The sequence below is a fragment of the Rouxiella chamberiensis genome, from assembly GCF_026967475.1.
In the GTDB taxonomy this organism is placed as follows: domain Bacteria; phylum Pseudomonadota; class Gammaproteobacteria; order Enterobacterales; family Enterobacteriaceae; genus Rouxiella; species Rouxiella chamberiensis.
The window spans coordinates 1-115,343 of sequence record NZ_CP114058.1 but is presented as its reverse complement, the minus strand read 5'-3'; the positions used below and the strand labels follow the sequence as shown (position 1 = coordinate 115,343).

86 protein-coding genes, 4 tRNA genes, 3 rRNA genes and 21 pseudogenes (1 of these 114 running past the window's edge) are annotated in these 115,343 nt (G+C 53.4%); 43 read left to right on the top strand and 71 right to left on the bottom strand.

Going from position 1 to position 115,343, the window contains the following annotated elements; all coding sequences use genetic code 11:
* From O1V66_RS00565 to O1V66_RS00505, 12 genes and pseudogenes are all read right to left on the bottom strand, one after another.
* Positions 1–906, bottom strand: the 5' portion of a protein-coding gene (locus O1V66_RS00565) for a mandelate racemase/muconate lactonizing enzyme family protein (protein WP_045049318.1). 213 nt of this gene lie to the left of the window's left edge; 906 of the gene's 1,119 nt are visible here — the first part of the coding sequence; the start codon lies at positions 904–906; its stop codon lies beyond the left edge, outside the window.
* 26 nt (positions 907–932) lie between these two features.
* The gene (locus O1V66_RS00560; protein ID WP_045049319.1) at positions 933–1,709 is read right to left on the bottom strand and encodes a GntR family transcriptional regulator; all 777 of its coding nucleotides are present in this window, start codon (positions 1,707–1,709) and stop codon (positions 933–935) included.
* A gap of 56 nt (positions 1,710–1,765) precedes the next feature.
* Positions 1,766–3,160 carry an allantoinase AllB gene (gene allB / locus O1V66_RS00555; protein ID WP_045049320.1) on the bottom strand — a complete coding sequence of 465 codons (1,395 nt, stop codon included), beginning with the start codon at positions 3,158–3,160 and terminating at the stop codon, positions 1,766–1,768.
* Entirely contained in the window at positions 3,160–4,095 is a 936-nt protein-coding gene (locus O1V66_RS00550; protein ID WP_045049321.1) for an ABC transporter substrate-binding protein, read from the bottom strand. Before O1V66_RS00550 ends, allB begins: the two co-directional genes overlap by 1 nt.
* Positions 4,088–4,537 (bottom strand): alpha-hydroxy-acid oxidizing protein, encoded by a 450-nt coding sequence (locus tag O1V66_RS00545; protein ID WP_269128025.1) that lies wholly within the window; start codon positions 4,535–4,537, stop codon positions 4,088–4,090. Before O1V66_RS00545 ends, O1V66_RS00550 begins: the two co-directional genes overlap by 8 nt.
* Positions 4,538–4,736: 199 nt before the next feature.
* Positions 4,737–5,159, bottom strand: a pseudogene (locus tag O1V66_RS00540) (alpha-hydroxy-acid oxidizing protein); the annotation flags it as partial.
* Positions 5,152–6,665, bottom strand: a pseudogene (locus O1V66_RS00535) (amino acid ABC transporter permease/ATP-binding protein). The pseudogenes O1V66_RS00535 and O1V66_RS00540, both read right to left, overlap by 8 nt.
* A 104-nt stretch (positions 6,666–6,769) precedes the next feature.
* On the bottom strand, positions 6,770–7,486 hold the full coding sequence (locus tag O1V66_RS00525; protein WP_269128023.1) for a transporter substrate-binding domain-containing protein: 717 nt from the start codon (positions 7,484–7,486) through the stop codon (positions 6,770–6,772).
* Positions 7,423–7,662 (bottom strand): hypothetical protein, encoded by a 240-nt coding sequence (locus tag O1V66_RS00520; RefSeq protein WP_269128022.1) that lies wholly within the window; start codon positions 7,660–7,662, stop codon positions 7,423–7,425. Before O1V66_RS00520 ends, O1V66_RS00525 begins: the two co-directional genes overlap by 64 nt.
* A gap of 131 nt (positions 7,663–7,793) precedes the next feature.
* Positions 7,794–8,189, bottom strand: a complete 396-nt coding sequence (locus O1V66_RS00515) for a RidA family protein (protein WP_045049325.1) — start codon at positions 8,187–8,189, stop codon at positions 7,794–7,796.
* Positions 8,190–8,562: 373 nt separating this feature from the next.
* Positions 8,563–9,330, bottom strand: a complete 768-nt coding sequence (locus O1V66_RS00510; protein WP_330873436.1) for a LysE family translocator — start codon at positions 9,328–9,330, stop codon at positions 8,563–8,565.
* 293 nt (positions 9,331–9,623) lie between these two features.
* Positions 9,624–10,469 (bottom strand): VOC family protein, encoded by an 846-nt coding sequence (locus O1V66_RS00505; protein WP_045049327.1) that lies wholly within the window; start codon positions 10,467–10,469, stop codon positions 9,624–9,626.
* 419 nt (positions 10,470–10,888) lie between these two features.
* Here O1V66_RS00505 and O1V66_RS00500 point away from each other — a divergent pair, with 419 nt between their 5' ends.
* The 3 genes from O1V66_RS00500 to O1V66_RS00490 all read left to right on the top strand — a co-directional run bounded on the left by O1V66_RS00500 (position 10,889) and on the right by O1V66_RS00490 (position 14,339).
* Complete coding sequence (locus tag O1V66_RS00500; protein WP_045049328.1) at positions 10,889–12,151, top strand: MFS transporter; 1,263 nt, start codon at positions 10,889–10,891, stop codon at positions 12,149–12,151.
* 165 nt (positions 12,152–12,316) lie between these two features.
* Entirely contained in the window at positions 12,317–12,571 is a 255-nt protein-coding gene (locus O1V66_RS00495) for a hypothetical protein (protein WP_045049329.1), read from the top strand.
* 475 nt (positions 12,572–13,046) lie between these two features.
* Complete coding sequence (locus tag O1V66_RS00490) at positions 13,047–14,339, top strand: HAAAP family serine/threonine permease (protein ID WP_045049330.1); 1,293 nt, start codon at positions 13,047–13,049, stop codon at positions 14,337–14,339.
* A gap of 403 nt (positions 14,340–14,742) precedes the next feature.
* Here the strand turns inward: O1V66_RS00490 and O1V66_RS00485 are convergent, their stop codons facing one another.
* From O1V66_RS00485 to licT, 3 genes and pseudogenes are all read right to left on the bottom strand, one after another.
* On the bottom strand, positions 14,743–16,158 hold the full coding sequence (locus O1V66_RS00485) for a glycoside hydrolase family 1 protein (protein ID WP_045049331.1): 1,416 nt from the start codon (positions 16,156–16,158) through the stop codon (positions 14,743–14,745).
* Positions 16,159–16,173: 15 nt separating this feature from the next.
* Positions 16,174–18,068 (bottom strand): annotated as a pseudogene (gene bglF / locus O1V66_RS00480) (PTS beta-glucoside transporter subunit IIABC).
* 243 nt (positions 18,069–18,311) lie between these two features.
* Positions 18,312–19,173, bottom strand: a pseudogene (gene licT / locus O1V66_RS00475) (BglG family transcription antiterminator LicT).
* Positions 19,174–19,354: 181 nt separating this feature from the next.
* On the opposite strand from licT, the gene O1V66_RS00470 reads away from it, so the two are divergent.
* Positions 19,355–19,624, top strand: coding sequence for a hypothetical protein (locus O1V66_RS00470; protein ID WP_187329830.1), 270 nt, complete (start codon positions 19,355–19,357; stop codon positions 19,622–19,624).
* 64 nt (positions 19,625–19,688) lie between these two features.
* On the opposite strand, the gene O1V66_RS00465 is transcribed toward O1V66_RS00470, so the two are convergent.
* The 6 genes and pseudogenes from O1V66_RS00465 to cspE all read right to left on the bottom strand — a co-directional run bounded on the left by O1V66_RS00465 (position 19,689) and on the right by cspE (position 25,435).
* A complete protein-coding gene (locus O1V66_RS00465; RefSeq protein WP_045049422.1) occupies positions 19,689–20,732 on the bottom strand; it encodes a DUF1615 domain-containing protein in 1,044 nt (347 codons plus the stop codon).
* 193 nt (positions 20,733–20,925) lie between these two features.
* The gene (locus O1V66_RS00460) at positions 20,926–21,894 is read right to left on the bottom strand and encodes a YncE family protein (RefSeq protein ID WP_045049334.1); all 969 of its coding nucleotides are present in this window, start codon (positions 21,892–21,894) and stop codon (positions 20,926–20,928) included.
* Positions 21,895–22,021: 127 nt separating this feature from the next.
* Positions 22,022–23,464 (bottom strand): heavy metal sensor histidine kinase, encoded by a 1,443-nt coding sequence (locus O1V66_RS00455; RefSeq protein WP_045049335.1) that lies wholly within the window; start codon positions 23,462–23,464, stop codon positions 22,022–22,024.
* A complete protein-coding gene (locus O1V66_RS00450; RefSeq protein ID WP_045049423.1) occupies positions 23,461–24,135 on the bottom strand; it encodes a heavy metal response regulator transcription factor in 675 nt (224 codons plus the stop codon). The genes O1V66_RS00455 and O1V66_RS00450 overlap by 4 nt, the downstream gene beginning before the upstream one ends.
* Positions 24,136–24,183: 48 nt before the next feature.
* Positions 24,184–24,952 (bottom strand): annotated as a pseudogene (locus O1V66_RS00445) (alpha/beta hydrolase).
* Positions 24,953–25,222: 270 nt separating this feature from the next.
* The gene (gene cspE, locus O1V66_RS00440) at positions 25,223–25,435 is read right to left on the bottom strand and encodes a transcription antiterminator/RNA stability regulator CspE (protein ID WP_017490235.1); all 213 of its coding nucleotides are present in this window, start codon (positions 25,433–25,435) and stop codon (positions 25,223–25,225) included.
* 1,091 nt (positions 25,436–26,526) lie between these two features.
* On the opposite strand from cspE, the gene O1V66_RS00435 reads away from it, so the two are divergent.
* From O1V66_RS00435 to pdxR, 8 genes are all read left to right on the top strand, one after another.
* The gene (locus tag O1V66_RS00435) at positions 26,527–26,727 is read left to right on the top strand and encodes a DUF7736 domain-containing protein (protein ID WP_045049337.1); all 201 of its coding nucleotides are present in this window, start codon (positions 26,527–26,529) and stop codon (positions 26,725–26,727) included.
* A 306-nt stretch (positions 26,728–27,033) separates the two neighbouring features.
* Positions 27,034–27,495 carry a winged helix-turn-helix domain-containing protein gene (locus tag O1V66_RS00430; RefSeq protein WP_241481439.1) on the top strand — a complete coding sequence of 154 codons (462 nt, stop codon included), beginning with the start codon at positions 27,034–27,036 and terminating at the stop codon, positions 27,493–27,495.
* 196 nt (positions 27,496–27,691) lie between these two features.
* On the top strand, positions 27,692–28,981 hold the full coding sequence (locus O1V66_RS00425; protein WP_045049338.1) for an MASE1 domain-containing protein: 1,290 nt from the start codon (positions 27,692–27,694) through the stop codon (positions 28,979–28,981).
* On the top strand, positions 28,978–29,550 hold the full coding sequence (locus tag O1V66_RS00420; RefSeq protein WP_269128021.1) for a response regulator: 573 nt from the start codon (positions 28,978–28,980) through the stop codon (positions 29,548–29,550). The genes O1V66_RS00425 and O1V66_RS00420 overlap by 4 nt, the downstream gene beginning before the upstream one ends.
* A gap of 61 nt (positions 29,551–29,611) precedes the next feature.
* Positions 29,612–30,814 (top strand): PAS domain-containing protein, encoded by a 1,203-nt coding sequence (locus O1V66_RS00415; RefSeq protein ID WP_269128020.1) that lies wholly within the window; start codon positions 29,612–29,614, stop codon positions 30,812–30,814.
* Entirely contained in the window at positions 30,811–32,403 is a 1,593-nt protein-coding gene (locus O1V66_RS00410) for a response regulator (RefSeq protein WP_269128019.1), read from the top strand. Before O1V66_RS00415 ends, O1V66_RS00410 begins: the two co-directional genes overlap by 4 nt.
* Positions 32,404–32,540: 137 nt before the next feature.
* Positions 32,541–32,789: a hypothetical protein gene (locus O1V66_RS00405; RefSeq protein WP_045049341.1), complete on the top strand. Its 249-nt coding sequence runs from the start codon at positions 32,541–32,543 to the stop codon at positions 32,787–32,789.
* A gap of 11 nt (positions 32,790–32,800) precedes the next feature.
* Positions 32,801–34,213 carry a MocR-like pyridoxine biosynthesis transcription factor PdxR gene (pdxR, locus tag O1V66_RS00400; RefSeq protein ID WP_045049342.1) on the top strand — a complete coding sequence of 471 codons (1,413 nt, stop codon included), beginning with the start codon at positions 32,801–32,803 and terminating at the stop codon, positions 34,211–34,213.
* Positions 34,214–34,254: 41 nt separating this feature from the next.
* Here the strand turns inward: pdxR and O1V66_RS00395 are convergent, their stop codons facing one another.
* Entirely contained in the window at positions 34,255–34,731 is a 477-nt protein-coding gene (locus O1V66_RS00395) for a carboxymuconolactone decarboxylase family protein (RefSeq protein WP_045049343.1), read from the bottom strand.
* Between the two features lie 287 nt (positions 34,732–35,018).
* Between O1V66_RS00395 and O1V66_RS00390 the strand changes: the two genes are divergently transcribed.
* Positions 35,019–36,506 carry an EmmdR/YeeO family multidrug/toxin efflux MATE transporter gene (locus O1V66_RS00390; protein ID WP_045049344.1) on the top strand — a complete coding sequence of 496 codons (1,488 nt, stop codon included), beginning with the start codon at positions 35,019–35,021 and terminating at the stop codon, positions 36,504–36,506.
* Positions 36,507–36,950: a thiol-disulfide oxidoreductase DCC family protein gene (locus tag O1V66_RS00385; protein WP_045049345.1), complete on the top strand. Its 444-nt coding sequence runs from the start codon at positions 36,507–36,509 to the stop codon at positions 36,948–36,950.
* Between the two features lie 85 nt (positions 36,951–37,035).
* Here O1V66_RS00385 and O1V66_RS00380 read toward each other — a convergent pair whose 3' ends face one another.
* On the bottom strand, positions 37,036–37,470 hold the full coding sequence (locus O1V66_RS00380; RefSeq protein ID WP_045049346.1) for an OsmC family protein: 435 nt from the start codon (positions 37,468–37,470) through the stop codon (positions 37,036–37,038).
* A 356-nt stretch (positions 37,471–37,826) separates the two neighbouring features.
* Here O1V66_RS00380 and O1V66_RS00375 point away from each other — a divergent pair, with 356 nt between their 5' ends.
* Positions 37,827–38,120: an Rdx family protein gene (locus O1V66_RS00375; RefSeq protein WP_045049425.1), complete on the top strand. Its 294-nt coding sequence runs from the start codon at positions 37,827–37,829 to the stop codon at positions 38,118–38,120.
* A gap of 3 nt (positions 38,121–38,123) precedes the next feature.
* Here O1V66_RS00375 and O1V66_RS00370 read toward each other — a convergent pair whose 3' ends face one another.
* On the bottom strand, positions 38,124–39,041 hold the full coding sequence (locus O1V66_RS00370) for a bestrophin family protein (RefSeq protein ID WP_045049347.1): 918 nt from the start codon (positions 39,039–39,041) through the stop codon (positions 38,124–38,126).
* A 734-nt stretch (positions 39,042–39,775) separates the two neighbouring features.
* On the opposite strand from O1V66_RS00370, the gene O1V66_RS21705 reads away from it, so the two are divergent.
* The 4 genes and pseudogenes from O1V66_RS21705 (at position 39,776) to O1V66_RS00355 (ending at position 44,787) form a co-directional block, all read left to right on the top strand.
* Positions 39,776–40,714 carry an MFS transporter gene (locus O1V66_RS21705; RefSeq protein ID WP_330873435.1) on the top strand — a complete coding sequence of 313 codons (939 nt, stop codon included), beginning with the start codon at positions 39,776–39,778 and terminating at the stop codon, positions 40,712–40,714.
* On the top strand, positions 40,711–41,238 hold the full coding sequence (locus O1V66_RS21700) for an MFS transporter (protein ID WP_330873485.1): 528 nt from the start codon (positions 40,711–40,713) through the stop codon (positions 41,236–41,238). The genes O1V66_RS21705 and O1V66_RS21700 overlap by 4 nt, the downstream gene beginning before the upstream one ends.
* A 329-nt stretch (positions 41,239–41,567) precedes the next feature.
* Positions 41,568–43,488, top strand: a pseudogene (locus O1V66_RS00360) (bifunctional 5-dehydro-2-deoxygluconokinase/5-dehydro-2-deoxyphosphogluconate aldolase).
* Positions 43,489–43,608: 120 nt separating this feature from the next.
* The gene (locus tag O1V66_RS00355) at positions 43,609–44,787 is read left to right on the top strand and encodes an MFS transporter (RefSeq protein WP_045049350.1); all 1,179 of its coding nucleotides are present in this window, start codon (positions 43,609–43,611) and stop codon (positions 44,785–44,787) included.
* Between the two features lie 91 nt (positions 44,788–44,878).
* Here O1V66_RS00355 and O1V66_RS00350 read toward each other — a convergent pair whose 3' ends face one another.
* A complete protein-coding gene (locus O1V66_RS00350) occupies positions 44,879–45,901 on the bottom strand; it encodes an oxidoreductase (RefSeq protein ID WP_045049351.1) in 1,023 nt (340 codons plus the stop codon).
* 374 nt (positions 45,902–46,275) lie between these two features.
* On the opposite strand from O1V66_RS00350, the gene O1V66_RS00345 reads away from it, so the two are divergent.
* The 3 genes from O1V66_RS00345 to O1V66_RS00335 all read left to right on the top strand — a co-directional run bounded on the left by O1V66_RS00345 (position 46,276) and on the right by O1V66_RS00335 (position 49,520).
* Positions 46,276–47,781, top strand: a complete 1,506-nt coding sequence (locus O1V66_RS00345) for a CoA-acylating methylmalonate-semialdehyde dehydrogenase (RefSeq protein ID WP_045049352.1) — start codon at positions 46,276–46,278, stop codon at positions 47,779–47,781.
* 24 nt (positions 47,782–47,805) lie between these two features.
* Entirely contained in the window at positions 47,806–48,627 is an 822-nt protein-coding gene (gene iolB, locus O1V66_RS00340; RefSeq protein WP_045049353.1) for a 5-deoxy-glucuronate isomerase, read from the top strand.
* An 80-nt stretch (positions 48,628–48,707) separates the two neighbouring features.
* On the top strand, positions 48,708–49,520 hold the full coding sequence (locus tag O1V66_RS00335; RefSeq protein ID WP_045049354.1) for a TIM barrel protein: 813 nt from the start codon (positions 48,708–48,710) through the stop codon (positions 49,518–49,520).
* 130 nt (positions 49,521–49,650) lie between these two features.
* On the opposite strand, the pseudogene O1V66_RS00330 reads toward O1V66_RS00335, so the two are convergent.
* The 4 genes and pseudogenes from O1V66_RS00330 to O1V66_RS00315 all read right to left on the bottom strand — a co-directional run bounded on the left by O1V66_RS00330 (position 49,651) and on the right by O1V66_RS00315 (position 52,985).
* Positions 49,651–50,486: pseudogene (locus O1V66_RS00330) on the bottom strand (MurR/RpiR family transcriptional regulator).
* A 183-nt stretch (positions 50,487–50,669) separates the two neighbouring features.
* Entirely contained in the window at positions 50,670–51,497 is an 828-nt protein-coding gene (locus O1V66_RS00325; RefSeq protein ID WP_045049356.1) for a sugar phosphate isomerase/epimerase family protein, read from the bottom strand.
* Between the two features lie 9 nt (positions 51,498–51,506).
* Positions 51,507–52,420, bottom strand: a pseudogene (locus O1V66_RS00320) (TIM barrel protein).
* A gap of 157 nt (positions 52,421–52,577) precedes the next feature.
* Positions 52,578–52,985: an InvB/SpaK family type III secretion system chaperone gene (locus O1V66_RS00315; protein WP_045049357.1), complete on the bottom strand. Its 408-nt coding sequence runs from the start codon at positions 52,983–52,985 to the stop codon at positions 52,578–52,580.
* 118 nt (positions 52,986–53,103) lie between these two features.
* On the opposite strand from O1V66_RS00315, the gene O1V66_RS00310 reads away from it, so the two are divergent.
* Positions 53,104–53,571, top strand: a complete 468-nt coding sequence (locus O1V66_RS00310; protein WP_045049358.1) for a DUF3237 family protein — start codon at positions 53,104–53,106, stop codon at positions 53,569–53,571.
* Here O1V66_RS00310 and O1V66_RS00305 read toward each other — a convergent pair.
* From O1V66_RS00305 to O1V66_RS00295, 3 genes are all read right to left on the bottom strand, one after another.
* On the bottom strand, positions 53,568–54,461 hold the full coding sequence (locus O1V66_RS00305; RefSeq protein WP_269128018.1) for a serine hydrolase domain-containing protein: 894 nt from the start codon (positions 54,459–54,461) through the stop codon (positions 53,568–53,570). The genes O1V66_RS00310 and O1V66_RS00305 overlap by 4 nt on opposite strands.
* Positions 54,458–54,733 carry a cupin domain-containing protein gene (locus O1V66_RS00300; RefSeq protein WP_045049359.1) on the bottom strand — a complete coding sequence of 92 codons (276 nt, stop codon included), beginning with the start codon at positions 54,731–54,733 and terminating at the stop codon, positions 54,458–54,460. The genes O1V66_RS00305 and O1V66_RS00300 overlap by 4 nt, the downstream gene beginning before the upstream one ends.
* A 114-nt stretch (positions 54,734–54,847) precedes the next feature.
* Entirely contained in the window at positions 54,848–56,602 is a 1,755-nt protein-coding gene (locus tag O1V66_RS00295) for an SgrR family transcriptional regulator (RefSeq protein WP_045049360.1), read from the bottom strand.
* A 153-nt stretch (positions 56,603–56,755) separates the two neighbouring features.
* On the opposite strand from O1V66_RS00295, the pseudogene O1V66_RS00290 reads away from it, so the two are divergent.
* Both O1V66_RS00290 and O1V66_RS00285 read left to right on the top strand, forming a co-directional pair.
* Positions 56,756–57,581: pseudogene (locus tag O1V66_RS00290) on the top strand (shikimate 5-dehydrogenase).
* Between the two features lie 290 nt (positions 57,582–57,871).
* Entirely contained in the window at positions 57,872–59,080 is a 1,209-nt protein-coding gene (locus O1V66_RS00285) for an aldose 1-epimerase family protein (RefSeq protein ID WP_045049362.1), read from the top strand.
* 106 nt (positions 59,081–59,186) lie between these two features.
* Here the strand turns inward: O1V66_RS00285 and O1V66_RS00280 are convergent, their stop codons facing one another.
* The 7 genes from O1V66_RS00280 to gpt form a co-directional block, all read right to left on the bottom strand.
* On the bottom strand, positions 59,187–59,879 hold the full coding sequence (locus O1V66_RS00280) for a hypothetical protein (protein ID WP_269128017.1): 693 nt from the start codon (positions 59,877–59,879) through the stop codon (positions 59,187–59,189).
* Between the two features lie 63 nt (positions 59,880–59,942).
* A complete protein-coding gene (locus tag O1V66_RS00275; RefSeq protein WP_269128016.1) occupies positions 59,943–60,920 on the bottom strand; it encodes a hypothetical protein in 978 nt (325 codons plus the stop codon).
* Positions 60,921–61,356: 436 nt separating this feature from the next.
* Positions 61,357–62,610 (bottom strand): glutamate-5-semialdehyde dehydrogenase, encoded by a 1,254-nt coding sequence (gene proA / locus O1V66_RS00270; protein ID WP_045049364.1) that lies wholly within the window; start codon positions 62,608–62,610, stop codon positions 61,357–61,359.
* 9 nt (positions 62,611–62,619) lie between these two features.
* Positions 62,620–63,723, bottom strand: a complete 1,104-nt coding sequence (gene proB, locus O1V66_RS00265; RefSeq protein ID WP_045049428.1) for a glutamate 5-kinase — start codon at positions 63,721–63,723, stop codon at positions 62,620–62,622.
* Between the two features lie 141 nt (positions 63,724–63,864).
* Complete coding sequence (crl, locus tag O1V66_RS00260) at positions 63,865–64,266, bottom strand: sigma factor-binding protein Crl (RefSeq protein WP_045049365.1); 402 nt, start codon at positions 64,264–64,266, stop codon at positions 63,865–63,867.
* A gap of 62 nt (positions 64,267–64,328) precedes the next feature.
* A complete protein-coding gene (gene frsA / locus O1V66_RS00255) occupies positions 64,329–65,576 on the bottom strand; it encodes an esterase FrsA (RefSeq protein ID WP_269128015.1) in 1,248 nt (415 codons plus the stop codon).
* A gap of 173 nt (positions 65,577–65,749) precedes the next feature.
* Complete coding sequence (gene gpt, locus O1V66_RS00250; RefSeq protein ID WP_045049367.1) at positions 65,750–66,208, bottom strand: xanthine phosphoribosyltransferase; 459 nt, start codon at positions 66,206–66,208, stop codon at positions 65,750–65,752.
* A gap of 246 nt (positions 66,209–66,454) precedes the next feature.
* Between gpt and pepD the strand changes: the two are divergent.
* A pseudogene (gene pepD / locus O1V66_RS00245) lies at positions 66,455–67,914 on the top strand (beta-Ala-His dipeptidase).
* Positions 67,915–67,998: 84 nt separating this feature from the next.
* Here pepD and dinB read toward each other — a convergent pair.
* On the bottom strand, positions 67,999–69,057 hold the full coding sequence (dinB, locus tag O1V66_RS00240) for a DNA polymerase IV (RefSeq protein WP_045049369.1): 1,059 nt from the start codon (positions 69,055–69,057) through the stop codon (positions 67,999–68,001).
* Positions 69,058–69,344: 287 nt separating this feature from the next.
* On the opposite strand from dinB, the gene dpaA reads away from it, so the two are divergent.
* A complete protein-coding gene (gene dpaA / locus O1V66_RS00235) occupies positions 69,345–70,070 on the top strand; it encodes a peptidoglycan meso-diaminopimelic acid protein amidase (protein WP_045049370.1) in 726 nt (241 codons plus the stop codon).
* Here the strand turns inward: dpaA and O1V66_RS00230 are convergent.
* Together O1V66_RS00230 and lpcA are read right to left on the bottom strand one after the other, a co-directional pair.
* Entirely contained in the window at positions 70,041–70,808 is a 768-nt protein-coding gene (locus O1V66_RS00230; RefSeq protein WP_045049371.1) for a class II glutamine amidotransferase, read from the bottom strand. The two genes, dpaA and O1V66_RS00230, sit on opposite strands and share 30 nt — an antisense overlap.
* A 40-nt stretch (positions 70,809–70,848) precedes the next feature.
* The gene (gene lpcA / locus O1V66_RS00225) at positions 70,849–71,430 is read right to left on the bottom strand and encodes a D-sedoheptulose 7-phosphate isomerase (protein ID WP_045049372.1); all 582 of its coding nucleotides are present in this window, start codon (positions 71,428–71,430) and stop codon (positions 70,849–70,851) included.
* A 261-nt stretch (positions 71,431–71,691) separates the two neighbouring features.
* Here lpcA and fadE point away from each other — a divergent pair.
* Positions 71,692–74,138 (top strand): annotated as a pseudogene (gene fadE, locus O1V66_RS00220) (acyl-CoA dehydrogenase FadE).
* Between the two features lie 161 nt (positions 74,139–74,299).
* Here the strand turns inward: fadE and O1V66_RS00215 are convergent.
* Both O1V66_RS00215 and mtnK read right to left on the bottom strand, forming a co-directional pair.
* Positions 74,300–74,770: a YehS family protein gene (locus tag O1V66_RS00215; protein WP_045049374.1), complete on the bottom strand. Its 471-nt coding sequence runs from the start codon at positions 74,768–74,770 to the stop codon at positions 74,300–74,302.
* A gap of 185 nt (positions 74,771–74,955) precedes the next feature.
* Positions 74,956–76,154, bottom strand: a pseudogene (gene mtnK / locus O1V66_RS00210) (S-methyl-5-thioribose kinase).
* A gap of 202 nt (positions 76,155–76,356) precedes the next feature.
* On the opposite strand from mtnK, the pseudogene mtnA reads away from it, so the two are divergent.
* A pseudogene (gene mtnA / locus O1V66_RS00205) lies at positions 76,357–77,366 on the top strand (S-methyl-5-thioribose-1-phosphate isomerase).
* Positions 77,367–77,391: 25 nt separating this feature from the next.
* Here mtnA and O1V66_RS00200 read toward each other — a convergent pair.
* The 3 genes and pseudogenes from O1V66_RS00200 to O1V66_RS00190 form a co-directional block, all read right to left on the bottom strand.
* Positions 77,392–77,937: pseudogene (locus O1V66_RS00200) on the bottom strand (1,2-dihydroxy-3-keto-5-methylthiopentene dioxygenase).
* Between the two features lie 22 nt (positions 77,938–77,959).
* Positions 77,960–78,637 carry an acireductone synthase gene (gene mtnC / locus O1V66_RS00195; protein WP_045049378.1) on the bottom strand — a complete coding sequence of 226 codons (678 nt, stop codon included), beginning with the start codon at positions 78,635–78,637 and terminating at the stop codon, positions 77,960–77,962.
* Positions 78,634–79,248: a methylthioribulose 1-phosphate dehydratase gene (locus O1V66_RS00190; protein WP_045049379.1), complete on the bottom strand. Its 615-nt coding sequence runs from the start codon at positions 79,246–79,248 to the stop codon at positions 78,634–78,636. The genes mtnC and O1V66_RS00190 overlap by 4 nt, the downstream gene beginning before the upstream one ends.
* Before the next feature lie 240 nt (positions 79,249–79,488).
* On the opposite strand from O1V66_RS00190, the gene O1V66_RS00185 reads away from it, so the two are divergent.
* The 3 genes from O1V66_RS00185 to O1V66_RS00175 all read left to right on the top strand — a co-directional run bounded on the left by O1V66_RS00185 (position 79,489) and on the right by O1V66_RS00175 (position 82,884).
* Positions 79,489–80,667, top strand: coding sequence for a pyridoxal phosphate-dependent aminotransferase (locus tag O1V66_RS00185; RefSeq protein WP_045049380.1), 1,179 nt, complete (start codon positions 79,489–79,491; stop codon positions 80,665–80,667).
* Positions 80,655–81,428 carry an amidohydrolase gene (locus tag O1V66_RS00180; RefSeq protein ID WP_045049381.1) on the top strand — a complete coding sequence of 258 codons (774 nt, stop codon included), beginning with the start codon at positions 80,655–80,657 and terminating at the stop codon, positions 81,426–81,428. Before O1V66_RS00185 ends, O1V66_RS00180 begins: the two co-directional genes overlap by 13 nt.
* Positions 81,429–81,594: 166 nt before the next feature.
* Entirely contained in the window at positions 81,595–82,884 is a 1,290-nt protein-coding gene (locus O1V66_RS00175) for a glutamine amidotransferase-related protein (protein WP_045049382.1), read from the top strand.
* Here O1V66_RS00175 and O1V66_RS00170 read toward each other — a convergent pair.
* The 10 genes and pseudogenes from O1V66_RS00170 to O1V66_RS00125 all read right to left on the bottom strand — a co-directional run bounded on the left by O1V66_RS00170 (position 82,841) and on the right by O1V66_RS00125 (position 91,612).
* Positions 82,841–84,184, bottom strand: a complete 1,344-nt coding sequence (locus O1V66_RS00170; protein WP_045049383.1) for a nucleobase:cation symporter-2 family protein — start codon at positions 84,182–84,184, stop codon at positions 82,841–82,843. The two genes, O1V66_RS00175 and O1V66_RS00170, sit on opposite strands and share 44 nt — an antisense overlap.
* A 54-nt stretch (positions 84,185–84,238) precedes the next feature.
* A complete protein-coding gene (gene uraH / locus O1V66_RS00165; protein ID WP_045049384.1) occupies positions 84,239–84,574 on the bottom strand; it encodes a hydroxyisourate hydrolase in 336 nt (111 codons plus the stop codon).
* The gene (gene uraD / locus O1V66_RS00160; RefSeq protein WP_045049385.1) at positions 84,574–85,068 is read right to left on the bottom strand and encodes a 2-oxo-4-hydroxy-4-carboxy-5-ureidoimidazoline decarboxylase; all 495 of its coding nucleotides are present in this window, start codon (positions 85,066–85,068) and stop codon (positions 84,574–84,576) included. The genes uraH and uraD overlap by 1 nt, the downstream gene beginning before the upstream one ends.
* Before the next feature lie 16 nt (positions 85,069–85,084).
* Positions 85,085–86,344: an allantoate amidohydrolase gene (gene hpxK, locus O1V66_RS00155; protein WP_152623666.1), complete on the bottom strand. Its 1,260-nt coding sequence runs from the start codon at positions 86,342–86,344 to the stop codon at positions 85,085–85,087.
* A 2-nt stretch (positions 86,345–86,346) separates the two neighbouring features.
* Positions 86,347–87,600, bottom strand: a complete 1,254-nt coding sequence (locus tag O1V66_RS00150) for a pyridoxal-phosphate-dependent aminotransferase family protein (RefSeq protein WP_045049387.1) — start codon at positions 87,598–87,600, stop codon at positions 86,347–86,349.
* 17 nt (positions 87,601–87,617) lie between these two features.
* A pseudogene (locus O1V66_RS00145) lies at positions 87,618–88,369 on the bottom strand (amino acid ABC transporter ATP-binding protein).
* Complete coding sequence (locus O1V66_RS00140; protein WP_152623667.1) at positions 88,369–89,019, bottom strand: amino acid ABC transporter permease; 651 nt, start codon at positions 89,017–89,019, stop codon at positions 88,369–88,371. The pseudogene O1V66_RS00145 and the gene O1V66_RS00140 overlap by 1 nt, the downstream one beginning before the upstream one ends.
* Positions 89,020–89,021: 2 nt before the next feature.
* Positions 89,022–89,687 (bottom strand): amino acid ABC transporter permease, encoded by a 666-nt coding sequence (locus O1V66_RS00135; protein ID WP_045049390.1) that lies wholly within the window; start codon positions 89,685–89,687, stop codon positions 89,022–89,024.
* A gap of 40 nt (positions 89,688–89,727) precedes the next feature.
* A complete protein-coding gene (locus tag O1V66_RS00130; protein ID WP_045049391.1) occupies positions 89,728–90,519 on the bottom strand; it encodes a transporter substrate-binding domain-containing protein in 792 nt (263 codons plus the stop codon).
* 252 nt (positions 90,520–90,771) lie between these two features.
* Positions 90,772–91,612, bottom strand: a pseudogene (locus O1V66_RS00125) (MurR/RpiR family transcriptional regulator).
* Positions 91,613–91,817: 205 nt separating this feature from the next.
* Here O1V66_RS00125 and O1V66_RS00120 point away from each other — a divergent pair.
* The 4 genes and pseudogenes from O1V66_RS00120 (at position 91,818) to hpxZ (ending at position 95,455) form a co-directional block, all read left to right on the top strand.
* The gene (locus O1V66_RS00120) at positions 91,818–93,404 is read left to right on the top strand and encodes a gamma-glutamyltransferase family protein (protein ID WP_045049393.1); all 1,587 of its coding nucleotides are present in this window, start codon (positions 91,818–91,820) and stop codon (positions 93,402–93,404) included.
* A 41-nt stretch (positions 93,405–93,445) separates the two neighbouring features.
* Positions 93,446–93,646, top strand: coding sequence for an oxalurate catabolism protein HpxX (hpxX, locus tag O1V66_RS00115; protein WP_045049394.1), 201 nt, complete (start codon positions 93,446–93,448; stop codon positions 93,644–93,646).
* Positions 93,643–95,039, top strand: a pseudogene (locus tag O1V66_RS00110) (AtzE family amidohydrolase). Before hpxX ends, O1V66_RS00110 begins: the two are co-directional and overlap by 4 nt.
* Before the next feature lie 32 nt (positions 95,040–95,071).
* Positions 95,072–95,455: an oxalurate catabolism protein HpxZ gene (gene hpxZ, locus O1V66_RS00105; RefSeq protein WP_045049396.1), complete on the top strand. Its 384-nt coding sequence runs from the start codon at positions 95,072–95,074 to the stop codon at positions 95,453–95,455.
* 42 nt (positions 95,456–95,497) lie between these two features.
* On the opposite strand, the gene puuE is transcribed toward hpxZ, so the two are convergent.
* From puuE to O1V66_RS00090, 3 genes are all read right to left on the bottom strand, one after another.
* Complete coding sequence (puuE, locus tag O1V66_RS00100) at positions 95,498–96,442, bottom strand: allantoinase PuuE (protein ID WP_045049397.1); 945 nt, start codon at positions 96,440–96,442, stop codon at positions 95,498–95,500.
* Between the two features lie 70 nt (positions 96,443–96,512).
* On the bottom strand, positions 96,513–97,256 hold the full coding sequence (locus O1V66_RS00095; RefSeq protein ID WP_045049398.1) for an aspartate/glutamate racemase family protein: 744 nt from the start codon (positions 97,254–97,256) through the stop codon (positions 96,513–96,515).
* Positions 97,256–97,996 (bottom strand): GntR family transcriptional regulator, encoded by a 741-nt coding sequence (locus O1V66_RS00090; RefSeq protein ID WP_045049399.1) that lies wholly within the window; start codon positions 97,994–97,996, stop codon positions 97,256–97,258. The genes O1V66_RS00095 and O1V66_RS00090 overlap by 1 nt, the downstream gene beginning before the upstream one ends.
* 177 nt (positions 97,997–98,173) lie before the next feature.
* On the opposite strand from O1V66_RS00090, the pseudogene O1V66_RS00085 reads away from it, so the two are divergent.
* A pseudogene (locus O1V66_RS00085) lies at positions 98,174–99,668 on the top strand (NCS1 family nucleobase:cation symporter-1).
* Between the two features lie 62 nt (positions 99,669–99,730).
* On the opposite strand, the gene O1V66_RS00080 reads toward O1V66_RS00085, so the two are convergent.
* Positions 99,731–99,807 (bottom strand) — tRNA-Asp (locus tag O1V66_RS00080).
* Positions 99,808–99,958: 151 nt separating this feature from the next.
* Complete coding sequence (dnaQ, locus tag O1V66_RS00075) at positions 99,959–100,708, bottom strand: DNA polymerase III subunit epsilon (protein WP_045049401.1); 750 nt, start codon at positions 100,706–100,708, stop codon at positions 99,959–99,961.
* Between the two features lie 70 nt (positions 100,709–100,778).
* Here dnaQ and rnhA point away from each other — a divergent pair, with 70 nt between their 5' ends.
* A complete protein-coding gene (rnhA, locus tag O1V66_RS00070; protein ID WP_045049402.1) occupies positions 100,779–101,246 on the top strand; it encodes a ribonuclease HI in 468 nt (155 codons plus the stop codon).
* Positions 101,247–101,302: 56 nt separating this feature from the next.
* Here the strand turns inward: rnhA and O1V66_RS00065 are convergent.
* Positions 101,303–102,039 (bottom strand): annotated as a pseudogene (locus O1V66_RS00065) (methyltransferase domain-containing protein).
* Between the two features lie 44 nt (positions 102,040–102,083).
* Between O1V66_RS00065 and gloB the strand changes: the two are divergent.
* From gloB to O1V66_RS00050, 4 genes and pseudogenes are all read left to right on the top strand, one after another.
* On the top strand, positions 102,084–102,839 hold the full coding sequence (gloB, locus tag O1V66_RS00060; protein WP_045049404.1) for a hydroxyacylglutathione hydrolase: 756 nt from the start codon (positions 102,084–102,086) through the stop codon (positions 102,837–102,839).
* A gap of 69 nt (positions 102,840–102,908) precedes the next feature.
* Positions 102,909–104,286 (top strand): annotated as a pseudogene (mltD, locus tag O1V66_RS00055) (murein transglycosylase D).
* 596 nt (positions 104,287–104,882) lie between these two features.
* Positions 104,883–105,608, top strand: a complete 726-nt coding sequence (locus tag O1V66_RS21695; RefSeq protein WP_330873434.1) for an MFS transporter — start codon at positions 104,883–104,885, stop codon at positions 105,606–105,608.
* Positions 105,532–106,395, top strand: coding sequence for an MFS transporter (locus tag O1V66_RS00050; protein ID WP_330873432.1), 864 nt, complete (start codon positions 105,532–105,534; stop codon positions 106,393–106,395). The genes O1V66_RS21695 and O1V66_RS00050 overlap by 77 nt, the downstream gene beginning before the upstream one ends.
* Positions 106,396–106,473: 78 nt before the next feature.
* Here the strand turns inward: O1V66_RS00050 and O1V66_RS00045 are convergent, their stop codons facing one another.
* Positions 106,474–107,283 carry an endonuclease/exonuclease/phosphatase family protein gene (locus O1V66_RS00045; RefSeq protein WP_045049406.1) on the bottom strand — a complete coding sequence of 270 codons (810 nt, stop codon included), beginning with the start codon at positions 107,281–107,283 and terminating at the stop codon, positions 106,474–106,476.
* A gap of 296 nt (positions 107,284–107,579) precedes the next feature.
* On the opposite strand from O1V66_RS00045, the pseudogene yafC reads away from it, so the two are divergent.
* A pseudogene (gene yafC / locus O1V66_RS00040) lies at positions 107,580–108,481 on the top strand (DNA-binding transcriptional regulator YafC).
* 63 nt (positions 108,482–108,544) lie between these two features.
* Here yafC and dkgB read toward each other — a convergent pair.
* The 7 genes from dkgB to O1V66_RS00005 all read right to left on the bottom strand — a co-directional run bounded on the left by dkgB (position 108,545) and on the right by O1V66_RS00005 (position 115,008).
* Positions 108,545–109,348, bottom strand: a complete 804-nt coding sequence (dkgB, locus tag O1V66_RS00035) for a 2,5-didehydrogluconate reductase DkgB (RefSeq protein ID WP_045049408.1) — start codon at positions 109,346–109,348, stop codon at positions 108,545–108,547.
* 249 nt (positions 109,349–109,597) lie between these two features.
* Positions 109,598–109,674: transfer RNA gene (locus O1V66_RS00030), tRNA-Asp, on the bottom strand.
* A 91-nt stretch (positions 109,675–109,765) separates the two neighbouring features.
* Positions 109,766–109,881, bottom strand: a 5S ribosomal RNA gene (rrf, locus tag O1V66_RS00025).
* A gap of 115 nt (positions 109,882–109,996) precedes the next feature.
* A 23S ribosomal RNA gene (locus O1V66_RS00020) occupies positions 109,997–112,901 on the bottom strand.
* A 212-nt stretch (positions 112,902–113,113) separates the two neighbouring features.
* A tRNA-Ala gene (locus O1V66_RS00015) sits at positions 113,114–113,189 on the bottom strand.
* 128 nt (positions 113,190–113,317) lie between these two features.
* Positions 113,318–113,394 (bottom strand) — tRNA-Ile (locus O1V66_RS00010).
* Positions 113,395–113,466: 72 nt separating this feature from the next.
* Positions 113,467–115,008 (bottom strand): 16S ribosomal RNA (locus tag O1V66_RS00005).
* The 16S, 23S and 5S rRNA genes sit together here with 3 tRNA genes alongside, the layout of an rRNA operon.
* Between the last annotated feature and the right edge of the window lie 335 nt (positions 115,009–115,343).

Here is a 115,343-nt window from a genome sequence, read left to right as displayed (position 1 = left end):
CGTCGTGAAGTTATGATTGCAGACTTTACGTCCGCGACTGTGGGCATAATGGGCAATCTGCATCGCCTGGGTGAAACCGGTGCGCGTCACATCGATTTGCACGATGTCGATTTGACCTTCATCGATCAACCGCTGGAAGCCTACTACCGTACACTCCTCTTCACCGGCGGCGATATGCTGTAAACAGGTCTGCGACACTTTACCGTAACCGGCGTAATCATCGGGATGCAGCGGTTCTTCAATCCAGAACAGGTTGAACGGCTCAAACAGCCGGGCGCGGCGGAGAGTGGTTTTGGCGTCCCACGCCAGCCCGACATCAAGCATAAAGTCCACGTCGTCGCCAATCGCATGACGAATCGCCTCGACGTACTGTACATCGCGCTTTTCATCCAGACCAAAGGGTTCCCAGCCAAATTTCACGCCGGTATGCCCCGTATCCACGGCGTGTCGCGCCCGCGCCACGGTATCTTCAATGCTGTACTGGAACATGTTCGACGAATAAACCCGCATACGATCGCGCATCGCGCCGCCGAGCAGCTCGACTATCGGTTTGTCGAGCGCCTTGCCCTTGATGTCCCAGAGCGCGATGTCTATGCCGGCCATGGCCTGAATCACTGCGCCATTACGACCGTAATAGATGGTCGCACGGTGCATTTTGGCCCACAGACGGCTGGTTTCCAGCGGATTTTCGCCGATCAGCAGAGATTTAAGCCCCGTAACCATCGTATGGGAATAAGGCGCTTCGATGATGGCTTTGGTGACATACGGACTGCCGTCGACCTCGCCCCAGCCAATTACACCCGCATCGGTTGTGATTTTTATCAGCAGTGCATCCTGCGAGCTGTCGGTACGTGCTTCAATCGTTGGCAGCCGTAAATAAAAGGCCTCTACATCCGTTATCTTCATAAACCCGCCCTGCCCTTACATTGTTTTTAATCCGCGTCGGACGCCGCTCGACGTCGGTCAGCGATAATTTTCTGATAGTCCACATCCAGCGCCTGAACGCGGACGTGCAATTCGATTTCCCGCGTCATCTGCGCGATATCGCCTGCGGCAAATACCCGCACCAGCTGGCGATGCTCTTCAATGATTGCCTCCATGGATTTACCCATCGTCGACAGGCCAAAGATAACCGTCAGCTGGCGGGCTATCGACTCCCACAAATTGCTTAGCACCGGATTGTCGGCAAAGCTGCACAACACACGGTGAAAGGCGGTATCCGCCGAGGCAAAACCGTAGACGTCGCCGCGCTGCTGCATCAAGACCAGCTCTTCAACGCTTACATCGAGCCGGGCAATTTGCGAACTGCCGTTATGCCCGAGTTCAATGGCGCGCTGGCAGGCCAGCGTTTCCAGCGGAATTCGCACGTCGATAATCTGCTCCAGGCGCTGCTGCGAAATGTCCATTAGCCGAATGCCTTTATAGGGTTCGCTGGAGACGATGCCCTGACTTTCCAGAATGCGCAGTGCTTCGCGGATAGGCACGCGGCTCATGCCGAGACGCATCACCAGATCCGGCTCCGAAACCCGGTCGCCCGGTAAAATCAGTCCACGCGAGGCGGCGGATAAAATGGCATCGACCGCGTGATCCACAAGCGTTCGAGGTCGCGCGGGTTGCCACGTAATACTCGCATCGCCCATCGGCTGCATTAAAGGGGCGCTCTTTAGGTCCGTCTTTGTGACGGCCTGTTTTCCCTGCGTTTTTTTCATCGCCTGTTTCCTGCCAAGATAGTTCCCGACGCCCTCTCCGGGCGCGATTGAGTGTTTTATGGCTGCGCCACCTGAGCCGTGTTTCGCGTAATAAATTCGCCGAAGCCCGGCGCAACCTGAATTTTTCCGTGCTGATAAACCGGTACGCCGCGAATCAAGGTCATCACGACCTTGCCCTGACAGGGCAGGCCTTCGAAGGCGCTCCATTTGCCAAGACCATAAAATGCCTCGCCCCTGACCGTCCAGCTCTGCTGCGGATGGTAAAAGGCAAGATCGGCATCCGATCCAATCGAAATCGTGCCTTTTCGCGGATACAGCCCGAAGGTTTTCGCAGGCCCGGTGGCCGTCATGCGCGCAAACTCAACGAGCGACAGACCGCGTTTGATATGGCCTTCGCTAAAGAACATCGGCCCCAGCGTCTCGACGCCGGTCAAGCCCATGCCCGCCTCCCAGATGGATTCCTCTCCCACGGCCTTTTGCTCCGGCAGATACGGACAGTGATCCGAGGCCAGCATATCGACGTCACCGGCCAGCACGACCGACCAGAGTGCATCGACGACCGGACGCGGCCGAATCGGCGGGCCACAGCGGGCATTCGGCCCGATGCGCACCAGATCTTCTTCATCAAGAATCAGATAGTGCGGGCAGGTTTCGAACGTGACTCGCGCTTTGTCGCGTGCATCGACAATATGCTGCGCCGCGCGGGCCGAGCTGACATGCACGATATGGCAACGCGCGCCGGTTTCCTGTGCCAGCGTCAAAACGCGATTCACCGCCTCGACCTCGGCAATTTCTGGCCCGGCCTGCGCGTGGGCGCGAATGTCCTTGCGTCCGGCGCGGCGCAGTTCAGCACCGGCGGCGATTAAAATGGCGTGATTTTCGGAGTGAATGCCGATAAGCCCGTCAAACTCGCGCAGCGTTTGCATGGCGCGCAGCAGGCCGTCGTCGTCGAGGCGCGGTAATCCCTTGAGATCGGTGGCTTCGCCGTTAGGCGCGCCGCTGCACAAGAAGGCTTTAAAGGCGATGGCACCGGCGGCGTCGAGATCCGCCAGCTGATGCAGGTTTTCACCGTCGAGTCCTGCCCACATCGCGAAATCTACGCTGACGTTTTCGGCAAGCAGTCCGCGTTTCCAGTTAAAGTTGTCGAGCGTGGTGGCAGGCGGCAGGGAGTGCGGCATCTCCACAATCGTGGTGACTCCCGCCGCCGCTGCACCCTGCGTCCCTTCACGCAATTCCTGCTCCGGGAAATCGTGCGAGCCGGTAAAATGGGTATGCACATCAATTGCACCGGGCATGATAATCAAACCACGGGCATCGATGACGTTTTTCGCCTCGGGAAGCAGGCTGCCGGGAGCGAAAATACCGACGATTTTACCGCCATCCAGTGCAAGATCGGCATGAAGTTCGCCGTTTTCGGTGATAACAAGGCCACCGGTAATTAACGTATCCATTACTCTCTCCCGTCAGTGAGGCGGCTGTCGACCAGCGCGTCATAAGGCGCAGGCTGTGCCAACCAGCCCGCCTGCTGCAAAATGTCTGAAAAATGCCCGAAATCTTGTTTCGAAATCTGCGTCGAGTCGGCAAATATCCGTGATTGCTGGTATCCGCGTACGGCCTCAATCAGGGCAGGCAAAGGGTAATCCGGATAAAAAGGCGCAATCAGGGCGCTGACTTTTTCGGCGGAATTTTCATGCAACCACGCCAGCGCGAGTCCTATCGCGCGTGTAAAGGCTTGAAAAGCAGGACGATGAGCGGCGACCACCTCAGGGCGCGCAATATAGGCGCTCCATGGCACCGCGCCGGTGAGCGGCGAAAGGCTTTGAACCAGCGCCAGCTCGCCCGAGGCCACCGCCGGTGCCAGCGCGTGCAGCGAGTGAAGCGCATAATCGATTTCACCTGCCGCGACCGCCGCGAAATCCTGCTGGATGTCGCCGCTGCCGGCAATCAGTGTGATGTCATCTTCAGCGAGATGGTGCTGCTCCAGCAGCCAGCGAAAACACAGGCTGGCGGTGCCGACATTGCCTACATCCACCACTTTTTTGCCCCGCAAAGCGGCGATGCTGAAAGCGGGTTGTGGATTGGCGGCCGCCAGATACCACGGATTTCCGGCAACGGCGGCGCAGAAACATACCAGCGCCGGACCGTTATCTTGATGATTTTTCATGATAACCATCGGGCCGCCTATCGTTAAATCGGCCTCGCCCGCCAGCACGGCCGGAACCTGCCCTCCCTGAATCGTGTGGCCGCCGGACTGCGCCGTGGTGAATTCGACGTTCACTCCTTCGCGGGCAAAAAAGCCCAGACTTTCTGCCACAAAGTGCGCACAGTAATAGACGCGGGCTTCGCTGGCGTCGCCCTGATTCATCACAAGAAGCGGGTTATTCATGGCTGACTCCCGTCTGGCCAACGTCTGACGCAAGGAAATCTGCGTTCAACGCATTGATGTCGTCGACGCCGCACCAAGTGCACAACGCCGTAATTTCGTTAATGACGCCTTCAAGCAGCGCGTAAACCGCCTCTTCGCCCCCGGCGGCCAGCGCGGTAATGACAGGGCGCACGATCACCGAAAGTTCTGCGCCCAGACAGCGGGCCACCAGCACGTCTGCGCCGCTTCTGATACCGCCGTCAATCGCCAGCAGTCCTTTAAAATGCGGGCGTATCGCGGGTAATTGCTGCACCGGCGTGGCCCAGCGCGCGCTCTGCCGCAGGCCGATATTCGACACCATCAGCGCCTGGAAGCCCAGCGCCTGCGCCTGTTCGGCATCCAGCGGATGAAGTATGCCCTTCACCATCACCGGTAAATTGCGGGTTTTCGCGTGCGCCAGCACCTTGGCCAATGTCTGCCACGACCAGGCCGGAAACGCGGGTAAAGGATGCACGCCCGCGTGGGTCGAACCGATGGTTTTCCAGCCACGGCGCACCAGGTTCTTCGCCAATGGAAAAGCCACCCGGCTGCAACCCGCTAACCGGATGCACCGGTGCCAGCAGGGTTAAAATCATGCCCTGCGCCCCGCATTCTGCCGCGTGGTCGATCAGCGCCATAACCCGTTCGACCGGACCTGCCGCACGCAGCTGCAACCAGCAGTCGTCATGTTCGGCGCAGATCTCGCTCAGCGGCGTGACCGTCTCTTCCGAGACAAACAGCGGTAAACCCAGGCGCTGACAGACGCGCGCAATCGGCAATAATCCCTCTTGATGAAAGACCTTGTCACCCGCAAAGGCACCGACGGCAAGAGGAGCCGACCAGCGGCGGCCAAACGGCTCGCTGGCAATATTCAGCCCGTGACTACCGCGCATGACACGCGGCACCAAACGAAACTGTTGCAGGGCAGCGGCGTTGGCATCCTGCGGGTTGATGCCGTCTTTAGACTGGCCGAGCAGGTAGCGATAAAGCGCGTCGCCCAGTCTTTCTCGCGCTTCGATGGCGTGCGGCAGCGAATTATCAGTCATTTTCATGATTCAACTCCTGCTGCAGGAAGGCAGAAAACGCCGGGGTTGTCGGGTGTTGCAGAATGTCGGGTCCGCCCTCTTCCACCAGCACGCCGTCTTGCAGAAAGACAATGCGGTCGGCGACGGTCGCGGCAAAGGCGATATCATGGGTGCTTATCAGTAACGTCATACCCGTTTTCGACAGCGATCGGATGGTTTGGTTAACTTCTCGCACCAACTCTGGATCCAGCGCCGAGGTCGGCTCGTCAAACAGCAAAATACGGGGTTCGGCGGCCAGTGCACGGGCAATGCCGACACGCTGCTGTTGTCCGCCCGAAAGTTCATGCGGCAGCGCCACCTCGAAATTCTCAAGCCCGACCAGCTTCAGCGCACGCCGGGCTTTGGCCTGAGCGATGTCCCTGGGCATGCCCTGCACCAGCAGGGGAATACTCATGGTGTTTTGCAGCGCCGTCATATGGTCAAACAACGCAAAGTGCTGAAAGACGATACCAATTCCCGATTCAGCGCGGTTGGCGGGCAACAGTCGCTCGGCGAGCACCTTGCCATTGCCGTCACAGCCCATCACATGCCCTTCGGTATCGATGCGACCACTGGCGCGCGGCGTCAGGGCCAGAATCGATTTCAGCAACGTACTTTTGCCAGAACCGGAACGGCCCAGCAGCACGACCACTTCGCCACGACGGACTTTCAGAGTCAGGCCCTTCAGCACCGCTTTTCCGGCGTACTCGACGCAGAGATTATCGACATCCAGCACGACGGCGGCGTTTTTACTGTCCCATAGCTGTTTCGGCATTTGCGCCTGCGTCTCGTCAATCGGCACTTCGACGGCATTTTTTACAAGCCTTGCGCGGCGCGCCCGCTCCTCGAGATTGAAGTGCTTTTCGAGCCAGTACTGCAAACCGGCCAGCCCCGACGACATAATCATGTAGATACCGCCCGAGGCGACCAGCACCGGAATAAACAGAAAGTTTTGCGAAACGATAGTCTGTCCGCGCATGGTCAGTTCGTTGACGCCGACCACAGACGCCAGCGAGGTAGATTTCAGCAGGCCGACCGCTTCGTTACCGAGCGTCGGCAGGATGGCACGCAGCGCCTGAGGGATAACCACGTGGATCATCTCCTTGGTTCGCGAGAAGCCAAAAGCCTGCGCGGCGGTACGTTGATTTCGATCGGTGGCGACGATACCGCCGCGAATAATCTCGGCACAAAAGGCCGTTTCATTGATCATCATCGCCAGCATCGCACTGGCGAAAGGGCTAAACCGCAGCCCGAACTGGGGCAGAACGTTGTACAGCAGAATCAGCTGCAACAGCACCGGTGTGCCGCGCAGAATATAGATATAAACCTGTACCGGAATACGAATCAGGGCATGGCGCGAAGTGCTGGCGATAGCCAGAAAAAGCCGATGATGATCCCTCCGGTCAACGCACCGACAAGCAATTCGACGGCGATTACCGCGCCCTGCCAGAGGTACGGCAGCGTGAGGTATTGGAAAAAATCTTGCATGACGTCGACTCCTGACGGTCAGACTGGGTGTTCCATTGCGGTGTTGAAAGAAACGTTGCAGAGATAACCGGGGAAGGCGGCGCTCCGCCCTCCCCGCGTCGTGCCTAGCCTTTATCTACCGCCGGACGTTCGGCGCTGCTGCCCTGACCCCAATGATCGAGCAGTTTTTTCTGCGCGCCGCTGTCCTGAATCACCTTCATGGCGTCAAGCACGGCACTGCGCATCACGGTATTGTCCTTGGCTATCGGGAAGCCCACCATAATCGGCAAATCAACGGTGAACGCGGTTTGCAACGATCCATCGGCTTTCGCGACTTCGCGTGCCGATCCGGCTTCGGTCAGATAGATGTCGGCGCGATCGCTCTTGATCGCCTGAATGCTGTTGTCGGTGTTTTGCACCATCAGCATGTTGATTTCAGGCTTACCCTCTTTTTTGCAGATGGCATCCTGCTGAGGAATCAGCGTAGCGGCCTCATACGTGCCCGCCGCTGCGGCCACCGTCTTGCCGCAGAGGTCGTCAACGGTATGGATGTTTTTCGGATTGCCTTTCGCCACAAGCGATCCATCCTGCACCTGTACGGAGGCGACGAATGCAATCTGCTTGAGGCGGGCATCGGTGACATACAGCATCGGGCCGATATCCGCGCGGCCGTTGGTGATTGAGGTCAGCAGAACGTTAAAGGAACCGTTTTGATAGGTGTGAGTGAACCCGAGACAACCGCCCAGACGATCGAAAAGGGAAGGATCCAGTCCTTCGATTACCGAAGGATCCTTGGCGGACGGTGCTTCGAAACCTTTGGTATAACCGCCGAGACCCACCACCACTTTTTTCCGACCAGAGACGGGTATTTGGTCTGCAACGCCTTGCACTGCGCCATACCGGCGAAGTCTTTTGCCGACGGTGTAATGCCATCAGCGGCCTGCGCAGCGGATAAAGAAGAGAGCATAATGCCGGTGAAGCCCGTCATCCAAACAGCCAGTCGCAATGCTTTTTTCATGATTAAGTTTCCCTGGTGCGGTCAAAGTTAAGGCATTTCGCCTGTGATTTTTTATCGGTATTGTTTTCTGAATCGTTTTATAAATGAGCTGCCACTGCTTTCTTGCTAGTGAATCTGTTAACGCCGCAGGATTAGAAACGCATCGCCGTGGCTTCCATCTCGACCAGTAAATCGGGATGATTCAGCGTGATACCGACCGTTGCGCGGGCTGGATAAGGCGCGGACAACAGTTCGGCATAGACCTCGTTCATCGCCGAAAACAGGGAAAGGTCGGTGAGGTAGATAGTCACGCGCACCAGATTGTCGAAGGTCATGCCCGCCTGTTTCAGCAGTGCATCGATGTTGCCCAGTACCTGACGCGTCTGGGTGGCAATGTCGCTGCCCACGATTTTTCCGTTGTAAGGATCGATGGCGACCTGTCCCGAAATAAACAGCATCGGTTCCGCTAAAATCGCCGCAGACAGCGGGGCCGGCCCCATAGGTCTTTCTTCAGTGCCCAAACCCGGATAGGTAATCGCGCTTTTCATTGGTTAATTCCACAGCAAATTATCGTGCCCCTAATTTCGTATACGATTATACGAAAGTCAACGACACAGGTTATTCTGTGAACAGGATGAGTGGTCGGAGGCAGAAAGGTTGGAAAGCCAGAAATAAATTCATTTAACTATATGAATAATAATGAAATAACAAGAAAAAGATTGGATTGCACGAGGCGAAAAATTGCAGTTAATTTGCCAAAACAAGGCCAAAAAACGACGATATTTTATCCATACGGATTTATTATCATACAAAAGGGTAAGGGATGTGAAAACGGCATTTCAAGGCGGGAGCGTTGTCCTAATACGCGGCAAAAAGCAGAAAGTAGACATTTTTCAAGCGCCTGCTTTCCATAGTAAACCCTTATAGCTGACTCGATTTTATAGAGAGGCGCCCATCAAAGATTCTTGAGCAATCCCACTTTTTGGCCCGTTGGAGTCGACCAGATAATGGAGTAATCGACGGGTAATAGGTAAAGAACTTTTCATTACCCGTCGAAAAAACGCTATTTAGACAACATGAGTTTGAGCCCGAGAGCGGCCATGACACCGCCGCTGATACGGCTGATGCTTTTTTATAACGCAGGTAAACTTGCTGGGGTCGTGCCGATGAAAGCACGTAGGCTACGAAGGTGTACCACAGCGCATCGATGACAAAACCGATCAGTGGTAACACCCAATAGAAATAGGCGGGAATATCTCGCGGACTTAATGCTGCGAAAATCCCTGCCAATACCAGCACCGTTTTAGGGTTGCATAATTGCGTGACCACGCCGATGGCAAAGGCTTTCATAAACCCCACTTTTTCTCGATCACTGGCATTGTTGACGCTCAAACTCGTGCCTGCGCCTTTAAAAATTTTTAACGCCATGTAGAAAAGATAGATACCGCCGAACACTTTAAGACTGAGGTAAAGCCAGGGTACGGTGACAAGCAAGGTATGCAGACCCGAAAAAGCTGTCAGCACCAGTAGCGCACATCCGACTCCCATTCCGAGCGCGGTTGCCAATCCATCGCGGCGCGATGAGGCAATCGCCGTTTTGGCAACAAAAATAAAACTGGGTCCTGGACTCATCGCGCCCACGGCAAGCGCAACCGAAATGGAAAATAGAGAAAGTAATTCGGAATGCATGCATCCCCCTAAAATGGCCTCCAGATTCTATGGCTGGGATCCAAGGGCCTGTTAAGTGATGACTTTACTGTGCCGAGCCAATACTTACCGTACCGTTGCCATTGGGTTTTACTTCGGCATCTCCAGAGTGTCCGAACATTGAGCAACCATTCAGAGCCAAACAGACTAACGCGATGAGTGTAGCTTGGGTAAAAGTACGCATTTGAAGAGTCCTCTCGAGTTTTTTATAAAAACGCGGAGTTATCTTTAGGGATCAATAAATCCGCATTTATTTCCATTTATCCTCTTCACTTTTACACCTCGTTAAAAGCCAGCGTCAACCCTAATCCATGACCTACCGGCACAATTATTCTGTCTTCCTTGTCGATAAAATGAATATCTCCCCGCTGAAGGCTTTGACGCGTCGACGCCAGAGAATAAGTGGCAAAACCTATGCCGACCATTTTCGCGGTCTGCGGGTGCTCCGAGGGCAAAACGCCCCACTGACTCTGGGCTTTTTCTGGGGTAAGAAAACGTAGGCGGGCACGCCCTGCTTCAAGGCCGAGTTCGTCCTCATCTATCTGATGCAGACGTTCCTTTCCGAAAATTTCGCTATAGACCTGTGCGGCCTGGTGAATATCGGTTGCTGCAATCACGAATTCGTCAATGTGCGACACCGCGTTGGGATGGCTTTGCCACTCGGCACGCCAGACCAGTTCAGGCGTGACGTGTTGGCAGAAGAAACTGCGCCCGTGCGGGATACGCGCGGGCGCAATCGGCACCGTTTGAAAACGTGCATTGGGTTCAGTGCCGTCGTTGAGTTTTACCGCGCGGTGAAAGGCGTTGGGCGCAGAGTCCGCCAGCTGGAGCTGCGAAAGATGCCGATAGGTGGCGTCGGCGTCGCGGGTTTTCCAGACAAGACCGTTCAACCCCAGCGGGGCCTGCCATAAATCCTTGCGTTGCAGCGCATTGCTGTCTTCAAAGCCGAGCAACTCCAGATAATTGTCATCGAATATCGCCAGATGATTACTCGACCCCAAAGAGTGATGGCCGCGCGAGGTCAGGCTGAATCCCAGACGGCGAAACAAATGTTCCGCGGCGTTCAGCCCATCGGCAACATTAATGACTACGTGATCAAGATGAGGAACAACAGCAGACATAACAGACTCTCTTTACGGGTTATAAATGATAATTTTCCAGAATAAAGAGATGTGGGCGTTTCCAGAACCAAGTTTTCTGCAAAACCATTCCCTGTTTTCAGCTAAACGAGACGGCGTCGAGCCGAGTGCGCGAAAATGGCAAAGAGTCTTTCGTGTTGGCGCGCATGTCGAGCGCGAGGCGAAAATTACCTTGCACTAACATGATGTAGATCAAGCAAACCCAGTCATGGCGCGGGCTGCAAAGGCGTCATTAAGGCAAATTACGGGCGACTTACCGCGTTTGCAAGGTCATTCATACCGGTATTGATGCATTTCATTCCGCTCTGCGCGCATCTCATGCCTGAATCGGTTCACTTGGCGAATAAGGATTTATCATAACGCTAATTTCATTAAATCAGCCACGCTCGGGAGAACCCACTATGAGTGATAAATCTGGCTTTATATCGACGACGTCATCTTCTACCGCAGACATCTCCAATACGGCTTCAACCCGATGGGTCACCTTGGTCGGCACCATCATCACGATGTTTGCGCTGGGATCGGTGTACACCTGGAGTCTTTTCAACGGCCAGCTCTCCACCAAACTTGACGAGCCTATCAGCCGCGTGGCCTTTTCATTCGGGCTGCTGAGTCTGGGTCTGGCCGTCGCCTCATCGGTCGCAGGCAAATTGCAGGAGCGCTACGGCGTTAAAAAAGTCACCGTGGCGGCGGGCATCCTGATGGCGGTCGGTTTCTTCCTGACTGCACATTCAAACAATCTTATCATGCTCTATCTCAGCGCAGGCGTGCTGGTAGGACTTGCCGATGGCGCGGGTTATCTGATGTCGCTGTCGAACTGCGTGAAATGGTTCCCGGAACGGAAAGGAGTCGTTTCAGCCTGCGCTATCGGAGCCTATGGACTGGGAAGTCTGGGCTTCAAGTTCATCTGCGGGTATCTGCTCAGTATCACGTCGCTGGAAAACACCTTCATAATCTGGGGCCTGCTGGCAATGAGCATGATCATAACCGGTGGATTGATGATGACCGATGCGCCAAGACAGAAAGCCAAAGTCATCAATAATCATGCTGAGCAACCGCGTGATTTCAGCTTGGCCGAAGCGGTTCGTGTGCCGCAATACTGGATGTTGGCGCTGATGTTCCTGACCGCCTGCATGAGCGGTTTATATGTTATCGGCGTGGCAAAAGACATTGGTCAGGGTCTGGTGCATCTGAATGCCGTCACGGCGGCCAACGCCGTAACGGTGATTGCCATCGCCAACCTGAGCGGCCGCCTGGTGCTGGGCGTGCTGTCCGACAAGATGGCCCGTATTCGCGTTATCTCGCTGGCGCAGGTTATCTCCCTGGTGGGCATGAGCATTCTGCTGTTCACTCACATGAATGAAGCGACGTTCTTCGCCTCTGTCGCCTGCGTAGCTTTCAGCTTTGGCGGCACCATCACCGTTTATCCTTCTCTGGTCAGTGACTTCTTTGGTCTAAATAATCTGACCAAAAACTATGGCCTGCTGTATCTGGGCTTTGGGATAGGCAGTGTCCTTGGCTCGCTTATTGCCTCGCTGTTTGGTGGATTCGTCGTGACATTTAGCCTGATCACAGTGCTATTAATTGTTTCGCTGGCGATTTCTGCCACGATTCGCCTACCGAATAAAGAAATTGAAGAGCAAAATACGCTCCAACATGTGTAGACCGTTGTTATAATCCTTTCCAAATGACAAACGGGAGCCTTGGCTTCCGTTTTTTATTGGCATTTTTTCACCCTCTGCACACGAAATTATCAACTATTCTCTGCCCCTGAACCTCTTTCTGCGGGCGAGACAGCGTTCTCCCTGAGATTTTCGGACACTTTCAACATGAGAAGCAGTAAAGTTTTAGCGGCCGTGCTTTTGCTCTCGGGCGCAGCATTCAGTATTCAGGCAGCAGAAATCCCGTTGGGCAATCTGTCCAAACCTTGTGTCGAGCATTCGTCGTTCAACAACAAGGTCGGACATCAGGACATGATGACCGCGCCTGGCAGCGCCTCCCAGAAGTCCACTACGCATTGCCTGACCAGCATTCAAAGCAGTAACAGCAATAAATTGTTCGGCAATAGCGAGCTGTTTAATTAATAACCGCATCCTCATCTACCTGAATCGATAACAACATGGTCGATTCAGGGGTTTTTGCTTTATTTTCATTCACTCCCTTCTTCTGTTTTCTCCCTGATTTTTCTTGTTCGATATTTCATTTACAGCCTATTCCTTCGACCAAAATCCTTATTATCTCGCCAGAACGAAACTTGCCAATTTGAGTAAAAAGCAGTTTATGCTACCCTGCTTTCGATTTTTTCAAGCACGAAGCACGGCTTATTACAATCAGTAAATTGTTAATTTAGCTAAACATTTAAGTTAAGGCAGTATCTTTATCGTACAAGCAAGGAAACCGCCATATATTAAGCCAGAGGTGATCCTAATCACGGATATTCCTACTCCTCATGAGTATTATCCCGCTACCCAAAACCTGTCTCATTCAGTGATGCCAGTTTTTAAAATTGTGATTCAGTCTCTCGGATGAGATGACTTAATATTGTTCACCAGAGGTTTTATGAGTAATTCTCAAGTTGACGTACTTGCCACGGAACGCGCTGAAACAACGGGTGCATGGCGTAAAACAGACACAACGTGGATGCTGGGGCTTTACGGCACGGCAATAGGCGCAGGCGTGCTCTTCCTGCCTATCAATGCCGGTATTGGCGGGCTTGTTCCGCTGATTATCATGCTTATTCTCGCTTTCCCGATGACCTATTACGCGCACCGTGGCCTTACCCGCTTTGTGCTCTCCGGGAAAAATGCCGGTCAGGATATTACCGGTGTGGTGGAAGAACATTTCGGCATCACTGCCGGTAAATTGATTACCCTGCTCTACTTCTTTGCCATCTTCCCTATTCTACTGGTCTATAGCGTCGCCATTACCAATACCGTCGAAAGCTTTATCGTTCACCAGATGCATATGCCTGCGCCACCGCGTGCACTATTGGCGCTGGTGTTGATTGTGGCATTAATGACACTGGTACATTTTGGCGAACACCTTATTGTTAAAACAATGAGCATTCTGGTTTATCCGTTTGTTATTGTTCTGATGGCCCTTGCGCTTTACCTTATTCCACACTGGAACACATCCATATTCCATAATGCCTCCATGGCAACCAACGATGCCGGAAATGGCATGTTGATGACGCTGTGGCTGGTTATTCCGGTGATGGTATTCTCGTTCAACCATTCACCGATCATTTCTTCCTTTGCCGTCGCGAAACGTCAGGAATATGGCGACGCTGCCGAGAAGAAATGCTCCAGAATTCTGAGCTTCTCGACGCTGATGATGGTTGTCACGGTGATGTTCTTTGTGTTCAGCTGCGTGTTGAGCCTGTCGCCTGCCGATTTGATGGATGCCAAGGCACAGAATATTTCCATCCTTTCCTATCTCGCCAACCACTTCCAGACGCCGGTTATTGCCTATATCGCGCCGTTTATCGCCTTCATTGCCATTACCAAATCTTTCCTCGGCCACTATCTGGGTGCGCGCGAAGGGTTTAACGGGATCGTCACCAAGTCACTGCGCAGCCGTGGCAAGACTATCAGCCTTGCGAAAATGAACCGCATCACCGCCCTCTTTATGCTGCTGGCGACCTGGGCGGTAGCCACGCTTAACCCGAGCATTCTGGGCATGATTGAAACGCTGGGCGGGCCGGTTATCGCGATGCTGCTGTTCCTGATGCCGATGTACGCGATTCGCAAAGTGCCGGCGATGAAACAATACAGCGGTCATATCAGTAACGCCTTCATTGTGGCCGTGGGTCTTGTGGCGATGTCCGCAATCGTTTACAGCCTGCTGGGTTAATGATTTTCGATGCCGTTTGGTAGTATTTTGCGTGCAGTAACGTAAGACAGTCGTCGCGTTTTCAAGGCTTACCTCATCAGGTAAGCCTTTTTTATGACTTAACTTTAGAATATTGGCGACGCGCGGGCTGTAAAGATGCCGCTTTACATATCGATTCTTAAACTTACCGGACGATGACAAAACCATACATAGGGTTTGGTATCTTAACTCCATCGAAAGAAGTTGATGTCCCTGTGTAGAAGATTGTTAGACGCTGAGATAAACGGATGTTGCGGCAACTAGCAGTCAGTAACGGAAAGTACCAAAACCCTGTTGTGTAGAAACCCTGTAGTACCCCTGTTATTTGCCCGCCTCCGAGCGGGCTTTTTTTGGCTGGCATTTGCCAGCCGTAGTCTATTTAAAGCTATCCTGCTGATGATTCGGCTTTTTTCAAGGCAGCGCCGTTGCTGCGAATGACGCCTTGATACCAGTAAAAACTCTTCTTGCGGCGGCGTTCCAGCGTGCCGTTACCTTCATCATCGCGATCGACATAAATGAAACCATAGCGCTTGGAAAATTCTGCTTTTGACGCGCTGACCAGGTCAATCGGCCCCCAACTGGTGTAACCCAAGACGTCGACGCCGTCGGCAATCGCCTCCGCGACCTGAACCAGATGATCGTTGAGATAGGCGATACGGTAATCGTCATTGATGCTGCCGTCGGCTTCGGGCTTGTCATAGGCACCCAAACCGTTTTCGACGATGAAAAGCGGTTTCTGATAACGGTCGTAAAGTTCGTTCATCAGAATGCGAATGCCCTTGGGATCAATCTGCCAGCCCCAGTCGGAACTCGGTAAATGCGGATTCGGCACCATCGAAAGAATATTTCCACGGGCTTTCCGATTCAGCTCTTCATCAGTGGTCACACATCCCGTCATGTAGTAGCTGAAGGAGATAAAATCGACCGTGGATTTCAGCGCGGCGCGGTCCTCGGCGGTTATGTTGATGTCAATTCCGCGATCGGCGAAGAAACGTTTCATATAGGCCGGATAGCTGCCGCGCACCTGCACGTCGCCGAAAAACAGCCACTCGCGATTCTGTTGCAGCGTTTCCATCACGTCTTCGGGCTTGCTGCTTAACGGATAAAGCAGGCCGCCGAGCAGCATATTACCGATTTTGGCTCCCGAAATTATCTCGTGACAGGCTTTCACGGCCTTTGCACTCGCCACCAGCTGATGATGGATTGCCTGATAAATAGCCTGTTTTGTGCTGTTTTCCGGCAAACCCACGCCCGTCAGCGGTGCATGCAGCGACATATTGATTTCATTGAAGGTCAGCCAATATTTCACTTTATGCTGATAACGCTGGAAAACGGTACGCGCGTAGCGTTCGAAGAAAACAATGGTTTCGCGATTTCCCCAGCCACCGTGTTTGCAGACCAATCCATAGGGCATTTCGTAATGAGAAAGCGTCACCAGCGGCGTAATGTTGTATTTCGCCATCTCGTCAAACAACCGGTCGTAAAATGCCAGTCCGGCTTCGTTCGGCTCCTGTTCATCGCCTTCGGGAAAAATACGCGTCCAGGCAATTGACGTTCTTAAACAGGTAAAGCCCATTTCTGCAAACAGTTTGATATCTTCCGGAAAGCGGTGATAAAAATCGATCGCAACATCCTTGATGCCGCTGTCGCCGTTCTTGCGCGGGACCACGCCGCCGAAAATACCTTTTGGCTGCACGTCCGAGGTCGACAACCCTTTGCCGTCGGTCAAATACGCGCCCTCAACCTGATTGGCCGCTACGGCACCGCCCCACAAAAAGTTTTCTGGAAATGGTGAATTCATCGTCTCTCTCCTGAGTTAGCGTATCAAAGTCAGTAATAAGGTGTTTTGCTGCGTGATTTCGCCGTCGTTGAGAATAATGTCGGCGAAATCATCGCTATTGGTGACCAAAATCGGGGTATCAAGACTAAAACCCGCCGCCCGAATCGCCTCGGCGTCAAATTCCAGCAACAGTTGCCCGCGCACGACCTCATCGCCCTCGGCGACAAACGGCGTGAAATATTTGCCATCGAGTTTGACTGTGTCGATGCCGACATGAATAAGGATCTCCGCGCCCTGCGGCGACTCCAGGCCAATTGCATGGAACGTCTTGAACAGAGAGGCAATTTTGCCGTCTATCGGCGAAAAGACCTGATTACCGGATGGGCGAATAAACGCGCCTTTGCCGAGTAATCCCCCGGCAAAAATAGGGTCGTCGATTTGCTCAAGCGGTTTAAGCTCGCCGTTCATCGGGCTATAAATAAATTCTGCCGCCGCCGTCGTTTCGGCCTTCATCACGGAGTCGTTTTCTCCCCTTGCCGTATTCTGTGGCGCAATCGTTGCCGTTTCTCGAACCTTGCCAAAAACCAGGTCAGGGTTGTGGCAAGGGTCAGTGAAACCAGCAGACCGATAATGGCCGCGACCACGGTAAAATCGAATCCGCTCGGCGGGATCAGTTGGGCCAAGGTAAAAATGCTCGCGAAACCAAATGAGTACACTGCACTCTGGAAATAACCGACGATGCCCGCTCCCACCGCGCCGCCCACACAGCCAAAAATAAAGGCTCGGCGATTGGGCAGCGTAATACCGTAAACGGCGGGTTCGGTAATGCCGCAAATTCCGGCGGCCATCGCCGAGGCGGCATTGCCTTTGAGCTGAGCATTTGTCGTGCGCAAAAAGATGCCCAACGTAGCGCCCACCTGACCAAAAATCGCTGGCACCAACAGCGGAATCAGGGTGTCGTGGCCGACAATAGCCAGATTATTCATCATGATAGGCACAATGCCCCAATGAATGCCGAACATCACGCACACCTGCCACAGCGCGCCCATCAGCATGCCCGCCAGCACGGAGTTAAAGCTGTAAATCAGCTCGTAACCCTGTGCGAGCAGATTGCTCAACCAGGTAGCTGCAGGGCCAATCAGCAGGAAAGTCAGCGGAACCACCACGGCCAGACAGGCCAGCGGCGTCACGAAATTGCGCACCGCGCTGGGCAGACGAAGATGAATCTTGCGCTCGAGTTTTGATGACAGCCAGCAGGCAAAAATAATCGGGATGACCGAAGAGCCGTAATTAATCATGATGACCGGCACACCCAAAAAGTGATGCGGCTGTGCGCCAGGTAACTGCGAAGCGGTATAGGCGGCCAACATCAGCGGATGTGTCAGTGCGCCGCCAATCGCCATGCCGACAAATGGATTACCCCCAAATTTTTTACAGGCCGAATAGCCAAGAAAGATGGGCAGGAAATAGAACATGGCATCGCTGGCGGCAAACAGGATTTGATAAGTGCCGCTCTGATTTTGGGTCCATCCCAGCGCCAGCGCGATGGAAAGCAGCCCTTTCAGCACCCCGCCCGCGATTAAAATCCCGATGAATGGCGTAAAAATGGCCGAAATCGTATCGATAAGCCGCGCCATCAGCCCAACTTTTTCCGGTGGCGGCATGTTTTCACCCGAGGCACTGCTCGTGTCGAGCTGTGCGGCGATCGGCTGATAAACTCGCTCGACTTCATTACCAATCACGACCTGATACTGTCCGCCGCTCTCGACCACCATGATCACGCCGGGCGTATTTTTCAGCACGGCCGTCTGCGCCTTGCGGCTGTCGCGCAGCTTGAAGCGCAGTCGGGTTGCACAATGAACCAGACTGACAACATTATGGCTGCCGCCGACGCCCTCCAGGACTTCTGTCGCCAATTGATTGAATTTCATAATTTATTCCTGTTCCCTGTCATTTCGAGATGCAATGAAACGAGCCATTCGCCGGAAGCAGAGCAAAAAAACCTAAACCGCTTTTCAGTTACGGAGCCTAAAAGCGCCATAACAAAAAATCGGTTTAGGTTTTGCCTGCTTACCAGTAACAATCCTAACGTTCGAAAGCAGCATGCCGTGCACGACCCGTTTACTCAAGTCTGCAAAAGAATCGGCGTCAGGATTTGTGAGCGGTATCGCGAATTAAAGAGGATCCTGGTCTGTATGAGCGAGAGTTTCTTTGCGTACGCGCTCAATATGAATCGCCAGAAACATCTTCTCCTCTTTGGTCAGCACATAGCGAAACTGCTGCTCAATGTGACGCTCGACCTTTTGCACGCATTGCCAGGCCAATGGATACGCGTTTTTGACTTCATCATGCAGGGATTCGTCTTCATTACGCACTAAAGAACCGGCTCAGCATCCGCTGGGCAAAATATTTCAGGTGGGTGATAAAGCGATGATAACTTAACGTATCTTCACGATAGTCCAGACGAAGCTGGTATTTGACAATGTGCATGATCTGCTGGATAACGCGCGTTACCTGCACGACTTCCGCCATCTCGCCCTTAAGCTGCCCTTTAACAAGGTGCTGGGCAATATATCCGGCTTCATCTTCGGGAAGTCGCACGCCAAGGCGCTGCTCGATGATATCCAGCGCGTCGAGACTCACGGCAAACTCGCGATGATATACCCGCCGAATTTCCCATAACAACGCATTGGGCAGCGAGATGCCCTGCTTGAAACGTTCGAGGGCGAAATGACAGTGATCGGTAAGTGCGATATAGAGATTATTGCCCAACTTTTCACCAAGTCGCGATTCGGCAAGCTCGAGGATTTTTTCAGTCGTCGTCAGCACCTCGAGAGGAATTTCGGCCAGCAATTCACTTAATCGGTTGTTGAGGTCATTGCCTTTCAACGAGAAGACTTTCTCGACGCGCTGCATATCAAGGTGTTCGCCAATCCTTTTCTGAAAAGCGAGCCCCTTGCCCATCATCACCTGCTCATGCAACGATTCGTCGACCGCAATCACCGCATTGTTATTTAATATTTTTATAATTTTCATCGTGTTCCCTTAATGAAAAACAAAAAATCTACAGACGGTTTTGTAGACGGTATATATTCCCTCCGCCATAAGGTCTGAAAATTAGCGCTATTATTCGGATAAAAGGCAGGAAAAAGCGAGGACTCGTTTCTTCTTGAGCGAAATTGGGGTAGGGTTTGCCTGTTTTAAACAGGAGGCTGAAATGAGCGAAGAAAATTTATCCCAAAGAATCGATCAACTGGAGCGCGTCAACCGTGAACTGTTAGTTCAGGTTTCGGCAATGCGTATTCTGTTTGGTAGCGTAGGCAACACCATGAACGAGAAGTTTGATAACAGCTTCACTTCAGGGGTGAAAACCTTCGTCGAGCGCGAGAAGGAATCGCTGAACGCCAGCGAAATCGAAGACGCGTCAAAGAAATTCCGCTCTGACGTGCTGAGCTGCGTGTCATCCCTGCTGCCGACCATTCTGTAAGCAGCATGCGGGCTAAACACCCTGCAGAAAGGTTTGCAGGGTGTTTAAACTTTTATTAACGTGTCTATCCGCGTGTCATACACTGACGGCGGCGATCTTCCACCCGCTGGGCAAACCAGGCCGTGGTCAGATTACGGGTGATTTTCGGGCTGTTAAGTTCTATCCCCGGTAACATTTCTCGTGGTACAGGTTTACCCGCCGTTTTATCCGCCAGCGCGAAAAGACGTTTCCATGTCGGCGTCTCTTCGAAATCTATCGATTCTCCCTGTTTCAAATCGCGCGAAATATTGGCATCACTCAAGTCGAGCTTGCTGCCCAGCCTGCGCACCGCCATTTCGGTTTTACCCGGTTTGTCGCTGTAACTGACCAGATCGCCGTCCAGCGCCAGCGGCGCACCGGTCAACCGTTTGACGGCCTGCTGGAATGCCGCATTTCGGCTGGCATAAAAGCCTGCATTGTAGTCGGCGAAACGATAAATAGGTTCAGGGTAATGGGTCGGATAGCCCAGCAGATGCGCAATGCCGAAGTACATGCCGCCACGGCGACTGAAAACTTCGCGACGCACGGTGCCGTCAATTTTGTAGGGATAACCAGCGGCTTTCGATTCGGCAAAGGCAATACTTACCTGCATCGGCCCGCCGGTATGGACTGGATTAAGATTGCCGAACAGCTTCTGGCCCAGCGGCACCATGCCGATAAAGTCATCAAAAATGGCGCTCAATTCTTTTTCACTGCGCACGGCATCGAGACGATCGCTGTAGGATTTGCCGTTGGGCGAGTCAATTTTCAATGCGGTATGCACCAGAAATGCAGGAACATGCACTTCACCTGCACGACGATCTATCTCTTTCCAGGCAATTTTTCCGAGACCGGGTACGGGAGCATTGGCGTTGAAATTGGATTCCTGCTCGGTGACCGCGATTACCGCGCAGATATTTTCTGCCGAGGGTTCAATCTTCTGGGTACTGAACGCGGTGGTAATATCTTGCGCCCATCCCTGCTTGTCGGCGACTTTTGCCGGTAAACGGCTCACGATGTCGGCGCGCACATCCTGCGGTTTTTTGCCGCCGAGCGGTGCCTTTTGCGTACTACAACCAGCCAGCAGCATAAGGATGCCGGCCAGCGGGAAGAGTGTCTTTTTCACGCGCCGAAGGGGCGTATTCGGCGCGGATAAAGGCGAATAAAATTCATTGAGCGTCATCATTTCCCTGAATAATCATCGAAGTCTTTGCCAGTGATTATTCACAGAATGCTTCGCAACAACAAAGTATTTATTTCCCGCCGGGTTTCGCAGGTGCTGGTTATGCCGCCTGTTCAGAGAAGTAACTCAGCACTTCACACCCTACACCGACTGAAGGCGTAGCGATAATACGGCGTTCGTCGATGTCGATAATACTGACCGTCCCGTCTTTTTCATTGGCAATCAGCAGGCGTTTATTGTCAGGGCTGAAACAGCCATCCATCGGTTTATGCCCGACGCTGAAACAGGCGATTTCGTTAAGCTCGCTGTCAAATAAGGTGGCGACCGGTTCCTGGTCGCCAATGGCTATCAATAATTGCCCGTTTTGGCTAAAGCGAACGATTTGCGCGCCTTTTTTATGCCCACGCAACGGAATATGACGCGTGATTTTATGGGTGCTGCTGTCAATGATTACCAGCTCGGGTTTATCCGCATTACTGGTTATTATCGAGGAATCCAAAGGCGAGACGGCAATACCGTTTACCGCACCGGGCATGGCAATATTATCGATGACCTTGCCACTGCCTTTGGCCAATTCCACCACGGTCACGGTGGCGTCTTCCTCATTGTCGGTAAACAGTTTGTCACCCGCAGGTGTTACGCTAAGCCGATGCGTATTGGTGGAGGGCACCTTGATGGTTTTGATGATTTTGTCGGTTTGCGGATCGATAACGACAATAGTCGCACTGTTTTCACAGCACAGGTACACATTGCCATCATTGCCCAGACGCGCGGTATGCGGCGATTCCAGCGGACTCAGCTCGATAAATCGCGTAATTTCACGCGTATTGAGGTCGATAACGGCCACCTGATGTTGCGGATGAGGATTATCGCCGTGAATACCGTCACCAAAGATTGGCACATAGGCTTTATGCTGCTGCGGGATGATAAGTAATTCATGGGGATTGCGCGGAAAACCGGTTAGCGTTTTTTCGACCGCCAACGTTTCAGGATTGAGAAATAAGACTCTGCCGCCCTGTTTATCTACAGCAATAAGACCGAAGGGGTGTTTATTTTCTGAAATCAACATGTCAGCTCCGTGATATTTACAATAAGAAATCAGTGAGATTAACTTTATATTTTGATTTTTAATCAAGCGTGTTACGTCGTCATATATAAAGGTTAGTCTCTTCTTTGCAATATCGCGATCCGCCGCGCTAATCAGCCTGTCTGATATTCGCAGGTTCAGAGGTAGGGAAAATCAGGCTAAATCGCGTTTCGCCATTTTCACTCGTGACATGGCATTGGCCGTGATGCAGCTGCACAATGCTGCGCACGATAGCCAATCCAAGCCCGCTGGACTGTGCCGCAGTATTTCGGGAAGGATCCGCGCGGTAAAATCGGTCAAATAAACGTGCCAGATGATGAGCATCAATCGTCGCTCCTCGATTGACGACCGATATTTTTACGCCTTCTTTTTGAGGCTCGCTTTCCAGAACAATCTCACTGCCCGCGTCGGCGTAACGAAGGGCATTGGCTATCAAATTTGCCAACGCACGCCGCAGCAGTTCAGGATCGGCCCACACCCTCCCTTCTCCACGCAAGATGAAAAACAGGCCGCGTTCATCGGCGGGTCCTTCGAAATACTCACTCATTCGATAAAACTCGTCGGCAATATCCAGCGAAACGCGTTCAATCGCATGAAATGCGTGTTCGGCGCGGGCCAAAAACAGCATGTTATCGGTCATTTTCGACAGTCGAAGCAGCTCTTCAAAATTGGATCCGAGCAATTTTTCGTAATAATCGACACTGCGGCGCTGACTGAGCGCCACTTCCGTTTGCCCCAACAGGTTGCCAATCGGCGTGCGCAGGTCGTGCGCCATGTCGGCCGACACCTGGCTCAACTGGGTAAAGCTGATTTCAAGCCTATCCAGCATTTGATTAAAACTGTCTATCAACGCGGATAATTCACGCGGTGCCTGCCGATTATCGATGCGTACCGACAAATTCTTTATGCCGATTGAGGCCGTCTGTCCTGCCAGATGACGAAGCGGGCTCAATCCGCGGCGCGCGATAAGGTATGCCAACAGCGCAGTCATCGCGGCTGCCGCCAGCGCCAGCAGAATGATTTGCTCGCGATAAATCGCCAGAATATGGGTGCGTTCGGTCATAAGTCGCCCGCTAATAATTTCAAGCGGATGCGGCGAATCGGAGGTTTTGGCCGCCGCCGAGACGGAAATAAAGGGCGTGTCGTCGCGGGCTTTTCCATGCTGAACCGCAGCCAGCGTCAATTTGGCCTCGGCGGAGACTGGCGTTATATTTGGAACGGGCGAATGCCCGGGATTGACTTCGATAAGCGGCGGTTGCCCCGGAAAACGCAGTACCAGCAAGGCCTCGTGATTACCCAGCATATTGGCAAACAGCTGCGGTTTATCATGAATTAGGTTGATGACATCTTCATCGCGCAGCAATGTGCGAATCTGCTCCACGCGGGTCAGCAAGGCCCCGTCGTCACGAAGACTGATTTGCGTTTCAAGCGTGCGATAGAGGGTAAAACCCGCCAGGGTAATCACGACAAACGTCAGCAGTGCAAAAATCAGTGACAACCGCGTGGTCAGCGAAAGGCGACGCGGATCGACAAAAATCGAGAGCGATCTCATGATTCGTCTTCGCAGCGATAACCTACGCCGTGAACGGTATGGATCAATTTACGCGCGAAAGGATCGTCAATTTTCTGGCGCAATCGCCTTACGGCAACGTCTACCACATTGGTATCGCTGTCAAAATTCATGTCCCATACGCGGGAAGCGATGGCCGAACGCGACAGCACCTGCCCCTCATGCAGCAGAAAGAGATGCAAAAGATTAAATTCCTTGTTGGTAAGCGAGAGCCTGATGCCGCCGCGAACGACACGCCGTTTCGGAATATCCATCTGCAAATCGGCCATTTCCAGAATTTCGGCTTGCCTGACCTGCACTCCACGGCGCAGCGCAACGCGAATCCGGGCGAGCAACTCGGCAAAGGAAAAGGGTTTGACCAGATAATCATCGGCGCCCAACGCCAGGCCTTTGAGTTTATCTTCCAGGGTGCCGCGTGCAGTCAGGAACAAGACAGGCGTATTGACCCTGTTTTCCAGATTTCTCATGACTTCCCATCCATCCATCTCGGGCATCATCACATCGAGCAGGATAAGATCATAAAGAAACTCCTGCGCCAGATGCAGGCCATCGACGCCGTTGGTGGCGACATCGACCACGTAACCCGCTTCGGTCAGCCCGTTGCGCATGTACTCGCCCGCTTTCAGCTCGTCTTCAATAACCAGAATTCTCACGGTAATCTCCTTGGCTTTAGAACGGGCGAACAGCACCTTTTCCACACATTACAGCGCGTGTTGTGCTGCTTGTTCAATCAGCGCGGCAACCTCTTTCGGATGTGATTCATACACTGAATGGCTGGCTCCCGGAATTTCGACTGTGTGGCTATGGGCACGCGCGGCGTACATTCGCTCGAGATCGGGATTAATGATTTTGTCTGCCTGCGCCACCATATACCAACTCGGTTTCACCTTCCATGCCGGGTCGGGAATATTGGCGGTGAAGACGTTGGCATTGGTGGGCATCTGTGCCTGCGCTTCAAACTGCGCCTCTTTCAGCGGCAGGTCGGCGGCAAAATCGCCTGGGAAATTCTCGGGTTTGATTGTCAGATAGCCGTCCGCCGATTTGGCAAAAGGGCGTGCCGAATTCGGGAATTTTTTACCGTTGCTGGCTTCGGTTTCGCCCGCGTCCAGCGCATGGGCGGCGATATACACCAACCCTGCAACATGCGAATTGTTACCCGCTTCGGTAATAATTGCCCCGCCGTAGCTGTGGCCGACCAGAATGGCGGGCCCGGTTCTGTTCATTAAGGATACGTTGAGTGGCTGTCACATCATCCGGGAAAGAGGTTAACGGCTCTTGAACCAGGGTGACGTGATAACCGTCTTTGATGAGTATATCGTAAACCGGACGCCAGCCCGAACCACCAACAAAGGCCCCATGCACCAGAACAATATTTTTTACTGGCGCAGCGAGGGCCGGAGTGACCACCCCAGCGAATAAAAGTGCGCTTAGTGAAGAAAGGATCAGGCGTGTTTTATGTGATTTTTTCATGATTTTTCCTTAATGACAGTTGATTTACCGGTGCCGTTGCACCATGAGGACCAACTTACGCGACGCGCACCCACAGCGACATGACGCAGTCATTACAAAAAAATGACAGACCGATAGCCTGAAAGGAAAGGGGGAGAGATTTTTAGAGGAGCGGTGTGAAAGGATAAAAACAAAAAACCCGCTCGAGGGCGGGTTTTTTATGTTGGGCTTACTTAACTGCTCGGGTTTACACCGTCTTCGCTATCGTAAGTCTGCCCCGCTGTTCACTTATTACAGTGCAACAACGTTGACAGCTGATGGGCCTTTAGCGCCGTTCTCGATAGAGAACTCGACTTTTTGACCTTCATCAAGAGTTTTGAAATCGTTGCTCTGGATAGCAGAGAAGTGTACGAACACGTCTTTGCTGCCGTCAGCAGGAGAAATAAAACCAAAACCTTTACCAGCGTCAAACCACTTTACCAAACCAGTCATTTTAGTAGACATAATAATTTCCTTTAATTTCGAGCCGCCATAAGGCGAGGGAGGTCTGTTTTTTTAGTTGTGATACTTATGGGGCACTAAAGAAGGAAATTCGCGGTGAAGAGATATCTAGTGAGGATAACGCTAATACAGTGAACTACTTTACTAAAATTGCTTTCATAAGGTCTGTACTACAAACCGAGGAGTGCATTAACGCACGCCAGAAATTTTTACGCAAGCTTTATTTTATTAACGGTTTACAGCGGGTTCGTTAAACATCTTTTAATGATTCGATAACAAGATCGCGATAATCAGATCGGTCTCACAAAAAAATGTCTCATTTCGTACCACTATTTGTCTAACAAATGGAGGAGTGATGATGAACATTCTACAGGGTAAAATTCAGAGCAAAGTTTCCATTCAAGACATTGAAGTCATGGTTGCCATGCTGGCTATCGTCGGGATCATTCTCTGGGAACCGATGGCCTAACCTTCAGCGTCTGATAGACGTTTTCAGAATCCGATAATCAGCATTGATGCACGTAAATTCAGCGTGGTCCAGAGGCCGCGCTACATGCATTAAAAACCACTCGACTCCAACACAAAAGGCAGGTCGATCATCAGATTGGCAAACAACACGGCCAAGCTGGAATAAATTACCAATTTCAACATATAAACCTCGAAGCACGGCAACAAGGACGAAGAAATCAATCCTGTTCTTAATTTTGAGAAACGCGCACCATAAACTGCCAATCCATCATGACCAGACACGCCAGACTTGCAGCACAGGCAATCAATACTACTTTCATATTAATCCCTTAAAAAACAAAAACCTGATATCAAGCTATCATTATTTTTCAGACTGGCGGAGAGGAAAGATTCCTAAACTCGCGGCAGACTAAAATCTGAATCTCTCAATAATTGCGCTAGTAATAGCAAAAAGATTATTTGTGATCAATATCACATTTAAAGATGCGCACTTTTTAGCTTTCGAATAAATTTCAACCACTCTTTTGCTCAACAATGACACGGGTTGTTGTCTCCCTTTCCTCATGCAAAATGGCAGGTCAACGCACTACTTTAGTGATTTTTTTACCGCCTATCGAGGACGTCTCATGAGTAAACTCACCCAGCAGCAATGCATTATCCTGACCGGTTTTACCGGCATTCTTCACGGCGAGTTTGAATGGTTTCATGCCGATCTCGAGAATAGACTGGGCCGTGAAGTTCAGACCTCTGAATTGGGCTACCCTGAATTTATGGAAGAGTGCAAGGCGCTGTATGAAGAGGACTTTACGGCATTAATGCCCGAGTAATCTCGTCGAGAAGGTTGGCCAGTGTCTGCTGCTGGTCACCGTGCCTTAAAAAGCTCTCAAACTGCTGAATAAAATGAGTGACTTCTTTATCGCGCCCGTTCAGTTTGAAAAAATATCAACGATAGGACGAGTACGGAAATAACCGCCCACGCCGGAATGTGATTGAATAACCTCCCGCATTACTATTTAATATCCGCAGTTTCACCACCGAAGGTTATCTTAAAACCCTTATTTAAACGAAAAAATACAGGGCATTGTCTCCTTTACCTTCGTTTATTTAATTAATCTTATAATTTGGGTGATCGTGTGAATACTAAACCTATAGTTCCCAGCCTGTTACTGAACAATCCTTTCGATAACTTTCCGATGGTTGAATGCCTCGGCAATGAAATGAAAATAAACAGCCAGATTTTTGAAGTCACCGAGAAACATAAGCGCCTTGTTATCTGTCTGCTTAACGATATCACCTTGAAAAACGATATTATCAATATTGTCTGGTATGAGCAGGCGGGTATGGTCAGTGACAACAATTACCACCAACTCATTCATAAATTTCGAAACTTATTATCGGAACATCAGCTTCCGAAGACGATGTTAAAAACCATTCCACGGCACGGGGTCATGCTGGACTTCTCGGTTCTACCGCCCGTTCAAGCCCGAGAAATATCAGGCAATGCCTTACTGATAAAAAAATCCATTACCTTTTCAGCTATCGCCTCCCTTTTTACGGCTACGCTGGCCATGATTTCAAAAACCATCAATCGTTAAATGATAAGTTAAACGCCGGTCATTTATTTTTTGAGAATAATTTCGTTAATGTCGTTCAATCGACTTACACACGACTTTAATTGTGCCACTCTACCTTCTACGCCCGTTGCTATGAGAATGAATCATTATAAAAATGAAGACGAGAAACTCGGGTAAACGAGATCCGGCGGCATGCGTTTTTCTTAAAGAGAATCTGATGACCCCGTGGGCTTACCCCTTCATGTGGCTACTATTTTGCCTGAGCTATTTTGCTTTGGCTTTTTTGTGTCTGGAAACGCGCGATAACGGCAGTCTTTCTTCCTCTATCTGGCTACCGGCCGGTCTGACTCTCGGCGTACTTTGCGCATCGCCGCTTTCTCGCTGGCCTTTGTGGGCAGTGAGTGCAGGATTGCTGCATCTCTTCGCTAGTCTGCTTCACCATCGCCCCCTTGATATTGGATTACTCTTCGCTCTGAGCGATCTGCTTATTCTTTGCCTAAGTGCCTACGTATGGAAAGTTATAAAACAAGGCGTCAGAATTACCGCTCAATTTTCGAGTATGCTTTCATTTATTTTAATTATTCTGATTGCTAGTCTATTAGGCGGCATTTTAACGCTCAATGGCTTAAAGATGTTCTCCTACCCAATCGTTTTTTCACACTTTCTCGTCTGGAGTATTTCCAATGCCACCGGATGCCTGGCCTTAACCCCTTTATTTCTCTTCAAAGGCGTGAAGCAAAAAATCCATTTAATAAAAACCCCTCGGCATGGTTTATTTTTACTTACCTGCGTGGTCGTGTTGATGCTGTGGACATTTACCTCGACCCATCGATATTTATATCAGACAGACATTACCGATTTTGCTCTCTACACACTTATTGGAATGATATTGCTCACCGTTATATTCATCAACAGCAGACAACTATCCTGTCTTTTTATCTTCACGGCCATCGTGATCAGTTTATCCACGCTATTACATCGGGGTCCTTTTGCCATGATTGATTATACCGCCAGCGAAAGCATTCCTTCTTCACAACTCTACACCCTGATAATATTTATTTTTGGATTGTTAACTCACAGTCTCTTTCATGATCTCGATGCTACAAATAAGCAACATCAACGCCACCTGCTATTAATCAATGCGGCTTATCCAGCGCAAATACGTTATCTTTTTCACATCACGTTCGGCGCTGACAGGCTGCAATGGCAAACATCAGACTCAGGAAATCAACTTTTTCTGGCACATGCAATTATTACCCCTGCACAATTTCTTGGCCGCCTGCACGTTGACGATCGCACGCTTATTTCACCTTATTTCAAGGGCGAGAAAACCCATTTTACGCTGCCACTCACCTATTCGGTAAGAGTGATTTTGCAGGATAACGTTTTTATTCCAGCGCAGTTGGCGCTCATCAATCATTGGGACAGTCATGCCCATCTGCGTCTGCATGGCGCACTCTTTATAACGCAGGAAAACCCACTCAATCCAACAGGACAGAGAGAATGAAATCAGTGCTGATTGCCGACGATCATCCCGTCTATCTGCTTGGACTCAAGACGCTTCTGGAAACTCAGTTTCCCCATGATTTCCGATTAAGCGGCACGGCGAGCAACGTGGATGAACTGTTGGTGGCTCTAAAGACGAATCCGCCCGATTTATTGCTCACGGATTTCACCATGCCGGGCACGCAGCACAGCGATGGGTTGCATTTGATTCAATATTTGCGCCGTACCTATCCCGCCCTACCCATTATCGTGATAAGCATTTTATCCAATCAGGCTATCGCCAACCTGATGCTAAAATCCGGGATACTTGCCGTTATCAATAAACAGAGTGTCAGCACAGAGTTGCATGCCTGTCTTAAATCACTGATTTCGGGCCAGGATTTTGCGCGCAGTACCAAAGCTCAGCTTGCCAAAACGCGGGCCAGAGGCAACGAGGCACTCAGAACCCAACTCAGCCCCAAAGAGACAGAAGTGCTGCGTCTGATGAAGCAGGGTCGTACCGTGAATCAAATCGCGCAGTTGCTGCACCGCTCCAAGCAGACGATCAGCGGGCAGAAAAAAGTGCCATGAATAAACTGGACCTGTTGACTGATGCTGAACTTTTCGAATACCTGCTCAAGATTGACCTCTGATGACTTACCGCGCGCTGGTTGTCGTGCTTCTGCTTACCTGCCTATTTCCCGTTCGGGCGGAGACACTGCGCATAGGCGTTGTTAAAGGAGAACAGCCCTACAGCGAGTTAGACGCCGATATCCAGAATTCGCCTCTCGAACCCGCTCTGCTTTCGCTGTTAGCGCCTCGGATTGAGTCGCAAGGCGGCACGGAAGATGCCTTCGAGGTCATACCGGTTGCTTCGGCAGCCGCAAAGTTTGACCTGTTGCGACATCACGTGATTGACGGCTTTTTTATCGAAAGCGCTACTCTGTTCCATGCCGACCATACCGTTGCCTCTCGCCCCCTATTCAGCACCGGCTGGCGACTCGTTTCGCTTAACGATCGTGTTTCGATCCCCGGTGCTGCATCATCAGATTTAAACCACCGGCGGATAATCATTGTTCAGGATGCGCCGATTCAGGCTCTGAAGCAGCGTTATCCTGATATTACCCTGATTTTTACCCCTTCGTTGTCGGAAGCGATAACCTTGCTCAAGGCGGGATCGGCCGACGGCGTGCTTTGTCGCCAGATTACGGCGCAAGTCCTGGCTGAAAACCTTTATCGGGGACAATTGCAGATAAACCGCGCCGACAGTCTTACGACCGAAACGCGTCTGGTTATCAGAGACGGCGATCCCTCTAGGTTAGCTATGCTCAATCAGGCCATTTCGCACCTCTCAGAAGCCAATCTTCAAGATTTACTCAGCCGACACTTTACCCTGCTCACGCTGAACAATGTCGTTCCCCGGATTAAACACAATCATCGCCTCTTTGATACCGCAGCCGTGATAATGGGCGTGATGGCACTGTTTCTCATTGCCTTTCTTGTAACCCAGATTGCCCGACGACGACAGAGTGAACGCCGCCTGCAAGATAATGTGAAATTTTGGCAGACCTTGCTGAACAGCCTTTCGACCCCCGTTATGGTCTGCGACGCAGCCGGACTCATCACCCACGCCAATCCTGCGCTGTGTCGCGAGCTCAACGTGGCGCTCGCCGCGCTGGTAGGCAGTGCGGTTGAAACCCTCAACAGGCAATATTTTGCCTTTCCCGCCCTGGATACAGGCGGTCTGGTGCAGGCAGGCCACAAGACGGAAGCGACTTTTTTGAGGGCAGTTACCTTCTGCAAGGTCGGCAACACAGTATCACCGGCTGGATCACGCCCTTTACTGATACGGTGAAGGTTACGCAGGGATTGGTGATTGGCTGGTATGACATGAGCGAGCGGATAGCGCTCGAGGCCAGACTGGCGCAGGCGCTGACGCTGGCTGAAAGCAACAGTCGTCAGAAAGGCGAATTTCTGGCGCGCATGAGTCACGAGATTCGCTCGCCGATGAACGTCATCATGGGCGTGCTGGAAATGGAAAATCAGCGCACGGTTTCATTAAATGACTCGTCCCCCTCCCCGATTGCGCTGGCTTATCAAGCTTCACGCGGATTATTGCAAATCATTGGTGATGTGCTGGACCTGTCGAAAATCGAAGCCGGAGAGATGCAGCTTATGCCGCAGCCTGTTTCGCTTTACTCGCTGCTGACCACCAGCGCCGAAACCTACGCCATTCCGGCAGCCAGAAAAGGCCTGCGGCTGGATACCGACATTGAGTCCTGCTATGGAAAAACCTATCTGCTGGATGCAGGTAAAGTGACGCAAATTCTCAATAACTTGCTGAGTAACGCGGTCAAATATACGCAGAAAGGCTCCATCTCGCTGTCTGTCGTCATCGAATCCACCCCTGACCCTGATTCTCATGAAAAAAATCAGGAAATAATCATTAGCATCAGGGATAGCGGCATAGGCATCGACTCGACATTGTTGCCTCATCTGATCAAACCCTATCGGCAATTGTCGTCTTCGACTCCTGACAGCAGCGGTCTGGGTCTGACAATTTGCCATCAGCTGGTTACTCTGATGGGTGGCCGGTTGAGCATGACCTCGACTCAGGGAAAAGGCTCGGATTTCGGCGTTATCATTCCCGCCAAAAGCCTGCGGGTTAAGCCCTCTTCCAAGATAGAGCCTTCTGTCAAAGACACAGGGGCGACGTATCATCTGTGGATTATTGATGATTTACCAGCCAATCTTCGGGTTATGAAACAGCAACTGACCGCGCTCGGCCATCGGGTCAGCGCCTTCGACTCGGCCACCGCCGCCCTGAAATACTGGCAGCAACACCCTGCCCTGCACGTTGACTTGATCTTTACCGATTGTCAGATGCCTATTCTGGATGGGTATCAATTTGCCGCCGAAATTCGGCTTGGCGAGCAGAAAACGCGTCGGCATGTGCCTATTATTGGCTGCACCGCCAATGCTTTTTCCGATGAAGAAAAGAAATGCCTTGTCGCCGGAATGGACGGCCATTTAACCAAACCGATAGCCCAGTCGGATCTCGGACATTGTCTTCTCGAGATGCTCCAGCAACGGCATGTTGATCTTGTGGAAATTATGGCGCTCTCAGCCGCGCAGCCAGAAATTATGGCGCAACTGATTGCGGAACTGCAAAGCAGCAGTCGGCAGGATATGAAAAATGTGGCTGTCGCCTGGCAAGAAAAAGATCAGCAGGCGTTAAAAAGTCATGTGCATCGATTAAAGGGCAATTTCGCCTTGGCACAGTTTGAAGCCGGACTGCATCTCAGTGAAGCCATCGAGCAAAAAATGATAAATAATCAAGCGGTTTCGCAACGACAACTGCTGCGTTTGCACCACGCCACGCTCCATTTTATCAGTCTATTGATTCCCTTTTCAGAACAGGATAACCCTGTCGGAAAGCTTTAATCTGGCTACTTTTCGTCCTATCATGTTTATAGGTTGAAACCCGCTGCGTCGAGAGAGAAAATGGGCGGGTGACATTCACTCATTTGCAACGTTGCCGTCAAACGACCTTGCTATCGAAACCAAGTGTTGCCGAAACTATGAGCGCGAGCAAACCGCGCCGTCCGCATGGGCGGTGGACCTATTACATTTTATATGAAGACATCTTGTGGCCTTGTCCCGTCCGTTGGGAGTGGGAAACCGGCTACGGCGGCTGGCTGCCCTTTTATTACTCCCCTACGCTGGAATTTGTCGCGGGTGATCCGAACAAGGCGACAAAAGTACCGCCTGAACGCCGCGCTACGCCCGGTCGGACACGTCAACTCGCCTATCACTCGGAAGACGACTAGCAGCCCACGTCATGAAACAGACCGCTCGCCCGACCTTGCTACCGCTGGATAAAACCAGCAGTGACCCGTTATACCGCCAGATTTATCAGCGCATCAGGGCATCCATCGCCGAAAGCCTGCTTAACCCTGGGGACCGACTGCCGTCCGCACGTCAACTGGCGAAAGAGCTGGGGTTGGCACGAGGCACTATCGAAGCGGCCTATGCGCTGCTAACGGCCGAAGGCTATCTTCAGTCGCGCGGACAGGCCGGCACCCGTGTCACGCCCGGCCTGCACACTCCGCCCATCCAGAATGCCGCACTGCCTGTTTCTCCGGCTCATCAGAATGGCATGCATCCTGCCCGTATTATGCCGCTACAGATGGGGCTACCGGCTCTTGATGCCTTTCCACGTAAAATCTGGGCACGTGTAGGCGCAAGGTATCTGCGCGCCATGCAGGCGCAGGACATGAAATATCCGGCCCATTTTGGCCTGCCCGCGCTTCGTGCTGCGGTCGCGGCCTATTTGCAGATGGCGCGCGGTATCCACTGCAATGCATCGCAGGTGTTTATCACCTCGGGTTATCGCGGCACGTTGCAGCTGATTTTTCACACACTGCTTAAGCCTGATGACAAGATTTGGGTCGAAGATCCCGGCTTTCCACTCACGCGCGAACTCTTGTCTCAGGCCGGCATGCAGCAGATTGAGGTTCCCGTCGATGCCGAGGGAATCGAGGTTGCCAAAGGACTGGCGATGGCGCCCGATGCCCGCGCGGCAATCGTGACGCCCGCCCATCAAAGTCCGCTGTGTGTGTCGCTTTCTCTGCCGCGGCGTTTGGCGCTGCTGGAGTGGGCAGCCAGTCGGGAGAGCTGGATTATCGAGGATGACTACGACGGCGAATACCGGTATGTGAGCCGTCCGCTGCCTGCGCTTAAAAGTCTGGATAATCAAGGACGTGTTTTGTATTGCGGCACCTTCAGTAAAGTGTTGTTTCCGGGAATTCGACTGGCCTATCTCGTGGTGCCCGAACAGCAGGTGGCGCGCTTTGAGCAGGCAAATCTCGGCTTTTTCGACGCGATGTCCGAAATGCCGCAGGCGATAGTCAGTGAATTTATTCTGGAAGGCCATTTTTCGCGCCATATTCACCGCATGCGAAAACTTTATGCCGAACGACGGGAGCAGGCAGTGCAGGGATTAATGGCTATTCTGGGTCACTATCTCAACGTCGAGCCTCAACCGGGCGGCATGCATCTTATTCTGCGGCTCACGGCGCAGCATGACGATCGGCAGGTGGCGGCGAGGATGCGTGAAAACGGACTCTATGCCCATGCGCTGTCAAACTGGAGCACCAGAGCGAAAGAACGGGGCTTGCTCATCGGCTTCACCAATATCGAATCACGGCAGCAGGCCGAAAAGCTGGGCAGGCAGATACTTGCCCTGCTTTAATCTATAGGCGCCGCGAAGGCAGACGACGCAGCGCTTTTCCATCAGTTCAGATCGGCTTTATCCAGACCGTACGCTGCATCCGCCGAACCCGGCGTCATGCGAAATGCCACGTTAATGCGATTCCATCCGTTGATAGCCATAATCAGAAAACTCAAATCTGAAATTTCCTGTTCGGAAAGATGAGCGCGCACCCGCTGATAAGTTTCATCCGATACACCGTGCGCAGGCAGTGTAGTCAGTGCCTCGGTCCACAACAGCGCGGCACATTCACGCGGAGTAAAGAGGGTCGATTCATGCCAGATGGCGATGTGATGTACCCGCAAATCCCTTTCGCCCGCGATTCTGGCCTCCTTGACATGCATGTCGAGACAAAAGCCACAGCCATTTATCTGCGAAGCGCGAATAGTCACCAGTAACTTAAATTCTTTTGCCGTGCTTTTACTGACGGCATTGTTGAAATCGATATATTTTTTTGCCAGTTCGGCAGAAGTACCAAAATAGTTCAAACGCTGACTCATAGGATGTCCTGATTTTAGGGTTGAGAGAAGATAAGCCCTGAGCGCGCAGGCTTGGGCTCCTGAATGGACAGCATCATCGCTAAACTTGGCTTAGTTAAGAAGCGCCAAGAATGGCCTTATTGACTAGACCATGATCCAGGTTTCAGCCATTGAAGATTTCGATATTCACCGTTTTTGAAATAACGGTTTATTTTTTAAGAATCTGGCACAAAAAGACTTTGCATAATTAGTGTTCTTTAATCATGCTTATTTGGTGAACATCACTTTCTATTAAAGCTGGGACTATTTTGCAAAACCTTAGAGCCTCTGCGCTCAACGCTATCAAGCGTACTCCCTGGTATCCAAAAAGGCGTTCCTATCGGGTATTGTTCTGGCGTGAAATCACTCCGCTGGCCGTGCCTATTTTCTTCGAAAATGCCTGCGTGCTGTTGATGGGGGTATTAAGTACCTTCCTTGTCAGCTGGTTGGGTAAAGAAGCGATGGCGGGCGTGGGTCTGGCAGACAGCTTTAATATGGTGGTTATCTCCTTTTTCGCTGCCATCGACCTCGGCACCACGGTGGTGGTGGCCTTTAGTCTCGGCAAGCTCAATCATGAGCGCGCGCGCGATGCCGCCCGGCAATCGCTTATCATCATGACGCTTTTTGCCGTCATTCTGGCTATCGGCATCGAATTTTTTGGCCAGCGCATTATCGACACGATAGCCGGTAATGCCGCGCCTGCGGTGAAAGAGCTGGCTCTGAGTTATTTGCATATCTCGGCATGGAGTTATCCTGCGGCCGCCATCGCCCTGATAGGCTGCGGCGCACTGCGCGGGGCGGGCAATACCAAGATCCCGATGCTTATCAATGGCGGGATGAACATTCTCAATATCGTCATTACTACCGTTCTGATTTACGGCTGTTTTTCGTGGAAAGGTCTGGGATTTATCGGGGCCGGTCTCGGGTTGACCATTTCGCGCTATATCGGCGCGGCGGCGGTGATTTATGTGCTGGCGACAGGCTTTAATCCGGCATTGAAAATCTCGCTGAAAAGTTACTTTACCCGTATTAATTCCAGCATTCTGGTAGAAGTGCTCGGCATTGGTATTCCGGCAAGCATCGAATCGGTGCTGTTTAACGGCGGTAAACTCCTGACTCAGGTTTTCGTCGCCGGGATGGGCACGAATGTGATTGCCGGTAACTTTATCGCTTTCTCAATCGCTTCTTTAATCAACCTCCCCGGTAACGCACTAGGCTCTTCGGCAACCATTATTGTGGGAACGCGGCTGGGTAAAGGACAGATTGCGCAGTCGGAATTTCAGCTTCGCCATGTGTACTGGCTCTCGGCTATCGGGATTTGTTCTCTCGCGCTGCTGTCTGTTCCTTTGGCCGGATTGCTCGCCTCGTTTTATACCAGTGAAGAAGACGTTATCGACGTAGTGAAAATTCTGGTCTGGCTCAACGCGGCCTTTATTCCTTTCTGGGCCGCATCCTGGGTGCTGCCGGCCGGATTAAAAGGCGCACGCGATGCCCGTTTCACCATGTGGGTGTCATTGCTCGGCATGTGGGGCTGCCGAATTGTGGCGGGCTATACCATGGGTATCGTGCTGGGCTTCGGCGTGGTCGGAGTCTGGCTCGGCATGTTCCTGGACTGGATAGTGCGCGGTGCATTCTTCTATTGGCGCATGGCGAGCGGCCGCTGGTTATGGAAATACCCGCGTCCTGAAAAATCGCCGATAACGGCAACGGATTCGGAAACGGCAGCCGGAAAAACCCAAAATACCGTGGAGGGATAAATGTCCGAGCCTACTCAGAACACCTCGCCGCCGCCCTATCTGCATGCCGGTGAAAAAGCGGTGATTTACGATGGGGTCTGCAAACTGTGCAACGGCTGGGTCAACTTTCTGATTCGCCACGACAGGCAGCACAAGGTACGCCTCGCCCCCGTACAGTCCGAAGCCGGAAAGGCGCTGTCTCTCTGGGCAGGCATGTCGCCTGAAAATGTGAACACCATTGTGCTGATCGACGATAAAGGGATATACAAAAGGTCGGATGCGATATTTCGCGTCATGTCGTTCCTGCCGCAGCCCTGGCGTGCCGTGTCCGTGCTGCATGTTTTTCCGCGCCGTTTCAGAGACGGCTGCTATAACCTTATCGCGCTCAATCGCTATAAAATATTTGGAAAATACGACAGCGTGAAGACGCTGCAAGCCGATCACAGCCAGCGTTTCATTGAATAAAGCGAGCAGGGAGACATAAAAAAAGACCACTGAATATTCAGTGGTCCTGATGCGGGTTGTACAACAATACAGGCGTTAACCGGGATTAGTTGTTCAACGTGTACTCAAGGCTGATATCGGCATTGAGAACCTGTGAAACCGGGCAGCCTTCTTTGGCTTTTTTGATGATTTCGTCGAACTTGTCGTCGGAAATACCAGGCAGTGTCACGGTGCTGCTCAGCTTGATGGCAGTGATTGCGAAGCCGCCACCGACTTTATCCAGTGAAACGGTAGCCTTGGTATCGATGCTTTCAGGGGTAAAACCTTCTTCGCCCAGCATCAGAGACAGTGCCATGGAGAAACAGGCTGCATGAGCACCGCCAATCAGCTCTTCAGGGTTGGAACCGGGTTTGCCTTCAAAGCGCGTGTTGAACCCGTAAGGCTGATCTTTCAGAGCACCACTTTCCAACGTGATTGTCCCTTTGCCTTTCTTGATGTCGCCTTCCCAATGAGCCTGTCCATACTTATGAATAGTCGCCATAATTTCCTCTGCTCTGTTTAACGTAGCGTTAAGTATAGACACAGATTTGCATAGGGACCGGCGAGGAGAGGTGTTTAAAGCACGCTAAATCAAAGCAGAGAGGATTTACCCCCTTCCGGCGCTTATCTCCGGCACTCGCTCTACGCGGCGTTAGCTCTGTACAAGGGGGTTGTTACGCATCATAGCATTTAAGAATTATCCGACAAAACCTTTCTTACGACTAATTATCATTATCATCTATATTTTTGACATCGGTTGCAAAAAATTTCGGTTATTATCCGCCAGCGCCTGATTTTGCCAGGGCAATGCCATTTTTGTGCGTTTATTCTCTCGATTTGGAAACCAAAGGTCTCTTTATGGAAAAGCTTCCCGCCATTACTATCCACTATTGCTCACAGTGTAACTGGCTACTGCGCGCCGCCTGGATGGCGCAGGAGTTGCTCAACTCGTTCAGCACCGATCTTGGGTCGGTCACTCTGGTGCCCGGCACCGGCGGGGTGTATGAAATCAAGTTGGACGAACACGTCCTGTGGGAGCGCAAAAGAGATGGCGGATTCCCCGATGCCGCGCAAATCAAGCAGCGCGTGCGCGACATCTGTTTCCCTGAGCGTTCGCTTGGCCATGTCGACGGTAAAAAAATCGACAAATAGCGGTCAGCTTAATTGATACCGCTTGTCCGGCAGCGGTCTTACCGGAATTTCGGCCGCATTGTTCATCTCCAGCAGATTGATTTCGATTGTTTTGCACATCGCATCCAGAGGAAGATCGTTGGGTGCCGTGCCAAACGGGTCTTCCAGTTCTTCCGCCAGAGCATCGAGTGAAATAAAGGTGTAGGAGATAAATACAGAAACGAACGGCGTCATGTAATGCAGGTCCGGCACTAGCGCGAACGGCAATAGCGTACAAAACAGATACACAGTGCGGTGAACAATAAGCCGGTAGGCGAAGGGGATCGGTGTATTGGCAATACGCTCACATCCTGCAAGCACCGCCGACAGCTTGTTCAGATTCTCGTCGATGCTCTGAAAAAGAATGTCTGAAATCTCACCGGCCTGACGTCTTTCCCCCAGCCACTCGCCCATCAGCAGCAAAATACCGTTGCAGGGTGCGGCGCTTGCCATCAGCTTGTCGATATTTTCATGCGGCAGAAAATGGGTTAGCTCTTTTCGCATTGAGGTGCCGCGAAGCTGGTGTTTCAGGCAATAGCTAAAGGCTATCTGCAATGCCGCAAATTCTTTTGCCAGTTCGGGCCGATGCGGAAAAATGCTTCTGATTTGTCGTAACAGCGATCGATTAACAATCAACAAACTTCCCCATAACCCGCGCGCCTCGGTAAATCTGGCATAACTTACGCTGTTGCGAAAGCCGAGGAAAATGGCAATCGCCACGCCAAGCAGGCTAAAAGGGGCCAGCGTCAGCTTGATCCCGAGGGCTTCGTACCATTGGAAACAGAGTAGAGCGATGACTGACATCCCCAGGTTGAGGCTCAGGCGAAAGAGAATTTCGGAAAGCACGGAGCCGTGCCATACAAACAGGCGTTTGAACCAGTGTTGATCGGGTCTGACAATCATAAATTGAATAACATAAAGGGGAGTTAAGTTTTTGTTATAGCAGATTCATTTGGCAAATATCAAATAAGCCATTAAGGCTTTTAAGAAAGGGCCATTTTTGTATATATCGCTCAAAATTCCTTATAAACCGGCAAGCCTTCTTAATTTAAGGGCAAAGCGCGTGCAGGCCTGAAAGCATAGGAATAAACTTCCCGCTTATTACGTAAACTCAATAAGTTAAGGAATTTTTAATATGTCTTTCAAGGGTAAAGTGTGGATAGGAATCGTCATCTCGATGATGATTTTCTGGTCTTCGGTCGTTTATGCCGCTTTTGCACTCTTTAACGCATAGCCTCTCACTTCTTCCAGTCCGAAAGGCGATAATCGGCGACTGCGCCCTCGCCTTCTGGTTATCTTTGAACCCCTGTTCAAATGATGCCGAAAATTAACTCTCCTCCTGCAAAATATTTTTTCCTACGGGAAAATGAAAACCTCGACTGCGTCACAAAATTGATTTTTCAATTTTTTCGCCTTGCCATAAAAAAGCGATAAATCATAAAGTTATACTCATCAAAATGATTTCAAATCGAATTCATAATTTGTAGCCGCCCTCACATTTATGAAATGAATCATTCACTATTATTGTTTTGCGAATTTTTATTTCAATTTGAAATTTTAATCAGAACATCTCATCAACCTGCACAGAAACCTTTCATCACGTCGTTGTTCACCGGGGATGATAAGGGAGGGTAAAAATGGCTACAAACAAGACACATTACAATCTGGTTTACCTGATGCTCTGTTGTACCGTCGCCGCCTTTGGTGGCCTGCTGATGGGTTACGACAGTTCAATCATTTCCGGGGCGATTGAACCACTCAGTACCTATTTCCAACTTTCTCCTGCCGAAACAGGCTGGGCGGTCTCCTGTATTCAGGTTTCCAGCCTGATTGGCTGCCTGATTGCCCCTAAAATCAGCGACCATTTCGGCAGAAAACGCTCACTTTGCGTCACGGCCCTGATTTTTGCCGTGTCCATTGTCGGTACTGCGCTGGCGCACAACTTCACCACCTTTATCTTGTTCAGACTGTTCGGCGGTCTGGCCATTGGTCTGGCCTGTGTCATTTCTCCCATCTATCTGGCGGAACTTTCCCCTTCAAGATATCGCGGCAGAACCACGGCGCTCTATTCCATTTGCTGTGTCGGCGGTCAGAGCGTGGTGATGCTGACCAACTTCTTTATCAGCAAATCGATGACGGCAGACATTCTGGTGGATACCGGCTGGCGTTATATTCTCTCCTCGGCGCTGGTACCTTGTGCTGCTCTGCTGATTTTTATCGCCTTTATTCCTGAATCACCGCGCTGGAGCGTGTTCAAGGGGCGCGATAAAGAGGCCATGAACACGCTGGGTAAAATTTCGAATCCGGAACATGCGAAAACCGTGTTCAGCGAAATCAAGGACTCCATCAAGGTGGATCCGACCAATCTCAAAGGCAAACTGCGTCTGAATAAAAAAACCCTTCCCCTGCTGATTATCGGTATCGGTCTGGCGATTGGTAACCAGTTGAGCGGTGTCAACGTGATTCAGTACTTTGGCCCGACACTGATGAAAAACGTCACCACCGATAACAACACCGCCATGTTCCTGGCTTTTGTGCTGGCTTTCGCCCAGTTCTTGGGGTCATCGTGGGTATGACGGTGCTGGATAAAATCGGTCGACGTAAACTGCTGCTGTGGGGTGCATTGGCATCGGCGCTTTGTCTGGCCTACTCCTTCGCAGCGTTCTATCTGCGCTTCCCGGGCGTATATTCGATAATTGGCCTGTTCGCCTTTATGTTTATGTTCGGTATCACCTGGGGTCAGGTTATCTGGACCGTGCTGGGTGAAATATTCCCGATGGAGATCCGTTCAATCTGTGTCGGTATTTCTGTATGTTCACTGTCGGTCGCCAATTTTGGTGTGAGCACGACTTTCCCTATCATGAACAGTAATCCCTATCTTCAGGAAGTGTTCCACGGCGGTTTCCCGCTGCTGCTGTTCTCGGGCTTCTCGCTGCTGATGTTTGTCTTTACCTACCGTTTCGTTCCGGAAACCGCGAACGTTCCGCTGGAAAGGATCGAAACCATCGTGCTGCAAAAGTATTATGGTCGTGACATCGAACAAGATGACCTTCCGGTCAATGCCAAAATAATCAGTAATATGGGTGACGGTATCAAATAACTTTCCCGACCCGTTCCCTATGGCCCGACATCGCTTTACGCGTGCGGGCCATTTTTATTGATTGCGCAAAATAGACCGCGAAAAATGGATTGAAAAAGCCAAAAAAGAATATTTCATTTCATTTTGCACGCTACATCACAAAATTCCATAAAACCCATTAAATTCAAACAACTGAATTCAATCAATGAAAGGTCACTGATGTGAAAAGGGTAGTTTTGTGACCATGATCATAAAAAATGGAGGCTAAAATATTTCATTTTAATTGAAAATGAAATTTATAATCCTTAATATACTTAAAGGCCAATCAGCTTGGGTTGAGGACAGGATCAATGAACAACACGCAAAAGAAACTGGATGTTATCTGTTTGGGACGCATTGCCGTCGATCTGTATGGACAGCAAATTGGCGCACGTCTGGAAGATGCAGGCACTTTCGCCAAGTATCTCGGCGGCTCTTCGGGCAATGTTGCTTACGGTACGGCGATTCAGGGCCTGCGGTTCGGGCATGCTGGCTCGCGTTGGCGACGAACATATGGGCCGTTTTCTCCGCGAGGAGTTGACCCGTGTTGGCGTCGATACCCAATTTTTAATCACCGATAAAGATCGTCTGACCGGTCTGGTGCTGCTGGGCATCAAGGATCAGGATACTTTCCCCCTGATTTTCTACCGTGACAACTGTGCCGACATGGCGCTGACGCCAGCCGATATCGATGAAGACTACATTGCCTCGTCGCGCGCGCTGGCGATTACCGGCACCCACCTTTCTCACCCCGACACGCGTCAGGCTGTTTTGACCGCGCTCGAATATGCCCGCAAGCACGGGCTGCGCCGGGCGCTGGATATCGACTATCGACCGGTACTTTGGGGCTTGACCTCGCTGGGCGACGGCGAAACCCGCTTTGTCTCCTCCGAGAAGGTGACTCGTGAAATTCAGGAAGTCCTGCATCATTTCGACCTGATTGTCGGTACCGAAGAAGAGTTTCACATCGCCGGTGGCAGCACGGATACTCTGACCGCGCTGGCTCGTGTACGTGAAAAAACCGGTGCTACGCTTGTGTGCAAACGGGGTGCGCTGGGTTGTTCCGTGTTCGAAGACACCATTGCGTCATCCTGGGACGAGGTCAAACTGCAAAGCGGCGTGCGTGTCGAAGTGCTGAATGTGCTGGGCGCGGGCGATGCCTTCATGTCTGGCCTGCTGCGCGGCTATCTCAACGACGAAGGCTGGGAGCAGGCCTGCCGCTATGCCAACGCCTGTGGCGCGCTGGTGGTGTCCCGCCACGGCTGTGCCCCTGCGATGCCGACCAAAAAAGAGCTGGATGACTATCTGCTGCGCGACAAGTCTGTGCCGCAGCCCGATAAAGATGCGCGTCTAAACCACCTGCACCGCGTCACTACGCGTAAACAGCAGTGGCCTGAACTGTGCATCTTTGCCTTTGACCACCGCAAACAGCTGGTCGATATGGCGCAGGAGGTCGGTGCCGACATCAACGAGATCCCGCGTTTGAAAGTGCTGCTGCTGGAAGGTGCACGTCAGGCGGCAAAGGAGGCGGGTCTGCGCAACAACAGCGGGATTCTTGCCGACACCACGTTCGGACAGAATGCGCTCAACGCCATCACCGGTGAAGGCTGGTGGATTGGCCGCCCTATCGAGCTGCCAAGCTCGCGTCCGTTGCGTCTCGAACATGGTAATATCGGTTCCCAGCTTATCGACTGGCCGCTGGAGCATGTCGTGAAGTGCCTGATGTTCTATCATCCGAAAGATGATGCCGCCCTGCGTGAAGAGCAGGAAGCCCTGGCACTTGAGGTGTATCAGGCATGCTGCAAGTCGGGTCACGAATTGCTGCTGGAGCTGATTCTTCCGGCGGATAACCCGGATCAGGACGAAAAATACTACGCGCAGATCGTTCAGCGTTTCTATTCGCTCGGCATACAGCCTGACTGGTGGAAACTTCCGGCGCAGAGTGTTGAAGGCTGGAAAGCCATTAGCCAATTGATTGACGACAACGATCCGGAGTGCCGCGGGATCCTGATTCTGGGTCTCGATGCGCCCGAGTCAACACTCAAAGCCGGTTTCGCCGCTGCGGCCGATATCCCCTGGGTAAAAGGTTTCGCGGTGGGACGCACCATCTTTGGCGAGGCTTCACGTCAATGGCTGGCAAACAGGTTCAACGATGAACAGCTGATCAACGATGTGAAACAGCGTTACCTCACACTGATTAAATACTGGCGCGAATACCGCCCGGCACGTTAATCCCGAGATTGCGGGGTCAATGGTTTCGGCCATCGATCCCGCCACTTTCCGTATTCTGCTTCTCACGTTCCCCACTAACCCTGCCACTTTTTTCGACATTCACTACCACGGTAATCGCCGATGAGCACATTGATTCAGGCACCGCACCCGCGTCGTCTTTTGTTACGTATCAGCATGGCAATGTTTATCGCCTATCTTTCCATCGGGTTACCGCTCGGCATTCTTCCCCTATATGTCCACCAGCAGCTGGGGCTGAGTGACGTGATGGTCGGGATTGCCATCGGCACCCAGTTTATTGTCACGCTTATCACCCGCAGTACCGCCGGACGGCTGGCCGATAACCACGGTGCCCGTCGCACCGCATTTATGGGCATGGCAAGCTGTGCCGCGTCAGGCGTTGCCACCCTTGCCGCCGCGTTGATGCCGCAGCCTTCCGTCGAACTGGCTTTTGCGCTGCTGATTGTGGGCCGCATCCTGCTTGGCATAGGAGAGAGTCTGCTGCTGACCGGGAATCTGACCTGGGGCATGGGTCTGGCCGGAGACGGGTTGGCAGGCAAGGTGATGTCGTGGAACGGCATGGCGACCTACGGCGCGATGGCGGCCGGTGCGCCGCTGGGTCTGGCGCTGTATTACGCCGAGGGCATGGCGACCACCGCCGCGCTGATGCTCATGCTGCCGCTGATTGCGCTGCTGGTCGACCGTGGCGTGCCGGCGGTGGCCGCTCACGGCGGTAAACGTCAGCCGCTCGGCACTATCTGGGCCAGCATCTGGCGGCCGGGACTGGGATTGATGTTGCAGGGCATTGGCTTTTCGGTGCTGAGTGTGTTTATCACACTGTATTTCAATCAGTTTGGCTGGTCCTATGCCGGATTCGCCCTCACGGCCTTTGGCTGCGCCTTTATCGCCGTGCGGATGGTTCTGGGTCATCTTCCAGACAAACTCGGCGGGATCAGGGTGGCACAATATTCCCTGCTGGTTGAATGTGCGGGACTGGTACTGATATGTCTGGCCACTCATCCGTTGATGGCATTGGCCGGCGCGGCACTTACCGGTTGTGGCTGCTCGCTTATCTTCCCCTCGCTCGGGGTCGAAGTGGTGCGGCGTGTACCTGCCGAGGCCCGAGGCACCGCGTTGGGCGGCTATTCGGCTTTTCAGGATCTCGCCTACGGCCTGACGGGTCCGCTTGCGGGCATATTGTCGAGCCATGCCGGATATCGCAGCGTCTTTATATTGGCGGCCGGCTGCGCGTTTCTCGGCATGCTGCTGGTGAAGTTAGGGCTGGGTCGGCGACGGCCATAAAAAACCGGTGCCTTTAGCGCCGGTCAGTTCTTCATAATCAGAAAAAAATCAGGAATAAATCAGATAAAAATCAGATTGGCTCGCCGCTCTTTTACAGTCGCGGCGTATTTTCAATAATCCGCATGGTGGTCAGCGCCTGCTCGACCTTGACGGGTGGCTCTCCTATACCGCGCAGTGCATCCCGCAATTGCAGATAAAACGCCGGATAGTTACCGTCAACGCCGTGATAGGTCGTTTCAATGACCTTATCGCCCTCACGACGATAAAGCGTGCCCGGCAGTTCGTCATGGCCCCACCCCGGACTGCCCGGCTCGATACCGGCAACCAATGCCGCTTCCTGCGGATCCTGACCGTATTTCACAAAGCTGCCTTCGGTGCCGTTAATGCGAAAACGCGGTGGCTCCCAGGCGCTGAGCAAGGTGCCGTGCAGCACCACACGCAGTGACGGATACACGAAAGTGCCGTGGAAAAAGTCCGGGCTGCTGGCGCCCTCACGTTGGGTGTCAAAGGTGACGACACTCTGTTGCGGCTCACCAAAGAGCTGCACCATCTGGTCGATGAGGTGAGCGCCCAAATCAAACCATACGCCCGACCCTTGAGTCTTCTTCTCTCGCCAACCCGCGTTGACGCCGGGTTGAAACAGGGTGTAGCTGGACTCGAAATAACGTACCTCGCCCAGAGCCTTCTCTTCCAGCAGCTTGCGTACGGTCAGGAAATTGTTGTCATAACGCCGGTTCTGGAAAGGACACAATATACGCTGCTGCCGAATCGCCAGCGCCGCCAACTCTTCGGCCTCGGCAGCTGTAACGGTAAACGGCTTGTCGACCACCACGTTTTTCCCGGCCAGCAAGGCAGCTTTTGCCAGGGGAAAGTGCGTCAGATTGGGCATTGCTATCACCACCAGCTCAATATCGGGATCGTCAAACACCGCATCGACGTTATCTACTCGCGTAAAGGGAGAGTCTTCCTGAAGAGAAGCATGCTTATCACACACCGTTTTCACTTCCAGACCCGGTGTCGCGGCCAATAAACGCGAATGAATGTTCTTGCCGGAAAAACCGTACCCGATAATGCCTACCTTGATGCTCGATTCGGACGACGCGCTATGTGACATGGTTCAAATCCTCTACGTAAGACGGCTCAGCTTTCCAAATTAAATCACTAATGAACTTTTTATACCGTTTTTTTGAAATAAATAATGTTATCTGGATCATAAAATGCCTGGTGCTCTCTTGCGAAATCCCGACGCAAAGCGGATAACTTTCATAAGAAAAATAAAGGATTTAAATCAACAAAGTAGCTAATAATCAAACTTTAAAATAGCCATAACCTTCCTCGTGTATTTCCGAAAAGCAAGCTACGGATCACAGAAAAATAAATTCCATTAAATTTAATTTGAAACATTTAGTTCAAAGTAATATGTTTAAAACTGTCGGGTGGCCCCTATGGGGTCCAGAAACTCATTACGGTCCTGAGGTAAGGTAGAAGATGGAAACAATCGCGAATTTCATTAATGGCCAACGCATCGTCAGCAGCAGCAAAGAGACGTTGCCCGTCACCAATCCGGCCACCGGTCAGGTTATCCGCCAGGTCACACAAAGCTCCGAACAGGAAGTGTTGCAGGCCATCGAACATGCACACAACGCCTTCCCGGCCTGGTCGAAAACCCCGCCACTGCGCCGTGCGCGCATCCTTTTCGAGTTCAAGGCGCTTATCGAGAAAAACCGTGACGAACTGGCTGAACTGATCGTCAGTGAGCACGGTAAAGTCTTTTCCGACGCACTGGGCGAGCTGACCCGTGGTCTGGAAGTGGTCGAATTTGCCTGCGGTATTCCGCATCTGCAAAAGGGCGAATACTCCAATAATGTGGGAACAGGCGTTGACAGCTTCTCCGTGATGCAGCCGCTGGGCGTTGTGGCGGGCATTACCCCGTTCAACTTCCCCGCGATGGTGCCGATGTGGATGTTCCCGCTTGCCCTCGCCTGCGGTAACACCTTTATTCTGAAACCGCCTGCTCCGGCACCTTCTGCCTCCCTGCGTCTGGCCGAATTGCTGAAAGAAGCCGGTTTGCCGGATGGCGTATTCAACGTGGTTCACTGTGGCAACGACGCCGCCAGCCTGCTCACCACCGATGAACGTATTCAGGCGGTAAGCTTTGTCGGCTCCTCGTCTGTTGCCCAGCATATCTATGCCACCGCCAGTGCGCACGGCAAACGCGTGCAGGCCTTCGGCGCCGCGAAGAACCATGCCATTGTCATGCCGGATGCCGATCTCGACGCCACCGTACAGGCGATTATGGGCGGCGCTTTCGGTTCGGCCGGTGAACGCTGCATGGCGCTGCCTATCGTGGTCGCGGTTGGTGACGACACGGCAGACAAACTGATTGCCAAACTGACGCCGCTGGTCAATGCCCTGCGCATCGGTCCGGGCAATCTGCGTGGCAAGGAAGAGAACGAAATGGGGCCGGTAATTTCCAAGGCGCATCAGACCAAAGTGCTCGGCTATATCGACCACGGCGTGTCTGAGGGTGCAAAACTGGTTATCGATGGCCGCAACCATAAAGTGGAAGGTCACCCAGAAGGTTTCTATGTGGGCGGCACGCTATTCGATAACGTGACTACCAATATGAAAATCTACCGTGAAGAGATCTTCGGGCCGGTCCTGGGCATTGTGCGCGAGAAGGATTTCGAATCGGCACTGGCAACGGTGAATGGCCATGAATTCGGTAACGGCAGCGCTATCTTCACCACCAATGGTCACTACGCGCGCGAATTCGTGCAGAACGTGGAAGCCGGTATGGTGGGCGTCAATATCCCGGTTCCTGTGCCGGTTGCCTTCCACTCGTTTGGTGGCTGGAAACGCTCCGTGTTCGGCGCGTTGAACGTGCATGGTCCCGACGGCGTTCGCTTCTATACTCGTATGAAAACCGTGACCACTCGCTGGCCGACCGGACAACACACCGTTGCCGAGTTCAGCATGCCAACGTTAGGTTAAGATTTTCAAAACAAGGAGAGAAATATGTCCCGCTTGCTCAGTAAATACGCCCCGTCGAAAGACGGCCGTATCCAGCATGTCACGCCGGAAAGTGCGGGCTGGAAGTACGTTGGTTTCGACGTTTATCAACTGGAAGAGGGGCAGACGCTGGATCTGCCCGCCGATGACAAAGAGCGCTGCCTGGTGCTGGTATCAGGTCGGGCAAGCGTGGTGACGCCCGCAGAGACTTTCGAAAATATCGGCGAGAGAATGAGCCCTTTCGAACGCATACCAGCATGGTCGGTATACGTGCCGCACAATACGATTTCGAAAGTCAAAGCCGAGACGGCTCTCGAACTGGCGGTATGCAGCGCACCAGGCTTTGGCTCGCTGCCTGTACGTCTGATTGCGCCGAAGGACGTCGGCGTCGAGCGTCGAGGTAAAGGCCGCAACCGCCGTCTGGTGCATAACATTCTGCCGGATGACCAACCTGCCGACAGCTTGCTGGTCGTCGAGGTGTATACCGACGAGGGCGATAGCAGTTCCTACCCGAGCCACAAGCACGACACGCCGGTCGAGGGCAAGGAAACCTACCTCGAAGAGACCTACTATCACCGTTTCGATCCTCCCCAGGGTTTCGCCCTGCATCGGGTCTATACCGACGATCGTTCTCTTGACGAGTGCATGGCGCCTTACGACCGCGATGTCGTGCAGGTTCCACGCGGTTATCATCCGGTCGCTACCATTGCCGGATACGATAACTACTACCTGAACGTGATGGCCGGTCCAGAGCGCAAATGGCAATTCACCTGGGAGAAAGATCACGCCTGGGTCAATTCGCCGGACTATCCGCGCAACAAGGACTAGCCCTCGACTCGCCGTTCTCGCGCTAAATTTCAAGGCAGCCTCCGGGCTGCTTTTTTAGAAATTTTTTTAGGGAGTTCGTGATGTTTACATCCTCTTCATCGCCTTTCCAACTGGCCGTCTGCGCCGAAATGGTCTTTCTGGATTTACCCTTTATCGAACGTGTGAAGCGTATTCATGCCGCCGGATATGCCGTTGAAATCTGGGACTGGACGCAAAAAGATATCGATGCGCTGGCCGCGACAGGCGCGCGCTTTACCTCCATGACCGGCTATATCAGCGGTAATCTGCTCGACGACGACGAGATTGAGAAACTGCTGGAAACGGCCGAAATCTCCATCGAGATTGCCCAGCGCCTGAACTGCCCCTGTCTTAATCTGCACGGTACCGGACTCGACGGCCGCGGACTGCCTATTGCGCCCGTAAGCGAAGTTACAGGTGCAATGTGGATAAAGGCTTACGACACACTGTGCGCGATTGCCAGACTCGGCGAACGTTATCAGAAAGTGTTTCTGCTGGAGAATCTGAATACCCTTGTCGATCACCCCGGCACGCCGTTTGCCAAAGCCAGCGATACGTTGGCGCTGATTTCAAAGGTCAACAGCCCGTGGCTGAAGCTGAATCTGGATCTCTATCATGCCCAGATCGGCGAAGGGAATCTGATTGAAATTATCCGCCGCTCAGCACCTTACATCGGCGAAATTCAGGTCGCCGACGTTCCTGGCCGCAAAGAACCCGGCACCGGAGAAATAAATTACCCCGCCGTCGCCAAAGCCCTGTATGACACAGGTTATCGCGGCGTGGTGGGGATGGAGGCGTGGGCAGAAGGTGATTGCGATATCGCGATCGCGCGCTTTTCAAAAGCGTTTAGCGTGAAACAGGATGTGAAGGTGTAGACACAATGAAATTTATAAAGGCGATAGACGCTATCGCCTTTGAAAGTCAGGCTTTCGAACCGTTATTCCGGCATTCAGACCTTGTCTTTAAGCAGCAACATGCCAGTCTTCAATCTACCCCGTCCCGCAGTTAACCGGCGCTATTGAGGGCGAGTGAAACCGCGAGGGTTTGTGCCAGACACATTGAGGCGACCTGAGAACGGAACCCGTCGAGTTGCGCTTCCCGCACGACAAAACAGACATCACTGAAAGCCGCAAGCGGGCTGACCTGGCTGTCGGTTATTACAATCTGCCGCGCACCTCGGCGAGCGCCAAGCTGGACAAGCTCCATGGCTTCTGCGGCATAGGGAGAATAACTGATGGCGATAACCACATCATTGGGACTGACCATGCTGAGTTGTTCCGAGAACATGCCGCCTAAACCATCTATCAGGAAAGCGCGGCGTTCAAGATGACGCAGTGCATAGGTCAAATAGCTTGCGACACTGAACGAACGGCGCAAGCCGATGATATAGATATTGTCGGCCCGTGACAGCATGGCGATGGCATCGTCCAATTGCTCGGCGGTGATGTGCATAGGCAACTGCTGCAATGCCTGCGCATTGACCATCGAGAACATATTCAGCACTTCGTCGGGTTTTTCCGGCGCGGCAATGCCGTCGTCGGCAGAAGACTTTCGAAATAAACGTGCACGTTCCGTATAACTGACCGTCTCTTCCATCAGCTGCTGACGAAATACCTGTTTCATTTCATTGAAACCGCTGAAGCCAAACGCGCTGGCAAAACGAATCAGGGTTGAGGGGGAACATCGGCACGCTGGGCAATGGACGCAACCGTATCAAATGCCACGCTGTTGCTATTATCAAGGATATAGCGTGCCACCTGCTTTAGACGCTTGCTAAGGCTGTCATAACGGGTGCGGATGTCTTCCTGTAAAATAGACAATTGAGTTGTATGTTTTGACACGGAAGTGGCCCTTTTAAAAACATCATGTTGAATGCTTCAGTCTAACAAAATGAACAAAATATTTCATTCGCAGACTCCGAGCAGGATCCCATTTTAAGAACATCCTTGTTCTACAGCGGCCGTTTTCAGCCGCAGAGTCATCTCTTCACGCCGTTATCATGAACAGAATACCCGTCGAGCGTATTAACGGCTTGTCCAGGCGGTCAGGCTTTCGAAGTTGTCTTTGCCTATCTGCCACAGGTCGTCTTCCCAATGCGTTGGGCTTAACTGTTCGGGACACCAGACGCCGTCATAGCCGGTGGCGCGCACGGCATCAATCCAGGCCGCGATGTCGACATCCCCTTCCCCCGGTTGATAATCGCGCTGAACCCATTCGTCCCATGCTTCACCCGGACGTGCGGCACGCCCGTCACAGAAATGGATGCCGTAAATGAGATTGACGTCCATACGGGCCACTTCTTCAGGCTGGGTATTGCCGCCCGCGTGTAGATGCCAGAAGTCGATAACCAGCCCCACATTGTCGCGCCCTACGCGTTTAATGACTTCCAGTCCCTGGCTCAAGCTGTTGAAGCGAGTGAAGGCTACGACTTCGATTTGCAGTTTGATTCCGTACTCTTTGGCAATATCGGCGATGTCGGCAATATTGTGCACCAGAATCTCGTTGCGCGCGTCTTCACTCAGATGATCCAGTTCATTCAGCGCCATGATTTGCACCACCGGGCATTTCAGAACCTGCGCGGCGTGGCAGATTTTATGTGCTTCCTTGAGCATCTCGGCGCGCTCTTCGGGCTGATGGCGGCCGATGCGTTTTAGCGCATTGATGCAACTTATCTCAACGCCGTGCTGTTCCGTCAGTGCCAGAAACTTTTCAAGTGAACCGCCGTTTTCGACGTAACGAAACAGATGTTCGGGCAAAATTTCCAGGGCATCGAAGCCCGTTTCACTGGCGATACGCAACTGTGTCACCGCATTGCTATACCAGACGGAAACACCGTGGAATGCTTTTTTCATGATTTCTCCCTAAAAACCCATATGCTTTAAATAAGATAGACTCGCCGTAACATCGGCTAGACTGCCCGCGACGTCACGAGGGTCACGTTCCTGTTCGATGGTTATCCAGCCCTGCCAGTGGTAGCTGTCCAGCATGGCTTTTACCGCTGCGTAGTCGATGTCGCCCTGCCCTAACGGACACATCACGCCCTGCGCGCAGGCGGTGAAAAAGTCGGTACCTTGTGCAATAACCTGCTGAAAAACTGTCTTGTTTACATCTTTAAAATGAAGATAGTCCAGACGGTCAATATAGCGCTCAATCCATTTTTCGGGCGACAGACCGGCATAATAGAGGTGTCCGGTGTCCAGACAGAGGCCCGCTTCCTGTGAAGGGATCGCGGCCGCAATGCGTTCTATTTCATCGCCAAATTCAATATAGCCGCCCGCATGAGGATGTATGACGGGGCGCACCTGATATTCCTGCGTCGCAATCCGCGAGATTTCGCGAATATGACTGACCAGACGTTGCCAGTCTTCGGCACCCAGTCGAGGCGCTTTATCCGGTTGTCCGGCGAACTTTGCGCGGTCGGGATTACCGAAATCGATAATGACGAGATAAGGCGGTGCAAAGGTGCCGAGGCCGCGGGCAATGCGCGTATGACGCAACACATGGCAGACTTTATGGGTCAGTTCGACCATTTTCGGGAAATTGGTTTCTGAAACCAAATCGTCGAACAGCGTGCCTGCAACCAATGACAGCGCATGTTTCTCCAATGCCTGCGTCAAGGTTTGTGGATCCTGGGGCAAAAACCCCAAGGGCCTAGCTCCAGACTCGAATAGCCAGCCTGTCGGGCCTCCTGCAAGACTTTCTCGAAAGGAGGAAGGTAGGGATTTTTAGGGTCGTCAACGCCCCAGCTACAGGGCGCATTGGCAATCGCGTACATGGTCAACCTCATCAGTTTTTAACTGCTGTATGAGATATACTTTGCACATAATGAAACAAACAAGCCATTTAAATGATCTATGAAATATTGATATCGTGACGCCCATCAAATTAACTCATAGAATAGGTTCAAGATAACGTTCCGGACAGGCTGCTCGTTACCTTGATTGACTGAAACGTTCGTTCAATCTTAAACAGAGTACATAGAAGCCTTCCAGCAACTCCTCCAGTCTCGATTCTTCGTCGAAACAGAGGTCATCAACCAGCGCCTTGAGCTCGTAGCCTTCACTTCCCAAACCCAGAACGGGCTGGCCGGTGACGACCCAGCACAGCGCTTCCTGCAACTCCTCCCACAGTTCGGCACCCCATGAGCTGAACGTCGAGCTGTCCATCCAGGTCAGGGCGCTCCATAACCATAGGCGATCGTCAATGACGGAAAAAAACAGGCTGGGAATATTGGTAAAGCTGATTTCAATGGTGGAATGAGCATCAAACTGATTTGCATCGACTGGATACCCCATATTACTCAGGGTGTTACGCAAACGTTCTGCGATGTTATAGTTCATCTCTTCTTTCCTTGAAATTTATGATTTTTTTGCAGGGAACCACCTCCCTGCCAGCGGGTACAAACTAGACCGGTTTCTGCCCGCAAACAGCTATAAATCGCTCAAATGCGGAGGAAAAATGCAGCCAGAGCTTAAATACAGTTTTTCAATCGAGATAGAGGTCGACAAACCGGTAATGGTTAACGCGACGGCAGAAGGCGGTAAACGCCAGCTGATTTCCATTCTGGAAGGTAAGGTCAGCGGGAAAATTACGGGAACGGTTTTACCCGGCGGTATCGACAGCCAGATAATTTTTCCGGATGGAACCTGCCATTTATCAGCACGTTACGGCGTACAAACCGATCAGGGCTGCGTATATATCGAGAACAATGGCATCCGTCGGATCCCGGCGCAGTGGCGTGATCGGCTATTTGACGAAGATATGTCTTTTTTCAACGAGATACCGCAGGAAGCTATCTATTTCAAAGCGGTGCCGAAGTTTGAGATTTACAGTGAGGCGCTACGCTGGATGACGGAATCTATTTTCATTTGCACCGGTCAACGCACCGCGCAGGGCGTTTCCCTGCAATTTTATGAACTGCTTTAAGTGCGCGATTCGGCGCGTTGTGTCGCAAAGAACCCGGCCACGCCTTCATCGCAACCGTCGGTAAAGCAGGCCACGGTCAGAGGCGCTTCGCGGTCCGGAAAGTGGTAGACCGCGTTGACGCAAAAAGGCCCCGCGCCCGAATGGCCGATGACACGGCCCAACCCCTCGACGGTTCCACTCATCAGGCCCAGCGCATAGCCACATTCGTGCCACGGACGCCCTGGAATCGGCCCTCCCAGCGGACAGCGCGTCAGCATCTGTTGCAGCGATTTTTCGCCAATCAGCGTTCCGTTAAACAGGCCATGCAGTATCTTTGCCGCCTCTTCGGCGGTTCCCGTCAAACATCCATGATAAACCCAGCCGGGGTGATAATTCGCCGCCTCTTTCCAATGCAGTGCCGCAAACTGTTGCGGAGTACGGGCCAGTTCAAGGCTTTTCAAACCTAGCGGCGTGGCTATCAACTCGTCGACAAGTTCGTCGAAGCCCTTTCCGGAAAGGCTTTCTAAAGACTCGCGTGCCAGCATGTAACCAGTATTGGAGTAAGACCAGCCCTCTCCGGGCGCAAACAACGGTCCCGAAGCTTGAACGGCGGCGAGCAGTTTATCTCGTGACCATGGCGTATTATTCAACGCCACATCGCGATGATAGTCGGCAATCTGCCCATAATCCGCGAGTCCGGCAGTATGACGCAGCAAGTGCCGGAGTGAATAAGGCTGTTGGCAAAGAGGCTCGTCGAGGTCGATTATCCCCTTTTCTGCAAGCTTCATGGCGCAGAGCGCAATAATGGTTTTCGTGAAACTCCAGTAGGGAAAGCGCAAGTTCGCCTCACCCGTAGAGCGCTGCATCGCGCTGTCGCCGATACTGCACCAGTGGAATTCACGCGGGATCATCTTAAAGCCCTGCGCCCGGAAAGGTAGCGAACGCCCTGTGGCCCAAAGCTTTCTGAATGTGGCTCGTCAGGCTGTAAATGGAATATTTCACCCGCGAGATAGGTTCGTTCGCCCTCTGCCGTTCGAATGCGTATTTCACCCTCGAGAATCAACGCCTTGGCTTCAAAGGGATGAGCATGGGAGCCAAGCTCTCCAAATGCGTCACGTTCTACCAGAACCGGGGCTTCAAACCCCTGCGCTTTCAATGCATTGATAAACTGTTCTTCCTGCATAATCACTCCAGAGTCAATTCGTTTAGGCGGTTTCAAAATTAAGGCTAGCAAGTCCGGAAAAAAGCGGCACGCTTTTTAGCCTCGATATTCTAGCCTCGATATCGAAAACCCATTTTACTCTGGCTCCATCCATGTTGTTTTAAAATCGAACCACCCTAAATTGTTGAGATGAATACCTTGCGCCTGTTCGGGTCCCTTGAGACGCATCCAATGATGGAACAGAGGTTGCAGCCAGCCCTCCCCCACGACATTCTGTACCAGTTGCTGTGAAGTTAGTGATTGCTCGCGCCATTGTTGTCGCCATCGTTCGAAAACAGCACTATTACCGCCGGAAATATTCTCTTTCAGCAACGGCATGTCTAAAAGCCAGGCCCCCACATTCCACTCTTCCGGGATCGGAAAGTTGACTGTGCCGAGCCACAGATCGACGTTGGCCGTTCCATTGGCCCACTGCTCATAATCAAGCTCCTTGATGTCTAAAACGATCGCTTTATCGGCAAGAACTTTCTGCATATCCAACGCCAGCATACGGAACTCGGGGTGCTGGGCATGATAGGCAAGCGTCATTCGACAAGGAGTTTGCGGAGCAAGGATCTCCCCGGCATCCATACCGTGAAACCAGGACGGCAGCAGGCTACCCGTGGGCACCCAAAACTGACGAATAGGCTCGATTAATTGTTGAATCAACAAGTTAGGGTTGAGATTCTCCCGTAACCAGCGGCGTGTCGCTTTTTTCTGCCAATGCGAAGAACGACTATCGCACAGCAGGAAATAACCACCGCGTTCCAGAAACATCTCACTCGACATATCGGAAGGTTTACCGGTGAAATTCACGGCATGACCGGCAACATAATCGATATCGCTGATGCTCGAACTAAGCCAAGCCGCCGACTGTGAGGGCATGGCGTGCGCCAGCGCGTTATTTTCAGTCTTTGAAAAAGTGGCCAAATCGGGCCACATCAGCACTTCAACTTCATCGAGCAATGCTCGAAAACCGAAATAATGATCGAATGCTTTCAAAAGCAGATGCCAATCGTTGTTTTCACTGACCCGATAAGGCCCTGTGCCAACGGGATGTGAAGCAAAATTCGCTCGCGAGGCATGGTCGGCTGGCAAGACAAGGGCCGCCGGATGAGACAATAAAAGAGGAAGTTGTATGTCCGCCTGCGAAAGTTCGACTACGATGCCGAGCACGCCACGGCATTCCACACGTTTAATATGCGAAAACAGCGGCGCCTTACGACAGCGGTTCAGTGAAACCGCTACGTCTTCACTGGTCAATTCACGACCGTCATGAAACTGCACGCCCGGTCGCAGGTAAAAGTGCCAGCTCAGCGCATCCACTTGTCGCCAATGATGCGCCAGATCCTGCTCCACGCCGCCACTCGCCTCATTGATTCTCGTCAGGCCGTTAAAAATTTGTCGTACCAGATGAATTTCCGATCGTCTCAGGGGCGTGCCTGGGTAAAGGTTGGGCATGGTGCGATAATAAGGAACCCGTAAAGACTGGTAATCGTCGCGAATGTTAAAGCCTAATTTACTGCGCAGAAGGGTCGTCACCAGCTGTTTTTCATCGCCCAGTAAATTGATGGCCTGATCAAAATTGCCCGCATCTAGCAGCTTGTCTGCTTTTTCCATCATTAGCTGATGTGCATTACGCAGCAAAGTAAGCTGCGAACGATGCCCCCGCCCCGCCGTTGCCTGCCAGTGGATCCATTCACGCGCCTGCATTTGCACCAGCAAACTGCGCATATGACGCTTGGTACAGTGCAAATGGTCAGCCAAAGTCTGTAGCGTGGTGCTGCCATGCCGGGAGGGAAAAAGTGCAAGCAATCGCAGGTATTGCTGCAAAAGACGGTGACGAGCCATAAAAGAGGAACTCCAGTTTTCAAAACGCAGCAGTGTTTAATCTCACCTTTTTAGGACATTATTTAGTGATTCGCAATGACGATGAGCGATGTCTAGCATCGAGTTTCAGAGTCGCCGCTCTAACAAGGAATAAGACAAGGTAGGAATATTTTTATGACCAACCATTTGAATAAAGACACCACCGTGTGCATGTCATTGGCTGCAAGGCCGAGTAATTTTGGCACCCGTTTTCATAACTATCTCTATAATGCGCTGGACCTTGATTATCTTTATAAAGCTTTCACAACACAGGATCTCAACGGTGCCATTACGGGCGTACGGGCATTGGGTATTCGGGGCTGTGCCATTTCGATGCCTTTTAAAGAAGAGTGTATTCCCATGCTGGACGAGTTGGATGCCTCGGCGAAGGCCATCAACTCGGTGAATACCATCGTTAATACCGACGGCTATCTCAAAGCCTATAACACCGACTATATCGCCATCGCGACTTTATTGAAGCAGTACAAGGTTTCGTCGACGCTTACCTTTGCACTGCGTGGAAGCGGCGGTATGGCCAAGGCCGTAGCCTGCGCGCTAAAAGATGCCGGTTTTACTCAAGGCTATATCATTGCCAAGAATGAAAAAACCGGCCCGGAACTCGCCAATCTCTATGGATTTGAATGGCGCAAGGAATTGGATGATATCAAACCCGATCTGCTTATCAATGCCACGCCAATTGGCATGGCCGCCGGTGCAGATGCAGATAAGCTTTCCTTTAGCGAACCAGCAAATCCGGGACGCGCAGGTTATTTTTGAAGTCGTCGCGCTTCCGGCCGAAACACCTTTGCTGAAATTTGCCAAAAGCCAGAATAAAACCGTGATTACCGGCTCTGAAGTGTTTGCCATTCAAGCCGTCGAGCAGTTTGTTCTTTATACCGGCGTCAGGCCTGACGACGCATTATTTCAGCAGGCCGCGAAATATGCTCGTGAAGGTGTTTGATTGACAACCCGCACTCGCGGGTGATTTCTAACCTCCATGAATCGAGAGGATGAGTGGGTGCGTAAATAAGCTGAAACGATCCTCTTACTGGTCCGTTTTTCTCTGCTCATCGCACAGTTTTTTGTGTGCGTACGCTTTCTGCTCATCTTTAATTGTGATGTATCCCCCGCTTTAAACAGTTCGCCGCCGCCTTTTTCTCACGGGTGACTCGCCTCACGTTTTTAAATCTCTCAACTTTGTAGGCTGCAAGGGTTTCAAGCTAAATCAATTCAGCCAAAAGGGAATGAGTGATGAAAAAGCAGATTCTGGCAGGACTAATTCTGGCGTTAATCAGTGGTCACGCCGCCGCGAAAACGTGGGTGCTGACCGATGTTGACAGCAATACCGAACAGGGAAACTGGCAGGTGAACAGTGCGCAGCTGAAAGCATCGGGAGAAGCGTTCAGCATTGAGCAGAAAGTCTTGCACGGCGGGAAACAGGAAGGGTCTAAAGTCATTACTCTAACCAGTAAAAATGGGCTGACCATCATGCTGAGTCCGACAAGAGGGATGGATTTACTGCGAGTTACGGGTCACGGCGTGCGGCTTGGCTGGGATTCACCGGTCAACGAGGTGGTGAACCCCGCCTATATCAATCTGGAAAGCCGCAACGGGTTGGGCTGGCTGGAAGGTTTCAACGAAATGATGGTGCGCTGCGGCTTTGAATGGACCGGCCACCCTGTAACCAAAGACGGCGTTATCTACACACTGCACGGCAAAGCGGGCAATACACCAGCTTCGAAGGTTGAAGTCATTGTCGATGATAATGCGCCGCACGAAATTCGTATTCGTGGTCTGATTAAAGAACATACCTTCAAGAAAGCCAATCTCGAAACCTGGACGGAATTACGTTATGTGCCGGGCAGCGACGCATTTACCGTGCATGATGTTCTGACCAATCAGGCCGATTATCCGCACGATTATCAAATCATTTATCACAGTAATTTTGGTACGCCCATACTTGAAGAAAATGCGCGTTTTATTGCCCCGCTGGAATCTGTTTCGCCATTTAACGACTATGCGAAGAAAGGTCTGGATAATTGGGCAACCTATGGTGCACCGACCAAAGATTTCGACGAGATGGTCTTTAACTTGAAACCTAAAGCGGACAGCAGCGGTAAAACCATCGCGGCGGTGATTAACAGTAAAGGCGATAAAGGTGCCGCCATTGAATTCGATACGCATCAACTGCCTTTGCTGACGATGTGGAAAAACACCGACACGCTTAAACAGGGTTATGTTACCGGAATCGAACCGGGCACTAATTATGCTTATCCGGTGACTGTCGAAAAAGAACAGGGCCGCGTCAGGCAACTGCAACCCGGTCAAAGTACCGAATTTACCCTGACTTATTCACTGCTGAAAGATGCTTCCGCCGTACAAAAAGTTGAACAGCGAGTGAAAGACATTCAGGGTAGCGACCCGGCCAAAATAGATGAAAAACCGATCGCGGTAGAGTAACCGGTTTATCGGACATTATTTACAGTCAATTAAGTCAGGCACATTGAGGATAGAGAAGTAAAGCGCGGGCGTTTCTGCGTTAACGTCTCTATTCTCTTCTCATGCCTTATGAAAACACGTCTTCGATTGTCCAGTCATTGCGGTACATTTCGCCCTGAATAGCCTGTTCCAGCTGTTTTTCAAAACTGGGTGACGGCGCGCGCATCGATGCTTTACCCTTAACATATTCTCGACTTTTTCTGGACATTTGCCTGATTTTTCGATTGATTATCCTTACTTCTTTTTTATCAACACCTGTAATTCCTACGTAATCCTTGAGCATAAGGTCAGGGTGGTTTTTTATAATACGGCTGACATAGTGGCTATCGCTTTCATTATCTTCTTTAAGTTCCGTTACCTTTATTACTTGAGCTTTTGAAGATAACCTTGTGAATTCGGGCAACTTACGCAGAACAAACTCCTCAATACCCGATAAGGCAGAGCAATCATTTACCGAGATATTAGGATAAGACACCCTAAGTCGACGTATATAATCAATGCTTTCTTCCTGGGGGAACTTAGGGCTTTTACTAATAATGGCCTGTGCAGCGGGTGATAACCGTTTAAACCGTGCTCTATGTTTTAGACCAGAAGAAGAAACATTCGCTAATTTAGAAATATCATCAATATCCAACTGAGGATAAGTGTCTTTGAGGCGACAAGCAAATTGATGGTTTGTTTCACCATTATTCTTTGAGGTAAATTGTGAAATAACCTCTCCTGCCACCGACAAAACTTTAAACTCAGGCATATTTTGCAAATTATAGTGTCTCCCCCTACTATCTTAAAGCATTCTTCTAATGACAAATCAGGGTATTGATGTTTAAGCCGTCGGGCATAGGCCGTATTTTTTTCGCCAGCAAGACGCGGAACCAGAGTGAGCTATCTTTTCCAGCTCGGGTGTCAATGTTACAAACTCTACCCGCTTATTAAGATTAGTTATAGTTTCACCGGATAAAAAAGAGTATTTCTCAAGGGTGAAATAGGGACATATCTTCTTTAATCGCAGGGCGAAATCTATCGCTTTTTCATTTTTTAATCTTGGCGTGGTTTGGCTCAAAAATTGTGCCTCAACACTGTACTTATTAAATAGCCCAAGACATCTCAAACGCGGAATAGATATACCTGAAATAGCACTGTAATCACTAGGGCGTAAGTTTGGATTAGCCAGTTTTATTCGACGTGCATAATCTATTGGCAATTCATCTTCTTGTTGAGGCATATTACGAAGAATTCTTAACGCCGAAGAAGAGATTTTTGCAAATTCGGGTAAATTTAATATACTGGTTTTGTTCATTCCGGAGAGATGGCAAAAATCTTTAATATCTAAATCAGGATAGGCTGCTTTGAGACGTCGAGCATACATTGAAGGTCGTTCACCGACAATCATAGGCATGGTGTTATTCGCCAATCGCCCTTCGATGGAAAGCTCATTAAATTCAGGCAATTGCTGAATATCCCTTACGCGGGTTTCTGAAATTTCAGCTGCCTCGATCAACGATATTGACGGAAATAACAGTTTTAATCGTCTTGCATAATTAGCTTTATTTTCAGTAGGATTTCTAGGCGATCTATTTTTTATCAATCTTGTCGGTACTGAATGCATTCTTCCCTGGTTTGCCATTTCTTCGCCTGCTCTTTTATCTTGAATGGCATAAGACTGCGGTAATACCTGACTTTGATCGATTCTCGTTATATTTTTATTAAGGTTATAATCGGGGTAACCTAGTGAAAGTCGAGGTCTTAGAAAATAGTGCGATGTGACTGCGGCGTTATCGAGACTGACCGGAAAATCACACATGACGCTTCGCCCCCGATCGGCCGTAAGAACAGTGAATGGCGTGAGGGTTTTATTTCGCCTGACATAATACATCCATATAAAACGTTCTGTTGCATACGGCCTCCGTCTATTTTTTCAATGACGATACCAAAAAGCAGGCTGCATAAAATCTGAAAAACAGGTCAGGCAAGTAATTTTAATTGATTATTATTATTTTAAGTTAACGAGATCTAAATAATCCGCGCATTCATTTTTTACTATGTCATGTTCCCGGTATATCCGGTTGAATTATTAAAAATGTCTAATTCATTGAAATTTTTCTAATTAAGCGCTGATTTAATACTCGACTGAAACGCTTTAGCTCATGGTATGCCGCGTAAGCACTGCGCCATAAAAAAACCGGTGTCGCGACGGGCGCTTCACCGGTTTAACCTGGGCTGACTTGCAGAAACTTATCTCATGGACGAACCAGAGAGTCTCCGTAGCCAATCCATTTGTAGGTGGTTAACGCTTCAAGGCCCATAGGTCCGCGTGCATGAAGTTTCTGGGTGCTGACGGCCACTTCTGCGCCAAGACCGAACTGCCCGCCATCGGTGAAACGGGTGCTGGCATTAACATACACCGCCGAAGAATCGACCTCATTCACAAAGCGCTCTGCGCTGCTGATTGAGCGGGTCAGAATGGCATCGGAATGCTCGGTGCCGTATTGACGAATATGCGCGACGGCGGCATCGAGGTCGGCAACCACCGTCACGTTGAGATCAAGCGACAGCCACTCGTCGCTATAGTCTTCTTCTTTCACTTCAACGACGGTCGCCGGACCGCTTTTCAAATGCGGCATGGCAGATTCACTGGCATGCAGCGTTACGCCGGCAATGTGCATTTTATGGCTGAGCTCAGGCAGGAAACGGCTTGCAATGGCCTCGTGAACCAGCAACGTCTCGAGGCTGTTGCAGGCGCTTGGGCGCTGTACCTTGGCGCTTTCGATAACGGTGAGCGCCTTGTCGAAATCTACGCTTTCATCCACAAAGGTGTGGCACACGCCAATGCCGCCGGTAATCACCGGAATGGTGGACTGCTCACGACACAGTTTGTGCAGCGCCGCGCCACCACGAGGGATCAGCATATCGATGTATTGGTCGAGGCGCAGCATTTCGGCCACCAGCGCGCGATCGGGGCTTTGAATGGCCTGTACCGCGGCCGCAGGCAATCCAGACGCTTCAAGCGCTTTCTGAATAACGTTAACGGTCGCCAGATTGGTGTGATGCGTCTCTTTGCCGCCGCGCAGAATCGCCGCGTTGCCGGTTTTCAGACACAGGCTGGCTACATCGATGGTCACGTTCGGACGCGCTTCATAGATAACACCCACAACGCCGAGCGGAACACGGCGGCGTTGCAGTTTCAGGCCCGAGTCCATCTGCGCGCCATCCATGACCTGGCCGACAGGATCGGTTAGCCGACAGACATCGCGCACGTCGTTGGCGATAGCGCCCAGACGTTCCGGCGTCAGCAGCAGGCGGTCTAGCAGCGACGCCTTCATGCCGCTTTCGCGGGCGGCGGCCATATCGAGTTCGTTGGCCTGAATAATGCTCTGGCTGTTGGCTTCGAGCATGTCGGCAATCAGCATCAGCGCAGCATTTTTCTGCGCGGTACTTAATGTGGAAAGCTGGTAAGAAGCCTGTTTGGCGGCTTTACCCATTTGCTCCAACATAATCACTCCTTAACTTACTATCATATCGTCGCGGTGAACGGCGACCGGACCATATTCATAGCCGAGAATGTCGCTGATTTGCTGGGAATGGTGTCCGGCAATCATGCGCATGGCATCGCTGTTATAGCGGCTGACGCCGTGCGCCAGGTCGCGACCGTTGAGATTACGAATACGAATAACTTCGCCGCGCGAGAAGTCGCCTTTTACATCGCGAATGCCTTTCGGCAACAGCGAGCTGCCACGTTCCAGCATGGCGGAAACCGCGCCGTCATCGACGGTGATTTCGCCCGCTGGCGGTGCGCCGAATATCCAGCGCTTGCGGTTTTCGAGCGGCGTTTCCATCGCGTGAAAACGGGTTCCGACCGAATGACCGGCAATCACGTCGCCCACCACGCCCGGCAGGCTACCTGCGGCGATAATGGTGTCGATACCGGCGCGACAGGCGATATCGGCGGCCTGTAACTTGGTCGCCATACCGCCCGTGCCGAGACCGGACACGCTGTCGCCTGCAATTCCGCGCAGTGCATCGTCGATGCCGGTAACTTCACGAATAAGTTCAGCTTCGGGGTTGGTCCGCGGATCGGCGGTAAACAGGCCCGGCTGATCGGTCAGCAGCAGCAGTTTGTCGGCACCGGCCAGAATCGCGGCCAGCGCGGAAAGATTATCGTTGTCGCCGACCTTGATTTCAGCCGTCGCCACCGCGTCATTCTCGTTAATTACCGGAACGATGTGATTATCGAGCAGCGCGTTCATGGTATCGCGGGCATTCAGGAAACGTTCGCGGTCTTCGAGATCGGCGCGGGTCAGCAGCATCTGACCAATATGGATGCCATAAATCGAGAACAGCTGCTCCCAAAGCTGGATCAGACGGCTCTGCCCTACCGCCGCCAAAAGCTGCTTGGAGGCGATGGCGGCGGGGAGTTCGGGGTAGCCAAGATGCTCGCGTCCGGCGGCAATCGCGCCAGAGGTGACAATTACAATACGATGCCCTGCCGCATGTTGCTGGGCGCACTGGCGCACCAGTTCAACAATGTGGGCACGGTTAAGGCGGCGTGAACCACCGGTGAGCACGCTAGTGCCCAGTTTTACAACCAGCGTTTGGCTGCCACTCATAATCTTTCTGCCGTTTGTCTTGAGAGTAAAATCGAAGGTCGATGCCATCTTGCGCGCCGTCTTGTGACAGGCTGGGCGCGTTATGCCTGTTGGCATAACGCTAAATAATGACATACAAACCGGATAGAGCGAAACTGACTTTTATGCGGGGAGCTTGATGGGGTCTTGCGTCAATTCTTTTGCGGGTTCGAGCTTGAGGTCCATTTCGGCAATCATGGCGTGCAGATTTTTGAAAAAGTTCTGCAATGTGGAGTCAACCTTCTCCACCGCTTCGGTATTTTTAATCGCTTGTGCTTTCCAGTTGCCTTCTTTGTCGAACAGGCCGTACTCATAGACATAAGTAAATCTGTCGCTGTGCGCTTCCAGCTCAAGCCACCAGCCATAAAACTCGCGCTTTTCGGGAGCGGGTTTCACATTGACGCAAAATGCCAGGCAATCGAAGAAAAAACGTTCGTTTTCACATTTCGCTTCACGGATATAAGGTCCCAGCGTGCCGAAACGTTTCATCAGTCTGCTTTTAGGGTGACCACTAGGTAACGTCATGTACAATCTCCTTATGTAGACACCCTTTTTAGCAAACCGCTAAAAATTAGCAAACTATTTCGTTAGGACAATTTTAATTTCAACCAGTGACAAATCTCTTTAAGCGCTTTGTCATAGCTGGCGTAGAGCGGCAGAGACGGGATGGCCAGCACTTTTCCATTCGGGCTGGAACCGGCAACAAGTCTGGATTCCTCCTGCGGACTAAAGGGATCGTTCTCCCAGAAGCAGGAAAGCATCGGCACGGGTGTTCTACGCCCCAGCAGCCCCTGCATTTTCAGAGAATACCTATTAAGTTCAACCCTTAACGCCGCATTCGAGGCATAGGGCATGCCAATACGGCTCGCCAGCACATCCATGTACATGGCCGGAACCCGTTTCTGACAGGCAGGATCGGTCAACAGCTGATGAACGACCGGCCCAAGACAAGCTACGGCGCGAAGTCTGCGGGGTTCGAGATAGGCCAGGCGCACCGCCACATTGCCACCGAAGCGGGTACCAAAAACGGCAATCCGGGTGGCATTGACCCACGGAATCTTATCGAGCTGTGCCAGAACCTGCTGGTGCAGCACGCTGGTGTCCTGCGTCAGTTTACTGTGCGACGAAAATCCGACGGACGGCATATCGATGGTTACCATCGCGATGCCAAGTGGTGCCAGATAGCTGCGAAACAGTCGATGATAGTCACTTTGCAGCGTATCCAGACTGCCGCAGACCAGCACCGCAGGAACCGGCGCGGTGCCTTCGTTAGGAAGATGAACAAATCCGATAATCGGTTTACTGCCTTCAACCGGCAGGCTGAACTCTTTCAGCTTGTAGGGAGCACCTTCCGTCGATTTCTCGAAAGCCTTGTTTGCCAGCACTTCGGCCTGTTCGGCCAGCGCGTCACCCTTTATATGCGGATAACCCGCAATGCTGTAAAGGTTCGCGGCGCGCAGCCAATACTCGCTGGCTTTTTGGTTATCCTGTTGATCCTGCGCCTTTTGCTGCCAGATCATCGCCTGATTCGACCACTCGTAGATCCAGTTGCCACTCCGATAGCCGACGACGGTATCCAGCTTTTGCGGGTCTGTTCGTTCGGCGGTGGAAACGGCAATGCGCGATAACACTTCTTCGACCTCAATCGGATCGATGCCGCGCCACAGCCACATCAGGCGATTAATCACCCGGTACCAGCTCGGCGCAGTGTCGCCTTCGAGGGCTGAGTGAATATCGGCAAAAGCCTCGCGATCGCTGCGTGCAACCAGCGTCGAGGTTTCGGGATAGTTGAATCTAGGTTTGAACAGCGTTTCGGAAAGGTTTGCGGGTGCCATAACAGTTAACATCCTCTTTTGGCAGGCAAGAAAGCGCAGGCGCTCCCTCTTGTGCCACGGATTATAACAAACTCTGGCGAGGCCGGATCACGACCTAAATCAAAAACGCCCGCAGAGGCGGGCGTTTGAGGGGCGGGAGACGACTGCGCCTCCGGCCTGAACGATGACGCGAATTACTTGCCCGCGATAGGCGGAATAAAGGCGAGTCCCATATCCCAAGGCTGTTCGATCCAGGTATCTTGTGGAATATCAATGACGTAGTCATCTACCAGCTCACGACCCGCAGGCTTGGCGAACATGGTGATGAAATGCGCTTTCGGATACATTTCGCGAATCGCGCGTGCGGTGCCGCCGGTATCAACCAGATCGTCAATCACGATAAAGCCTTCGCCGTCGCCTTCTGCGCGTTTGAGGATTTTCATCTCACGCTGGTTGTCGTGGTCGTAGCTTGAAATGCACACGGTATCCACGTGACGGATATTCAGTTCACGAGCCAGCAACGCTGCTGGAACAAGGCCACCTCGGCTGACGGCAATGATGCCGGTCCATTGTTCTACCGGCAGCAGGCGCTTGGCCATCGTGCGGGCGTGAATTTGCAGCATGTCCCAGGTTACAACGTACTTTTCGCTCATTTTTTAACTCTCAAAAAAGGGATTTCCCAGCCTGTAAGATTAACGGCTTTTTAAAAAAATATTCAGGGAAAAATTGTTGCGCGAGATTATAGTGAGTCCTGCGGCTAAAAACCAGCGGTTATCCCGCACGTAATGGCCAAAATTGGCGGATTATCCCCTTTGCCTTGTGCGCACTGGCTGGGAGAAAGTGTTATTCTGTCAGTCATTTCGTCATCTTATTCGCCAAACAAAATAGGGAGACTTACAGTGTCTGAACTGTCTCAACTTTCGCCACAACCGTTGTGGGATATTTTTGCCAAAGTGTGTTCCATTCCGCATCCTTCCTATCATGAAGAAGAGCTGGCAAGGCACATTCTGGAGTGGGCCGCCGAACAGGGTCTTCACGCCGAACGCGATCAGGTTGGCAACATTCTGCTGCGCAAGCCTGCTACCGCCGGTATGGAAAACCGCAAGCCCGTCGTGCTGCAAGCCCACCTCGACATGGTGCCGCAGAAAAACAACGACACCGTTCACGACTTCCTCAAAGATCCGATTCAACCTTACGTCGATAACGGCTGGGTAAAAGCGCGCGGCACGACGCTCGGCGCAGATAACGGCATCGGCCTGGCTTCGGCACTGGCGGCGCTGGTTGCCAAGGACGTTGAACATGGTCCGCTGGAAGTGCTGCTGACCATGACAGAAGAGTCTGGCATGGACGGTGCCTTTGGACTTCAGCCGAACTGGCTGCAGGCCGAGATCCTTATCAACACCGATTCGGAAACCGAAGGTGAAATCTACATGGGCTGCGCAGGCGGCATCGATTTCATCAGCACCCTGCCCCTGACGCGCGAAGCGGTCGCGGCGGATTTCACTCCGTTAAAGTTGACCCTGAAAGGTCTGAAAGGCGGTCACTCGGGTGCGGATATCCATCTGGGTCTTGGCAATGCCAATAAACTGCTGGCGCGTTTCCTGTCCGACCATGCCGACGAGTTTGATGTTCGCCTCGCCGATTTTACCGGCGGCACACTGCGTAATGCCATTCCGCGTGAAGCGGTAGCGCATATTGCCGTGCCTGCCGCTCAGGTCGAAGCGTTCAGGAAAGCGGTTGACGCCTTCCAGGCTACCCTGCAATTCGAACTGGCAGCGGTCGAGAAAAACATCAAGCTGGTGACTGAATCTTCCGACAGCAGCGCCAAGGTCTTGAGCAAAGACAGCCAGAACCGTTTCATCGGCCTGCTTAACGCGACGCCAAACGGCGTTATTCGCATGAGCGACGATGTAAAAGGCGTGGTGGAAACCTCACTGAACGTGGGCGTAGTTTCCATGAATGAGGGCGAAGCCGAAGTCATCTGCCTGATTCGTTCCCTCATCGACAGCGGTAAAGACTACGTGGTGAGCATGCTGACCTCCGTGGGCCAGCTGGCGGGAGCGAAAACGGCACCCAAGGGCGGTTACCCGGGCTGGAAACCGGATCCTGAATCGCCGGTTATGGCGCAGGTTCGCGAGATTTATCAGGGCTTGTTCAACAAGACGCCCAACATCATGGTGATCCACGCGGGTCTGGAATGCGGTCTGTTCAAAAACCTTACCCGGACATGGACATGGTGTCCATTGGCCCGACCATCACCGGCCCGCATTCGCCGGATGAGCAGGTTCATATCGGCAGCGTCGACCTTTACTGGCAACTGCTGATAGCGCTGCTGAAAGCCATTCCAGTACGCGGATAATATCACGCGGAAACCCTGATACCCTGACAGCGCAAACGGCAGTAAGGCGGCTACACTCGCCGCTGCCGTTTGCAAATCAGGGTATTATTCCCACGGAAGCAGCAGTTGACGCTCCAGTTGGGGATCCTGCAAGGTCACGTGCAGCCCCACCAGCCTGACGCCGCGCCCTCCGCGCCGCATTTCCCACGCCTCTCGCGCTACCTTGAGCAAATCCTCTTTATTCAGCACCGGCCAGACGTGTTCCTGGGTTGTCTGCTGGAAATCATGAAATTTCAGCTTTACGCCCTGCCGCGCAATGCGCAGGTCGGGACTCACGCGGGTCAGACGGGTTTCCAGCTCGGGATACAACCGGTCAATCAGCTCGACACAACTTTGCCAATCGTGAATGTCTTCCGCCAGCGTGCGCTCGACGCCGACCGACTTACGCAGCCTTTCGGGCGAAATCTCGCGCGCGTCTATCCCGTGACAGCGCTCCCACAATACGCGTCCAAACTTGCCGAACCTTTTCAGTAACAGCGATAAATCATAGCGTTGCACATCACCACAGGTCAGCAACCCTTGTTCCTCGAGCTTTCGTGCCGTGACTTTTCCGACGCCCGGGATCTTGGCGAGCGGCAAGTCTTTCAGAAACGCGTCGATTTTATCGGGCGTAATAATGTACTGGCCGTTGGGTTTATTGAGATCGGAGGCGATTTTGGCAAGAAACTTGATGGGCGCAACACCGGCAGAAGCCGTAAGATTGAGCTCATCGGAAATCGCCTGCCGGATTTCGCTGGCGATAAGCGTAGCCGACCCGCTGCACTGCGGACTGTCGGTCACGTCGAGATAGGCTTCGTCGAGGGAAAGCGGTTCAATCAGCGCGGTGTAGCGCGAAAAAATCTCGCGAATATGCTCGGAGGCTTCTTTATAGGCTTCCATTCGCCCCGGAATTACCCGTAAATGCGGGCAGAGTTTCAGCGCCATTGCGGTAGACATTGCGCTGTGAACGCCATAAAGCCGCGCGGGATAATTGGCGGTACTGATAACGCCGCGTCGATCGCGGCTACCGCCAATCGCGATGGGAATATCACGCAGGGAAGGATCGTCGCGCATCTCTACGGCTGCGTAAAAGCAGTCCATATCAACGTGAATGATCTTGCGCATAGCCCCCCGATGGGTGTGGTGATAACTGTATAAGTATACAGTCGGCAATTCAAATCTCAAGCCTCGACATCACGGCCAAATATCCTTACCCCTGCCGGATTTGTAAAATCCTGCAAATAAAGACGTTAATTAGCGCATTTGCCAAATAAATTGCCTTTCTGACCATTGATAAAAATTTAATCAGTATTAAGATGGCTGCGTTCAAGCAAATTGAATATCAGTGGTAGTCCGCGTGAGGTTTACGGCGGATACATAATAATAGAGTTGTCTTTTAAGCAGGATGTAGAATGGTCAGAGTCGCGCTGCTGCTTGCGATGCTTTTTAGTTTCCCTGTCTTTACCATGAGCAGCGCTGTAGCCAGCGAACAAGCTCCGATCGAGACCGGCGTTCAACAGCAATTATTGGGTTCACCCGTTTATATTCAGATATTTAAGCAAGAGCGTACGCTTGAGCTTTATGCCAAGGTCGAAAATAGATTTCAGCTGGTCGGGGCTTATCGCATCTGCGATTTCTCGGGCGGTCTAGGCAATAAACGCCGCGAAGGCGATTTTAAAAGCCCTGAAGGATTTTATAATATCGATATTCATCATTTGAAACCGGATAGCCGTTTTTATCGCGCCATCAATATCGGTTTCCCAAATGATTATGATCGCGCTCAGGGTTATTCAGGTAAATATCTGATGATCCACGGCAACTGTCTGTCCATTGGTTGCTATGCCATGACCGATGCGTATATGAACGTTATTTTTAATTACGTTCAGGCGGCCTTCAATAATGGTCAGCGCAACATCGAAATCAGCATTTATCCGTTCAAGATGACTGAAGCCAACATGAAATTGAACAGGTATTCGACCTACATCAATTTCTGGCGTCAGCTTCAGCCGGGGTATGCGTATTTCGAGAAGTATCACCAGCCCCCGAGCGTGTCAGTGATTAACGGCAACTACGTGGTCAATCAAAGTCAGACGCTTACACCTCAGCCTTCACAGCTGGCGTTCGCCACAGTGAAATAAGGCATATTCACCTGGAGCAATCTTGTTCCAGGTTTCATTGCCGGTAAGCGGCTGGGTCGCAATGACCGTGACGACATCGTTGGGTGTCGTCTGCTGCTGAAAATCAATCTCGACGTCCTGATCCAGCAACGTGGCCTTGCCAAACGGCGCGCGGCGCGTGATCCAGTGCAGATTGGTCGAGCAATACGCCATCACGAAGTGCCCATCCGACAGCAACATGTTGAACACACCCTTCTGCCTCAACTCATCGGCAAGCGACGCAATATAGCGAAACACCGACGGCCAGCTGCGCGGTGTGCGCGGATAGCGTTGGGTCAGCTTGTGCAGCAGCCAGCAGAAAGCGTATTCGCTGTCGGTTTGCCCGACGGGGCGCAGTGTGCCCGTATCGAGCTGACGATAACCGCGCAGCTGACCGTTGTGCGCGTAGGTCCAGTTTCGGCCCCACAGCTCGCGGGTAAAAGGATGCGTGTTTTCCAGCGCGACTTCGCCCCGATTTGCCTGCCGAATATGCGAGATAACCGCAAGCGACTTGATCGGGTATTCCTGCACCAGACGGGCAATAGGCGAATTAAAGCTGGGCTGCGGATCTTTAAAAGTCCGGCAGCCATTACCTTCGTAGAAAGTAATGCCCCATCCGTCTTTATGCGGGCCTGTCAGCCCCCCACGTTGCACCAACCCGGTAAAACTGAAGCAAATATCGGTAGGGACATTTGCGCTCATCCCGAGCAGTTCGCACATCGCCAGTCTCCTTAAATTCTTCAGGCGTTAACGTCTTGCGTTAAGCGGCCATCTCTTTCTCAATCAGCAGAATCAAAATATGGATAATCTTGATGTGGATTTCCTGCACGCGGTCGGCATAACCGAAATGCGGCACGCGGATTTCGACATCGGCACCCAGTGATGCCATTTTACCGCCGTCTTTGCCGGTCAGCGTCACCACTTTCATGCCCTTGGCTTTGGCCGCTTCCAGCGCCTTGATAACATTGCCGGAATTACCGGAAGTCGAAATGCCGAGCAGCACATCGCCTTTCTGGCCTACCGCTTCAAGATAGCGCGAGAAAATGTATTCGTAACCAAAATCGTTGCTGACGCACGAGATGTGGCTCACGTCGGAGATGGCAATGGCCGGATAACCCGGACGGTTTTCACGATAACGACCGGTCAGCTCTTCGGCGAAATGCATGGCGTCGCAGTGGGAGCCGCCGTTGCCGCAGGACAACACTTTTCCGCCGGCCTTGAAGGCGTCGGCAATCAGTTTCGCGGCGCGTTGGATAGACGCAATGTTGTTTTCGTCGCTGATAAATTTATTAAGAACGTCAGCAGCTTCGTTCAGTTCAGTACGGATGATATCCAGGTACATGGCGGCCTCTTGGGGTTTCTCTTGCAGCGAATAGCGCGCTACAGCGAATTATTTGCTGTGCAGTGTAGCGGAAACGGTAAAAAGCGAGAAGACTTCCCGCCGTCTTGCCCGCGATACTTTACGCTTTTGCGACATCGTGCAGCGAGTTTGTGACGTGAGTTGTAATTAGGATGTAAACGCGTTGATAAAGCATGTCGCTTGGACTAAAAACATAGTATCAGCTTAACAGGTCAGACCTCTTACGACTTAGGAGTTTTTACTATGATGGTTTTAAGCATTGTCATTCTACTGGTGCTTGTCGGCGCCCTGTTCTATCACCGCGTCAGCCTTACGCTGGGTAGCATTATCGTGCTGGTCTACACCGCGGCGATGGCCGTTTTCGGCCTGTGGACAGCCTGGGTGCTGCTGCCGCTGGCAATTATCCTCTTGCCTTTCAATGTCGCCTCCCTTCGCCGCTCGCTGTTTTCCGGCCCGGCGCTGCGAACTTTCCGTAAAGTGATGCCCGCCATGTCGCGCACCGAGAAAGAGGCCATCGATGCCGGAACCACCTGGTGGGAAGGCGATCTGTTCAGCGGAACACCCGACTGGAACAAGCTGCATGACTATCCGCAGCAAACGCTGACCGACGAGGAGCAGCGTTTTATCGAGGGTCCGGTCGAAGAGGCCTGCCGCATGGCCAATGATTTCCAGATAACGCATGAACTGGCCGATTTGCCGCCGGAACTGTGGGCGTATCTGAAAGAACACCGCTTCTTCGCGATGATTATCAAGAAAGAGTACGGCGGGCTGGAATTCTCGGCCTATGCACAGGCGCGCGTGCTGCAAAAACTGGCGGGCGTCTCCGGCATTCTGGCGATTACCGTGGGCGTGCCGAACTCGCTCGGCCCCGGCGAATTGCTGCAACATTACGGCACCGACGAGCAGAAACAGCACTATTTGCCGCGCCTGGCAAAAGGGCTGGAAATTCCGTGCTTCGCGCTGACCAGCCCGGAAGCCGGTTCCGATGCGGGTGCCATTCCCGATTACGGCATTGTCTGCATGGGCGACTGGCAGGGCGAACAGGTTCTGGGCATGAAACTGACCTGGAACAAGCGCTACATTACACTCGCGCCTATCGCGACGGTGCTGGGTCTGGCCTTCAAGCTGAAAGATCCGGACCATCTGCTGGGGGATGTCGAAGAGCTGGGCATTACCTGTGCGCTTATCCCGACGGATACGCAGGGCGTCGAAATTGGTCATCGCCACTTCCCGTTGAACATCCCGTTCCAGAACGGCCCAACGCGCGGCAGCGATATTTTCGTGCCTATCGACTATATCATTGGCGGGCCGAAAATGGCCGGTCAGGGCTGGCGGATGCTGGTGGAGTGTCTGTCGGTCGGGCGCGGTATCACCCTGCCCTCCAACGCCACGGGCAGCCTGAAATCGCTGGCGCTCGCTACCGGTGCCTATGCCTATATTCGCCGTCAGTTCAAACTGCCTATCGGTAAAATGGAAGGCATTGAAGAGCCGCTGGCGCGCATTGCCGGTAACGCCTATGTGATGGACGCCGCTGCAACGCTGATTACCAACGGCATTATGCTTGGTGAAAAACCGGCCGTCCTGTCGGCGATTGTGAAGTATCACTGTACTCATCGCGGCCAGCGCGCAGTAATGGATGCCATGGATATTACCGGCGGCAAGGGCATCATGCTCGGCGACAGCAACTTCGTGGCCCGTGCCTATCAGGGCGCACCGATAGCCATCACCGTCGAAGGGGCCAACATCCTGACTCGCAGCATGATTATCTTCGGGCAGGGCGCGATCCGCTGTCATCCGTATGTATTGAAAGAGATGGCGGCGGCGGAATCCAACGATCTCCACGCCTTTGACCACGCGCTGTTTGGCCACCTCGGCCACGTCGGCAGCAACAAGATGCGCAGTCTGTGGCTGGGTCTGACGCGCGGCCGCACCAGTCGTGTTCCGGTCGGCGATGCGACACGCCGCTACTATCAATATATCAACCGCCTGAGTGCCAATCTGGCGCTGCTGTCCGATGTCTCCATGGGCGTGCTGGGCGGTAGTCTGAAACGCCGCGAGCGCATTTCGGCGCGACTGGGCGACATTCTCAGTCAGCTTTATCTGGCTACCGCCACGCTGAAACGCTACGACGAGGAAGGCCGCAACGAAGCCGATCTGCCGCTGGTGCATTGGGGCGTGCAGGATTGCCTCAATCAGGCGGAGACGGCTATCGAAGATCTGCTGCGCAACTTCCCGAATGGCGCGGTCGCGGCACTGATGACACTGGTTATCTTCCCGCTGGGCCGCGTGCACCGCGCGCCGTCCGACAGGCTGGATCACGAGCTTGCCCGCCTTCTTCAGATTCCCTCGGCTACCCGCAGTCGTCTTGCGCGCGGCCAGTATCTGGTGGCGAGCGAGCACAATCCGGTCGGTCAGCTCGAAGAAGCACTAAGAGATATTATTGCCGCCGAACCGGTGCACAAGAAACTGGGCGACGCGATGGGGAGAAAACTGTCCTTTACCCGTCTCGACAAACTGGCGCAAGCGGGCTTGAAGCCGGTCATCTTACGGCTGACGAAGCGCGTATTCTGACCCGTGCCGAAGAGAGCCGCCTGCGTTCAATCAATGTCGACGAGTTTGAACCCGACCAGCTTGCGCAGCAAAAACTTCAGGAAGAAAAACCTGAAACCCAGCATACGGAAGCCGCCTGATTACCTGAAAAACGGTCCGCAGTCAGGCTACAGCCCTCTCTCTGCGAGGGGCACCTTTCAGATAGACATAAAAAAACCGCCTAATCGGCGGTTTTTTTGACGTCATTCAGGGCGTCGAGTGACTTTTATCAGATAAAAATCACGAAAAACTCAGAGAAAAATCAGCCTTTTTTCGGACGCACGCGCATCGTCAGCCCTTTCAGGAAGTAGCGAAGCACCTGATCGCCGCACGGACGATAGTTCTTGTGGCCTTCCTTGCGGAAAAACGCGCTCAGCTCACCTTCTGAAACCTTGAAGTCAGCCGCAGCTAGTACGCTTTGCAGGTCTTCGGTTTTCAACTCAAAGGCGACGCGGAGTTTTTTCAGCATCACGTTATTGGTGACACGCTTTTCAACTTCCGGCGCAGGGAAGCGATCGTCTTTACCGCGCTTGAAGAAAATCAGACCATTCAGGAAGTTCGCCATCACTTCGTCAGGGCAAACCAGGTAGTCCGCTTCGTCTTCTTTTTTCAGATAACGCGACATCACCGGTGGACTGATAATCGTGCCGGTTGACGCCAAAATCTCAATCAGCCTGCCTTCGCTCAAGTCGAGCATGTAGCGTACGCTGCGCAAGACGTCGTTATTCATCATAATTCTGTATTCCCGTGTGGGTGGTAGGTAACCGAGGCGCGTGACGGGCAAGCCCGCCAGCACCTTATCGCCGGGCATTATACAAGTCTCGGGCGCGAGCGCCCCTTCTTTCTTGAGGGGAATTTGACATGTCGCGCATTCCCGCGAAAAGGAATGCGCGTTTTAAGGCAAAAGAGGGAGAAAAATCAGCCGTTTTGACGGATACGGGCAATCAGGGCATCGATATCGTCAATCTGCGGTGCGGTAATGATCAACCACTGGCCGAGACTCACGGCATGACGCTGGCAATCATGGCGCATCTCTTTGTCGGCGATGTTTTTCAGGTCGGCGACATGCGAGAAGCCAATGGTTCGGCGGATAAGTTCCGAACCGCAATAACCGACGGCATCGTGCCAGACCTGTTTCAAGAAATATTCGGCATAACCCGGCACCTTGAAGGCCACGTCCTGCGTCTTGTCGCGCGCCAGTTGAAGAAAACGCTCGGAGAAGCTCAGCCAGAGGTCGCGTATATCCTGCAGGCGCTGTTCGCGACCATCGGCGGCTTCACGGGTGGCAACCAGCCCCGGCAAGGCGCAGTAGTTGATAAGCAGGTTGCCCATGGCGGAACCCGGATCAAAACCGATGGGTCCGTAAAAGCCAAATTCGGCATCGATGACTTTCAGACTGCCTTCGGCGACAAAAATGGACCCGCTATGCACATCGCCGTGCAGCAGCGCCTCGGCATTGCAGAGAAAACGCTGCTTGAGCGCAGCCACCGCCAGACGCAGCGGAATATCGGCCCTCACCTCGTCCACGACAGGTTGCAGCTCGGGATCAAATCGGTTGCGCTCATGCTCGATATACGGATCGGTAAAGAACAGATCTTCGGTGATCAGACAGAGTTCAGGGTTGATGAAGCGGCTGACTTCTGATTTTTTCTCTGAGCATCCTGATAAAAGTCTGAAGTATGGAACAGGCTCTGGGCCAGATATTCGCCGAGCTGACTGGCGGCCAGGGGGTAATGTTTGCCTTTGACCAGTTCGCCGCGCCAGATCACATGATCAGAGAGATCTTCTTGCACCATCACCGCGAGTTCAGGGTCATGATGAATGACTTTCACCGTATGTTGCGGGCAATATTCGCCGTGCACAATCAGGGTTTCGGCTTCGATTCGAGAGCGGTCAATCGTCAAGGGCCAGGATTCGCCCACGCAGCGCACATAAGGCAGCGCCTGCTTGACAATGACGCGGCTGACACCGGCGGTATCGCGAATTTTAAACACCAGATTCAGGTTGCCGTCGCCAATTTCTTCGGCGCTGACCAGCGATTGCGGGTCTTTCAGGCCGCCAAACCGGCGAGCGTATTCCACGGCATCTGCGGCACTAAATGTGTAATAACGTGACATTCAAACCTCTCGTAATCTTTTCTGTGCGACCTGACTTGCAAGGCAACCCGTGGTATTTATCAAGCCTGATAGGGGCAATCTCATTCAGAAAGCCCGCTGTCAGGTAAATAGCCATAAAAGCATTTAGACGTCTATACATCCGAAACTTATGTTGGCAGAATAAGCAGTCAGATGCAACCGCGCAACAGGGATTTAACTCATCATGCAGACACTCACGACGACCAGTTTACGTATCCGTAAAAGCCAGCTGTGGATCCTGGATCAGCAGGCCTTGCCGCAACGCACCGATTGGCATTTATGCCGCAGCGTAGAAGACCTTGTCGGTCATATTCACGCCCTGCGGGTACGCGGTGCGCCGCTGATTGGACTGTCTGCGAGCCTGTTGCTGGCGCAGCTTGCCGAAGCCGGAATGCCGGTGCCGGAACTGCATCAGGCACTCGACACGCTGCGCGAATCGCGCCCGACCGCCGTTAACCTGATGAATAATCTGGACCGCATGAAAATCGCGCTTGAAGAGCGGTTCCATATTCCGGCGATGGTGCAGGAGGCCGAGCGTCTGGTCGGCGAGGACCGCGAGTTGTGCGACCGTATTGCACGCCACGGTGCAGAGCTTGTGACACCGGGCAGCCGACTGCTGACGCACTGCAACACCGGCGGACTGGCCACGGCGGGAGTCGGCACGGCATTGGGGGTGATTCATCATGCGCACCAGCAGGGCAATGTCTCGCAGGTGTGGGTAGATGAAACACGCCCGCTTTTACAAGGGGGCGGCTCACCGCGTGGGAGTTGGGGCAGATGAATATTCCGTATCGGCTGATTGCCGATTCGATGGCGGCGAGCCTGATGGCGAAGAAACAGATTGATGCCGTGTGGGTCGGCGCTGACCGCATTGCCGCCAACGGCGACGTCGCGAACAAGATAGGCACTTACAGTCTGGCGGTTCTGGCGAAATATCACGGCATCCCGTTTTATGTCGCGGCGCCGCACACCACGCTTGATCCCCACTGCCCGAACGGCGACGCCATTCCTATTGAACAGCGCGCGGCAAAAGAGATAACCGGCGTGTCCGGCAGCTTCGGAGAGGTGCAATGGGCACCTCAAGATGCCCAGGTTTACAACCCAGCGTTTGATGTCACGCCTGCCGCGTTAATTACCGCGTGGGTTCTGGATTCCGGCAGTTTTACAACCCCTGCCGGAGCCTTTGGGTTATAGATTCCAACGCTGGAACCCGCAGGGATTACTCCCCAAGTCGCGGATACGCATCGGCGATGCCGTCGCCGGTAAAATGCGCAACCCAGCCTTCCTGATTGTCGAACAGGCGAATGGCGGTGAATGACGGCGAGCCGCCCATGTCGAACCAGTGTTTGGTATTCGCCGGGACAGAAATCAGGTCGTTCTTTTCGCACAGAATCTGGAAAATCTTGCCGTCGAGGTGCAGGCAAAACAGCCCTGCGCCATCGACGAAGAAACGCACTTCGTCTTCACCGTGAGTGTGTTCCGAGAGAAACTTGGTGCGCAGAAACGTCGCGCTGCTCATGGTCGGGACGCATGCTGATGACATCCCAGCTCTGATAGCCCTTTTCGGCCACCAGCTTGTTGATTTCGTGCTGGTAGGCCGCGATAACCTGCTCGGGCTGCGGATTGCTGCCCAGTTCGCGGTCGGCCTGCCAGCGCTCGAAGCGTACGTCGATTTTTTTAATTCGGTGGCGATGTCATTTCCGTCGCGGCTTTCCCAGATAGGTGCCGAAGGATCGCTGTCGCTGAATATCGTCAATGCACTCATTGCTAACTCCTGGTCAGTAGGATCAGACAATCACGACCTGATCAAAACGGTTAACCTGCTTGTGATCGCTCTCTTCGTCAGGCTCGTCGCGGATAAGCTGGCAGGTCAGCCAACCGGCTTCGCGCGCAGCGTCAAGCTCCTGACGGACGTCGGATAAAAACAGAATATCGGAGGCCGGCAGCACCAGCTGTCTGGCAATATTCAAATACGACGTCACTTCGCGCTTGGCACCGACGCGCGTATCGAAATATTCGGTGAACAGCGGCTGAAGGTCGCCTTCTTCGCTATAACCAAACAATAACTTCTGTGAATCCACCGAGCCGGATGAATACACATAAAGCTTGATACCCTGCTGTTGCCACTGCACCAGTTGCGGCGTGACATCGGGATACAGGTGACCACGGAAGTCGCCTTCCATATAACCCGTGCGCCAGATAATGCCCTGCAACGTTTTCAGTGCGGGAGATTTTTCGTCTTTATCCATATAAACGTACAGCTGGTCGACCAAATCAACGATGGCGGCCTGCGGCTCGTTGATCTCTTCGCGCAGCGCATCCAGCGCCTGTAAAACCTCAAGATCCTGGGCGTGCTGGGTAATAAAATCAGCGAGTCGCGCGCGGGCATAAGGGAAAAGTACCTGATGCACAAAGCGGATGTCGGTGGTAGTCCCTTCAATATCGGTCACGATGGCTCGAATCATTTGCCCTCCAACAGGCGAAGTTGCAATTCACACTGAAACAAAAACTCCAGTCCTTCCAGATGACGGCGCGCCTCGGCAACATTTTTGCCCCAGCAGGTCAGGCCGTGTCCGCGGATCAGGAATCCATATTGTAGCGGATGTGATTGCGCCCATTCGGCAATCTCTGCTGCCAGAGAGGGAATATTCTGACTATTGTCGAAAATTGGGATTATTACCTGCTCCAGATGGCTGGTTTGCCCGGCCAGCGACTTCTGCATTTCATAGCCCTGCAACACCAGACCCTCACTGCGCTCGACGCGGGAAAGCACCGTCGCGTTCACCGAATGGGTGTGCAGTATCGCGCCAGTTTCGGGAAGCAGCCCGTAAATCAGCGTATGCAGGCCGGTTTCGGCAGAAGGTGTGCGGCCACTCGGCACGCGGTTGGTGGCAATTTCCACCTGTAAAAAGTGGTCGGCTGTGAGCTGCCCCTTGTCTTTACCGGATTCGGTAATCAGGCAGAATTCGCCGTTCTGGCGCACCGACATATTCCCGCCGGTGGCTGGACACCAGCCCTTCTCGCCGATCCAGTGGCAGGCGGCCAGCAAGGCCTCGAGAGGAGTATTTTCGATCATGATGATTCCTGATAGCCCTATATTAAAGGAAGTATATCGCCCTCAAGATAGCCGATTATCGTCATTGGCTATGAGCTAGACCAAAAAGCTATTTAGCCGTTTAAACATCTATGCGTCTTGATTGCCAAATATTATCATCGTGCGGTAGTATCAACAAATCGCTATCGACCCTTTGGTCTCGGTAAAGCATTTTCCCGGGCCACTTTTATCGCGCAACAGGCGACGGGAGCAAGAACCGCCATGACATTACCTTCCACACCTTCCACCGCAGCCCTTGTTCCTTCGAGCAAACTGCCTGCGCTGGGCACCAACATCTTTTCGCAAATGAGTGCGCTGGCGCAAAAGCACAATGCCATCAATCTGTCTCAGGGGTTTCCGGATTTCGACGGCCCCGAGTATCTGCGCCAGCAACTCGGCGTTCATGTGGCGGCGGGCGCCAACCAGTATGCGCCGATGACCGGTACGCCTGCGCTGCGCAATGCCATCGCCGATAAAACCGAGCTGGGTTATGGCTACCGTCCCGATGCCGAAACCGACATCACCATTACTTCCGGCGCGACCGAAGCGCTGTACATTGCGATAACCGCCCTGGTTTCTCCGGGCGATGAAGTCATCAGTTTCGACCCGAGCTACGACTGCTACGCTCCGGCGGTACAGCTGGCGGGCGGTGTCAGCAAGCGTATCCAGCTTCTGCCGCCGCAGTTCAAGGTCGACTGGGCGCAATTTGCCGATCAGATTACCGATCGCACCAAAGTGGTCATTATCAATACCCCGCACAATCCGACGGCGACAGCCTGGACCCATGAAGACGTGGATCGCCTGTGGCAAATCATCGCCGATCGCAATATTTTCGTGATAAGCGACGAAGTCTATGAACACATCTGCTTTGCGAAGCAGGGTCATGCCAGCGTGCTGCGCCATCCCGAACTGCGCCAGCGGGCGATCACCGTTTCTTCGTTTGGCAAGACCTTCCACATGACCGGCTGGCGCGTAGGTTACTGCGTGGCACCTGCGGCAATCAGCCTCGAACTGCGCAAGATTCACCAGTTTCTGACCTTTGCCATCACCACGCCGGTGCAGCTTGCGCTCGCCGACATGCTGCGCGAACAGCCTGAACACTGGCAGGAATTGCCGGAATTCTATCAGGCCAAGCGCGACCGGCTGGCGCAAGGTCTGGCAAAAAGCCGCCTTAAGGTGCTGCCGAGCGAAGGCACCTATTTCCTGCTGGTCGACTACAGCGCCGTCTCTGATCTGGACGATGTGGCCTTCTGTCAGTGGCTGGTCGAACACGTCGGCGTGGCGGCTATTCCGCTGTCGGTATTCTGTGCCGATCCTTTCCCGCATAAACTCATCCGCCTGTGCTTCGCCAAGAAAGAAGCCACGCTGGATGCGGCTGCGGAGCGCCTGTGTCAACTCTAAAAATCTCGGTATTACAGCAACCGCTGGTCTGGCTGGATGGCGAAGCCAATCTGAGCCATTTCGATGCGCTGCTGGGAAAACTGGTCGATCGCGACCTTATCGTGCTGCCCGAAATGTTTACCACCGGCTTTGCCATGCAGGCTCCAGGCCGCGCCCTGCCGGAATCCCGGGTAATCGAGTGGTTGCAGCAGTGGGCGGGCACACTGAACGCCATGATAGGCGGCAGCGTGGCACTGACCACCTCGAAGGGGGCGGTCAACCGTTTCCTGCTGGTCGAACCGCTCGGCAATGTGCACCGCTACGACAAGCGTCATCTGTTTCGCATGGCCGGCGAGCATAACTATTATGTTGCCGGTACTCATCGCGAGGTGGTGGAGTGGCGCGGCTGGCGCATTCTTCCGCAGGTATGCTATGACCTGCGTTTTCCGGTGTGGTCGCGCAACAGTCAGGATTACGACCTTGCACTGTATGTCGCCAACTGGCCTGCGCGCCGCACGCATCACTGGCAGACATTGCTGACCGCACGCGCCATCGAGAATCAGGCCTACGTGGCGGGCTGCAACCGCATTGGCGACGACGACAACGGCCATCACTACAGCGGTGACAGCCTCATCATCAATCCGCTGGGCGAAGAGTTGGCGCGTGCCGAACCGGGCGCGGCGATGATAATCGAGGCCGAGCTGTCGCTCGAGGCGTTGCAGGAATATCGCGAAGCCTTTCCCGCCTGGCGCGATGCCGACAGCTTTCAGCGCCATGAGTAACCACGCAGCCTAGCCTTTGAGGTTGCGGGCGCAGCGGAGTGACACCTTCCCTGCGCCCGCCCATACCGATTATGCCTGTTAATTGTAAAGCTTCCCTTCTCTTTGCCAGCTGGTGTAATTCTTGCATCCAATTCCCCCTGCCAAATCATCTGACAGAGGGTAACTGATGACAATCACCTTTATTGCACACTCCACACCTGAACCTGCCTTTTACGGTGCGCTGGCGGCGATATTTGCTGAGTTACGGGCGTTGCCGCTGTGTCACCTGCCGGTCAGTTTCGACAGCAAACGCTTTATCAATGCTCGTCAATACGTGTGTGCCGAAGGCGAGCAAGTGACGAGTGGGCTGCTGTGGCTGGAACGTTTGACCGGTCACGGCGCGAAAGGCGAATTCGATATGGAATCGCTGTTAAATCGGGCAGTTAAAGAGGACATCGTCGTGCCTCTCAACCAGCCGCTTTCTTCAGAGTGCTATCAAGATCTGATCCGCGGGATCGTCGAAAAAGGGATCCTTATCGAATCCCTGCGCGTAGTCAGGGAGAGCAATCTTTATCAGCTGGAAGACTGCGAAAGCGGCAAAACGCGCTGCCAGAGCTGGACCCGGGACAGCTTCGGCCGCTGGGTGTCCGGGGCCATGAATCAACCGGTTATGCGCGCCGGAAAGAACCTGCGTCTGGCGCTGCCGGGCGAAGCCAGCGAGCACCGCGACAGCTATCCGGCCACGCTGGCTGCACTGGGAGACGCCGCCGATGCACTGGCAATGAACATTGAGGTGATTTATCTCTCGCCTGCGCTTGTCGGCAGTCAACTCGAAAGCACCCTGTTCGACATTGACGGCATTCTCCTGCCGGGCCTCGGCGTTCAGGGTGCCGAAAGCGCTCATGCCCACACCGCCAGTCAACTCGCGGTCGCGAAATGGGCATTGGAAAATCAGACGCCGATTCTGGGTCTCAACGGCGGCATGCATATGATGGTGGCGGCGCTTGGCCAGCATATTCTCGGCGACGACGCCATCGCCACGCCGGGTCCTTCGACGCTGAATGCGCTTCAGTCCAGCCTGCCGCTCGAGCCTGAGCCGCTGCGTCAGGGCAATCACAAAGTGATATTCCAGGCCGGCAGCAAAATGGCGAAGATGATGGGACGCGAGGCGAAAATGCGCTACAACCAGCGCAGAAGATTGAGCCCGCAACTGCTGGACCAGCTCGCAGGCGCAGGCTTGCAGATAAGCGGGACCGATGAAACGGGGCTGTCGGCGGAATCCGTCGAGCTGCGTACGCATCCGTTTTTCATCGGCGTGCAGGCCAATCCTGAATTGCAGTCGCGCCGCGAACGCCCACACCCTCTGCTGATGGCGCTGCTGCAACAGGTGCGCCAGAGCAACAGAGAGCGGGACGTCAGCCACGACGCGCTGACTAAGAGTGTGCGGTTAAGGCATCCGCATTTCTTAATGGGTTGAACAAGGCGTTCAATGTGAGTGCTGCCAGGCAGGCGGCGCTTATGCCTGAATGCAGCAGCGTTTGCACCCAGCCCGGGAATTGATCATAGAAGCTTGGCATCACGATAGGGATCATCCCGAAGGCGATTGAGGTCGCCACCACCACCAGATTCATGTTGTCTTTGTAATCCACCTTCGACAGCGTGCGAATGCCGCTGGCCGCCACCGATCCAAACAGCACGACGCCCGCCCCGCCCAGCACCGGCGCGGGAATAGAGGCGACAATCGTACCCAGACCGGGCAGCAGACCCAGCGCCACCAGAATCACTCCTCCCGCCGCCACCACAAAACGGCTTTTCACGCCGGTCAGCGCCACCAGCCCGATGTTCTGCGCAAACGAACTCTGCGGGAAGGAGTTGAACACCGGCGACAGCGCACTGCTCAGCATATCGGCGCGCAGACCTTTGGCGATGCGTTTTGAATCTACCGGCGAGCCGACGATTTCCCCAATCGCCATCAATCCGGCTGTGGTTTCGGTGAGTAAAACCAGCACAATCAACAGCATCGACAGAATCGCAGCCAGATTGAAGGTCGGCAATCCAAAGGCAAACGGCGACGGAATAGCCAGCATCGGGCCATGACCCAGCGTTGAAAAGTGTGTTTTGCCGAGAAAGATGGCCGCCACGGTCGCAAGCACCATCGCCAGCAGCACGGAGATTCGACCGATGGCCTTGTTGCCAAACCGGTTGAGCAACAGAATAATCGCAAGCGTAAACGCCGCCAGACCGATATTGCCCGTCGAGCCCCAGTCTTGCGCGTGGGCATTGCCGCCCATCGCCCAGCGCACCGCGACCGGCATCAGCGACAGGCCGATGACTGTCACCACCGTGCCCGTTACAACCGGCGGAAAGAAGCGAATAATCTGCGCAAAATAAGGCGCAATCAGCAACCCAATCAATGAAGAGACCATGACGGCACCAAACACTTCCGGCAGACCGCCACCGCCGGTCACCAGGGTCACCATCGTGGCAACACCGGCGAATGAGACGCCCTGCACCAGCGGCAGGCGTGCGCCAAAGCCCGGTACACCCAGCGTTTGCAGCAGCGTTGCCAATCCGCTGACAAACAGCGCGGCGGTGATGAGCATACCAATCTGTGCCGCGCCCAACCCGGCAGCACTGCCGATAATCAGCGGCGGCGCGATAATCCCGCCGTACATGGTCAGAATATGCTGCAAGCCGTAGGCAAAAGTTTTTCCCAGCGGCAAACGACTGTCTTCAGGGGCTGGCGAAGCGGCCGTCGGTGTGGTGACGTCATTCATTTGAGCAACTCCCGGCGGTGGATTACCGCGATAAGGTCAATGAGCGCAATAAGTTCAGCTACCGCGATAGGTTGAGTAGGAATAAGGGCCAAGCAGTATCGGCAAGTGGTAATGCGGTTGATCGGCCGCAATATTGACGTCGACGATCGCGAGGTTATAGAGCGTTTCCCGCGCCGTGGTGGCGAAGTAGTTGCCGACATCGGCATACAGCCGGTAGTTGCCGGCCGACACGCCGTCTGGCGTCAGCGAGGTCGCGCGACCATCTTCGTCGGTTGCGGATTCACCGATTTTCGTTGCCCGGCCGTCCTCGATTTTTTCCAGCCAGACACGCACCTGTGCAGCAGGTTTACCGAGTGAGGTATCCAGAATGTGGGTAGTGATTTTGGTCATCAGCGTAATAACTCCCTAAAGCGCAGCAGCGTAATCTGCTGAAGTTGTTCGGCGGTTTCGCGCCACTCCTGCGCGTCGCTGTTTTGCAGACGACGATGCAGATGCATCAGGATCTCGTCGGGCGTGCGGCCCTTGGCGCGGATCAGAAAGACGCGGCCGAAACGCTGTTCATACTGCTGATTGCCTTGCAGCAGTGCGTCGGCGGTTTGCTGTGCGCCCAGCCCGAGCGTCGCCTGCTCGGCGCGGGAAAGTGCCGCCTCCCTGCTATCGCCCTGCACGCGTTCACCAATACGCGGGTGCTGCGCCAGGGCACGGCTTACGGCCTCGGGCTGCCAGTTTTCGCTGGCCTGCGTGGCCACGGCGACTGCGGCCTCGGTCGAGGCAAAGGGCCGCGCATGAATTAACGCCTCGACCCATTCGGCGATATTGACGCACGGCGTCAATACTTCGCGCGCCTCGCGCTCGGACAGCGCATTGAACTCTTCGAGTGTCATTTTTATCTCCCTTTACTCATACGGCGTGGCGAAAGCTCAGCACCGTATCGAGATAAGCCTGCGTTGCGTAAGCGACATCGTCGACAGTCACGGATTCGTCGGGATGATGGCTGATGCCGTCCTTGCAGCGAACAAACAGCATGCCGACCGGCCAGCGCTCGGCAATCGCGATGGCGTCATGTCCTGCACCGCTCGGCAGCAGCATTGCCTCGCCCTGCAAGCCTTCCACACTCTGCGCCAGTCTTTGCTGCAACTGCGAGTCGCAGGCGGTGGCCGAAATGCCGTAGAACTGTTCGGCCGAGAAGGTTAATCCACGACGGGCCGCTATCTGCTGCGCCGTGTCCAGCAGGCTTGTCAGCAACTCGGCGAGCGCGCCATCTTCAGGACCGCGAACATCGAGCGTTAATTTCACTTCACCCGGAATGACGTTGACTGCGCCGGGCAGAGTGTCGAGATGTCCTACCGTCGCCACCAGATTGTTTGCGCGCGAGGTGGTGAGGGTTTCAATCGCGACCATCCATTCTGCGGCAGCGGCCAGCGCGTCCTGACGATGCCCCATCGGCACCGTACCGGCATGACCCGCATGGCCGATAAAACCACAGTTGAGGCGGCGCGCGCCGTTGATGGCGGTAACGACGCCAAGCGGAAGATCCGCGGCCTGCAGGCAAGGCCCCTGCTCGATATGCAGCTCGAGATAAGCACAGAAATCCGTGATTTCGCGCTGCGCGTTGATGATGTCGACCGGATTGAGTCCGAGACTCAGCATCGCTTCGGCAACGCTGATGCCCTGTGCATCGGTGCGCTGGAGCCAGTCCTGCGGCCAGGTGCCGGTCAGTCCACGGCTGCCGAGCAGCGTGATGCCAAAACGGGTGCCCTCTTCGTCGGCGAAACCGACAATTTCCACCGCCATCGGCAGACGAATGCCGTGCTCGTGCAGATGGGTGACCACTTCGATAGCCGTCAGCACCCCCAACGGGCCGTCATAGCGCCCGGCGTTGCGCACGCTGTCGAGATGCGAGCCGAGCAGCAGCGCGGGCGCCTGCGGATCCAGTCCTTCATAGCGTCCACAGATATTGCCGACGCTGTCTTGCCAGGTCGTCATACCTGCGGCCGCCATCCATTCGCCCACCACGCGGTTGGCCTGAATGTGCTGCGCGGAGAGATACACCCGCGTCAGCTGACCCGGCGTTTCACTCAGTTCGGCCAGCGTATCGCAGCGCGCCATCACTCTGAGCGCGGCCTGCTCTGCCTCGGTACTCAACGGGAGGGCGGCCATCATTACTGACCTCCTGCCACAGGATTGACGGCGGCATAGTGGTCCCACGCCGCCTGCGAGCCTGCGCCGTATTTCGAGGCAAAGCCCAGACGGTTGAGCACGGCTTCCAGCGCCACCAGCGTTTGCATCACGCAGTCTTTACGCGCGTTGTAACCCATGGTGCCGATACGCCAGATTTTGCCGCTCAGCGGGCCGAAAGAGGTGCCGATTTCGATGCCGAAATCGTTGAGCATTGTGGAGCGAACCTGCTCGCCGTGCACGCCCTGCGGAATCACTACGCCCAGCACGTTATTCATGCGGTGGTTCAGGTCACCAAAGACTTCAAGCCCCATGCCCTGAATACCGGCCAGCAACGCGCCGCCGTGCAGCTTGTGGCGGGCGATGGTGTTATCCAGCCCTTCTTCGAGGATTACGCGTGCGCATTCCCGTGCGCCGAACAGCATGCTGGTGGCCTCGGTATGGTGGTTCAGACGCTCCGGCCCCCAATAATCCATGATCATGCCGAGATCGAAATAGTTGGAGTAGATCATCTCTTCGTCGCCGTCGGCGTGCGCCTCGGTGCGGATCCCCTCTTCGACACACTTGCGGCGGCGGATCTGCTCTTCGAATTTCGGGCTGATGGTCACCGGCGAACTGCCTGACGGGCCGCCGAGACATTTTTGCAGTCCGGCGGAGACGGCATCCAGCCCCCACGCATCGGTTTCCAGCGCATTACCGGCGATAGACGCAGTGGCATCGCTGTAAAACAGCACGCCATATCGACGACAGATCTCGCCCAGTTTATCGAGGGGTTGCAGCATGGTCGTCGAGGTGTCGCCCTGTACGGTCAGCAGCCAGCGCGGTTTCACCGACTTGATGGCGTCTTCGATTTGCTGTGGATCAAACACTTCGCCCCACGGCACTTCGATGGTGTGGACTTCGGCGCGACAGCGGCGGGCAATCTCGCACAAAAGGTGACCGAAGCGGCCAAATACCGGCACCAGCACTTTGTCGCCCGGACGGATCCCGGACAGCAGCACGGCTTCGATACCGGCGCGCGAGGTGCCGTCGACCAGAAACGTCCACGTGTTGTCAGTCTTGTAGATGCCGCGATACAGCGCCATCACTTCATTCATGTAGTGGGTCATCGCCGGATCATACTGACCCAGCAACTGGCTCGACATCGCCCGCAGCACGCGAGGATCGGCATTGATAGGCCCCGGCCCCATCAGCAGACGGTTAGGCGGATTGATTTGACCCAATTTCGAGATGTCCATGATAATTATCCTTTTAATCAAATATTTGCAACGTCGTTCAGACCGCGTACCGAGGCGATGAACTGTTTGAATTCCGGCGTTTGCGGCTGGGCAAACAGCGCGCGGCTTTCGCCCTGCTCCCAGACGGTGCCCTGATGCATAAACACCACGCGGTCACCGACTTCGCGGGCGAAGTTCATTTCATGTGTTACCAGCACCAGCGTCATGCCTTCGGCCGCCAGTTGCTCCAATACTTTCAACACTTCTCCGACCAGCTCGGGGTCGAGCGCGGAGGTAATTTCGTCGCACAGCAGCACCTTCGGGTTCATCGCCAGCGCGCGGGCAATGGCAACGCGCTGCTGCTGTCCGCCGGAAAGATTCGCGGGATAGTAGTCGACCCGGTCCGCCAGCCCGACTTTGGTCAGCATCTGAATCGCCAGTTCACGGCATTCGGCGGCGCTTTTACCCAGTACGCGACGTGGCGCAAGCATGACGTTTTCCAGCGCGGTCATGTGCGGGAAGAGGTTGAAGTTCTGAAACACCATGCCGACCGAGCGGCTGATTTCGCGCGCCTGCTGGTCGCGGCTGGTGATGGTCATGCCGCCGAGTTTGATGCTGCCTTCCTGATAGGCTTCAAGGCCGTTCATGCAGCGCAGCAGAGTGCTTTTACCGGAGCCGCTGCGGCCGATGATGCAGATAACCTCGCCCCCTCGATATCGAGATCCACGCCTTTCAGTACATGGTTCTGACCATAATATTTTTGAACCTGATTAATCGTGATAAGCGGCATTACTTTTTATCTCCAAGCAACGTTCTTTCTAGATAATGGCTGTAAAGGGAGAGTGGATAACACATCAGGAAGTAGCCGCAGGCGACTAATCCAAAGACTTTAAACGGTTCGTAGGTGACGTTGTTGAGCATGGTGCCCGCCTTGGTCAGCTCGACGAAGCCGATAATCGAGGCCAGCGCGGTGCCCTTGATAACCTGAACCAGAAAACCTACCGTCGGCGCGATGGCGATGCGCAGCGCCTGCGGAGCAATCACGCGCCACAGCGTCTGGCCGAAACTGAGTCCGAGACAGCGGCAGGCCTCCCACTGCCCTTTAGGCAGGGCATCGATGCTGCCGGACCAGATATCGACCAGATAGGCGCTGGAATAAAACGTTAGCGCAAAGGCGGCGGCGGTCCACGGGCTTACGTTGATGCCGAACAGGCCGAGGCCGAAAAAGGCCAGAAACAGCTGCATCAGCAGCGGCGTGCCCTGAAAGATTTCAACATAGACGCGCACGATATTGACCAGCCAGCGGCGGCGGGTCAGGCGCATCAACATCAGCGGCAGCGTAATCAGCGTTCCGCCGATAAAGGCCACCAGCGACAGTAAAATTGTCCAGCGGGCGGCCAGCAACAGGTTGCGCAGGATGTCCCAGTCGGTGAAGGTCATCATTAGCTGTAACTCCCAAAGAAGCGGCGACCGGCCAGCAGCAACAGCTGGCGCATGACTATCGATAGCGCCAGATAAAACAGCGTACAGATCAGATAGGTCTCAAAGCTCAGGAAAGTCCGCGACTGGATCAGGCTGCCGACAAAAGTCAGTTCCTGATAGGAAACCTGAGACACTACCGACGACCCCAGCATGACAATAATGCATTGGCTCACCAGCGCCGGATAAATGCGCTTTAGCGACGGCGGCAGAATCACCCGCAAAAACGTCTGGCTGCGGGTGAGCCCCAACACACGCCCGGCTTCCCACTGCCCTTTTGGCGTGGACTGAATGCCGGCACGGATGATTTCGGTACTGTACGCGCCGAGGTTAATCAGCATCGCCAGCAGCGCGGCCTCACCGGCGGTGAGTTTCAGTCCCAGCGACGGCAGGCCGAAAACGATAAAGAACAGCTGTACGACAAACGGCGTATTGCGAATGACTTCGACATACACGCCCCACACGCGGCGCAACACCACGCGTTTTCCGCTGCGAATGGCAGCCCCGCAGATGCCGAGGGCAATACCGCCAATCGTGGCCATGAAAGTCAGCTCGATGGTGGTCCACAGGCCGGCAAGAAGCTGCGGCAAATAGGGCCAAAGGGCAGCGAAATTAAGCTGATACGTCATTAAAATCCTCCGTTGCGCACGCGTATTGACTCATGACCCGTCAAGCACCCAGATTGGCTGGCAGAGGGGCTTTCATCCATTTTTCGGACAGACCATTCAGCGTTTTGTCTTTCAGCGCTTCGTCAATCAACGCATCCACCCTGGCTTTTAGCGCAGGCTCGTCTTTGCGCATGCCGATAAAGCACGGCGAATCTTTCAGCAAGACTTTCGACTCCGGCGCTTTCTGCGGGTTGGCGCGTGCGATGGCCGCCACAACCAGATTGCCCGTGGCAATGAACTGCACCTGACCGGACAGATAGGCAGAAAGCGTGGTGTTGTTATCTTCGTAACGTTCGATTTTGGCGTCTTTCGGCGCGATATCGGTCAGCACCAGATCTTCGACGGCCCCGCGCGTTACGCCGATGGATTTACCGGAAAGCTGCTTCACATCGGCCAGTGCATCGCCTTTCGCGCCAAACACGCCAAGGAAGAACGGCGCGTAGGCCTTGCTGAAATCGATCACTTTCTCGCGTTCCGGATTTTTACCCAGACTTGAGATAACCAGATCCACTTTGTCGGTTTGCAGATAAGGCACGCGGTTGGCGCTGGAAACGGGCACCAGCTGCAACTTAAGTTTCATCTTGGTCGCCAGATACTGCGCCATGTCGATGTCATAACCCTGTGGCTGCATATCGGTCCCGATGGACCCAAACGGCGGGAAGTCTTGAGGAATAGCCACGCGCAGCACGCCGCGCTGCTGGATATCCGTTAACTGATCGGCCAGCGCCAGCGGTGCCTGAATCATCAACATAGCTGCACCAACCCACGCCACTAACCGTTTGTTCATTTTCATTTGCGACTCCCCGGATGAATAGTTTATGAAACGATAGATTCTTATGCCAAGCATTCTGCAACTAATGTGCCAAAAAATGAAAATGACGAGGGATAAGCGACAATCTCAATATTCATCAGGGCTTAGAGACGAAAAGGACGGATCTTCAGCCGGAAATTTTCGCCCGACGACGGGGCAAAGGGAGGAATTCAGGAAAAAGGGCGTGCACTTTTATTGTGCACAAGCACCAATTCGGGGCCTAAAACGCTTGACTCAGCGCTGTTCCAGCTCGTCGAGATCGGTATACAGCTCGGTTATCTGGTGAATACGCTGACGCCCCGAGGCCAGCATTTCATGCAGCAAGGCATTGCTCAGCAGATTGGCGAGACTCATGGCGGCGGAATAGGAGTCGAAGGCCGACACGCTGTCGAGCGACGCGGCGAGATGCCAGCGCGCCAGCGGAATAAGCGACTGGGCCTGGGGTTCGCAAATCAGCAGCACCGGCACGTTCATCTGCTGCAACTGGGTCAGAATGGCGCGTGCAGTGCGCGGTCGGCGGCGGAAGGCGATAAATACCACGACATCCTGCGGCGTCAAATCCACCAGCTCTTCGGCCAGCGTCTGGCCCGGTTGCGGCATCATCGACACTAGATTACGTACCTGCAACAGCTGCTGGCGCAGGTGTAGCGCGACCGGATAACTGTTGCGCAACCCCAGTAGACGCACTTGGCGGGCCTGACTTAACGCGGTAATGACGGCGGTAAAGACATTGCCGTCGATCTGGTTTATCCATTGCGTCAGGTTGGCCATTTCCTGCTTGTAATGACGCGAAAGCAACGTGTTGCCCTGCACGGCGTCACGGCTGTCGGTCAGCGGCATACCGCTCTGGCGCAGCGTTCGCACCTCGTCGCGCATGTCGCGATAGCTGGGATATCCCAGACGCTTGAACAGACGGCTGACAGTGGCTTTCGATACGCCGCTGAGCCGCGCCAGCTCTGCGCTGTTATAGCTCATCAGGTCGTCGATATGGTCGAAGATAAAGTCTGCCACCCGCTGGTTCCTGCGGCGTCAGGTCGGCGTAATAGCCGCGCAGCCGTTCATCGATCTGTTTCATTGGTGGTGTCCTGTAACCATCGTTTCAGCCGAAGATAGCATGTCCGGCAATGTCTCCGGCAAAAATATTTTCACCCCCACCTCCTGCTCGTGTTCACAGTTTTCAAAAAAGATTAACCATAAGCAAAGGATCTGGAACGTCTCTTGCTTATATCCAGACAGTGCGACAGAAAATAATACGCCCCATCGGGGAAAAGGATTACGGCATGATTAACAGTAACAGCGCACCGCTTGGCATGGCGGTCACTCCTCATCACCTCGCCAGTCAAAGCGCATTGGCGGTTCTGCGGGAAGGCGGCAACGCCATCGAAGCCATGGTGGCGGCAGCCGCGACCATCGCCGTGGTGTATCCACACATGAACGGGCTGGGTGGCGACGGTTTCTGGCTTATCGTGCCGCCGCAGGGCAACCCGGTCGCTATCGACGCCAGCGGGGCTGCCGGTTCGCTGGCCTCTCTCGATTTCTATACAGGCGAAAGCCATATTCCGCATCGTGGCCCGAAAGCCGCGCTGACGGTGGCCGGTACCGTCGGCGGCTGGCAGGAGGCGCTTAACGTATCCGCAGAATTCGGCGGTGAACAAAAGCCGCTGTCGCGGTTGCTGCGCGACGCCGTGCGCTACGCGGCAGACGGGTTTCCGGTTACGGCCTCGCAGGAAGCGGCTACCCACAGCAAGCGCAGCGAACTGGAGTCGATAGCTGGATTCGCCGATGCCTTTCTGCCACAGGGCGAGGTGCCGCCTTGCGGGCATCGTTTTACCCAACCTAAAATTGCTTCAACGCTGCTGCAACTGAGCGAAGAAGGACTGGACAGCTTCTATCGCGGCAATCTGGCCGCCAGTCTGGCCGCCGACATGCAAAAGCTGGGAATGCCGGTGACGGCGGAGGATCTGGCGGCTTATCGCCCGCAGCGCCGCACGCCGCTGAAACTCAAGCACAGCAAAGGCGAAATTTATAATCTCACCCCGCCGACACAGGGTCTGGTATCGCTGGCCATCCTCGGCCTCACCGACCGCCTGAATCTCGCGGCGATGGATGAAGGCGCGACCATTCACTCCATCGTCGAAGCCACCAAGCTGGCGTTTGGCCTGCGCGACCGCTTTATCACCGATCCGCGCATGATGACGCAAGACGCGCAGGCGCTGCTGGATCCGGCCTACCTCGACGCGCTGGCGACCCGCATCAACCCGCATCGCGCCGCCGACTGGGGCAAGGGCAAAGGACCGGGCGACACCGTCTGGATGGGCGTAATGGACAGCAGCGGGCTGGCCGTGTCCTTTATTCAAAGCATTTATCACGAATTCGGCAGCGGCGTGGTGTTGCCGGAAAGCGGCATCATGTGGCAAAACCGGGGAGCCTCTTTCTCGCTCGATGCCGATCATCTGCTGGCGCTGGCACCGGGCAAACAGCCTTTCCACACGCTCAACCCTGCCGCTGCCCGCCTGTATGACGGCCGCACCCTGGTGTATGGCGCGATGGGCGGCGACGGACAACCGCAAACGCAGGCCGCCGTATTTATTCGCCACGTCATTCAGGGCAAATCGTTGCAGGAGTCGATTAGCGGGCCGCGCTGGCTGCTCGGCCGAACCTGGGGACAGAGTTCGGACTCCCTGAAAATGGAAAGTCGCTTTACCTACACCACGCTCGCGGGGCTGCGTCAGCGGGGTCACGACGTCGAGATGCTGCCGGAATTCAGTGAGGCGGTCGGTCACGCGGGCGCGATAGTCCGTCATACCAACGGCATGTTCGAAGGTGCGTCCGATCCGCGCAGCAACGGCAGCGCCGCCGGGTTTTAATGCTTTTCACTTTTTAAAAGACCAGAAAGACAGGAATCGTTATGAAAACAGACTCTACTCCACGTGATGTCGATTGGGCGGCCTATGTCAGCCAGATGGAAGCCGTGCTGGCGCTGGAACTCGATGACGCGCGTCGTCAGGAATTGCTGGCTCAGTTCACCCGCATTGCACAAATGGCGCAGCCGCTGATGGATCTGCCGCTCGACCCGCTTCTCGAGATTGCGGGGGTTTATCGCGCATGAAACCTTTGCAGCAGGCCACCATTCACGACATTCAGCAGGCGCTGAACAGCGGCGAGATGTCCGCTACCGAGATTGCCCGCCACACGCTGGACAACATCGAGCGCGCCAATCCGGTTATCAATGCCTATACCCACGTGACCCACGAGCGGATGCTCAGTGAAGCGGCCAAGGTGGATAAACTGCGGGCCGGCGGCGCGACGTTGCCGCCTCTTGCGGCGGTGCCTTATGCGGTTAAAAACCTGCTGGATGTGACCGGCGAGGTGACTCTGGCCGGGGCCAGTCTGAACAGTAGCAATCCGGTCGCCAAACAGGATGCCTTTACCGTGTCGCGCCTCGCCGAACAGGGCGCGCTGCTCTCCGGCATGCTCAATATGGATGCCTACGCCTACGGTTTTACCACCGAAAACAGCCATTACGGCGTGACTCGCAATCCGCGCGACCTTGAGCGCATTGCGGGAGGCTCATCCGGCGGTTCTGCCGCCGCGGTGGCGGCCGGGTTGGTGCAGTTCACCCTCGGCAGCGACACGAATGGATCGATTCGCGTGCCCGCCTCGCTGAGCGGCATTCTGGGGCTGAAACCGACCTTTGGTCGACTCTCGCGTCACGGCAGTCAGCCGTTTGTCGCCAGTCTGGACCATCTCGGCCCGATGGCACGCAGCAGCAGCGACCTGTCTCTGGTCTTTGACGCCATGCAGGGCAAAGACGCCGCCGATGCGTTTCAGGCGGACAAACCGGCGTGCGACACCTTTTCGCTGCTGTCGCGTGGGCAGGAGGGTCTGCGCACGGCGGTGCTGGGCGGGTTCTTCAATACCTGGTGCGACGATAATGCCAGGGCCGCCGTAAAAAGGTGGCACAGGCGCTGGAAGCGCAGGACGAAGTCGACATGCCACAGGCGGAGCTGGCGCGTTCTGCGGCCTTTATCATCACCGCCTCCGAAGGCGGCAACCAGTATCTGCCGCAGCTGCGCGCCATTCCCGGGCAGTTCGAGCCGCTGTCGCGCGAGCGATTGCTGGCAGGCGCGATGATTCCGGCGGCATGGTACGTGCAGGCGCAGCGTTTCCGCCAGCAGTTCCAGCAGCAGGTGTTGCCGATGTTCGAACATTGGGACATTCTGATAGCGCCGTCGACGCCGTGTCCGGCCACCGTGATCGGTCAGGACACCCTGACCCTCAACGGCGTGTCGCTGCCGACGCGCGCCAGCATGGGTATGCTGACCCAGCCCATTTCGTTCCTCGGCTTGCCCGTGGTTTCCGTCCCGCTGACCACAGCAGGCGGCTTGCCTATCGGATTACAGCTGATTGCTCCGCCTTGGCGTGAAGATCTCTGCCTGCGTGCGGCCTGGGCACTGGAACAGCAGGGTATTGTCAGCGTGAGCAGCTCGCCGGTACGCTGATTTTTAAAGGTTAACGACTTATCGAGACAATAATGAAAAGTGAACATATCGATCGCCCCGCCATACTGGCGGAAGTCAACGCAGCCTTTTATCGCTATGAAAAGGCGCTGATTACCAACGATACGGTGGTGCTGGATGAACTGTTCTGGCATGACCCGCGTACCGTGCGCTATGGCGCGGGCGAAAACCTTTACGGCATCGAGGAGATCCGCGAATTTCGCGCCTCACGTCCATCACAGGGGCTTGACCGCGAATTGCAGAACACGGTCATTACCACTTTTGGGGATGACATGGCGATTGCCAGCACCGAGTTTCGGCGCGAAGGCAGCGACAAGGTGGGTCGTCAGATGCAGACGTGGGTAAAAATGCCGAGCGGCTGGCGCATCGTCGCAGCCCACGTCAGTCTGATGGTTTAACGCCTACTCTCTCCTCCCTGCGCGGGAGGAGAGAAGCCGGGCTTAGTTATCGGCCGGGTGATGCCTGACCCAGTGGTCGGCGATTTCCTGACGTTTACAGACCCAGACGCTATCGTGTGACTGCACATAGTCAAGGAATCGCTGCAACGCGCGGAAACGGCCCGGGCGACCCAGAATGCGGCAGTGCATACCAATCGACATCATCTTCGGCGAAGTCTCGCCTTCGGCATACAGCACGTCGAAGCTGTCTTTCAGATAGGTATAGAACTGCTCGCCGGTGTTGAATCCCTGCGGAGAAGCAAAACGCATATCGTTGGTTTCGAGCGTGTAAGGGATGACCAGATGCTGCTTCACTTCGCCGGAATCGAGTTTTACCGGTGTCCAGAACGGCAGATCGTCGCCGTAGTAGTCGCTGTCATACTGGAATCCGCCCTGCTCAACCACCAGCTTGCGAGTGTTTGGACTGTCGCGCCCCGTATACCAGCCCAACGGTTTAGTGCCGAAAAGATCCTCCAGAATGGCGACCGCCTTGCGCATGTGCTCCGTTTCCTGCGCTTCACTCATGTCCTGATAATGAATCCAGCGCCAGCCGTGGCTGACCACGTCGTAATCCGCCTGTTTAATCGCCTCGACCACCTCGGGATTGCGCGCCAGCGCCATGGCCACACCAAACACGGTCAGCGGTAAGCCCCTTTTCTGAAACTCCTGATGGATGCGCCAGAAACCGGCGCGCGAACCGTATTCATACAGCGAATCCATCGACATATGCCTGTCGGGGAAGCTGGCCGCGCCGATGATATCCGACAAAAACTGTTCTGAACCTGCATCGCCGTGCAGCACGTTGTTCTCGCCGCCCTCTTCATAATTCAGGACAAACTGGACGGCGATCCGTGCGTCGTTCGGCCAGCGGGCGTGAGGCGGACGACCGGCATAGCCAATCAGGTCGCGGGGATAGTCGCGGGTAAAGCCGTAATCGATATCAGACATAATATTCTCTGCTCGTCACTGGTTGTTCGGGTCTTCTAGTAAAAGAGGCGATGTGGCTTTGGCGGCTTCTTCAACGATTGAGATCCTGGAAGCGGCCGGAAAGCGGTTTGGCAATCGGGTAATCGAGGTCGCCGAACTTGCTGGTCGAAAGCTTCAGGGCATGCAGCGACTCAATCAGCCGCACCGCCGCGCTGACGCCGTCAATGACCGGAATCCCCAACTCGAGGGTCAACTCCTGTGCCAAATCCGCCATGCCGCCACAGCCCAGCACGATAGCGCCGCTGCCGTCCTGCTGTTTGGCCTTGATGCACTGCTCGCGGACCTTTTGCTGCGCCACGCCGCTGCCGTCGTCCAGCGCCAGCACGGGCAGGTCGATGGCATGCAGCGCGGCGCAGTGGCGCTCGAAGCCGTACTGATGCAATAAATGGCGGGCAATCACCAGCGTACGGGGCAAGGTGGTGACGATGGAAAAGCGCGTCGCCACAAGCGTAGCCATATGCATGGCGGCCTCGGCAATGCCAATGACCGGCGCACGCGCCAGTTCGCGCGCCGCCAGCAGCCCCGGGTCGCCGAAACAGGCGATGATATGCCCGTCAACCCCCGCCTCGCGCCCTGCCTTCACCTGCTGCAACACGCCGAGCGTGGCGATGGCCTCGTCGAAATGGCCTTCAATCGAGGGTGCGCCTTCATCGGGACAAACGGCCATGATTTCCGTGCCTGCCGAGGCGACCTGACGTGCCGTTGCGGCCATCACTTCCGTCATGCCGAGGCTGGTATTGGGATTGATTAATTGTATACAGAGTGAGGAAGACATCAGCGGGTTTCCCTATCTTTAACAGGCAGAGGCGAAACCTCCGAGAAAATCTGCGTAAAGTCCGGCGTTGGCCCTTCGCTGCTTTCAAAACGCAGGCTCGCAACGATGGTGTCGAAATGGTGCGCCATTTTTTCTGCCAGTGCGGCGGCATCACGCTGTTTAAGCAGTTCGAGAAGATCATCGTGATCGTGGCAGCGGCAGCCCTGCTGCCACGGCGCGCCCCAGGCGGCAATCGCCAGCGACGAGCGCAGGGTCAGCTGGGACACGGTCTCGGTCAGCACCTTGTTGCCGGAAATAGCCTGTAACTGTACATGGAAGGCGGCGGAAAGTCGGATGGCGGCGGTGCCTTCCCGGTCTTCATGCGCGCGCTTCTCCTCTTGAAGGAGCTTGTTCATGGCGGCGAGATGCGGCGACTGACAGTGCGCGACGACAGCGCTCATATTGGCGCATTCCAGCAGCTTACGGGTGGTAAACACGTTGCGGGACTCTTCGGCGTCCGGCGTGGTGACATGTGCACCGCGCTTGGGCAAAAGGGTTACCAGTTGCACTGCTGCGAGGCGTTGCAGCACGCGACGAATGCCGGTCCGGCTCACGGAAAACGCGTCGGCCAGCGCCTCTTCGGGCAGTTTGTTGCCGGGCAAAAGCTTGTGTTCGACTATCGATCGCACCAACGCATTGTAAATGTGGTCGTCCTTGTCCTCAGTAAAATAAGCCGTATTCTGGCCGTTCCAGCTGGTCATCTTGACTACTCCGTATACCGAACAGATAACTTATCGTATACATGAATTTATTTTTTTGTATACAAAAAATGAAATTTGGCCTAATTCCTGCAATGAACCTGTTGAATGAATTTTTTTGGATTACCGGACACCGGTTTCCCCTTTATCAAATTGTTCTTTATGACAGGAGCACGATTTATGCCAAACCAGAAGACTTCCTCTGAGCAGAGTGCGGGGATAATCAAGCCGCACTACAGTCCAAGGCTCTGCAATGACGATTTGGCCCCCACCCGCCACCAGAACTGGAGCTGGTACAACATCTTCTCCTTCTGGATGTCGGACGTGCACAGCATGGGAGGGTATGTGGTGGCCGCCAGCTTCTTTACGCTGGGGCTGGCGAGCTGGCAGGTGCTTATCTGTCTGCTGTGCGGAATCTGCATCGTGCAGCTGTGCGCCAATCTGGTCGCCAAACCGAGCCAGCAGGCAGGCGTTCCCTATGCGGTCATCTGCCGTCAGGCGTTTGGGGTGTTTGGCGCAAATATTCCGGCCGTGATTCGCGGGCTGATTGCCTTCGCCTGGTACGGGATTCAGACCTATCTTGCGGCCAGCGCGCTGATGCTGGTGATGCTCAAGTTCTTCCCGGCGCTGAATCCGTTAACGCAGCCGCATTGGCTGGGCCTGTCGGCGCTGGGATGGATCTGTTTTGGCGTGATGTGGGTCTTGCAGGCGATGGTGTTCTGGCATGGCATGAACGCGATTAAGCGTTTTATCGATGTGGCGGGTCCCGCCGTGTATGTGGTTATGCTGATGCTGGCGGGCTGGATTGTGTACAAGACCGGTTTCAGCAATATTTCGTTTACTCTGGCAAGCAAAACCCTGACCCCAGGTCAGCAAACCTGGGAGATGATCACCGCGACGGCGCTGGTGGTGTCTTATTTCTCCGGTCCGCTGCTGAATTTCGGCGACTTCTCGCGCTACGGTAAAAGCATGGGCGAAATCCGCCGTGGCAACCGCTGGGGCCTGCCGTTCAACTTCCTGCTGTTCTCTGTGGTCACCGTGGTTATCGTTTCCGGCACCCAGTCGCTGTTCGGCACAATGATAACCGATCCGATTGAAACCGTGAGCCGCGTCGGCAACAGCGTGGCCGTGGCACTGGGCCTGCTGACCATGATTATCGCCACCATCGGCATTAACATCGTCGCCAACTTTGTATCGCCGGCCTTCGACTTCTCCAACTGTTCGCCGCAAAAAATCAGCTTCCGCACCGGCGGGATGATTGCCGCCGTGGGTTCCGTGCTGCTGACGCCGTGGAACCTGTTCCAGTCTCCCGAACTCATCCACTATACGCTCGACGTACTGGGTGCCTTTATCGGGCCGCTGTTCGGCATTCTGCTGGTGGATTACTACCTGATCAAACGCGGTCAGCTGGACGTCGATGCGCTGTTCAACGCGACGCCGTCGGGTCGTTACTGGTATCGCAATGGCTTTAACCCGAAAGCCATCGGGTCGCTTGTTCCAGCCGGTTCTGATTGGTCTGGTCATCAGTTTTACGCCGAGCCTGCACGCGGTAGCCAACTTCAGCTGGTTTATCGGCGCATTGCTGTCGGGCGGCTTCTACCGCGTTATTGCGCGTCAGGATCGTGTTGCCGAAACCTCGATGGGCTATGTGAAAGGCGAGTTGAGCAAGGAGTAAAAATTCGGGAGAGATAAAAGCAGCGAAGCCCTGAGTCATTGCTGACTCAGGGCTTCTGAATGTGGCGGAACGGACGGGGCTCGAACCCGCGACCCCCTGCGTGACAGGCAGGTATTCTAACCAACTGAACTACCGCTCCACTTTACTGCTGTACTGCCGTTCCATGTCGGTGGAACGAGGCGAATATTACGGTCGGCCGCGTGTTCCGTCAATCTCTTTTCCGACAAAAAAATCTGTTTGCTCAGTATTTCCGCATCATGATGAAATTGACGGCATAATGCCGTGAAACTTTACTCTTCCGCCGCCTCTTGCGGACGCCACAGACAGCTGCCGCCCTTCTTCATGACCAGATCCAGTCGCGACTCGTGCGCCGTAAGCTCTTCGTCGCTGGCATACAACACTTTCAGGCCCGATGCCGGGCGCAAAATACGCTGAATGTCCTGACCGTCGGCCCCGGTGTTTCTTTCGCCTTCGTGCGAGAATTTGATAAGCGTCTGCCCGCCGGTCATCATCAGATAGACTTCGGCCAGAATTTCGGAGTCCAGCAGCGCGCCGTGCAGCGTTCGCTTGCTGTTGTCTATCAGATAGCGATCGCTCAGGGCATCGAGGTTGTTGCGCTTGCCGGGGAACAGCTTGCGCGCCATCAACAGGCTGTCGGTTATCTTGCAGAACGTCTCGGTTTTCGGGATATCGCGCCCGAGCATGCCGAACTCGTAATCCATAAAGCCGATGTCGAAGTTCGCATTATGAATAACCAGCTCGCCGCCGCGAATAAAGTCGATGAACTCGTCGGCGATTTCGGCGAAGGTCGGTTTGTCGGCCAGAAACTCGTCGCTGATGCCGTGCACGCCAAAAGCCTCGGGATCAATCAGGCGATCGGGCTTGAGGTACATATGGAAATTGCGGCCGGTCAGACGGCGGTTTATCACCTCGACGGCGCCGATTTCAATGATGCGGTGTCCTTCATAGTGGACACCCAGCTTGTTCATACCGGTGGTTTCGGTATCGAGAACAATTTGTCGGGTTGGGGTAGTTAGCATATTGCAGTGCTCATCGCGCTCGTTTATGTCAGACTTGGCTTTTACATTCTGATGGAAGAGTCTACCAGAGATGCGCAAACAGGTAGAAATTTTCACCGACGGATCCTGCCTCGGCAATCCGGGTCCCGGTGGTTACGGCGCAATATTGCGCTATAAAGAACATGAAAAACCCTTTAGTGCCGGTTATCGGCTGACAACCAACAATCGTATGGAACTGATGGCCGCCATCGTGTCGCTGGAAGCCCTGACGACGCCCTGCGACGTGACGCTGAGCACAGACAGTCAGTATGTACGTCAGGGTATCACGATGTGGATCCATAACTGGAAAAAACGTGGCTGGAAAACCGCCGACAAGAAACCGGTGAAAAACGTCGATTTATGGCAGCGCCTCGACGCCGCCATTCAGACTCACACGCTGAACTGGTTGTGGGTCAAGGGTCACGCAGGACATCCCGAAAACGAACGCTGTGACGAACTGGCGCGTCTTGCCGCCGGGAATCCAACGCTCGACGATGTGGGTTACAAGCCCGAAAAGTAGCCTCGCCTCTGCGCACGGTCTTCTGCCGTGCGCCTCAATGCCTCTTCAATTGCCTGTTACTTGCAATGATGATCGTCGTGATCTTCGCGATAGGTCTTGCTGGCGCCTACCGGTTGGGCCAGAGCCTGACGTCGGGCGTGCACCTTTTGGCGGTCGGGAGCAGCGGCAGCGTGCGCTTACGCGCCACAATCACCGTCATGCAGCCCAGCGCCGGAAGATGATCGCCCAGCAGGCGCCCGCCATGCCTGTGCCACGGCAGCACCTGAAACCGCGATTTGAACATCACTTCATAGTTAAGCAGGCTGAGCCAGTCAATGAGTCGAGTCTGGCTGAACATGCGGCTGGCATACGGCTGGCGCCTGCGCAAAAACGGCACGCATTTGCCAAGCCCCAACACACTGAGCGGGGTAAATCCGCCGACAACCAGCCAGCCGTCGTCTATCAATACGCGGTCAACCTCGCGCAGAATGCGGTGCGGATCGGTGGCATAATTCAAGGTATGACACAGCAGGCAGGCATCGACCGACTTCTGCTCAAACGGCAGATAGTAAGGGTCGCCAAGCACCTGCAGGTTATGACCTTCCGGCGCAACGTTGACCTGGTGCGAGATAGGGCAAGCTTCACTGTTGATTTCAGCGCTCAAATTGCCCACTTTTAGCAGATGAAAACCGTACAACTTGCCCCACCAGGGTTGCAGTTGTCGTTCAAGCGCGGCACGGTAGTAATCACCACGGGGAATGTCATCCCAGGATGAAGGCACCACCAGCTTTTTGCGAATATGTGCTGACTTCATGTTTTGTTTTCAACTTTCAGGTGTTTGACCCACAGGAGTTTGTCATGAATCTTATCAGTATTCCGGCCTTGCAGGATAACTACATTTGGTTGCTGGATGACCAGAAAGGACATTGCGTGATTGTCGATCCGGGTGAAGCCCAGCCGGTGCTCGATGCGCTGAAACAACATCATTTAACGCCGACGGCCATCATGCTGACGCATCATCATGGCGATCACGTCGACGGAGTTAGCGCAATTGTCGAGCAGTTTCCTGCTGTAAAAGTGTACGGACCGGAAGAAACTGCCCGCAAAGGCGCTAGGATAATTCTTAAAAGCGGCGACAGGGTCGAAATCGGTGGGGCAAACTGGACGATATTTGCTACGCCGGGACACACGTTAGGTCACATTTCATACTATAGCGCACCTTACCTATTTTGCGGAGATACGATGTTTTCGGCAGGTTGCGGCCGGTTGTTCGAAGGCACGCCGGAGCAAATGTACCAATCGTTTCAACAGTTAGCTGAACTTCCCGACGATACGCTTGTCTGTTGCGCGCACGAATATACAGTCTCGAATCTTAAGTTTGCACGTTCGATTCTACCGGACGATTCCGATATTCTGGCACATGAACAAACGGTGCTGGATAAGCGTAAAAACGGACAATCATCCCTGCCGACAACCCTCGGTTTGGAACGCAAAATCAACCTATTCTTACGTTGCAATGACGTTGATTTACAAAAGAATTTAAACGTTAACACAACCATTACAGCTGACTGGCAGGTTTTTGCCCATTTACGTCGACTCAAAGATAGCTATTAAAGCTTTTAGTTGTCTTTTTTGACGAGGCAAAGTACTATTGCTCGTCTTTTAAGCAACTATGACACACACATGAAGGCTAAAGCGATTATCTTCGCCTCTATGCTGCTTGTGGGTTGCCAGGCGTCCAGGCAGGACGTCAAGGTACCAGAACAACATGCACAGAGTTTGTCTTCGGCAAGTCAAAGTGAAGCAGGAGAGTACACAGAGGATGGCCGAAGCGCCGTCATCGCAATGGCTGGGCAGCAATGACCCCAATGCGCAAAAAAATCTGTGGAACTTCATTGGCGACGAGCTGAAGATGAAGGTTCCGGATAATTCCCGGATCCGTGAGCAAAAAGTAAAATATTTGAAACAGAAGAGCTATCTCCACGATGTAACATTACGGGCAGAGCCGTACATGTACTGGATCACCGAGCAGATTAAGAAACGCAATATGCCGATGGAACTAGTACTGCTACCCATAGTGGAGAGCGCTTTTGACCCAAAAGCAACGTCAGCAGCTAATGCCGCTGGGTTATGGCAGATTGTGCCAAGTACGGGTCGCAACTATGGTTTGAAGCAAAATCAGTGGTACGACGGTCGCCGCGATGTTGTGGCATCCACGACTGCTGCGCTGAACATGATGCAAAGCCTGAACAAGATGTTTGGCGGTGACTGGTTACTGACCGTCGCAGCCTATAACAGCGGTGAAGGTCGCGTGATGCAGGCGATAAAACAGAATAAGGCAAAAGGTCGACCGACAGATTTCTGGTCATTGGCGCTTCCTCGCGAGACGTCGATTTATGTTCCGAAAATGTTGGCCCTCAGCGATATTCTTAAGCATAGTCAAAAATACGGGATTAGCTTACCGAAACCTGACGAAGATCGTGCACTGGCACGTGTCGAAGTCGGTCAACAGATGCAGTTAACTCAGGCGGCTGAGATGGCGGGCATGTCAGTGACTAAGCTTAAGTCCTTCAATACCGGCTACAAACGTAATGTCACGGCCCCTAACGGCCCTCATTACATTGTGTTACCAAAGGCGCATGCCGACCAGTTGAAAGACTCTCTGGCTGATGGCGACATCAGTGCGGTGCAGGAAACACGACTGGCCAGCAACAGCACGTCTGGTGCAGCTTCCTACAAGGTCCGCTCTGGCGACAGCCTGACAGGAATTGCAGCCAAACTGAATGTGAAGTCGCGTGATTTACAGCGTTGGAACAATTTACGCTCGGCGAGCGTGTTAAAAGTTGGGCAAACCCTGCAAGTGGCAGACAGCGGCGCAATTGGTGGCAAAAACGGCAGCATTACGTACCAGGTACGTAAGGGCGATTCGTTGTCGAGCATTGCCAGAAACAACGGCGTAAACATCAAAGATGTGATGCGCTGGAACTCCGGCCTCGACAGCCTGCAGCCAGGCGAAAAGCTGACGCTCTATGTGAGCGGCAAGCAGAGTCCTGACAGCTAGGTTCGATTTGCAAGGCATTGCATAGCTCGCCGCCATGTAGCGATATTGGCGAGAAAAGGCACCTCCGGGTGCCTTTTTTTCGTGCTGATTTTAATGAAAAGATTGCCCCTTGCGCACTGATAATATTCCACAATCGACGCCGTTTGATATAAAAAAATAACTCACCCTCTTCTCTCGCCGCCCCTTAAAATTCATCTTCAGCCAAGCTTCCCACGGATTAAATAATTAAAAAATCACTCATCGACATTTGGTTTAATATCCAAAAAATTCACGGGAATTATTTAAATTACGCCCCTTAACCAGGCAGAAGATAATTTCATGAAAAGCAAAACTTGCAGGCGCAAGCTCCTTTATCGCCCTGATTTCTGTGATTCATGTCACAAAAGTATGACATGCAGACCATAAGCTGCTATATCTAATAAACAGTGAGAAACAGACCCACCCAAAAGAAACAATTAATGGAGAGGGGATAGACAGCATTGACGGCCTATATTTCTCACTGGCTTTCACCTTGATTGGCCACCTATTTTTCCCCTCACACTCTTTCGCAAGGATGTATTTGAACAACTGACTTAAAACTAGAAAACAAGGTACTTATGACGCAGATAAATCAAGAAAAAATTGCCACACTCTCGGAGTCGCGAGGGAGCGAAAATAGCGTTCCCGATCAGATTGAAAATAGTGAAAACAATAACTTTCTTAGCGCAGATGCGTTTCTCCTTACTGCCACCGGCATTGCTGCCATCGCGGGCTTTCTTTACGGCTACGACACGGGGATAATTTCTGGCGCCCTGCTGCAAATCACTCACGACTTTTCGTTAACGAGTCACGCACAGGAGATAGTCACCAGCGCCATTCTGGTCGGTGCCGTTATCGGTGCATTGTGCTGCGGTAAACTCTCGAGTGCTATCGGCCGTCGCTATACCGTCATGACCGTTGCCGGCATCTTTGCGGTAGGCGTTATCGGTTCGGGTCTGTCAACTTCAGCCGTATGGCTCGGCGTGGCACGTGTGGTTCTCGGCTTCGCCGTCGGCGGCGCTTCACAGATTGTTCCCGTCTATATCGCCGAGCTGGCTCCGCCTGCGAAACGCGGTCGACTGGTGACCTTTTTCAATATTTCTATCGGTATCGGCATTTTAACCGCAGGCCTGGTCGGCGCGTTAATGCAAGATATCTGGTCATGGCGCGTGATGTTCTCCGTCGCGGCGATCCCGGCCATTATCCTGCTGGTTCGGGATGCTGCCGATGCCGGAAAGCCCACGCTGGCTGGTCGGCCAAAAGCGAACCAAAGAGGCGCGTATCGCGTTGAACATGGTGCGTGAAACGGACCGCGAAGTTCGCCACGAACTGCGAAATATTCAAAAAGTGCACGATAAAGTCGAACGCAAGAAGGTCGAAGGCTGGAAAGATCTCAAGCAACCCTGGTTGCGCCCTGCCCTGTTTGCCGGTCTGGGTGTCGCTGCCTTTACCCAGCTTTCGGGTATCGAGATGATGATCTACTACACCCCGACCTTCCTGACCGATGCCGGTTTCAGTCGCGCCGCAGCCTTGCATTCCGCGTTGGGCGTTGCCGTTATCTATCTGGTCATGACGTTTATCGGCAAGCTGGTTGTCGACCACATCGGTCGCCGTGCATTGACCCTGTGGATGATGCCGGGTGCGGTTATCAGTCTGTTCCTGCTGGGCCTGATGTTTATGCTCGACAGCAAGGGGGAACAGTACGGCATGTGGATTGTGGTCTGTCTGTTCGCCTTCATGATTTTCAACTCTGGCGGTATTCAGGTAATTGGCTGGTTGCTGGGTTCGGAAGTGTATCCTATGGGGATCCGCGAAAAAGCCACCAGTCTGCACGCCGCAACGCTTTGGGGTTCAAATCTGCTGCTGACCGCCACGGCGCTGTCGCTGGTCGGTTATCTGGGTATCGGCGGTGCAATGTGGTTCTACGCGCTGCTCAACCTGGTGGGTTTCCTGTTCATCTACTTTATGGTGCCGGAAACCAAGGGACGTTCGCTCGAAGAGATTGAAACTTCGTTGAAAGAAGGTAATTTTTATCCGCTCGCGCAGAAGAAAAATGCCAAGTCCGTCAAGACGGTGGATGAACCCGCCTAACGCTTAGAAGCGGATACATACCGATAATCAGCCCCGAACAAGCCAGGCTTGCCGGGGCATTTTTTATGGGCGCGTCAATTAAAGGTCGATACCTTCCGGCGGGTTATGCGCAAGGAATTCAACCAGCAGCGGATTGTGATCGGAGGCGCGCGTCTCGAGTACTCTGGCATCGGTAACATTCAGGCCGCGATAGAAAATGAAATCCAGCGGGCGACCAAAGGCTTTGCGGCGCAGGTCTGACGGAAAGCGGACTTCCTGGAGAGACACATTACGGGCAAAACTATAAAGCGCGAGAATTCGCTGACGGCTCCAGGCGTTGAAATCCCCTGCCATGACGACCGGACCTTTATGATTGGCAATCTGTTCGCCAATGGGATCAAGCTGCTTACTGTAGACATCGACCCCGATACTGAAATTCACGGCGTGAATGTTGACTACCATCAGCAGGCGGCCATCCAGCAGCGGATAGACGGTGACCAGCGCCGATTTTGACAGGCGGAGTAAAGGCTCACGCTCGCGCAGCGGGCAGCAATACACCGGATGTGCGGCAGCCAGTGTCATCACACCTGAAGGGTGCTGTGGCAAGTCAAAAGCCGGCACCTGATCGGCGGCAAGATAATGGGAGGTCGCAAAGCGGATGAGTTCAGGCGTAGTCTGCGCTTCTTGCAGCAAGACCAACTGCGCGTCTTTGCCAAAGCCTTGCAGTACGGAAAGCCAGTCAGCACGCTGCTGCTTGAAGATATTCCATACCATGACGCGTAAAATATTCGAATTGGGCAGTGCAGCTCCAGGCGGCAGATCGGGTCCGAGATGTGCTAACACACCCGGAAAAATTTGCTCGACCGGTTGACCTGCAACATACCTCATTGCATACGTTTTTTTCGGCACACTGTTAACCCATTCTATCCAGCATCATTCAACCTGACAGATGCTGGCGATATCCATCGTGAATCTGCTGTGCGGAAGTTTTCCCTTCAGCGGTACTTTTCAGTATACGCCGCCCCCAAGCCAACACCCAATGTGTTTACATGGGTATACCTTGAAAGCGCCATTTTCGCGACTAATCCCATTCGGTTCGCTAAAACGCGGCTTCACGCGGTCGCTATTGATAGCCGCTGCCTTTTCACTGTGCTTAAATGTTCAGGGAGCCAGAGTTATCAATAATTTTTGCTGGGGTAGCAACAATGAAGGCAAGCTCGGAAGAACTCGAAGTATTCGTGACCGTGGTCGAGAGCGGCAGCTTTAGCCGCGCCGCCGAACAGCTTGGGCAGGACAATTCTGTCGTTAGCCGAACCATTAAACGGCTGGAGCAGAAGCTGGGCATTCAGTTGCTCAACCGCACTACGCGCCAAATCAGCCTGACTCATGAGGGCGAACGCTATTTTGGACGAGTGCAGAAGATCTTGCAGGAGATGGCCGCCGCCGAAAACGATCTACTCGACAACCGTAACGTGCCGCAGGGTTTACTGCGCATCGATGCTGCCACGCCGGTCATCCTCCACATTCTGGCGCCGCTGGTTGAAGAATTTACCGCGCGCTATCCCAATATCGCCCTTTCGCTATTCTCTTCCGAAAGCAATATCAATCTTATCGATCAGAAGGTCGATGTGGCTATTCGTATCGGCGAACTGGAAGACTCGAGCCTGCGCGCCAGAAAGCTGATGCTGAGCTATCGCAGTGTGCTGGCCTCCCCGCCTATCTGCAAAAATGGGGCGTGCCGAAAGACGTGGATGATTTGGCGAATCATCATTGCCTGGGATTCAACGAGGTAACGGCGCTTAATCGCTGGCCGCTGCTTTGCGCCGACGGTCAGCAGTTAACCATTACGCCATTTGTCAGTGCCGGAAGCGGTGAAACGCTGCGCCAGCTTTGTCTCGCAGGCAACGGCATTACCTGCCTGTCGGATTATATGATTCAGAAAGACATCGACAATGGAGATTTGGTGCCCCTTTTCGTTCCGCAGGTGATGCGTATTGCCATGCCGATACATGCGGTGTATTACAGCGATCAGGCGGTCAGTACGCGTATTCGCTGCTTTATCGATTTTCTGGGCGAAAAAATGGCGCAACCCGCTTCATCGGAATAAAGGTATAAAAAAGCCCAAACATAGGTTTGGGCATGAGGCATCGGCAGAATTACGCGTTGTAGATCAATCCCATTCCGGCGCCAGACCTTCCGGGTTCACCAGACGACCATTTCGTTCAAGCGCGGCAATCTGCGCCATATCTTCGGCCGACAGCACCAGATCACGAGCAAGAAGATTGCTTTCGAGGTTTGCGCGTTTAGTCGAGGAAGGAATAACCGCATAGCCTAACTGCAATGCCCAGGCTAGCACGACCTGCGCCGGGGTTGCGTGGTGACGTTCGGCAATCTGCAAGATAGTGGCGTCTTTTAGCGCTTCACCATAGGCAAGCGTCATATATGACGTGATGGCAATACCCTGTTTAGTAGCAAAATCAACGACCTTGCGGTTTTGCAGGAATGGCGACAGTTCAATCTGGTTAGTGGCAATTTCTGCTGCACCCACGGCATCGATCGCTTGCTGCATAAGCGCGACAGTGAAGTTTGAAACCCCGATTGCGCGGGTCAGGCCGAGCTGCCTGGCCTTTACCAGCGCCTGTAAGGTTTCCGCCACGCTGACCGCGCCATTAGGCGATGGCCAATGGATTAAGGTCAGATCAACGTAAGAGGTCTGGAGTTTGTTTAAACTCTCTTTAAGGCTGTCTATCAATGAATCCGCGGCGAGATTTTCAACCCAGATTTTGGTGGTAATAAACAGCTCTTCACGGGCAAGGCCGCTTTCGGCAATGGCCTCTCCAACGGCAGCTTCGTTATCATAGATCTGTGCGGTATCAATGGCGCGGTAGCCAAGTTCCAGCGCGGTAGTAACAGAATCTTTTACGACCTGATCCTTCAAACGGAAGGTCCCTAAACCCAAAGTTGGTATGCTCACCGTTAACTCTCCTGAATCAATAAATGTTTATTTTGCCCTCAAAGGGGCGCGATATGGAGAGTATGAACCTCGGCTTAATGGATAAAAATAACCACATTGCCATAAGACTTTGGACATTTATGCAATAATCGAAGGACAATCGTTCAATTTAAATACTATTGAAGTGTGCATAGGGATGTGAAAATGAGGAGAGAGGGAATTTTAAATGCAAAAAACCCTGAATCTTTCGATTCAGGGTTATGCAATAAGTGGCGGAACGGACGGGGCTCGAACCCGCGACCCCCTGCGTGACAGGCAGGTATTCTAACCAACTGAACTACCGCTCCACCGGTTCTTTCACTCACGACGGACAATCGGTCCGCTGTCAGTTTGTTCTCGCTATTTTTCCTTGTCAGGGGAAAGGAGAACCAATTTGATGCCTGGCAGTTCCCTACTCTCGCATGGGGAGACCCCACACTACCATCGGCGCTACGGCGTTTCACTTCTGAGTTCGGCATGGGGTCAGGTGGGACCACCGCGCTACTGCCGCCAGGCAAATTCTGTTTTATTCCAACCGCTTTCCCCATCAATCAGGGTAAGCCATCAGAACCAATCTTTGAACAAGCTGATAGTTAAAACTGCGTCTCTCTAAAACACCTTCGGTGTTGTAAGGTTAAGCCTCACGGGTCATTAGTACTGGTTAGCTCAATGCATCGCTGCACTTACACACCCAGCCTATCAACGTCTTGGTCTTAAACGTCCCTTCAGGGGGCTTATAGCCCCAGGGAAGACTCATCTCGAGGCAAGTTTCGCGCTTAGATGCTTTCAGCGCTTATCTTTTCCGCATTTAGCTACCGGGCAATGCCATTGGCATGACAACCCGAACACCAGTGATGCGTCCACTCCGGTCCTCTCGTACTAGGAGCAGCCCCTCTCAATCTTCCAACGCCCACGGCAGATAGGGACCGAACTGTCTCACGACGTTCTAAACCCAGCTCGCGTACCACTTTAAACGGCGAACAGCCGTACCCTTGGGACCTACTTCAGCCCCAGGATGTGATGAGCCGACATCGAGGTGCCAAACACCGCCGTCGATATGAACTCTTGGGCGGTATCAGCCTGTTATCCCCGGAGTACCTTTTATCCGTTGAGCGATGGCCCTTCCATTCAGAACCACCGGATCACTATGACCTACTTTCGTACCTGCTCGAGCCGTCACTCTCGCAGTCAAGCTAGCTTATGCCATTGCACTAACCTCACGATGTCCGACCGTGATTAGCTAACCTTCGTGCTCCTCCGTTACTCTTTGGGAGGAGACCGCCCCAGTCAAACTACCCACCAGACACTGTCCTCACCCCAGATTATGGGGCCGAGTTAGAACATCAAACATTAAAGGGTGGTATTTCAAGGTTGGCTCCACGCAGACTGGCGTCCACGCTTCAAAGCCTCCCACCTATCCTACACATCAAGGCTCAATGTTCAGTGTCAAGCTATAGTAAAGGTTCACGGGGTCTTTCCGTCTTGCCGCGGGTACACTGCATCTTCACAGCGAGTTCAATTTCACTGAGTCTCGGGTGGAGACAGCCTGGCCATCATTACGCCATTCGTGCAGGTCGGAACTTACCCGACAAGGAATTTCGCTACCTTAGGACCGTTATAGTTACGGCCGCCGTTTACCGGGGCTTCGATCAAGAGCTTCTCCTTGCGGATAACCCCATCAATTAACCTTCCGGCACCGGGCAGGCGTCACACCGTATACGTCCACTTTCGTGTTTGCACAGTGCTGTGTTTTTATTAAACAGTTGCAGCCAGCTGGTATCTTCGACTGTCTTCGGCTCGGGAAGCAAGTTCCTCCACCTAGCGACAGCGTGCCTTCTCCCGAAGTTACGGCACCATTTTGCCTAGTTCCTTCACCCGAGTTCTCTCAAGCGCCTGAGTATTCTCTACCTGACCACCTGTGTCGGTTTGGGGTACGATTCAATGTTACCTGATGCTTAGAGGCTTTTCCTGGAAGTGCGGCATCAACTGCTTCATCACCGTAGTGACTCGTCATCACGCCTCGGGGTTAAGGTGTACCGGATTTACCAGGAACACCCCCTACACGCTTAAACCGGGACAACCGTCGCCCGGCCAGCCTAGCCCTCTCCGTCCCCCCTTCGCAGTAACACCGAGTACAGGAATATTAACCTGTTTCCCATCGACTACGCCTTTCGGCCTCGCCTTAGGGGTCGACTCACCCTGCCCCGATTAACGTTGGACAGGAACCCTTGGTCTTCCGGCGTGCGGGTTTTTCACCCGCATTATCGTTACTTATGTCAGCATTCGCACTTCTGATACCTCCAGCAGACCTCACAGTCCACCTTCGACGGCTTACAGAACGCTCCCCTACCCAACAACGCCTAAGCGTCGCTGCCGCAGCTTCGGTGCATGGTTTAGCCCCGTTACATCTTCCGCGCAGGCCGACTCGACCAGTGAGCTATTACGCTTTCTTTAAATGATGGCTGCTTCTAAGCCAACATCCTGGCTGTCTATGCCTTCCCACATCGTTTCCCACTTAACCATGACTTTGGGACCTTAGCTGGCGGTCTGGGTTGTTTCCCTCTTCACGACGGACGTTAGCACCCGCCGTGTGTCTCCCGTGATAACATTCTTCGGTATTCGCAGTTTGCATCGAGTTGGTAAGCCGGGATGGCCCCCTAGTCGAAACAGTGCTCTACCCCCGAAGATGAATTCACGAGGCGCTACCTAAATAGCTTTCGGGGAGAACCAGCTATCTCCCGGTTTGATTGGCCTTTCACCCCCAGCCACAAGTCATCCGCTAATTTTTCAACATTAGTCGGTTCGGTCCTCCAGTTAGTGTTACCCAACCTTCAACCTGCCCATGGCTAGATCACCGGGTTTCGGGTCTATACCTTGCAACTTGACGCCCAGTTAAGACTCGGTTTCCCTACGGCTCCCCTATACGGTTAACCTTGCTACAAAATATAAGTCGCTGACCCATTATACAAAAGGTACGCAGTCACACCACGAAGGTGCTCCCACTGCTTGTACGTACACGGTTTCAGGTTCTATTTCACTCCCCTCGCCGGGGTTCTTTTCGCCTTTCCCTCACGGTACTGGTTCACTATCGGTCAGTCAGGAGTATTTAGCCTTGGAGGATGGTCCCCCCATATTCAGACAGGATGTCACGTGTCCCGCCCTACTCATCGAACTCACAATCTGTGCGCTTTTGTGTACGGGAGTATCACCCTGTACCCTGCGACCTTCCAGACGCTTCCACTAACGCACAAACTGATTCAGGTTCTGGGCTGTTCCCCGTTCGCTCGCCGCTACTGGGGGAATCTCGGTTGATTTCTTTTCCTCGGGGTACTTAGATGTTTCAGTTCCCCCGGTTCGCCTCGCATGGCTATGTATTCACCATGCGATAGTGTGACGTATCACACTGGGTTTCCCCATTCGGGTATCGTCGGGTATAACGGTTCATATCACCTTACCGACGCTTTTCGCAGATTAGCACGCCCTTCATCGCCTCTGACTGCCTAGGCATCCACCGTGTACGCTTAGTCGCTTAACCTCACAACCCGAAGGTGTCTTTGCAGACGCTTCGAAGCCGTGATTATTTGAGAGACTCTGATACAGGTGCGCATAACTCGGTACTTCTACGGAGAGTTATGTTCAGCTGTATCGTTTCAATTTTTCAGCTTGTTCCAGATTGTTAAAGAGCAAAATACTTCGCAGCACACTGTTGCCAGTATACTCTGAAGTATTACGTGAACCGTATGGATATGGTGGAGCTAAGCGGGATCGAACCGCTGACCTCCTGCGTGCAAGGCAGGCGCTCTCCCAGCTGAGCTATAGCCCCATACAGTCACTAACAGATACCTTTATGATTACCACTCGTAAAAGAGTTATTCTTACTCAGGCAAGGCGTGTGCGAGGGAAGTTTACCTGGGTAAACGACCGAGTGCATAACGCAGCATGAGAAAGAATTGGTAGGCCTGAGTGGACTTGAACCACCGACCTCACCCTTATCAGGGGTGCGCTCTAACCACCTGAGCTACAAGCCTATAAAGGTATTTCTGCTCGTTACTATTTCATCAGACAATCTGTGTGGACACTGCACAATGCGTATCTTGAGGTAAGGAGGTGATCCAACCGCAGGTTCCCCTACGGTTACCTTGTTACGACTTCACCCCAGTCATGAATCACAAAGTGGTAAGCGCCCTCCCGAAGGTTAAGCTACCTACTTCTTTTGCAACCCACTCCCATGGTGTGACGGGCGGTGTGTACAAGGCCCGAGAACGTATTCACCGTAGCATTCTGATCTACGATTACTAGCGATTCCGACTTCATGGAGTCGAGTTGCAGACTCCAATCCGGACTACGACGCACTTTATGAGGTCCGCTTGCTCTCGCGAGTTCGCTTCTCTTTGTATGCGCCATTGTAGCACGTGTGTAGCCCTACTCGTAAGGGCCATGATGACTTGACGTCATCCCCACCTTCCTCCGGTTTATCACCGGCAGTCTCCTTTGAGTTCCCGACATTACTCGCTGGCAACAAAGGATAAGGGTTGCGCTCGTTGCGGGACTTAACCCAACATTTCACAACACGAGCTGACGACAGCCATGCAGCACCTGTCTCAGAGTTCCCGAAGGCACTAAGCTATCTCTAGCGAATTCTCTGGATGTCAAGAGTAGGTAAGGTTCTTCGCGTTGCATCGAATTAAACCACATGCTCCACCGCTTGTGCGGGCCCCCGTCAATTCATTTGAGTTTTAACCTTGCGGCCGTACTCCCCAGGCGGTCGACTTAACGCGTTAGCTCCGGAAGCCACGCCTCAAGGGCACAACCTCCAAGTCGACATCGTTTACAGCGTGGACTACCAGGGTATCTAATCCTGTTTGCTCCCCACGCTTTCGCACCTGAGCGTCAGTCTTTGTCCAGGGGGCCGCCTTCGCCACCGGTATTCCTCCAGATCTCTACGCATTTCACCGCTACACCTGGAATTCTACCCCCTCTACAAGACTCTAGCTTGCCAGTTTCAAATGCAGTTCCCAAGTTAAGCTCGGGGATTTCACATCTGACTTAACAAACCGCCTGCGTGCGCTTTACGCCCAGTAATTCCGATTAACGCTTGCACCCTCCGTATTACCGCGGCTGCTGGCACGGAGTTAGCCGGTGCTTCTTCTGCGAGTAACGTCAATCGCTGCAGCTATTAACTACAGCGCCTTCCTCCTCGCTGAAAGTGCTTTACAACCCTAAGGCCTTCTTCACACACGCGGCATGGCTGCATCAGGCTTGCGCCCATTGTGCAATATTCCCCACTGCTGCCTCCCGTAGGAGTCTGGACCGTGTCTCAGTTCCAGTGTGGCTGGTCATCCTCTCAGACCAGCTAGGGATCGTCGCCTAGGTGAGCCATTACCCCACCTACTAGCTAATCCCATCTGGGCACATCCGATGGCGTGAGGCCCGAAGGTCCCCCACTTTGGTCTTGCGACATCATGCGGTATTAGCTACCGTTTCCAGTAGTTATCCCCCTCCATCAGGCAGTTTCCCAGACATTACTCACCCGTCCGCCGCTCGTCACCCAGAGAGCAAGCTCTCCCGTGCTACCGCTCGACTTGCATGTGTTAGGCCTGCCGCCAGCGTTCAATCTGAGCCATGATCAAACTCTTCAATTAAAAGTTCGATTTGCTGAAACAAGTTCAGCGATGCTCAAAGTTACTTCACATCATTCATAATGAATTACTGCTTGGTCACTCTAAGACTTGATATTTTTTGCCACCGAGGTGGCGGATATCGCCTTGTGAGTGCCCACACAGATTGTCTGATAAATTGTTAAAGAGCAGTGAGTTACGCGCTTTCGCTTGCTAACTCGAGGTGGCGTATATTACGCTTTCCTCATTTGATGTCAACCGTTTATTTTCGCGGTCACCATCATTTTTAATTCTTCCCGACTCGTTCACACCGCGTTGCTGCTGCGTTGTTCCCTGTCGTTGGAGCGGCATTATAGGGA

Excerpts from the sequence above, each read along its gene's own strand:
- O1V66_RS00560 (WP_045049319.1), bottom strand. The coding sequence starts at position 1,709 with ATGAAAAAAACGCAGGGAAAACAGGCCGTCACAAAGACGGACCTAAAG.
- allB (WP_045049320.1), bottom strand. The coding sequence starts at position 3,160 with ATGGATACGTTAATTACCGGTGGCCTTGTTATCACCGAAAACGGCGAA.
- O1V66_RS00550 (WP_045049321.1), bottom strand. The coding sequence starts at position 4,095 with ATGAATAACCCGCTTCTTGTGATGAATCAGGGCGACGCCAGCGAAGCC.
- O1V66_RS00520 (WP_269128022.1), bottom strand. The coding sequence starts at position 7,662 with ATGAAAAAAGCATTGCGACTGGCTGTTTGGATGACGGGCTTCACCGGC.
- O1V66_RS00515 (WP_045049325.1), bottom strand. The coding sequence starts at position 8,189 with ATGAAAAGCGCGATTACCTATCCGGGTTTGGGCACTGAAGAAAGACCT.
- O1V66_RS00510 (WP_330873436.1), bottom strand. The coding sequence starts at position 9,330 with ATGCATTCCGAATTACTTTCTCTATTTTCCATTTCGGTTGCGCTTGCC.
- O1V66_RS00505 (WP_045049327.1), bottom strand. The coding sequence starts at position 10,469 with ATGTCTGCTGTTGTTCCTCATCTTGATCACGTAGTCATTAATGTTGCC.
- O1V66_RS00500 (WP_045049328.1), top strand. The coding sequence starts at position 10,889 with ATGAGTGATAAATCTGGCTTTATATCGACGACGTCATCTTCTACCGCA.
- O1V66_RS00495 (WP_045049329.1), top strand. The coding sequence starts at position 12,317 with ATGAGAAGCAGTAAAGTTTTAGCGGCCGTGCTTTTGCTCTCGGGCGCA.
- O1V66_RS00490 (WP_045049330.1), top strand. The coding sequence starts at position 13,047 with ATGAGTAATTCTCAAGTTGACGTACTTGCCACGGAACGCGCTGAAACA.
- O1V66_RS00485 (WP_045049331.1), bottom strand. The coding sequence starts at position 16,158 with ATGAATTCACCATTTCCAGAAAACTTTTTGTGGGGCGGTGCCGTAGCG.
- O1V66_RS00470 (WP_187329830.1), top strand. The coding sequence starts at position 19,355 with ATGAGCGAAGAAAATTTATCCCAAAGAATCGATCAACTGGAGCGCGTC.
- O1V66_RS00465 (WP_045049422.1), bottom strand. The coding sequence starts at position 20,732 with ATGCTGCTGGCTGGTTGTAGTACGCAAAAGGCACCGCTCGGCGGCAAA.
- O1V66_RS00460 (WP_045049334.1), bottom strand. The coding sequence starts at position 21,894 with ATGTTGATTTCAGAAAATAAACACCCCTTCGGTCTTATTGCTGTAGAT.
- O1V66_RS00455 (WP_045049335.1), bottom strand. The coding sequence starts at position 23,464 with ATGAGATCGCTCTCGATTTTTGTCGATCCGCGTCGCCTTTCGCTGACC.
- cspE (WP_017490235.1), bottom strand. The coding sequence starts at position 25,435 with ATGTCTACTAAAATGACTGGTTTGGTAAAGTGGTTTGACGCTGGTAAA.
- O1V66_RS00435 (WP_045049337.1), top strand. The coding sequence starts at position 26,527 with ATGAGTAAACTCACCCAGCAGCAATGCATTATCCTGACCGGTTTTACC.
- O1V66_RS00425 (WP_045049338.1), top strand. The coding sequence starts at position 27,692 with ATGACCCCGTGGGCTTACCCCTTCATGTGGCTACTATTTTGCCTGAGC.
- O1V66_RS00420 (WP_269128021.1), top strand. The coding sequence starts at position 28,978 with ATGAAATCAGTGCTGATTGCCGACGATCATCCCGTCTATCTGCTTGGA.
- O1V66_RS00415 (WP_269128020.1), top strand. The coding sequence starts at position 29,612 with ATGACTTACCGCGCGCTGGTTGTCGTGCTTCTGCTTACCTGCCTATTT.
- O1V66_RS00405 (WP_045049341.1), top strand. The coding sequence starts at position 32,541 with ATGAGCGCGAGCAAACCGCGCCGTCCGCATGGGCGGTGGACCTATTAC.
- pdxR (WP_045049342.1), top strand. The coding sequence starts at position 32,801 with ATGAAACAGACCGCTCGCCCGACCTTGCTACCGCTGGATAAAACCAGC.
- O1V66_RS00395 (WP_045049343.1), bottom strand. The coding sequence starts at position 34,731 with ATGAGTCAGCGTTTGAACTATTTTGGTACTTCTGCCGAACTGGCAAAA.
- O1V66_RS00385 (WP_045049345.1), top strand. The coding sequence starts at position 36,507 with ATGTCCGAGCCTACTCAGAACACCTCGCCGCCGCCCTATCTGCATGCC.
- O1V66_RS00380 (WP_045049346.1), bottom strand. The coding sequence starts at position 37,470 with ATGGCGACTATTCATAAGTATGGACAGGCTCATTGGGAAGGCGACATC.
- O1V66_RS00375 (WP_045049425.1), top strand. The coding sequence starts at position 37,827 with ATGGAAAAGCTTCCCGCCATTACTATCCACTATTGCTCACAGTGTAAC.
- O1V66_RS00370 (WP_045049347.1), bottom strand. The coding sequence starts at position 39,041 with ATGATTGTCAGACCCGATCAACACTGGTTCAAACGCCTGTTTGTATGG.
- O1V66_RS21705 (WP_330873435.1), top strand. The coding sequence starts at position 39,776 with ATGGCTACAAACAAGACACATTACAATCTGGTTTACCTGATGCTCTGT.
- O1V66_RS21700 (WP_330873485.1), top strand. The coding sequence starts at position 40,711 with ATGACGGTGCTGGATAAAATCGGTCGACGTAAACTGCTGCTGTGGGGT.
- O1V66_RS00355 (WP_045049350.1), top strand. The coding sequence starts at position 43,609 with ATGAGCACATTGATTCAGGCACCGCACCCGCGTCGTCTTTTGTTACGT.
- O1V66_RS00350 (WP_045049351.1), bottom strand. The coding sequence starts at position 45,901 with ATGTCACATAGCGCGTCGTCCGAATCGAGCATCAAGGTAGGCATTATC.
- O1V66_RS00345 (WP_045049352.1), top strand. The coding sequence starts at position 46,276 with ATGGAAACAATCGCGAATTTCATTAATGGCCAACGCATCGTCAGCAGC.
- iolB (WP_045049353.1), top strand. The coding sequence starts at position 47,806 with ATGTCCCGCTTGCTCAGTAAATACGCCCCGTCGAAAGACGGCCGTATC.
- O1V66_RS00335 (WP_045049354.1), top strand. The coding sequence starts at position 48,708 with ATGTTTACATCCTCTTCATCGCCTTTCCAACTGGCCGTCTGCGCCGAA.
- O1V66_RS00325 (WP_045049356.1), bottom strand. The coding sequence starts at position 51,497 with ATGAAAAAAGCATTCCACGGTGTTTCCGTCTGGTATAGCAATGCGGTG.
- O1V66_RS00315 (WP_045049357.1), bottom strand. The coding sequence starts at position 52,985 with ATGAACTATAACATCGCAGAACGTTTGCGTAACACCCTGAGTAATATG.
- O1V66_RS00310 (WP_045049358.1), top strand. The coding sequence starts at position 53,104 with ATGCAGCCAGAGCTTAAATACAGTTTTTCAATCGAGATAGAGGTCGAC.
- O1V66_RS00305 (WP_269128018.1), bottom strand. The coding sequence starts at position 54,461 with ATGATCCCGCGTGAATTCCACTGGTGCAGTATCGGCGACAGCGCGATG.
- O1V66_RS00300 (WP_045049359.1), bottom strand. The coding sequence starts at position 54,733 with ATGCAGGAAGAACAGTTTATCAATGCATTGAAAGCGCAGGGGTTTGAA.
- O1V66_RS00295 (WP_045049360.1), bottom strand. The coding sequence starts at position 56,602 with ATGGCTCGTCACCGTCTTTTGCAGCAATACCTGCGATTGCTTGCACTT.
- O1V66_RS00285 (WP_045049362.1), top strand. The coding sequence starts at position 57,872 with ATGAAAAAGCAGATTCTGGCAGGACTAATTCTGGCGTTAATCAGTGGT.
- O1V66_RS00275 (WP_269128016.1), bottom strand. The coding sequence starts at position 60,920 with ATGTGTGATTTTCCGGTCAGTCTCGATAACGCCGCAGTCACATCGCAC.
- proA (WP_045049364.1), bottom strand. The coding sequence starts at position 62,610 with ATGTTGGAGCAAATGGGTAAAGCCGCCAAACAGGCTTCTTACCAGCTT.
- proB (WP_045049428.1), bottom strand. The coding sequence starts at position 63,723 with ATGAGTGGCAGCCAAACGCTGGTTGTAAAACTGGGCACTAGCGTGCTC.
- crl (WP_045049365.1), bottom strand. The coding sequence starts at position 64,266 with ATGACGTTACCTAGTGGTCACCCTAAAAGCAGACTGATGAAACGTTTC.
- frsA (WP_269128015.1), bottom strand. The coding sequence starts at position 65,576 with ATGGCACCCGCAAACCTTTCCGAAACGCTGTTCAAACCTAGATTCAAC.
- gpt (WP_045049367.1), bottom strand. The coding sequence starts at position 66,208 with ATGAGCGAAAAGTACGTTGTAACCTGGGACATGCTGCAAATTCACGCC.
- dinB (WP_045049369.1), bottom strand. The coding sequence starts at position 69,057 with ATGCGCAAGATCATTCACGTTGATATGGACTGCTTTTACGCAGCCGTA.
- dpaA (WP_045049370.1), top strand. The coding sequence starts at position 69,345 with ATGGTCAGAGTCGCGCTGCTGCTTGCGATGCTTTTTAGTTTCCCTGTC.
- O1V66_RS00230 (WP_045049371.1), bottom strand. The coding sequence starts at position 70,808 with ATGTGCGAACTGCTCGGGATGAGCGCAAATGTCCCTACCGATATTTGC.
- lpcA (WP_045049372.1), bottom strand. The coding sequence starts at position 71,430 with ATGTACCTGGATATCATCCGTACTGAACTGAACGAAGCTGCTGACGTT.
- O1V66_RS00215 (WP_045049374.1), bottom strand. The coding sequence starts at position 74,770 with ATGATGAATAACGACGTCTTGCGCAGCGTACGCTACATGCTCGACTTG.
- mtnC (WP_045049378.1), bottom strand. The coding sequence starts at position 78,637 with ATGATTCGAGCCATCGTGACCGATATTGAAGGGACTACCACCGACATC.
- O1V66_RS00190 (WP_045049379.1), bottom strand. The coding sequence starts at position 79,248 with ATGATCGAAAATACTCCTCTCGAGGCCTTGCTGGCCGCCTGCCACTGG.
- O1V66_RS00185 (WP_045049380.1), top strand. The coding sequence starts at position 79,489 with ATGACATTACCTTCCACACCTTCCACCGCAGCCCTTGTTCCTTCGAGC.
- O1V66_RS00175 (WP_045049382.1), top strand. The coding sequence starts at position 81,595 with ATGACAATCACCTTTATTGCACACTCCACACCTGAACCTGCCTTTTAC.
- O1V66_RS00170 (WP_045049383.1), bottom strand. The coding sequence starts at position 84,184 with ATGAATGACGTCACCACACCGACGGCCGCTTCGCCAGCCCCTGAAGAC.
- uraH (WP_045049384.1), bottom strand. The coding sequence starts at position 84,574 with ATGACCAAAATCACTACCCACATTCTGGATACCTCACTCGGTAAACCT.
- uraD (WP_045049385.1), bottom strand. The coding sequence starts at position 85,068 with ATGACACTCGAAGAGTTCAATGCGCTGTCCGAGCGCGAGGCGCGCGAA.
- hpxK (WP_152623666.1), bottom strand. The coding sequence starts at position 86,344 with ATGGCCGCCCTCCCGTTGAGTACCGAGGCAGAGCAGGCCGCGCTCAGA.
- O1V66_RS00150 (WP_045049387.1), bottom strand. The coding sequence starts at position 87,600 with ATGGACATCTCGAAATTGGGTCAAATCAATCCGCCTAACCGTCTGCTG.
- O1V66_RS00140 (WP_152623667.1), bottom strand. The coding sequence starts at position 89,019 with ATGACCTTCACCGACTGGGACATCCTGCGCAACCTGTTGCTGGCCGCC.
- O1V66_RS00135 (WP_045049390.1), bottom strand. The coding sequence starts at position 89,687 with ATGACGTATCAGCTTAATTTCGCTGCCCTTTGGCCCTATTTGCCGCAG.
- O1V66_RS00130 (WP_045049391.1), bottom strand. The coding sequence starts at position 90,519 with ATGAAAATGAACAAACGGTTAGTGGCGTGGGTTGGTGCAGCTATGTTG.
- O1V66_RS00120 (WP_045049393.1), top strand. The coding sequence starts at position 91,818 with ATGATTAACAGTAACAGCGCACCGCTTGGCATGGCGGTCACTCCTCAT.
- hpxX (WP_045049394.1), top strand. The coding sequence starts at position 93,446 with ATGAAAACAGACTCTACTCCACGTGATGTCGATTGGGCGGCCTATGTC.
- hpxZ (WP_045049396.1), top strand. The coding sequence starts at position 95,072 with ATGAAAAGTGAACATATCGATCGCCCCGCCATACTGGCGGAAGTCAAC.
- puuE (WP_045049397.1), bottom strand. The coding sequence starts at position 96,442 with ATGTCTGATATCGATTACGGCTTTACCCGCGACTATCCCCGCGACCTG.
- O1V66_RS00095 (WP_045049398.1), bottom strand. The coding sequence starts at position 97,256 with ATGTCTTCCTCACTCTGTATACAATTAATCAATCCCAATACCAGCCTC.
- O1V66_RS00090 (WP_045049399.1), bottom strand. The coding sequence starts at position 97,996 with ATGACCAGCTGGAACGGCCAGAATACGGCTTATTTTACTGAGGACAAG.
- dnaQ (WP_045049401.1), bottom strand. The coding sequence starts at position 100,708 with ATGCTAACTACCCCAACCCGACAAATTGTTCTCGATACCGAAACCACC.
- rnhA (WP_045049402.1), top strand. The coding sequence starts at position 100,779 with ATGCGCAAACAGGTAGAAATTTTCACCGACGGATCCTGCCTCGGCAAT.
- gloB (WP_045049404.1), top strand. The coding sequence starts at position 102,084 with ATGAATCTTATCAGTATTCCGGCCTTGCAGGATAACTACATTTGGTTG.
- O1V66_RS21695 (WP_330873434.1), top strand. The coding sequence starts at position 104,883 with ATGACGCAGATAAATCAAGAAAAAATTGCCACACTCTCGGAGTCGCGA.
- O1V66_RS00050 (WP_330873432.1), top strand. The coding sequence starts at position 105,532 with ATGCCGGAAAGCCCACGCTGGCTGGTCGGCCAAAAGCGAACCAAAGAG.